We start from the raw sequence: 115343 nt of genomic DNA, 5'->3' as shown, positions 1-115343 counted from the left end.
CGTATAGCCAGCCTTGATGTCGAGGCCTTGCGCACGGTTGATTTTCCACAGGAAGAAGAGCGAGGGATTGAGCAGATGGGTGTTTCTCACGGCAAGGGTGTCGAGGTCTCCGCGGCGGAAGTTGAGCCGGTCGTGGCTGTAGGCCCATTCCACTGACGGCGTGAGGTGGACGCGTTTTCTGAAGTTGATGACCGGCGCTAAGGTGAGAGAGCCGTGCCAGGTGTGCAGGCGTGAGCGCTGCGTGTTGGCGTTGTCGAGAGCCGTAGGAGTATAGTCGGTTGGCGCATTGGACAGCCGGTCCGCATAGAAATCGTTGTCGTCGCGGCTGAAATCGTAGCCGGTCTTTGCCGTGATGTTGAGCAGAACGGCCTTGGAGAGATAGTATTTCAGCGTTGCCGACAGCGAGCTGTACAGATCACTCTTGGGGTTACGGCTGTACTGGTGGAGCGCGTCGGTGGTACCTTCCGTCAGATAATCGAACTGTCTGTCGGTGTGCTGGCGTGTGTTGTTGGTGTTGTAGACAATGTTGGCCTCGATACTCATCTCACCTTTTTGTCGTGGCAGGAAGTGGTTGAGCGTGAAGTCGACATTGCTGTGCGTGCTTTCCGAGGTGGCTGCACTGTTGTTACGGTTGCGCAGCAGCATGTGCCGGTAGATGTCCGAGCCTTTGGCGGCGTCGAAAGCAGCGTCCATGGGGAAGTCGCCGAAGGTGGAGGGAGACTCGGAGAAGCGTGCCATGCGGTACTCTGTCCATTGCTGTTCCTTGGTGTATTTGGTCTCTGCGTTGAGGTTGATGAAGTTCACAGAGTCGGTGTAGAGCTGCGTATTGATGCGGAGTCCCGGCGTGATGCTGTGGCTCCGGTTGTCGTTTTGTGTGATGGTAAAGGTCTGTTGCTCTCCCGGCAGGAAGCGTTGGGAGTTGCCGTAAGTCGTGCCCCATCCGTCTCGATGTCCGAAATCGGGATTGATGGAGATGTAATTGTTATCGCCTGCGCCCTTGGTCTTGCCGTTGTGCTGCCATGCGGTGGAGACATACTGCTGCTTTCCCTGCAGGTCGATGGAGTTTTGGCTGTAGGAATCCTGTCCGATCTCATGCTGCTCGTTCATGTTGTTCATGTTGCCGAAGACCATGAGCGGGTTCTTATCGGAGAGCTTGTAGACTCTCATCTCGCCGTTGTAGTGGTTGCCGTCGCCATAGACAGCCTCGATGTTTCCGTACCATTTGTCGAGGAATCCCGGCTTTGCCTCTACGTCAAGCACCATGTCTTCCTTCCCGTCCTCATTGCCGGTGTGCCGCGCGAGCTTACTCTTGCGGTCGTAAAGCTTAAGCTTTTTGGCTACCTCCGCAGGGAGTTGGGAGATGATGGCGCTGCCGCCGAAGATGTCCTTGCCGTCTACCAGGAGCCGGATGGGCTTGTTGTTCCAGTAAAAGCGGCCGTCGTCGCCCTGCCTGACACCTGGCAGTTTGGTCAGGAGCTCTAAGAGCCGCGCGTTGTCCTGTAACTTGAAGGCTTCGGGATGAAACACAATGGTGTCGCCGCTCATGGTGATTCGCGGCAGATGTCCGGTGACTTTCACGGCCTCGAGCATCACGGAGGTGGGCTGCAGGCGGATGTCGCCGAGGTCGACAGTGTCCGTGCTCTGTGACTGGTCGTAGAGGTAGAGGGCCTTGCGATGGGTCTTGTAGCCGATGTAGCTGGCCTCAAACGTTGTCATGCCAGTCATATAACTGGAGAAGTTGAAGACGCCGAGGCTGTCGGTAGTGACCGTGCTTATGCTCATACTCCATGCCGTGTTTTGCTTGAAAACGACGCTGGCATCGGTCAGCGGGTGCCCGTCGGTGCCGTCTACTACACGGCCTTTTACTATGTCAGCGCACAGCGGCAGGGCGCATAGAAGCATGACGAGGCAGACGGACAGTGAGAGGAGGAGTTGTTTCATGTGTCTCATTTCAATACGCGTGGTTTACAATAAGAGCGATACCCGTCGGATGCTTTGCGGATATCGCTCTTGTAATCTTATGGTGAAAGCTCTACGGCAGAGCCTTTCCCCATTCTCGGCACCGCTTCTCGGCGTCGCTGTCGGGGGCCCACTTCACCTTCAGCGGCTCGGCCACAATCTCGAAGCCGGCTTCTTCAAGGCGTTGCTGCATGCGCTTCTCTGCGCCTCCACCCCATCCGAAGCTGGAGAAGACGGCGGCTTTCTTGCCTTTGAACCGCATGCCGTGGATCATTTCCAGAATGCCCGAAATGGCATAGGTCATGCCTAAGTTGACGGTCGGACTGCCCAATAGGATTTCGCGGGAGCGGAAAGTCTCAAGAATGATGTCGTTCTTGTCGTCTTTCGTGGCGTTCATCAGTACGACACGGGTCTCGGGGTGCGCCTCGCGGATGCCGTCGGCCACTGCTTCGGCCATGCGGCGTGTGGATTGCCACATGGTGTCGTAGATGATCGTGACCTGGTCTTCCTGGTAGTTGGCGTCCCATTTCCGGTAGCACTCCAGAATCTCAGGGATGTGATGGGTCCAGATGACGCCGTGCGAGGTGGCGATCATCTTCAAGGGGAGGTTGGCGGCCAACAGCTCATCGACCTTTCGCTTGACGTTGGGGTTGTAGAGATTGAGGATGTTGGCGTAGTACTTCTCGGCTTCTCGGAAGAGGTCTCTCTGGTTGACGGTGTCGTCGTAGAGGCTTTCTGTGGCGTAGTGCTGGCCGAAGACGTCGTTGGAGAAGAGTATCTGCTCCTTGTCGGCGTAGGTCATCATGGTGTCAGGCCAGTGGCACATCGGCGCCTCAATGAAGTGCAGGGTGTTCTCACCGATGGAGAGTGTGTCGCCCTGCTTGACGTTGACGAAGTTCCAGTCCTCATGGTAGAGTCCGCGGAGCACGTCCTCGCCTTTCTTCGTGCAGTAGATGGGCGTGTCGGGGATGCGCTTCATCAGGGCGGGCAGTGCGCCGGAATGGTCGTTTTCGTTGTGGTTCATCACGATGTAGTCAATCTTGTTGAGATCGACGGCTTCTTCAAGATGGGCCACAAACTCATGGTCGTAAGGTCCCCACACGGTATCGATGAGCACCGTTTTCTCATCCTGGATGAGATAGGCGTTGTAGCTCGACCCGAAGTGGGTGGAGAGCTCGTCGCCGTGGAAGTGCTTGAGCTCCCAGTCTACTTTCCCGACCCAGGATACTTTGTCTGTCAGTTTTTTCACGGCTTAATCCTCCGGTTCAAAGTCTTCCTTACCTACACCACACTCTGGGCAAGTCCAGTCTTCCGGAAGATCTTCAAATGCTGTGCCGGGCTGAATGCCGTTATCGGGATCACCTTTGGCGGGGTCGTAGATCCATCCGCACACTGTGCAAACATACTTTTTCATAGTTGTATTCGTTTTAATTTGTACTTTTTGCAATATCTGCATTGCAAAGTTAAGCCATTTATTTGAAATGACAAACGATTAGGTCGTTTTTTTTCTAATTATTGTAAGTCCGTCCCTGATGGGCACGATGACTTTCTCCACTCGGTCGTCGTCCGCGATGCGGTCGTTGAATCGTCGGATGCCCATAGTTTGGCTGTCGCAGTCGTATTTCGGGTCGACGACATGTCCGTCCCAGAGGGTGTTGTCGGCCAGGATGATGCCGCCGGGGTTGAGGAGGGGTAAGAGCGCGTCGTAGGTCTCGGCATAGGTGCGCTTGTCGCCGTCAAGAAACATCATGTCGAACATGATGCCGAGCTTTGGGGCTTCGGTGACGGCGTTGCCGATGCGGAAGTCGATGAGGCCGGCCACGTCGGAGCCATTGATCCATTGCCGCGTGAAGTCCTCCATCTCGTCGTTGATCTCGAAGGTAAACACTTTCCCATTCCCCTTCTGGGGCAGCCCCTGGGCCATGCAGATGGCGGAATAGCCGGCAAAGGTGCCCACCTCTAAGATGTAGCGGGGCCGCTGCATCATCACGAGCATCTTCAGTAGGCGCCCTTGCAGATGGCCCGAGGCCATGTGGCCGTGAACGGTGTGGATATTGGCGGCGCGCCACAGACGGTGCAGATAGTCGTCCTCGGCGTCGGAGTGGGCCGCGGCATAGTCGGCGATGGCTTCGGGTTCAATCATGGCAGAGGAGCCCGCGAATGGCCAGTTCATAGCCCTGCAGGCCGAACCCGCAGATGACGCCCTTGCAACCCGCCGAGATCATGGAGTGGTGGCGGTACTCCTCGCGTTGGTGAACGTTGCTGATGTGCACCTCTACCACGGGACAGCGCAGGGAGCGGATGCAGTCAAGCAGGGCAATGCTCGTATGGGTATAAGCGCCGGCATTGAGCACGATGCCGTCGGCGGTGAAGCCCGTCTGCTGCATCTTGTCGATGAGCTCGCCCTCGATGTTGCTCTGGTAATAGTTGATCTCCACGTCGGGGAAGCGCGCACGGAGCTTCGGCAGGTAGCTCTCAAAAGAGCTGTCGCCGTAGATGCCGGGCTCGCGTACGCCTAAGAGATTGAGGTTCGGCCCATTGATAATCTGGATTTTTCTCATCGTCTTTTTCTGGAATTATGAGTCGTTTTTGCCGATAATTGGCTAACTTTGACCACAAAATTAAGGATAAGACCGCACATTGCAAAGCAAAAACCAAAATAATTTGTCGCCGGAAGCGGATCTCGTGCGCCGTTTCCTGCGCTATCTGAAGCTCGACCGCAACTATTCTGTCAATACGATAGAGGCTTATCAGCACGACTTGGGCTATCTGATGCGCTTTCTCCGAGGCCGCGGCTTGTCACCCTTGGAGGTGAAGCTGGAAGACCTGGAGCAGTTTGCCGGCTCATTGCATGAGTTCGGCATCGGGGCGCGTTCGCAGTCGCGCATCCTCTTCGGCGTGCGGTCGTTCTACCGCTTCCTGACCCTCGACGGCTATCTTGAGGTGGACCCCACAGAGCTGTTAGAGTCGCCCGTCCTGCCCAAGCACCTGCCCACCTACCTTACGACAGAAGAGGTGGACCAGATAGAAGACAGCATCGACCTCACCGTGAAGGAGGGCCAGCGCAACCGCGCCATCATCGAGATGCTGTTCTCGTGCGGCCTGCGTGTCTCAGAGCTGACCAACCTGAGACTCTCTGATCTGAACCTCGACGAGCATTTCATCAGGGTCACCGGCAAGGGCGACAAGGAGCGGCTGGTGCCCATCTCCGACCGCGCCATCGAAGAGCTGCGGCTGTGGTTCATCGACCGCGACGAGATGAACATCAAGCCGGGGGAGGAGGACTACGTCTTCCTCAACCGCCATGGCCATCACCTGACGCGCGTCATGATTCTCATCATGGTGAAGCGGCAGGCCGCGGCGGCGGGCATCAAAAAGACGATCTCGCCCCACACGCTGCGCCATTCCTTCGCCACGGCGTTGCTCAAGGGAGGCGCCGACCTGCGTGTCATCCAGGTGCTCTTAGGCCATGCCAATATCGGCACGACAGAGATCTACACCCATCTCGACGACGAGTCGCTGCGTCAGGAGGTGCTGCTCCATCATCCCCGTAACATCATGCACGGCGGGCATTGACGCGGCCCTGCTCCCTCTACGCCGTAATGGCAACGCCATTACGGCGTAGAGGCATTGCCATTACAGTGTAGAGGCATTGCCATTACAGTGTAGAGGCATTGCCATTACGGCGTAGAGGCGATGCGATTACGGTGTAGATGGTTTCTACCTCATATAGAGCTAAAATCAATCATTATGTCAACAAAAGGAAAATAAACAGCACATTGTGTTGGAAAATAATTCTTTCGTGTGGCAAGCTGGGAATAACGAAAGCTATGATATTGTCAAATTGCAAGCAAGTAAGGCAACGAAGCTTACAGTTTGATATTTATTATTAAATAGTAGGATAATTTTTACCGAAAAGTTTTCATGGTACTGTCATTTTGTTGTATCTTTGCACCGTGAACAACACAAGGCGTTCATTCAAAAGAAATGGAGCTTAACAAAATGTCAATGAAAGAAAGACTGGCAACGGAATCGGGCAAGGTGCCTTTCACCAAGATGCAGGGGGCTGGAAACGATTACGTCTATGTCAATACATTATTATATAGTGTTCCCGATCCGGAGGCGACGGCCATCAAATGGAGTGACCGCCATTTCGGTATTGGTTCAGACGGGCTGGTGCTCATCGGTGCACCCTCAGACGAGGCAGTGGCCGACTTCTCCATGCGCATCTTCAATGCCGACGGCTCCGAAGCCATGATGTGCGGCAACGCCAGCCGCTGTATCGGCAAGTACGTCTATGAGCGCGGGCTCTTCCATGGCGACACCGTGCGCCTGGAGACACTGTCGGGTGTCAAGATCCTCAAGCTGCACATCGCCGGCGGTAAGGTGGAGAGCGTCACCGTGGACATGGGGGAGCCGCGGTTTGATGTGCCTGAACAATATACGGCGCCGGAGACGGCGCCTAACGGAACCATGCCAGTGGGAACGGAAGGCGTCTTTGTCTCGATGGGCAATCCACACTATGTCATCTTCGTCGACGACATCAGCAAGGTGGATGTGGCAAAGGAAGGCAGGGTGTTGGAGTTTGACAAGGCTTTCCCCGAGCGTTGCAACATCGAGTTCGCGCAGCCTGAGGCACGGTCCTCGTCAGCCGCCACGCTCCGTACGCGTGTGTGGGAGCGCGGCTCCGGCATTACAATGGCCTGCGGGACAGGGGCCTGCGCCACGGCAGTGGCAGCGGCAAAGACGGGCAGGGCCGCCCGACAGAGCGACATTGTAATGGACGGAGGCACCCTGCACATAGAGTGGGGAGACGACAACCACGTCAGAATGACCGGACCCGCAGCGTTTGTTTTCGATGGGGAAAAGGAACTATAAACGGATGACGACCAAGAAAAAGGAATAGAATCATGGCATTAGTAAACGAATATTATCTGCGTCTGCCGGGCAGTTATCTATTTGCCGACATCGCGAAACGCGTCACGGCATACAAAGTGTCTCACCCCAAACAGCGGGTCATCAGCTTAGGTATCGGCGACGTTACCCGTCCTCTGGCCCCTGCCGTGGTGGAGGCCATGCACAAGGCTGCCGACGAGATGGCTGTCAAGGAGACCTTTAGGGGCTATGGCCCGGAGCACGGATACGACTTCCTGCGCGAAGCCATCATGAAGGGAGACTTCCTCACAAGAGGCATCCATCTCGACAAGGACGAGATCTTTGTCAATGACGGAGCCAAGAGCGATACCGCAAACATCCAGGAGCTATTACGCTGGGACAACAGCGTGGCACTGACTGATCCCGTCTATCCCGTCTATGTGGACTCAAACGCTATGATAGGCCGAGCGGGCAAGTTTGAGGACGGCAAGTGGACGGATATCACTTATCTGCCCTGCACCGCAGAGAACAATTTCACGCCCGAGCTGCCCGACCACCGTGTCGACATGATTTACCTCTGCTATCCCAACAATCCCACGGGCACCGTGCTCACCAAGGACGAGCTCCGCAAATGGGTGAACTTTGCCCTGCGCAACGAGGCCGTCATCATGTATGACGCCGCTTATCAGGCCTACATTCAGGACCCCGAGATACCCCATTCCATCTATGAGATAAAAGGTGCGCGCAAGTGTGCCATCGAGTTCCACTCGTATTCCAAGACCGCGGGCTTCACAGGCGTGCGCTGTGGCTACACGGTTATCCCGAAAGAAGTCATGGCCAAGACCATCGACGACAAGGATGTGCAGCTCAACGCGCTGTGGGAACGGCGCCAGTCAACGAAGTTCAACGGCACCTCTTACATCTCGCAGCGGGCCGCCGAGGCTACTTACAGCGAGGAAGGGCACCGCCAGACGCGCCAGACCATTGCCTACTACATGGAGAATGCGCGTATCATGCGCGAGACACTCAGTAAGGCAGGCTATGCCGTCTACGGCGGGGAGAATGCGCCCTACTTATGGGTGAAGACGCCGGGCGGAATGGATTCGTGGAAGTTCTTCGACACCCTGCTCTACGGATGCGGGCTTGTCTGCACGCCCGGCGTGGGCTTCGGACCATCGGGCGAAGGCTACTTCCGGCTTACAAGCTTTGGCAACCGCGAGGATGTTGAGGAGGCCATGGAGCGATTCAAAACACTGTAGAACGTTATTTAAAATAGAAGAACATGAAAAAGGTAAAAGGATTGGTCTTGCTTGTGGCATGCCTTGCAGCAACCACAGCAAGCGCTCAGGACAATGTTGAAGGAAAAGTGGCGGCTGACTTCGTCAATCAATACATCTGGCGCGGTCAGGATAAGGGTGACGTGTCGGTGCAGCCTACCCTCGGCGTAGCTTACAAAGGGCTGTCCCTGACAGCCTGGGGATCGGTGGGACTCTCTGACAAGGATGACACCAAAGAGTTTGATCTCAAACTGGCTTATACGAAAGGCGGGTTCCATGCCGGTGTGACCGACTACTGGTTTAATAGGCCCAACGACAAGTATTTCCATTATGACGCCCACTCTACAAGCCATGTCTTTGAGGGCAATATCGGTTATGACTTCGGTCCCGTGGCGCTCAACTGGTACACTAATTTTGCCGGAAACGACGGTCTGAACAAGAGCGGCGACCGCGCCTACAGCTCATATGTGGAAGCCGCCGTCCCCTTCCAGCTCGCCTCACTCGACTGGACAGCCACGGTGGGCGCAGTGCCTTACGCCACCTCTTACTATGCCAAGGCCGGCGGTTTTGCAGTGACCAACGTGTCGCTGCGTGCCACCAAGGACATCCCTGTGACGGGCAGCTTCTCCATTCCTCTCTTCGCAGGGGTTGTCGCCAACCCCTCCACGCAGAAGGCCTACTTCGTTTGCGGGTTCACGCTCAGACCGTGACGCGGGGCGGCTCCCGTAGCTGCCTGTAACCGTTACGGCTGCATCCGCCCATCCTTCCATAGAATTACGAAATCGACTATAATGATTACTTTATGACCAACGAGAGATTTGATGCCGTAGTGACTGCTTCACACAAGAAGCCGGTCGAGGTGCTCGCCCCAGTGGAGCGGCCTTCAGAGTATTTTGGCAAGAAGGTATTCAACCGCGCCAAAATGTACAAGTATCTGCCTGCTGATGTCTATCAGAAACTTGTCGACGTCATTGACAATGGCGCAGAGCTTGACCGTTCCATTGCCGACGCTGTGGCAAAGGGCATGAAACAGTGGGCCGACGAGAATGGTGTGACCCACTATACCCACTGGTTCCAGCCGCTGACCGAGGGCACTGCCGAGAAGCACGACTCCTTTATCGAGCACGACGGCAAGGGCGGCATGATTGAGGAGTTCTCCGGCAAGCTCCTTGTGCAGCAGGAGCCCGACGCTTCCAGCTTCCCTTCAGGCGGTATCCGTTCCACCTTTGAGGCACGCGGCTACTCCGCCTGGGACCCCACGAGCCCCGTGTTCATCATCGACGACACCCTCTGCATTCCTACGATCTTCATCTCCTACACCGGCGAGGCTCTCGACTACAAGGCTCCTCTGCTGCGTGCGCTGCATGCCGTCAACGTGGCTGCGACCAACGTGTGCCACTATTTCTACCCCGACGTGAAGAAAGTCATCTCTAATCTTGGCTGGGAGCAGGAATACTTCCTTGTCGACGAGGACCTCTACGCTGCCCGTCCCGACCTCATTCTCACCGGCCGCACGCTGATGGGCCATGAGAGTGCGAAGAACCAGCAGATGGATGACCATTATTTCGGCACCATTCCCGAGCGTGTACAGGCATTCATGAAAGACCTGGAGGTCCAGGCTCTGGAGCTTGGCATCCCCGTGAAGACCCGTCACAATGAGGTGGCTCCCAATCAGTTTGAGTGTGCGCCAATCTTTGAGGAGACCAATCTCGCGGTGGACCACAACATGCTGCTCATGTCGCTCATGAAGCGTGTGGCGCATCGTCATGGCTTCGAGGTACTGCTTCACGAGAAGCCTTTCGACGGCATCAACGGTTCAGGAAAGCATAACAACTGGTCACTTTCTACCGATACCGGCATCCTGCTCCACGGACCTGGCAAGACGCGTGAGGACAACTTGCGCTTCGTGGTCTTCACGGTGGAGACACTCATGGCTGTTTATCGCCACAACGGACTGCTGAAAGCCAGTATCATGGACGCCGGCAACGCGCACCGTTTAGGTGCCAACGAGGCACCTCCTGCCATCATCTCCTCGTTCCTTGGAAAGGCCGTTTCGGGTGTGCTGGAGCATATCATGAAGGCCGACAAAGACGCTCTCGTCATCAAGGGCAAGGAAGGTGTGCAGATCGACATACCGGAGATTCCCGATATCATGCGCGACAACACAGACCGTAACCGCACCTCACCTTTCGCCTTCACCGGCAACCGCTTCGAGTTCCGCGCCGTGGGCTCGTCGGCCAACTGTGCCAGCGCGCAGATTGTGCTCAACACTGCTGTGGCTGAAGCGCTGACAAGCTTCAAGGAGCGTGTTGACGCGCTCGTCGCCAAAGGCGAGGACAAGTTCGCCGCTATTCTCTCCGTGGTCAAGGACGACATCAAGACCTGCGCACCCATTCACTTCGACGGCAACGGCTACAGTGACGAATGGGTGGAGGAAGCTGAAAGACGCGGCCTCGACACCGAGAAGTCGGCGCCTGTCATCTTCGGCCGGTACCTCGATCCTGAGAGCATCAAGATGTTCGAGTCAACAGGCGTGATGAAGGAGAATGAGCTCAAGGCACGCAATGAGGTGAAATGGGAAACCTACACCAAGAAACTGCAGATCGAGGCCCGTGTGCTTGGCGACCTGTCGCTCAACCACATCATCCCAGTGGCTACCCACTATCAGGCCATGCTGTCCAAAGACGTGCAGAACCTCATGGTCATCTATGGTGCCGAGAAGGGTAAGCAACTCTCCGACCGCATCATGAACATCATCGAGCAGATTTCAGAGCGTACAGCCACGATTGAGAAAGATGTAGAGGACATGGTCAACGCACGTAAAGTGGCCAATAAGATTACTGACGAGCGCGAGAAAGCCGTGGCTTATCATGACACCGTGGAGACATGGTTCCATCCTATCCGCTATCAGATCGACAAGCTTGAGCTGGTGGTTGCCGACGAGTTGTGGACACTGCCCAAGTATCGTGAGCTGCTGTTCATCCGGTGATAGATGCTTGAATGGAAAAATGATAGCACTTTATAATAAAACAGAGTTAGCCGTTGGCGGAATTAATTTAAAATAGCCTAAAAGTAAGTGCTTTGCGACTTTTTTTGGCCTTTTATGCCATTTTTCTGCTATTTTAGTTTGCCAAATAAAACTATTCCACTATATTTGTCGCTGATTTATTGCTTCATGGAAGTAATAATCGAGAAATCATATTCATTTATTAATAATACGACTATGACAAAAGCTGATTTAATTAAGAAGATTGCAGAAGGCGCAGGTATCACTTCTGCAGAGGCCAAGAAGGCCCTCAACGCTACAACAGAAGCCATCAAGGACGCTCTCGTAAAGGGTGAGAAGCTCCAGCTCATCGGTTTCGGCACATTTTCCGTCAACGAGCGATCCGCACGCGAGGGCAAGAACCCACGCACCGGTGAGGTCCTGCACATCGCTGCCAGGAAAGTCGCTAAGTTCAAAGCCGGCACCGAGCTCGACAAGCAGCTCAATGCATAACAAATGCTTTGCAGTGGCTGCCCATTGTGGCAGCCATTGCCACCTATGAAAATGGTGTTTGGTCATCACCTGATACCAATAATAAGCCCGTGTATTATAAGAATCAGCCAAAACTGTTTATTAATTTAAGCTATGATGAATATCCTCGAAACGCTCTTTAGTATTCTTCTTGTTTCGACTGTATTTTGCTCTTGCACAAAAGATGAAGAATACTACAGTCCACAACTTGCATAAATAACGGCGTGTAAAGCAATTTGCATGCCGTTATTTTGGTACGCCCGACATGAGCATTGCCTAACGAACGGAAACTTCATATAAGGTATATGACCGTGAGTAAGGTTGACAAACAAACTAAGAAGGCCCGATAACTATTCGGAACGGTTGTTGCAACGCCTCAACGGCGTAAAGGCAAGGCCTCAACGGCGTAAAGGCAATGCCTCAACGGCGTAAAGGCAACGCGTCAACGGCGTAAAGTCGATGTCTCAACGGCGTTGAGGAGATGCTGCACGATTCCATTGCGCGCCGTGGCAGCCGTTTCTGGCTGTTGACGGCGTTGGCGTTTTCAGATGAGCACTTTGATCTTTTTGTACTGTGCGCGGTATTCTCCTGGCGTACAGCCTTTACGGCGGCGGAAAGTGCGGTTGAAGTTGCTCATGTTGTTGTATCCGCAGAGGTAGCAGATCTCGTTGATGCTCTCCTCCGTGTCTACGAGCATGCGGGTGGCATAACCCATGCGGATGTCGGTGATATAGTTGGAGAGGGTGCGGCCGGTATGCTGCTTGAAGAAGCGGCTGAAGGAGGTACGGCTCATGTTGGCCAGTGCAGCCACCTCCTCGAGCTTGATGTCACGCATGTAGTTCTCGTTGATAAATTCTTTTACTTTGAGCACGCGCTTGCTGTCGTCTTCTACTTTAACCTTGGCGTAGCTGGTTGTGGCGAGGGTGTGTGCTTTCTCGCTGAGCGAGAGGGTGTGGAGTATTTCGAGCAGCTGTATGGTGGCCCGGAAGGGGTCCTGAATCTTCGCGATGGTGTCGAGCTTGTCGTAGACGCGTGCGATGTCGTTTTTCGCGAAGGCCAGTCCCTTGTGTGCCCGCGTGAGCATGTTGTAGATACTTCGGAAGGGCGAGTGGTCGAAGAAGCTGCCTTCCCCGTAGCCGAAGTCGAACTGGATGGTGATCTCGCGTATGTCCTCACTGTGGCACTCGCCTTGTTCCCACGCATGCTCCAGTTCAACGCTGGAGATAAGTGCCAGGTCAAAGTCGTCGATGACCTCGTTGCTGTCGCCTACGACGCGATGTGCGCCTGCGGCATTCTCCACAAAGTTGAGTTCACAGCACTCGTGGCGGTGCACGGGATAGTCGAATTCCTTCTTGTGACGCTCCACGATGTAGATGCCGTCTTTTCCCGTGAGCGGCGTGATTTCATGCAATATCTGATATTCGCTCATAAGTTCTCAGTTTTTTCAGAATAATAGAATCGATGGGTGAGAAGAACAAGCAGCGGGTTATCAGTGCAGCCTTTCGATGAGTTCCAGGCACATCCGTGTGTTGTGATACGGACATTTCCAGAAGCCGGCCTTGTCGTCCTCGCGATTCAGCCTGCCGTCGCCGAGCACCGCCCAGTGCCACTCGCCGTTGTCGTGATCCACGAGATGCCTGTCAATATACTGCCAGCAGCGTTCAGCGATACGCAGGGCATCCTTGTCGCCGAAATGCTGATAGAGGTTGACATACCCGATGACACACTCACACTGCACCCACCACTGACGCTGACGGTCGTAGCGCCCCGTGTCTTTCCAGTGCTCGTAGATCATCGATCCGTCAGGCTGCAAGCCTTCGTCGGCAGCGTGGGCAATGTTTCTCACGACTGATTCCGACTCATGGGTAAGGGTCTTGTCGTCGAGGACGAGGAGCGCCTCGTGGAGCAGCCAGCTCGCCTCGATGTCGTGACCGAAGCTCTCGATGTTGCGCTTGCCTTCCCACTCACCGTTGAAGAAGAGGTCGAGGTGAGCCGTGTTGTAGTTGAACAACGGTCCCGTAAAGATGCCGATGAGGTTGCGCACGCGTGGCGCAACCTCCTGGGCGAGACTGTCATCGCCGAGCTCACGGGCGGCACGGAGCAGATTTGTGTATGGCTCAAGGATATGGAGATGGGTGTTCATCGTGCGACTGCCGTTCTCATCCTTGTTGGAGAGGCGCATGTCGGCAAGAGGCCTCCACTCGCGTGTCAGAGCTTCGATATAACCGTTATGCTTTTTGTCGAAGGCGTGCGCTTCGATGTCACGGAAAAGAGATGCCGCCTGGGCAAGCGCCTCACGGGAGTCTGTGGCGCGCGCGTATTCGGCAAGCCCATAGATGGAAAAGCCGATGGCATAGGTCTGCTTCTTTGTATCGAGGGCGTTACCGTGGCAGTCCACACTCCAGAAGACGCCACCGAAGTCGGGGTCGAGGAAATGGCGGCAGACGTAGGCGTAGGCGTTTTGCGCGCCGGCGAGATACTCCGGCTTGCGCAGCACACGGTAAGCGGCTGCGAAAGCCCAGAGGATACGGGCATTGAGCACCGCACCGCGCTCTGCCTCAGGGTGGACTTGGTCGTGACCGTCGACGCGGCCGTAGAAGCCGCCGGCGGGGTCCTGTACCTTATTGATCCAATAAGGCAGGATATTCGCTTCAAGGCATTGCTGCACTTGGTGTTTGAGTTCAAGAGCTGTCATTCCGTTTGCAGACATAGTAACTTTTATTTTTTTATCGGGTACAGCATCACCAGCCCCATCATGACGAGCGCGAAGAGGGCGGGGAAGAGGGAGAAGAGGGCCCATACCATCGTCAGCACGGAACTCGTGATAGAGGCCGGATCAATCGTCGGGTTACCGAACCGGTCGGTGATCATGTGTGCACCGGCAAGGCCGAGGAACACAGCAATAAGTGAACCGGAGATGGCGGTACCGAACTTCTGTGCCATCGTGCCGGAGGAGAAGATCAGTCCGGTAGAAGATGTACCGTTCTTCTTCGTGGCATAATCGGCAACATCAGCATACATCGACCACAGCAGCGGTGAATAGATACCCACGCCAACAGAGGTAAGGATCGACACACCGATCATAACCCATATATATGCCGGCTTCATCGGGATGAAGAAGAACAGGACGGACGTGACAAAGCAGATGAAAGCCGCGAAGAGGAATGTCTTGCGCTTCGAGCTAAGCCAACGGGTACACAGCGGTGACAGGCCTCCGAAGATCATACATGTCACCTCACCAAAGGCCATGAACACGGTATAGTTGATGATCAGTTTGCCGACAGTGATGTCACCTCCCATGCAGTAAGAGAACATGTATCCCGCCACAGCGTAACGGAAACCATTGAAGAAGTTGGTACACACGGCTGTGAGCGTCATCATGATCCATGGCTTGTTCTTCACCAGGTCAACAAACTGCTTGCCGGAAAACTTCTCAGCACGGATAGGCTTCAGACGCTCCTTCGTCAGCAAGCCGCAGCAGAGGGTGCCGGCAGCTGCAAGGGTGCCAAAAAAACAACCGAGCACAGCATACTGGTACTGGTCTGTACCCCCGACAATCTTTTGCAGATAAGGGAACGAGAGGAGAGTGATGAACCCCATGGCGTAGGCGCCGACCATACGGAAGGCGGAGAACTGATTCTTCTCGTTGTCGTCATCCGTCATCACGCCGAGGAGAGAACCATACGGCACATTGACGAGTGAATAGACGATCATCATCACGATATAGAAGAAATAGGCATAGACGCGCTTCCCTACCGGCCCAAGGGCCGGGGTGTAGAGAAGCAATGCGAAAATAATGCCTAAAGGAACAGATCCAAAAATGACCCATGGCCTGTAGGTACCCCAGCGGCTCTGCGTACGGTCCGAGATGACACCAATAACCGGATCGATAAACACGTCGATAAGACGTGCTACAAGCATCAGGACGACGGCATCATAGAAGGTCAGGCCAAAGACATTGGTGAAGAACAACGGAAAGGCTATCGACATGATCTTCCATGTGATGCCACCTGCGGCAGCGTCACCCATGGCATAGCCAATCTTCTCAGACAGCTTAATTTTCATGGTTTTAATTTACAGTATATCGTTTCCTTATTAAAGGATAACACCAGAAAGGCAAAATTATTGCGCAAGATACACATTCGCTAAAGAAGTACTTGCTTGTTCTTGGCGATAAGTTTCTTCACCGTCTCCACGCTCTTGCCCGTTGCGAAGCCGTCGGCAGGCGTGTTCATGCAATAGTCCACAAGACGGCCGATGGTACTCGTTGCCACATGCATGCGTGTGTCGGAGGAAGCATAATAGATAAAGACACGGCCGTCGGGATCGGCAATCCATCCATTGGAAAACACGACATTCATCACGTCACCGATATATTCCTCGCCTTGCGGCACGAGGAAGTAACCACCGGGCTGGGCAATGACACGGGTCGGGTCGTCGAGAGCCGTCATATACATATAAAGGACATAACGCAAGCCGGAAGCGCAGCCACGCACGCCGTGGGCGAGATGGATCCATCCCGCAGGTGTCTTGATGGGATGCGGCCCCTCGCCGTTCTTCACCTCCATGATGGTGTGATAGTGGCGGAGGTTGATGATCTTCTCCTCCTTGACCTCAGCGTGCGTGATGTCGTCGACGAGTGCCCAGCCGATGCCGCCACCGCTGCCGGCATCGATAAAACCATCCTGCGGGCGGGTATAGAAAGCGTACCTGTCGTCGACAAACTCCGGGTGGAGCACAACATTACGCTGCTGGCTCTTCGATTTGAGGTCTGGAAGGCGGTCCCAGTGAATGAGGTCTTTCGTGCGGGCAATACCTGCCGTAGCGGTAGCTGCAGAGAGGTCACCGGGCTGTGAGTCGTCGTGACGCTCAGCGCAAAATACGCCGTAGATCCAGCCGTCCTCATGGGCTGTGAGGCGCATGTCGTAGATGTTCGTGGCGGGGATGGTGTCCTCGGGCATCGTGATGGGCTCGGGCCAGAAACGGAAGTTGTCGATGCCGTTGGGGCTCTCTGCCACTGCGAAGAAGCTCTTTCGGTCGGCACCCTCGACACGTACGACGAGGCAGTACTTGTCCTTCCATTTGATGGCGCCGCTGTTCAGTGTGGCGTTCATCATGATACGCTGCATGAGGAACGGGTTGTCCTGCTCGCAGAAGTCATAGCGCCACTCCAAAGGTGTATGCTCAGCAGTGAGGACAGGATACTTGTAACGTGTGTAGATACCGTTACCCCATTCTTCGGGCACGTTCTTTCTTGTCAACAGATCCTCGTGATGCGCACGCAGGATCTTCACTTTATCTACAAATGATGTCATAGTAAAATTATTATCATAGCCCTTTCACTCTTCAGGGTGAGGCGACTATAAGTCTCAAGGGCGTTATGTGGTACTGTTTCTCTTTAGCGGGTCCTGACGATGTCCTTGAGCGTCAGCATCTCTCTGCTGTCGGCGAAGCACTTGAAGTCTGCCGCCGACAGCGCGCCTTTGTAGGGTACGTAGAGTTCCCTGGGGTTGTCCCACGCATTGCGCCAGAAAAGGACGTAAGAGATGCGGTAGTCCTTCAGCACCGGCAGGAGCGTGTGGGTAAACCACAGACTGTCGGGCAACTTCTGCGCGCCGGTCTCGGTGAGCGCGGCGAGTTTCTTATGCTCCGCCGCCGTCTTCACCAATCGGTCGAGTTCAAAGCGCAGGCTCTTCTGGTAGGTCGCCTTATCGTTGTTGAAGTCGTAGAGGTCGAAGCCCATGAGATCGACATATTCGTCACCGGGATAAAACCGGAGCAGATCGGCGTCGCCCGCATTCGGCGAGAACGCCCAAACGATATTGTTGAGTTTGTATTGTTTCGTCAGGATGTCGTGAGTGTAACGGTAGAGCTGCCTGTACTCTTCCGGTGTGCAGCTCTTCGCTCCCCACCAGAACCAGCCGCCGCCCATCTCGTGCCAGGGACGGAAGATGATAGGGATGCATCTGCCTCTGTTGTCTCTCATAGAGCCTAAGAAAGTAGCCACGCGCCCGAGCCACGTACGGAACAGCTGGTTCTTACTGCCCCCGGGAAGGACAGCCTTGACAGGAGTGCCCGACGGATCCCATGCACTTTTATCGGTCACGGGGTTATCGGGGTGCCAGCTCATCTCCACGATGCCGCCGCGTGCATGCTGCTTCTCGGCCTCCTGGCGCAGCAGGTCAAACGGCACGTTGTCGAGGCTCCTCTCGTTGCCCAGTTCGAGATGGCCTAACTCAAAGCCCATCACAGCAGGCCAGTCGCCTACAGTTTCGAGCACATCGCTCCGGCCCGACTGCCATTTCCAGTCGTGGCCGTAGAGCGGATCATCCTGATGCCCAATCATGATGCCTTTGTTCTCTATCTTCGCCAGCCGCCGGATGAGCTGTCTCGCGGGACTGGCGGCTGTAGCGGTGAGGCTTAATATCAACATCGCCAAGGACAATATCGTTGTTTTCTTCATATTCGTTTTTTTTAAGAGAGACCAGTGCAGGGGAGGGTCCTGTGCCCTCCCTAAAGAAATGACCCAACCGATAAACTCATTGGTCGAACATTATTTTAGGGAGGGCACAGGGCCCTCCCCTGCACTGAGCTGTTGTATCACCCACGCCTGCCACTCATCCCACTGCTCCTGATACCAGTAATGTCCGGTCTGCTGATAGACACTGAGTGTCTTCTTCGCGGGATAGATGTTATACAGTCCGTAGGATGATGTCGGGGGTACCACCTCATCGTTATAGCCGAAGGAGAACCAGGCAGGTACAGTGCAACGACGGGCGAAGTTGACACCGTCGTAGTAGCGGGCGCCCTCCACGTCTTTTTCCGTAAATGCCTTCTTATAGAAATAATGCGGCCATCCGCCGGCGACTTTGTGGCACTCCGCCTCATAGTCGCACATCGCATCATGGACGGCTGCGAGAAAAGTCACTCTTTTGTCGAGGGCCGCCACGGCAAGCGAGAGGAAACCGCCCTGCGAGGCGCCCGTGACACCGAGCGTCTTACCGTCCCATTCAGGCAATGAGGCGATATAGTCGACGGCACGCACGGCACCCGTCACCACTCTGCGGTAATAGTTCTTCTCGGGTGAGGCGATGTTCACATCCCAGTAGTTGTTGAGCGCACCTCCGAGAAGGTTGTCATACACTTTCTGCTCCATCGTCACGGGTATTCCGTGGATACCGATCTCCAGAACGATACACTTGCCGGGGGCGGTGTAGGTGTCACCTGAATAAGGGCGCACGCCGGCACCGGGCACACGCAACAGTGCAGGATAAGAACCTGCTCTCACAGGCACCCTGAGGATGCCATAGATACGTGAGGCATACGAACCGTTGCAGAAACTGACCTCGTAGACGTTGTCCTGCCCGGTGCAGCGCTCAGGCAGCAGACGGCGGGTAGGGTTCAGTCCCACGGTGCGCGCGTCCTGAAGCGCCTTGCTCCAGAAAGCATCGAAGTCCTTGGCATCCGTACACATCGGCCGTACTTTCTCGGGCGAGAACGCGGCGGTGCACAGTCCGGCATAGTCCTTGCCACCGACATGCGCCGTGACCTTCACACGATAGAAGCCAGGCGTAGAGAGGCTGCCTTTGAGTCGCATCGTACCGTCCTTCAGCGCCACGCCTTTCTTCTTAATGTTCGGATACATCACCGGACCGGCCTCATAGTCGACTGACACATTATTATAATATAATGTACCTGAGCGAAGCACGTTGACGGTGAACGTCGCCGTCTCGCCCGTGTGATAGTTCCAGTCGGCATGGTCAGGCGTCACGGTAACTGTTATGTTATTTCCGCGAATCTGCGCACATACAGACACATTCATGCCTAACAAGAGGCATGACAGAAATAAAACGTGAAAGATAATATTTCCCGATGTTTTCATTGTTTTTAAGTGCAATGGTTTGAAATCTGGTGCAAAGTTAAAGATAATATTGTTACCACGATGATACTATATTAGCATATTCTTGTACTATTGGACAAATGTTGATGGCAATACTTTTTCATTCAAAATATTTTGGAAGTATAAATAAATTCACTATCTTTGCATAGTAGAATCCTATAAAGTATACTTCATCATGACCATCAACTTATCTCCGCAAGAAGCAAGTATTTTTAATGCGGCGTGGACACTTATTGAAAAGATGGACAACCGTATAAAAGTGGCTTTATACCTTCAATTGGGGAAAAGCAACAAAGTAATAGAGGACAGCAAGAAAATGACACACGAGGAAGCTCTGAAACTTGTTAAATCTTTGTCGCTAAAGCCTTCTATCCCCATTCCTGCCGACGAGGACGGAAAAGGTGCATTAGCTAAATCTAAATATTACTAAGATGATTATATTGTATTGATTGATACTAATGTCCTTTTGGACGCCCTTTTCTCACGTGAGCCATTCGCCGAAAGTGCATGGGAGATTCTGTCTTTGGGAGTGGAAGGGAAAATTTCACTTAAAATTTCTACGCTATCAATAGTAAATGCAGTTTATATAGCAAAGAAGAATGATGTCTCTACGAAAGACGTTAAAGACAGACTCCTAAGTTTCAGTAAATATATAAATATATAGATCATGTCGATCTGACGGGTGATAATGTCATTGATAAGTTAGGTTCAGAATGGAAAGACTTTGAAGACTCTATTCAGTATGGTTCCGCAAAGATGGTAGCTGCAGACCTCATTATTCCCCGGAATCCCTAAAGATTTTATCAATTCAGATATTGTGATCAATACACCATCACAGTTCTTAGAAAATTATCAATAGACTGGATTCCTATTTTGGCGAGTCACTTTAAAAACTGACCATCATGGTGACGCGGCCGCGTCATAATTGTATCACGGCCGTGTCACGATGACGCTACGCCTTAATCGTATCATCTTCCAACTTTTAAGAGCGTGTCTTAACACGCTAACTTACACCTATTTATACATAGTAAGAGCACAACTTTTACTTTGGTACGATAGTGTCATTTTCAGCTAAAATAGTATTACATACTTACTACAAACAATTATTAACTTTGCAACTGTAATTGAAAAGCAAACTTAACATAAAGGCGAAATTACTTATTAGAACAATAATGGAAATCTAAAAATTTAGAGTAAGTATGAGTTTTAAGATTAGTACAACCTTGCTGACCATGAGTTGCTGCACTGCCTTAGGACTATCCTATTGCCCGCAGGCGCAAGCAACATCGCCTAACCTGAGTGCACAGGCCGTACAGCAAGTAAGAAAAGTCTCAGGACATGTAGTGGATGCTGATGGTCCAATCATCGGAGCCAGCATCGTGGAGAAAGGCAATCCTAAGAACGGAGCCGTGACAGACCTCGACGGTAACTTCTCCCTCAACGTCAGGCCGGGTGCTACCCTGGTCGTATCCTATATAGGATATAAGACGCAGGAGGTGACCGTAGGCAACCAGCCGGACATCGCCATCACGCTGAAGAACGGCGGCTTAGCCTACGACTGGAACAAATATATCGACAAAGACCTGCTGGCAGCTTATCAGAACGGCAGCAACGCAGGCACTGACTGGCTCGATGCCCTCCGCAACAAGAACGCCGTCACGACAAACCACGCCATCAACATCACCGGCGGCAGTGACCGCAGCAAGTTCTCTACGGGTATCGGTTATCAGTACCAGAATGGTATCCTCGGCGGACAGTACGCTAAGTCTGACATCCGTCGTTTCACCTTCCGCCTCAACTCCGAACACTTTGGTAAAATAGTATCATCATCTGTCAAAATAGTATTATATAACTCTAAGAAATAATCGTTAACTTTGCACATGTTATCCTAAAAACGGGGAAACAACCACCAAACACAAGGGGAAACAACAACAAAATATAGTTCTATATGAAAACAGGACATCAGAGAACATCCTCTCAACGGGCATTATTGCTTGCAGGCCTCTGCGTCTGCATGGGTGTAGGCTTTGTGCCTCAGGCCCGTGCCGCCATCGGCAGTGTGTCGATCGTACAGCAGCAAGGCAAGAAAGTGACGGGAACGGTCAGCGATTCCCAGGGTCCCATCATCGGCGCTACCGTCCGTGTTAAAGGCACGCAGATAGCCACGGTGACCGATATGGACGGTAAATACTCCATCAGTATCAAGCCGGGTCAGACACTTCTTATCTCCTATGTGGGTTACACCGACAAGGAGGTGAAGATTGGCTGTCAGGCTAAATACGACGTCACCCTTCAGGAAAACAACAACGACCTCAATGAGGTTGTTGTCGTCGGTTACGGTACGATGAAGAAGAGCGACCTTGCGGGTGCCTCCGCCTCCCTTGATGAGAAGACGCTCAAGAGTTCACCCATCACCAACATCGACCAGAGCTTCCAGGGCCGCATTGCCGGCGTCAACGCCGTGCAGACCAGTGGCGCGCCGGGCTCTGCCATCTCTGTACAGGTGCGTGGACAGGCCACCATCAACGCCGCTTCCGACCCACTCTATGTTGTCGACGGTGTGATTTACAACTCTCAGAGCAACAGCGGTTCCAGCCTCGGACTGGGCGATAAGCTCGGCAACGGTACCCACTCGGCTGTCTCTCCCCTCTCGCTCATTGCACCTTCCGACATCGTGAGCATCGAGGTGCTTAAGGATGCCTCCGCCACCGCCATCTACGGTGCGCAGGGCGCCAACGGTGTGGTGCTCATCACGACGAAGAAAGGTAAGAGCGGCGACGCCAAGTTCTCCTACAACGGCACCCTCACCGTCAGCCGCCAGAACAAGCGCCTTGACATCATGAACCTGCGCGAGTTTGCGGAGTTCTACGACGACCTCGTGGATCAAGGCGAAATCTCCAATCCCGACAAGTCGTACAGCGACCCCAGCATCCTTGGACGCGGCACCAATTGGCAGGACGCAGTCTTCCAGACCGCATGGCAGCAGACCCATCAAGTCAGTGCTGAGGGCGGATCTGACAAGATACATTATTATATGAGCGGCAGCTACGACAACCAGGAAGGCACCATCATCGGGTCGAGTTTCCGCCGCTTCAACGTGCGTGTGAACCTTGACGCGCAGGTGAAGAAATGGCTTAAGCTCGGCTTCAACGGCACCTTTGCCAACACGCACGAGAGCCTTAAGCTCGCTGATTCGGAAGAAGGACTCATCAACTACTCGCTCACTACGCCCCCCGACATACAGATCTATGATGTCAACGGCAACTACTCCAGCGTCTCGAAGGAGGGCTTCTCCAATCCGAACCCGATTGCCATGGCCATGCTCGACGACATCCTGCTCAAGCGACAGACCTTGAACGGCAGCATCTATGCAGATATCACGCCTATCAGGAACCTCACCTGGCACAGCCAGTTTGGATACGACGTCAACGCCTCGCGTGCGCAGACCTACAACCCCAAAGTGAATTTGGGCACGTGGAACCGTGACCAGAACCAGGGCCGTCTGCAGAAGAATAGCGGCAACTACTGGTCGTTCAACAACTACGTCACCTACAACATGCAGTTTGGTAAGCACGGCATCACCGCCATGCTCGGACAGGAATGCTGGGAGTCGAAGTACGACTACACCATGGTGTTCAATACTGATCTGCCCAGCGATGCCGTTCACAACCCAGCCTTGGGCGCCGGCAACCCACAGATTGGCGCAGGATGGGGTAGCTCGTCGATGGCTTCATTCTTCACTCGTGAGAACTACAACTACGATGATCGCTACCTCGCCACCTATACCTACCGTTATGACGGTTCGTCGAATTTCGGTCCCAACAAGCGGTGGGCAGGCTTCCACTCTCTGGCGCTGGCGTGGAGATTCTCCAACGAGAAGTTCATCCAGAAGGCTGTAGGCAGCTGGCTCTCCAACGGTAAGCTGCGCATCGGATGGGGTCAGACCGGTAACTCGAACATTGGTGGATACAAGTGGGGCTCCCTCGTCTCCGCCATGGCTACAGGGCTGGGCATGAGCTATCGCCCCGCCAACCTGAAGAATCTCGACATCAAATGGGAGACACAGGAGCAGTGGAATGTCGGTCTCGACCTCGGATTTTTCAACAACCGCGTCAACCTCACAGTTGACTGGTACAACAAACAGTCGAAAGACATGCTCATGCAGCTCATTCTCCCGTCTATCATGGGTACGAGCGGCAACAGCTCCTCAGCGTTGGCAGCGCCTTATGGCAACTATGGCGACATCGAGAACCACGGTGTGGAGATCGCACTCAATACGCATCCCGTCGTCACGAAGAACTTCTCCTGGGACAGTGACATCAATTTCTCGCTCAACCGCAACAAGCTCAAGAGCCTCGGTGGGTCGACAGCCATTGTCGGTTACGGACAGTGGACCGACGTGGTGAGCCGCTCCGTGCCGGGAGAGTCGCTTTACAACTTCTACGGTTACAAGGTCGAAGGCGTGTATAAAGACTTTCAGGACATCCTCGACTCGCCGGTCAACACGCTGACAAAGAACAATCCGGTGGTCACCGACGCCGACGGCAAGAAGCATTGGGACGCAGACCCCACCAAGTACAGCCGTACCAACACCACCTTTGTAGGCGACCTCAAATATAAAGATGTGAACGGAGACGGTGTCATCGACGAGAATGATAAGACCAATATCGGTTCACCGCTACCCAAATGGACCTTTGGTTGGAACAACACGTTGCGCTACAAGCAGTTTGATCTCAACTTCTTCATCAACGGCTCCGTTGGCAACAAAGTCGGCAACTACCTCAAGATGAAGTTGACTCACATGAATTCGGCATGGGTCAATCAGCTCACTGACGTGAAGAACCGTGCTCATCTCGCCCCCAAGGACGGCGTCCGTTCGGCTTACTGGTATGACAACATTGCCAACGTGGTGGTCACCAATCCTGGCGGCACCATGCCCCGCGCCTCTGTCAATGATCCTAACGACAACGACGCGTGGAGCGACCGCTATATTGAGGATGGATCGTATGTCCGTCTGAAGAGCATCACGCTCGGATATACATTCAGTCCGATGCTCGTGAAGAAGATTGGACTGACCGCACTCAGGCTGACTTTCAATGCCACCAACCTCTTCACCATCACCGGCTACGACGGCTACGACCCCGAAATCGGTGTCTCCACTGCCAGTGCCAATGTCTTCGGTCTCGACAATGGCCGTTATCCCTCGCCCACGACGTTTGCCTTCGGGCTCAATGCCTCCTTTTAAGAAGTGGGAAAACGATTATCTTCACACACGTCAATTCAATCATATAGAAATCATATGAGACTCAAGAGATTAACATATATTGCTGCTGCTGCCCTCATGGGGCTCTCGCTGACAGCATGTGGCGACTTCCTCGACAAGCCCGCAAAGGATAGCTACAACACCGATAACTTCTACACGTCTGACGATGCCTGCGTCTCCGGCGTAAACTATCTCTACAACTCGCCGTGGTATGACTTCCAGCGCGGATTCATCAAGCTCGGTGAGGTGATGTCGGGCAACATGTACTGGGGGTCGAGCCCGTACCTCAACTTCTCGGTCAACGGCACCGACCAGGACCTGGTCAACATGTCTTACTCGCTCTGGGCTGCCATCGGCAACGCCAACACGGTGTACAACTCGCTCAAAGGCGCTACGGCGTCGGAGAAAGTGAAGAACCAGTGCATGGGCGAATGCCTGGCATGGAAAGCCATGGCCTACTTCTTTCTCGTGCGGTCCTTTGGTGATGTGCCTATCATCCACGACAACTCCGTCAACCTTGCCAGCGGCGATTACAACACCCTGCACAAGGTGGAGAAAGCCGATGTCTACGACTACATCATCCTGACCTTGGAGAAGGCCATGGAACTGTTGCCTAAAGAGAAGAGCACTACAGGGCGTATCGACTATTACTGTGCCGAGGGACTGCTCGCGAAGGTTTATCTTACCAAGGCTGGTGTGACGGGCAAGCTCAACAACGACGACCTACAGAAAGCCGCGCAGTATGCCCGCGACGTTGTCGAGAACTCGGGCAGACAGCTCATGGCCAACTATGAGGATATCTTCCGCGGCAAGAACAACGCCAGCGATGAGAGCCTTATTGCCTGGCGCTGGACTGTCGGAGCGCAGTGGACTTGCCAGAACACGCTGCAAAGTGACCTTGCTCCCGAGGGCTTTGATGAGAATGGCGACTGCTGGGGCGGCTGGGGCGGACCCTCTGTCGACCTTATGGAGGCGTTCGGCGTGGAGCCTACCGACGACCCCTCAAAGCGCATCGACAAGGATGTCAGACGCAAAGCCACTATCATGATGGCAGGCGACTACTATCCTTACTTCTGGCGTGACAAGACCGTACCGGCCAACGCGCACTCTGCGGGAGCTGGGGCGAGAGGATTGGATATACTGGCATTCTATTACGACAAGAACTATAACAAGGCAGCTACAGGACAGTTCCAGGGACCCTGCGGCGCACAGAATGTGAAGAATCTCTATGGTGACCAGGCCGACCATCAGGCTGAAATGAACATGTCGTCGGCACGCATGAGCAATGCCCTCGCTACCCATATCCTGAGATTGAGCGATGTTTATCTTGTCTATGCTGAAGCTGAGGTGCTGCTTGGAAATGGTTCTGACCCCGAGGCGCTGAAGTGTTTCAATGCCGTTCACGAGCGTGCCGTGCAGAATCAGGATCCGGAAAAGACCACGCTGACCTTTGATGATATCTGGAAAGAGCGCCGTCTGGAGTTTGCAGGTGAAGGCGACCGGTGGTACGACTTCGTGCGCCGTGCCTACTATGATCCGGAGGCATGTGTCAAGGAAATCAAAGCCCAGAAACGCAATGCGTGGTGGAACTGCGACGAGGTCTACAAGACTTATTATGAGAGTGGCGTTTGGAAAGTAACCGACGACTGTAAGTACGACGACCAGACAGCGGTACCTAATGTCACCGTGAACAGCTTCACGCTGCCCTTCCCCACAGAGGACGTGACGCTGAATCCGAACCTTGCCAGCTCCGCGCAGGCTGAGCACGTCGATGTACGAAAGACGTACAGCTATTAATTCGCTTTTCTTTCAACAATCAAGAACATTCAGTCATGAAAATAAAAAATATGAAATGGGTAGCCCTGATGGCTCTCGCCGTGGCAGGTATGGGGCTTACCTCGTGTGAGGATCAGCCCGACAAGTACAAGATCACGTCGGGAACGCCGAGCATCAGCTTCATCCGTCCCGTCGATGTGGCAAAGAAAGACTCGCTCCTCACAGCGGCGTCGCTCAGCAACACCATTGTACTTGTGGGCCACAACCTGCGCAGCATCACTTCGTTGCTCTTCAATGATGTGCCCGCCGTGCTCAACACCAGCTACATCACCGACAACACGATGATCGTCACCGTGCCCAAGACGCTGCCTACACACGTGAGCGACCAGATCTACATGGTCACAGGCAAACACGACACCATCCCTTATCCTTTCAAGGTCACGATTCCCGCGCCTGACATTCTCGGCATGAGCAATGAGCATGCGAAGGCGGGGGAGAGTGTCACCATTATGGGCGATTACTTCCTCGACTACGACAACGCGCCACTGCAGGTCAAGGTAGGCGATGGTTACACGATCGACCGCCGTGCCATCACGTCGCTCACGAAGACCGCCATCACCTTCACCGTGCCCGAGAATATGCCGCACGACTTCATCCATGTGGTGTCGAAGTATGGTGATACCAAGGCTTCGTTCAAGTATATGGACAACCGTGGCTTGCTCTTCAACTTTGACACGCCGTGGGACGGCACCAATGTGCTGGGCAATCACGGATGGCACAACCAGAAGATTCAGGAGGATGACGCTTCGCTCGAAGGCCATTATCTGATGCTTGGCGATGCGGATTTGGCGAAGGATGCAGCCTGGAATGATGGTAATTTCTGCTTTGAGTATTGGGCCGGCACATGGGACAAGACCTTCGACAAGGACGGACCCAAGCTCAACGACGTCGCCGACTTCTCCAACTGGAACAAGAAAGCCCTGAAGTTTGAGATGTGCATCCCCTCCGATCACCCATGGACATCGGGAGCCATGCAGCTCATCTTTGCCGGCATTGACAAGGTGACGCTCTTCAATGCCAACAACACATTCTTCCATCACAAAGGTGATATCTCGCGTGCGCTCTACATGCCGTGGAACAATAGCGACAAGAGCTACGACACGGGCGGCAAGTGGGTGACGGTCACAATTCCGTTTACTGACTTCAACCGCGACTGGGACGGCAACGCACTGAACTCTACATTCAAGAGCGTTGAGGACTTCGCATCGCTCACGATCTTCGTGGTCAAGGGCGGATATGATGACAAATCGGTCATCCCTGATGGCAAGGACGGACATCCTGTCATTCGCATTGACAATATCCGCGTGGTACCCATGAATTAAATCCATCACCCTCAGCTGATTAAAATTTGGTAAGAAATGAAAACACTCAAGTATATCATCTTCCTGTTGACGTTAGCTCTCACGGGACTGTCACTGACAGGATGCAACAGCGAGGATAACCTCAACACCGACCCGTACGGCAACGACATCTCCGTCCTGTCCTTTGGTCCCTGCCCCGTGCTGCGCGGGGGCACACTCCATTTCCTTGGTTCCAACCTCGACCAGATAGCGGAGATTGATCTCCCCGGCGCTGATCCCATCACGCAGTACGAAGTGGTGAAAGCCGGACAAGAGAGCGAGATCACCATCCAGGTGCCCGCCGAGAAATGCGACACCGGTATCGTGGTGCTCAAGACGCACAAGGGCGGCGTGATCCGCACGATCACCCCCGTCACCTATCGCGAGGACATCGTGGTCAAAGACTTCTATGTCGGCAGCGACAAATCCAGCAAGACGGGCAGCGTTGGCGACGTCGTGACCATTGAAGGCGATTATCTCAACCTCTTCCATGGTGTTATCTTTACCGACAGAGACACCATACCCGAGAGTCAGTTCACGGAGCACAGCCGCTACATGATTAGGGTCATCATCCCCAAGGAGGCTAAGACCGGCGTACTGAAGCTCACTGATCTTGCCGAAGCACCGACGGAGTATGAGACCAAAGAAGTGCTCAACGTCAATCTTCCGGAGGCAAAAGGCATAGACAACACGCATCCCAAGGCTGGCCAAAACATCACGGTCACAGGCTCAAGCCTTGAACAGATTGTTGCCGTGAAGTTCCAGGGCGCTACCATCGAGGGCGTTACTGCTGCCGGCGATGGCAGGAGCCTGACGGTTGCTGTGCCTGTCAAGGCCACCGATGGAGAGGTGACCCTCGTCACTGCTTCCGGTGTGGAGATCCCTGCAGGCACCATCACGACCGTCGTACCGACGGATCTTTCTTACGCTCCCACTCCTGTGAAGAATGGCAGCACCATCACCGTGACAGGTAAGGACCTCGACCTGGTGACTACGCTGCAGTTCCCCGACGGTGCCAACGGCATCGACGTGGACGCTGTCTATAAGGACGGTAAGGTCTCTGCTGTTGTGCCGGAGAAGGCTCAGGCTGGAGAACTCAAGCTGAAGCTCGCCAACGGCAAGACTGTCAGCCTCGATTACAAGCTCGTAGAGCCCACGGTGACGAAGTTCTCACCTGCGGTGGTCACGGCCGGCAACAAGATTGCCATCATCGGTAGGGATCTTGACCTTGTGGCTTCCGTCACCTTCCCTGGTGACTCACCGCTGCAAGGCGAGGACATGAAGGCCAGCGAAGGCGGCTCCGCCATCACCGTGGGTGTTCCTGCTGCCGCTTACGGCACGGGCTGCACGCTGAATCTGAAGAACGGCACCACCGTGGAGGTGAAGGCTGGACTGACGGTCCATGCGGCCACAATGCCGGCTGTCAACGGAGCAGCCAATGGTGTGGTTGGCGAATACGTTACGATAACGGGCAAGAACTTCAACAATATCGAGTCGCTCTACATCGGTACGACAAAGGTAACGAAGTTCAAGGACAAGACCAACCGCTCACTGACATTCCAGGTACCTGCCACGCTTGCTTCCGGTTCCTATACGTTCATCGCCGTCCAGCCTGACGGCACGAAGGTGGAGCTTGGCACGTTCACTGTCAAGTCCAAGGAGGCAGACCTTGCCGAATGTGCCAGATATGAGGATCAGTCTTCCCTCGTGAGCTGGCCGTTTAACTTCGACTGGAGCAGCGGTACGGGCAAGATGCGCATCTTTAAGGCTGACCTGAAGAAGCTTGGTGTCAAGGAAGGCTCGCAGCTCATTATCTATAAGGAGGCCGGTCAGGCCGGTCAGGTGCAGATCAACAATGCTAACTGGGGGGCCGTGGTTACGGTTGCGGACCGAGATGGCACTTCTACCAAGATCGTGCAAGTATTTGATGCAGCCATGATGGATGCCATCAACAACGTCAGTGACGGTTGGTCCGACACGGCGTTCATCCTGCAAGGCGACCTGAAGGGTGTGACTAAGATGGCCATCATGCCGTAACCGTCTTCATGCGGGGGTGTCCACGGGTGGGCGCCTCTGCGTGAAAAAGCGCGGTAGATAGCGATGACCTATGCGTTTACGTCATTTTACTAAAACATTATTCCTGCTACATGAAGAAAATACTTCTCTCTTTTCTCTTTCTTTTAGCTTGTGCCGCAGCGGTGAAGGCTGACGACGGCACTGCTTTGGTGATTACTTTCCAAGACAATACGACGCAGACGTTCATGCTCTCCACACTCCCTGACATCTGGATGAAGGACGATAAGCTGACTGTCAAGACCGCGGCGACGACAGCTGAATATGCGCTTTACACGGTCAAGACGTTCACTTTCAGTTCGTCCACAGGCATCGGCGCAATCACGTCTGGGAAGTTCTCGCTGGGCGATGATCGTCTCGTTGTCTCTGGCGAGAACGCCGAGGCGCGGATCTTCACACCCGACGGACGGGCGGTGGCGTGCCCTGTGGAGCGCACCGGCGGCAATACCGTCGTCTCCCTTTCAGCTCTTTCGCACGGTGTGTATATTCTCCGTGTAAATGGTAAATCGGTTAAAATCAAGAAATAACATGAAGAATCTATTCCTCTCCCTGGCTTTGACGCTGGTCTCTTTAGGCGCATTGGCACAAAAAACGGGTGATGCTTACACGGTCAACAAGGCGGACGGCACCGCCGAGACTTTCCAGCTTGACGGCATGTACAACCACATCGCCTTCACCGCTGCTGACCAAATGACGAACTTTATCACTGCCGACGGCGCTGATCTCGCCGAGAACGCGACCTGGAAGGTGGGCGAAGTGAGGAGTGTGACATTCTCCGTGGCGGCGCCTCCTACGCAGGATCCTACCAACGAGACGGCGACAGACTGTTGCCGCAATATGGGACTGGGCTACAATCTTGGCAATACTTTCGAGGCCAACTCGCTGAAGACACCGTGGTTTGACCCAGCCACGGCCACCGTGGAGCAGTTTGAGACGCTCTGGGGACAGCAGGTAACTACGCCCGAACTGATAACTTTCCTCCACAAAAACGGCATTGGCGCAATACGGCTGCCTGTGACGTGGGCACAGCATATCGACGACCGAGGCGATGTGGACAAGGCGTGGATGGACCGCATTCAGGAAGTGGTCGACTACATTGTCAATACGGGCATGTACTGCATTCTCAACACGCACCACGACAATGCCGCCGGTCCCGTAGTGTGGCTCAAGGACGATGCCGACACCTATAAGGCTCATGTGGAAAAGTTTAAGACGCTCTGGACAAACATCGCCACACGCTTCAAAGACTACGGTCACCTGTTGGTCTTCGAGGGATTCAACGAGATGCTCGATGCCGACAACACGTGGGGGACTCCCAAAAACGAGGCTGCCTACGCCGTTCACAACCAGTGGGCTCAGGCCTTTGTTGACGCCGTGCGTGCCACGGGCGGCAAGAACGCCACGCGTAACCTCCTTGTCAATCCCTATGCTGCGGCCAACTCCGAAGCTGTCATCAGTCATTTCACCGTACCCGATGACCCCGTCGGCGGTAATCGGCACCTCATAGTGGGGGTGCATACTTATGATCCTTATAACTTTGTCATCAACAAAACGACATGGGACAGTGAATGCAGGAAGTATGTATCCGACATGATGTCACGCCTGAAGACGACATTTGTCGATAAGGGGACGCCGGTGCTCATTGGCGAGTACGGCACGCACGGCAACAATCCCGACGGCACCTATGTCTCGGTCAACAAGTCTTCGTCCGACGCCCTGAAGCAAATGGCGGCCGACCAGGCTGCGCAGATCACGCGTGAGGGCAAGGCCATTGGCGCCCCGGCTTTCTACTGGATGAGCATCATCGACAGTGCCGACCGCGCGGTGCCTCAATGGAGCCTGCCCACTGTGGTTGAGGCCATGAAGGCGGCCTACGCACAATAAGCTATCTGTCACATGCTTCGAATCAAAAAGATTGTTTTCACCCTTTCCCTTATCATCCTTGCCTCGTGCGGTGGCAAGGAAAAGAAAAGCTATGAGGAATACGGCAGCGACGGTCAGACGACGCGCACGGAGCATCTCGCCGTCAACCTGCGGTCGCTTGTCAACCGCGGCACCATCATCGGCCAGCAGTATGCCACCCTTGAGGGCATCGGCTGGCGCGGCGACTCGGCTCGCAGCGACATGCATGCGGTGTGCGGCGAAGGTCCTGCCGCAACGTGCTATGAGCTGCAAGGCATCGAGAGCGACAAAAAGAAGAATACCTCAGGCCTTGCGTTTTCACTTATCCGCAAGGACGCCCTGACGATGTTCCGGCACGGAGGGCTCGTCACGGTGACGTGGCAACCGCCGCGGGGCTCTTTTGAGACGGTGAGAGCGGGGGCTAAACGTGTCGCTGCCTTTCTCTCCGGACTCTGCGATGAGTACGGCATTCATGTACCGGTGGTCTTCTATCCTTTGCCTACGGGGTTAGGCAACTGGTACGACCGGATGTCCGCCGAACAGTACTACGCGCTCTATACCGCTGTCATGGAGACGCTGAAAGACGAGAATGTACCCAATGTCTTGCCTGGCTATGCTGAGGCATTCACTGACGGCGCGGCGTTCCGCCAGTCGCTGCAACATGGTGATGGGCTTTTCCGTCGCTGCCCTACTGCCGGTGAGACGCGCCCCTTAGCGGTCAACGCCATCTATATTCAGCCGGCCGGCAAGACCGATACTACAGCTTATGCTGCCACGCTGCCGCTGTTGGCAAAGGCCGTGACGCGCTTCGCGCAGGACAGAGACCTTGTGCCGTCGCTCACAACGGGCATTGAAGGCATCGTCGCAAAGGGTCTTTTTTCACGTACACTGCTACCCGTCATTAAGGGCAACCGCCTCTCTTACGTGCTCTTTGGCAGCAATAGAGGCGACTTTAAAAACCGTCATTTCACAGTGCCGTACCCTGGTTGCGACAATGACTTCATTCGCGACTTCATTGTCTTGTGCAACGACCGCTCCACAATCTTTATTCCACAGCTCAACGGGCTGTACCTGTAGCTTGGAATAACAGAGCGCTGTGCGCCGTGCCGGGGGCAGCAGGGTAAACGGTTTTTCATACGAAAAAAAAGATATGCAACAGAAGCCTTATAGCAACCCTTACGCTGGTGACAAGAAGCCAAGCATGTTGCGCCGTGCCGACTGGCATGACTACAGGGATCGCAGCATGTACATGATAACACTTACTACCAACCACCGCAGCGAGAAGCTTCTTGGTGAGGTGACCGGCGATGCCGACGCACCCAAAGGGAGCTTAGCCTATCCTCATTTAGAGCCTACTGTCCTGGGTAAGGCTGTGTTCAGGCTGTGGTATGCCATTGAGCACTATCACCCTGAGGTAACGGTAGTGGCACTGCAGCTCATGCCCGACCATCTGCATGGCATCCTTTTCGTGAGAGAGGCCACACGCGAGCACTTAGGGCATATCATCGGCGGCTTTAAGAAGGGCTGTAACGATGCCTATAGGGCCTTGACCGGCAGGGAACAGGCAGGTGAGGGCTTGACAGGCGGGCCCTTAGTAAGTGAGGGCAGTGCCCTCACTTACAGGACGGCAGGTGCTGGCACCTCTTCCAGCCATCATCGTGGCGAAGGCACGCTGCTTTGGAGTCCTGGCTACAATGACCGGATATTAAAGGAGCAGGGGCAGCTGCAGCGCTGGATGGACTATCTAAACGATAACCCTCGTCGCTTGCTGCTGAAACGGCAGCATCCTGACCTGTTCCGTGTGCAGCAGAGCCTCACCTTTGGCTCCCACAGCTACTCGGCCATCGGCAACTGTTTACTGCTGGAACGGCCTTATAAACTGCAGTTGCAGTGCTCCAGAAGCCTTACCACCGAGCAGATAGAGAGCCGAAAGGCCTGGTTTCTGCAAGAAGCTGAGGCTGGAGCCGTGGTGATTACGCCTTCCATCTCACCCGGAGAGAAGGCCATTACGCGTGCCCTCTTTGAGGCCCGGTGCCCTTTGGTGCTGCTGGTGGAGAACGGTTTCACCCACCTGACGAAGCCCGGCGGACGCCTGATGGATGCCTGCGCTGCCGGACGGCTGCTGATATTGGCACCGTGGGCTCACCACAACGAACGGCAGACCATCAGCAGGGCGCAGTGCCTTAACCTTAACGGCATGGCCACCGAATTAGTTAAACTCTGATCTTACTCATGGATGTCCATGTCCTTCACGATACAGCCGGAAGGCTCGTTCATATTGTTCCTGAAGGCTTCATCCCAAGCCATTGCCTTTACACCGTAGACGCGATGCCTTTACGCTGTAATGGCGATGCGTCTACGCCGTAATGGCGATGCGTTTACGGCGTAAAGGCAATGCGAGGGTGGCGGGATTTGCCGTCTCGCAGAATTCACAAACCATTATTTTTAGGTATCTCTAAGATTAATGGAATCGGATCAATTAAGATCGTACAATAGATGTAGAGCAAGAGAGTTTGCTCTAAAAAGACCAATCATGTATAGAGACACATAGAGGAATGCACTTCTTTTTTGATATCTACTTATTGACAACAAAATACCAATTTTTAAGTATTGTTTACCATTTAATTTTGAATTAACTTTGCATCCATGAACAATATTTTGAGTTTTATCCAATCAAGGTATTAGCAATAAATGAAGAGAAAGAAATTGGCATTGGCTGTTTTGTTCAGTGCAATCTGCTCATCAAATTACGCACAAACAATAACAGGACGAATCATCAGTGCAAAAGACCATCAATCTATTGGATTTGCTTCAGTTCAGCTGAAGGAAAGCCATCTTATTGCCTATACAGATGAGAGCGGTCACTTTATTCTCAAAAATGTTCCCAAAGGTAAAAACACGGTTGTAGTGAGTTGTCTGGGATATGCTTCTCAAACGGTTGCCCTTGATGTATCTCATGCTGATGAAATACTCAATCTTTCACTGAAAGAAGATAATCTTCAGCTCGATGAAGTTGAAGTGGTAGCAAAAAGGAAGAGGGATGAGTCCACGACATCCTATATAATGGACCGCAATACCCTTGACAACCAACAGATTATCAACCTTTCTGATATCACTTCGCTTCTTCCAGGAGGAAAAATCGTGAATCCTTCATTGATGAACGACACCCGTATAGGGCTTCGTAGCGGGAGGTCGGAAAGAGGCAATGCATCGTTTGGTACTGCTGTCGAGGTTGACGGTGTGAGAATGGATAATAATGCGGCAGTAGACGAGACCGCAGGTGCCAGCACGCGGGCTCTTAGCGCTTCAAATGTGGAGAGTGTTGAAATTGTATCGGGTATTCCTTCCGTTGAATATGGCGATCTGAGTAATGGTGTAGTAAAGGTGAACACCCGTAAGGGCCGTTCACCATTCATCGTAGAGGGTTCAATAAACCAGCATACCCGGCAAATAGCTCTTAACAAGGGTTTTGAGATAGGCGCAGGAAAAGGCCTTCTGAATCTTTCCATGGAGCATGCCCGTTCGTTTGCTGATGCAGCCTCGCCACATACGGCTTATCAGCGTAATGCCTTTTCTTTGAATTACATGAATGTATTGATGAAGAAAAGCCATCCTCTTACTATTAATGTAGGCTTGCGAGGAAATATTGGCGGATACAGCTCCGAGAGTGATCCTGATGAAGAACTCGACAACTACACCAAGTCAAAAGACAATAGTTTCATCGGAAATATGCGTATGGATTGGTTGCTCAACAAGAGTTGGATAACCTCATTGCATTTTATGGGGTCTATTACTTATTCTAACCGTAATGTTGAATATAACACTCATACCAACAGTGCCGGAACGCGACCTTATGTCCATGCACGGACAGAGGGATATAATATTGCTGAAGATTATGATGCTAACCCTAATGCCAATATCATCCTTGGCCCTGTTGGATATTGGTACACGCATAGTTATGACGACTCCAAGCCTTTGAACTATTCCCTTAAATTGAAAGCCGGCTGGACCCGTTTATTCGGGAGCATAAGGAGCAGTCTGATGATAGGCGCGGACTATACAGGATCCGAGAATAATGGCCGGGGCGTTTATTATGAAGATATGCGGTATGCACCAACATGGCGAGAATACAGATACGACGAATTGCCGACAATGAACAATCTGGCCCTTTATGCAGAAGAGAAGGTGAATGTCCCAACTTCTGATATCGCGTCGTTTGAACTTACTGCAGGACTTCGTGAAGACATCACAATGATAGGAGGATCGGAATATGGTAATGTGGCATCGCTGTCACCACGTGTGAGCAGCAGATACATATTCTTTGAGAATAAAAAGGCGTGGGTAAAAGAACTCAATGTATATGCAGGATGGGGCAAAAGCGTGAAGCTGCCAGGCTTCCAGGTACTCTTCCCTCCTCCTTCGTACAGCGACTTGTTGGCTTTCTCCTCAACCAGTGATGCGCAGAACCGTTCCTTTTATGCCTATTATACTCACCCGTCGGGTGCGGTATACAATCCTGGACTGAAATGGCAATACAATCAACAGTGGGATCTGGGATTTGAGATGCGAACCAAGATAGCCGATGTGAGTCTTTCGTTCTATCATAACAAGACTTTCAATCCCTATATGGCAACGACAGTGTACAGGCCTTTTGAATACAAGTACACAACTCCATCGGCATTGCAACGGAGCGGAATTGATGTAGCAAGCAGGACTTTCAGTATAGACCCTGTCACAGGCGTTGTTACTGTAGGCGATATAACAGGAAAGAAAGGAGATGTAGTGCTGCCATATGAGCAACGACGAACCTATGTGACCAACAGAGAATATGTGAATGCATCACCTCTGAGCCGTTACGGATTGGAATGGATAGTAGACTTTGCGCAGATACGCCCTCTTCGAACGAAAATCCGTCTGGATGGAGACTACTATCATTATAAAGGTGTTGACGAAACTCTTTTTGCCGATGTGCCCCAGGGATTGAGCATCCGGCAAACGGATGGTCAGCTATTTCAATACATCGGTTATTATCGTGGCGGTAGCGCTTCGTCTGCAAGCTACAGTGCCAATGCCTCTGCTTCGAATGGATCTGTTTCCAGCCAGGTGAATCTCAATGCCACTTTAACAACTCATATCCCAAAGATACGCTTGATCGTGGCCTTACGGCTTGAGAGCTCACTCTATCGCTCCAGCAGGTCTATGAGCACCCACGGATATGTGTATGACAAGGAGAGTCATCTGATAAAGGGTGCTTACGATGGTACAACAGAGAATCAAACCGTGGTGGTCTTCCCTGAATATTATTCAACATGGAACAACCCGACCGAAAGGAAATCATTCATAGATGATTATACTTGGGCAAAGGAAAATGACAAGAATCTGTATAACGACCTGTCACAACTACTGGTAAGAACAAACTATCCCTATACACTGAACCCCAACAGGCTGAGTGCATTCTGGTCGGCAAACCTAAGTGTGACCAAGGAGATCGGCGATCATGTATCAATATCGTTCTACGCTAACAATTTCCTCAATACGATGAAAAGGGTTAGGTCATCACAGACAGATCTTGAGACCTCGCTCTTTGGCAGCAGCTATGTACCAAGTTTTTATTATGGATTATCGTTAAGACTGAAGATATGAGAAAACTATTATTAGAAGTCGTAGCGCTTATCACTCTCGGAGCATGTGCCGATTATGAGGACAAGATAGATGTCATTCCTGTAAGCGTGAGACTGCAGTTCCCTGATAGCTATACCGCGGAACTAAACGGAGTCAGAGTGGAACTACAGGATGCCACAGCAAGTACGTTTGTAGACTCTACCGATATCCAAGGCATAGCTCATTTCGCGGTTCCTGCGGGAATCTATAAAGCCAGCAGCTCCTCCCAGAAAGTAACTCGCGACTATCGCTATTTCTTTAATGGCACTCGCAGTCAGATTATCATCACAAGCGATTCTACAAATGTAGTTCCATTAAAGATTACGATGTCAAAAAAGCGCATCGTTCATTAGAGCATATAATAACCGAACAAGTCAAACATGAAAAAAACAAGTTTAATCACTATGATTGCGTCTGTGATGTTTTCTCTTCCGATGAGCACAAATGCTCAAGAAGAAAGAACTGTAGATGTAACCTATCTGGTGCTTACAGAGAACAGCGGAGCAGTCAGTAGGTTTGCACTCAGCGATTCGCCTGAGATGAGTTTCTCTGACGGGAACTTAGTTGTAGCGTGCCAAGGCGATGAACTTACAACTTCGCTTGCCGATGTGAAAGACTACACATTTGTTGTTGAACACGTTTCGACGGGTATTAACAGCATTCCTGTAGCCGAGGGGGCTGTTGCCTCTCAGCAACCAACTTTTTCCTTCCGTGATGCAAAAATCAATGGGTTGAAAGCTGGTGCACGTGTCGGAATCTACAGTATTAACGGTACGCTGGTAAGCAATATCAATGCCGACGCCCAGGGAGCGGCAAGCATCAATCTCAGTAATTTGCCAAAGGGAGTGTATATACTCCGCACACCAAACAAGAGTTTTAAAATCATAAACAGATAATAATATGAAGAGAACTATACTTGGCATAGTCGCCTTCTTTGCAATGGCGGCAAACGTAAGTGCACAGACCTGGAATATGATCGTCACGCATGAAGACGGTAGTGTTGATACGCTTGCCACATCGGCAGTGAAAAAGGTGTCCTTCCAGTTGCCTGACCAGAATGTTGATCAAGTCATCATCAAGGAGCTTTATAATGGTGGTTGTCCAAAAGATGAAGGTAGCGATTATTTCCAGATGGATAAGGGTTTTGTGCTCTATAACAACTGTGGACAGACTGCCGTTATTAATAATCTTGCTGTAGGACAGGTCGATCCTGGGAATGCTCATTCTACAAACAACTGGTACAATAAGGAAACACTTACCTATGCTGCTGATGGCTATTTGCCTGTGGACTACAGTGCATGGTATTTCCAGAAAGCGTTGGTTATGGGACCATATTCACAGGTTGTAGTTAGTTGTATGGGCGCTATTGACAATACCCAGACCTACAAGCAGAGTGTAAACTACGCCAACAAGGATTATTATGCTATGTATGATCCTGAGTCAGGAAACAATAACATTGGCTATTACCCGACCCCAGCTGATGTGATCCCATCATCTCACTACCTCAAGGCTGTTATGGTAGGGCAGGGAAACGGTTGGCCTTTGAGCGTGAGCTCACCGGCATTTATCATCTTTCAGACACGGGGCGAAACGGCGCATGATTATCTTAGCAACACTAAAAACTATGTATTTCAACCGGGTAAATCTACAGCAAATAATATCTATCGTTGTGTGAAGGTACCTACAAAATGGGTTATAGATGGAGTGGAAGAATATGATGGTTCAAAAATTGACAAGAGTCAGAAGCGTCTTACCGATGATGTTGATGCCGGATATGTATCGTTCACTTCGAGAAAGGGATATAGCGTTTATCGCAATGTTGATGTAGAGGCTACAAAGGCTATTGCAGGTAATGCCGGCAAATTGGTCTACAACTATAGCCTCGGTGTAGGTAAATCAACAGATCCAAGCGGCATTGATGCTGAAGCATCTATCAGGAATGGTGCTAAGATCGTTTACCAGGATACCAATAATTCAAGCCGTGATTTCCATTTGCGTCAGAGATTCTCTGTTCGCGGCAAGTAATATTGAATGAAGAAAATACTATCATATATCATCATGTTGGGAGAAGTCATAATGGCTTCTTCCCAACTCTCTGCTCAGACGGTATACAACGATTCATTGATGAGCCGTAATTTCAGCTATGTGAAGAATCGTGATTTCTGGTTGACCTCAACCAACGCGGCAGCCCTGACACAATATCGTTCAGCCAACATATCAGCTGCAGAGATGTCAGCTACACATAGGAAAGGTGGATTTATAAACTATGATGAATCGCCAAATACTTGGAGCATAGGTGCACGAGCGGAATCCTACTATCGGCTTTCGCCTACAGTAGTTACCTATGGCATGATGAGCTATGATGGCTTTTTAGGGAAGAGTATGACGGGATCAGCATTCATTGACACCTCCCGTCAACCTTTCGATATCACAGAAGACTCGCTTACTAATTCGGGAAAGAAACATCGCGATACCTATCATCTTATCGGAGCTATTGGATGGGAAGTACGGAAGGGATTGGATGTTGGTGCGAAAATAGATTTTACGGCTGCTAATGCTGCCAAATACAAGGACCTGCGACATAAAACCAAACTGATGAACCTTGAGGCTTCCGCGGGTATGTTCGCTCCAATAGGTAAAAGCCTGGCATTAGGAGCAAACTATATTTACCGGAGAAATACAGAAAGCCTCATCTTCAGCACTTATGGCACGAACGATAAGGTGTATAACTCCTTTATCAACTATGGGCCCTGGATTGGCGAAGTGGAGCAATTCTCTGATAATGGTTTCACTGACCGCAGTCGTGAGATGCCTCTGTTGAGCGAATATCATGAAGGTTCTCTCCAAGCATCTTGGAACATGATGCCGGATGTTGTATGGTATGGTGCTCTCAGCTATGCCTACCGTAGTGGTTATTATGGCAGGAAATCTCCACATACCATTGTGTACATGAATCACCACAGTCACCTCATGGGTTATGAGACACGCCTGCAGTGGAATGGTGTTCGTCAGCAACATTATCTTATTGTGAAATATGATGAAGAGAATCTCGTGAACAATCGCTCCACTTTCCGTAGTCTGGTTAATGATGCAGGTGCTTCATACTATGAATACTATGACGACGTGAAAACGGCAAATCGCTTGTGGAAGCATCTGAACATTGAATACACTACATATCTTGAAATAGAGAACGAACTTCCGTTATGGACACTTCAAGCTGGGATGGATAGATCTCAGCGTAAGCAGACGGGGTATGATTATCCTTTCTATCGTCTGCAGAATTTATCAAGAACGGAGGGATTCTTTCATGCAGAGCGAAATATCATGCTGCACAAAGGTATTCTTACATTGAATCTTGGCGTTTCGTATTCGAAAGGAAAGGGCAAAGCATGTGTTGATGATACATTCATAGAGCCATCGGATAAGCAATCGGGCTTTCCGCAAATGGAAGTTTTCATGTATAGAGAGTATGAATATATTACAGCTCCACAATATAGCATATGGGGAGGAGCTAAATATGCTTTCCGATTCCCCAAGACAAACCTCAAGACATACGTTGCACTTGATGTTACCCATGTGAAAGCCAATGTGCATCAGGAATACCTCGTAGGAAAGGATCATACAGGGGTGGAACTCGCTATAGGATGCGAGTTCTAAACAAAACAAAAACAAATAACAAGACAATGAAGAAAATCATGTCAAGCCTTTTGCTGCTGTTCATTGCTACTGCGGCAGGGGCCCAAAACGTAGAAACCGACAAGAGTTACCGAGTGGGGAAATTGGCTAACGGCATGTCGTATTATATCCGTCATAATGCCAAAGAGGCTGGAATTGCCGACTTCTACATTGCTCAGCGTGTAGGAAGTATTCTTGAGGAGCCCCGTCAGCGTGGATTGGCTCACTTCCTGGAACACATGGCATTTAATGGTAGTCGGAATTTTCGCGGCACTGCCGACAGTCCAAGTATCGTCCATTGGTGCGAAGCCCATGGCATAAAGTTTGGTGCTAACCTGAATGCCTATACCTCCGTGGATGAAACGGTTTACCATGTTAGTGCTGTTCCTGTCCGAGGTGGCGCAAATATAGACTCTACCCTTTTGATTCTGCACGACTGGAGCCATTACCTTGATCTTACAGATAAGGAAATCGACAAGGAACGCGGTGTGATTCATGAGGAATGGCGTACCCGCCGCGCCGGTATGGCTGTGCAACGTATGATGGAAGAGGCTCTGCCTATTATCTACAAGGGCACTAAATACGAAGACTGTATGCCTATTGGATCAATGGACATTGTTGACCATTTCCCGTATCAGGATCTTCGTGATTATTACCAAAAGTGGTATCGTCCTGATTTGCAGGCCATCATTGTGGTTGGTGATATTGATGTAGATGCTGTCGAGAAGAAAATTGTCTCTATCTTCAGCAATATACCAATGCCTGTAAATGCAGCAAAAAGGGAATACTTCCCGGTTACTGATAATGACAAGATGATAGTTGCATCTCTCAAGGATCCAGAGCAGCCTATCATGCTTGTAAACCTATATATGAAACGTGATGCTGTACCAGACTCAGAGAAGCAATCAGTGAAATATCAGCGTGATGCCTATGTTGATGATATCATCAACTATATTGTTGGTAATCGTCTTGATGAGATGCAGAACAGCGGTACAAAACCATGTCTTAGTGCTTCTGCCAGACTCTCTTCATTCTTTATAAGCCGCACTAAGGATGCCTTCACCCTCTCGTTCGGTGCACGTCAGGAGAATATCCGCAGGTCATTTAATGCTGCTGTCGGATGCGTTGAACAGATTCGTCAGCATGGATTCACTCAAAGTGAGCTTGACCGCGCAAAGGCTTTCCGTATGAAGGTGATGGAACGTCAATATAATCAACGCACCGATCATCGCAATTCATTCTATGTTCGCAAAGCTCTGCAGAACTTCCTGAATTCAGAGCCAATGACAACAGAAGAATATGCTCTGCAGCTGGCCCGGCAATTTGACAAGGTAGTCACACTCAAGGAGGTCAATGCTGCAATGCGTGAAGCTATATCCGACAAGAACCAAGTATTAGTGGTTTATGCGCCAGACAAGAAAGGATACAATATCCCATCTGATGCAGAACTCGAGAAGTATGTCCTTGATGCACAGGCACGCAAATATCCCGCTTATAAAGAGAAAGAAATTGCTAACGAGCTCATCAAGCACCTGCCAGAGAAAGGAAGCATCAGAAGTGAAAAGCCATCCGTTCATGGAACAACAGAACTGATACTCAGCAATGGTGTGAAAGTGTATTTCAAAAAAACGGATTATAATAAGGATCAGGTTGTTATGCGATTCTTTGGCGAAGGTGGTGCATCACTTTATCCAGATAGCGACATTCCTAATACAGAATTCATCGCAACAGCTGTAAAAGAAGGTGGTCTTGCAGATTTTGACAAGGTTACTTTAGGCAAGATCCTTTCGGATAAGAATGTACTTGTAAGCGCTAATGTAGGTATTGAAACACAGAGCATCAGTGGCCAGTCATCAGTTAAAGATGTCAAGACCATGTTTGAGCTTGCTTACCTCTATTTTACCTCTTTGCGTCGTGATGATAAGGCTTTCAGCTCAGAGCTCAACCGTATGCGTTCGTTCCTTACAAACCGCGAGGCAAGTCCAAAGGTAAGCTACAACGACTCTATTGCAAATATCGTATATGGTAATTCTCCGCGTGTACAACCTGTAAAAGCAAAGATGCTTGACAAAATAAGCTATGACCGTGTATTGGAAATTTATCACGAACGGTTCAGCAATGCCTCAAACTTCAAGATGATTCTCATCGGCAATATTGAATTGGAAACATTGCGTCCACTTCTTGAGCAGTATATCGCCTCGCTTCCTTCAACAGGAAAGAAAGAAACCTTTGCCAACACATACCCTGATGTACGCAACTGCAACGAGACACATCGCTGGAAGAGAAAAATGCAGACCCCCCTGTCAAAGGTGAACATCTTCTATACTTGGGATGAACCATATAATACTAAAAAAGATTTGCAGCTTGATGTCTTCAAACGTGTACTCTCAATTGCATATACCGACTCTGTCCGTGAGGAGAAGGGGGGAGTTTATGGAGTAAGCTTGTCGGCAAGTCTTGACAAAAATAGTAATCCGCATGCCCTATTGAAGATAGCATTCGACACTGACCCTGCAAAATATGAGATGATAATGCCGATCATCTACCAGCAGATTGCGAATATTGCCAAGTATGGCCCTGAGCCAACCAGCATGCAGAAAGTGAAAGAATATTTGCTGAAACAATACGACCAAGCAGTCATCACCAACGACTACTGGAATTACATCATCTACAGCCAGCTGCGCTATGATGTTGACCTGGACAAGGATTATAAACAAATGGTTAATGCTGTTACTCCTCAGGATATTCAGCAGATTGCCAAGAACATCCTGAATAGTAATCGCCGTATAGAAGTTACCATGCTTTCTGCAGATTGACTATGGTCTTTATGCTATACCCCCATTTTAAGCAAGGCCTGTGACCGCAGTTCAGTTGACGCCCCCTATGTCTTTCTCTTGCATGTAGAGCAAGGTTTAATCTCTCTATGGTCTTCATAACCGATATGGTTCGTTGGCTGTTCCGGCTCTGGTCAAATAGTATATGGATGAGTAGATAAAAAAGCAAAGCAGTAATATAATCTGCTTTGCTATATATGTTATCTTCTTCTTTGAATAGATTCTAAAGATAATTCTATATTAGATATGGTTTTATCATCTTGTTTTATAGATATTAATGCATCATTTTCAAATGTAAGTGTGGTGGTTATTATAAAACCCTGATTCAAAGTTCTTGCAGGTTCCTTATAGCATAACACTTATTCTAAATTTCATCTGAAAAGAAAGTGTCTTTTGTTTCATGTTGGAAATGATTAAATGGTATAATACGAATTTAATACTTGTTTTTCTAATGAACAAACTTTTACCACCATATATTGCGTTAAATATCATTAATTACACCGCACACCTTCTTATACTTCCATTTTCTTGACATTCGTTTCTTTTATATTTCCTATCTTTGCAATCATAAATGATGTCGTTAAATCTTTATTGACAATGGCAGATAAGTTCTCTATCAATTAGAACTTATAGCAGCAGAGCGCTAAGTGGATGCTCACTACAATATACACGTGCAAATCATTCGCGCCTTCTGTAGTTAGGATGTAATGTCAAACAATATTCATTAACAAAATAGATATGAATTCTGAAACAAGTGTTAAATCTGTATTGAGCGAGGCACCATCAATCTATGCAATCCAGCAAGGTTCGGCATACTTGAAAGTTGGTGACGTAGGTGATTCTGTTCTTACATGTAGAGGTTTGCTCAAACAAAAAGGCTATTCTTGCAATTTGACAAGCGAAACCTATGATTCAGCTTTGAAGAGTGTTATCGCAAAATTTCAAAAAGATTTCGGATTGACCAGCGACGGATTGTTGGGACAGTCAAGTTTAGCTGTCTTACAGGATAATGTGAGTGATACAGAATGGCTCGTTGACGGTGTGGTGAATATTACGGCTGGAAAATTGGCTCGTATGGGCTTCGGTAAGGAAGTTTTAAAACCCGCCAATGTTACGGCTCTGAATGAGATGTGTAACCGCTACCACATTACTTCTAAGACCAAAGTCAGACACTTTTTGGCCCAAGGCTTTGTTGAAACGGATAAAGGAAGAACCTTTACAGAGTACATTTATGTACCAGGAAAGGCCAAAAGTGAATATGATAAGAAGTACCAACGATATGCACCATACTGTGGTGGTGGCTTTATGCAATTGACATGGGAGGACAATTACACAGCATTCTACAATTACATGAAAGATACGCTGAAGGTTACTGATGAGGGGATAAAATTTCCAGCGGAATATGCCACCCAGCATGTTGCTAAGAATTATGCCTTTGAGAGTGCAGGTTGGTATTGGGATGTGTTCAAAGATATTAATACCAAAATATCCCAATGGGCTTCCTTATCAGCAGACGCAACTGTTACAAAGGTTACGCAAGAGATTAATGGTGGAACAAATGGCTTGCAAGCAAGAAAGGATGCATATGCAAAATCAAAGACGATATTTAAATAGACAAAATAGAGGAGTGTCAAGTTTGGCATACCTCTTGTTGTTATATATTACGCTATTGGTTATACCAATAGCGTGTATATCATGCCAACAAAACAAGCGTGTTGTATCAACAAGTAAGCACGATAACAGTATTCATGCCAAGATTCCTAGCGATACATCATCGATTCCTAGCGATACATCATCGGGGGGAAAAATATTCCATATAGATAATACTGTGACAATAAACAGCATAACTCATTTGCCTGACACCAACAAAATCTTTGTTTTTAGAGGTGATAAAAAAATTCAGACTATCATATATAAATATAATTGGGATGAATATGGCTCTCCTACCATAGGACGAGATTCAATAGGCAAAATTGATTTTGTGGATGTTGATTTTGATGGAAATAAAGACCTTTTAATCTACAGGGGAGGTTTCGGAAATCAGGGGGCCGATATTTATGATTGTTTCCTATGGAATGACAACGAAAATCAATTTAAAATTACCCCTTCGTTTTCTTATATATTGAATCCCTCAATAGATAATAGACAGAAATGTATATATTCTTTCTCCAGAGAAAATGCTTCTTGTTACGTTAATGTGAAATATAAATTTCAAAATGGGGAGTTTCGTGTTATTTCAACTTTGAAGGAGAAAGTTGATAATGACAAAATGGTGTATATATTAGAAACTTCCCAAAATGGTGTTTTACACAAAAAAATATTGCAGCCTGCAGATTTGGGAGAGTGGAAGGAAAAAATATTGAGAAAGTAAGGGTGCTGCCACTTGTTTGTATAGTCATAATAATGTTGTTCACTAATATGTGATGAGCGACATTATTTATGACTACGATAACGGCGATGAAGAATTTTCATGTAAAACGAAATGGAAATAGCAAAAAAAATAGAGAAGAATGTTGTTTTATAAAAACAGATTTACCCAAGCAAAAAATCGAGGATAAAAAATCCTAAAACATTCTTTATCCCCAATTAAATATCGTACCCTTGCAACCGAAAGAGTTCTTTGGACAGTTATGCAAATCACAGCAGGATACTACATTCTGTATATTTCTAATTCGTAACCTCTTCTTTTTATGAGATAAAAACTTATCTCATTCTCAATCACTTATAAAAAATATGTACTTTCAAGCATAGAATCTACTGATTTGGATGATTGCGGATATTCATTTTTTATATAGTATACCAAAAAAAGTACACGTTTTATTTGCAATATTCATTTTTTCTATTTATCTTTGCAGCAAATATATAACTGTGTTAGTAGTGTCCGCAATGGGACATTATGACGACAAGTAAAAACATCTTATGACAGAACCCTAAAAATTAAGAAAAAACATTATCATGAGTATCAATATTTTTTTATCTTTACAAAATAGACGATTATAAAGTGGGAACGGAGAAGCATGTTTTATCACTCATTTTCGTTCTTTCCTTGTATAATTAAAATAATTAAACATAAAATAAAATTGTCAGGAAACTATACAGCTAATACCATTTACCATCACATTTACAACAGATATAAACAAATGATATGAAACGTATCTATTATATTATATTATTATCCATTCTTCCTCTATTTGAATGTTGCGATAAAGTTTTTACTTTTGAAGGATATTCCGATTCTGAACTTGGATCTGCGACAATCAATGATAGCACTTATTATCAAATTGGATCAAAGTATATATTTACACCTTCGGTCGTGACAGGGCTACGTTCATCTGACAGTCTCATCACCTATCAGGCCAAATTGGCACCGAAGGACAATGGCTATCAGACGAAAGATGCTTCGTACGAACTATGCTTCTATATACGCAATGATTCAACTAATAAAATAACAGATATGAATTATAAATTAGAGCCAGACGAAGGCGTAGCCAATATTGTAGATGATGATGATTATCTTACTGTGCCAGGAAAACGAGTCTTGTCAGAACTCAAAAGGTGCAAAATAAAAGGAACAGCAATTGTAAGAGAAAGGGGGAAACACTTCAATAGTTATGGTGGTGACTTTAGAATTACAGAGATATACCATGACGGATTAAGATGTCGTGGCACCTATACTCTCCAAGGTGAGAACATTAAAATCAACGGAAAATTTGACGCAAACTTAGAATGAAACATCCTATTAAATTTCTCATACTATGTATGGCTCTGCCTATAGTGATGATTTTATAACCATAAATTGGGATAATATCAAAGAAAATTGTAAGTCACTTTTTGACAAGCAAAGCAAAAACTATACTATGAATGGAGCTTTTGACTTTTACTCCATTACACTTGCTTCCTCTTATTCTTTCAGCAAATATCCCTCTGATAAAAGTAAAAAGATACTTACTCGTAAAGGTGGGGCCAGCATTGCCCTACAATATCACCTATCTCCTTTGGACATTTATTTTCTCAACTTGCATTACTTACCACTTATAGCAAGAACTGATAATTATCTAGAGCTTGACTCTAGAGTTTATTACAATGGAAAATTACTAACAGATAACGAAAGAAAGGAATTGCAAAAACGGCTTAATGCACAAAGGGGACTTGCGGGAGAGCCACCTATAGAAAAAAGGATAGAACGACAACCTTGGTAATATAGGCTTTACTCAAATCTATAGCAACATGCTTCTGCTGACAAATATCATTAATTACATTGCACACCTTCTTATACTTCCATTTTCTTGACATTTGTTTCTTTTATATTTCTTATTTTTGCTATCATAAATGATGTCGTCAAGTCTTTATTGACAATGGCAGATAAGTAATGTCATTTTAAAATATATATACCATGCAATTATGAAACGGTTGACTTTATTATTTTATATATCCATAATAATGTTACCAATAACCTCTTATGCACAAAGTATAAAAGGGCGTGTCATTGATGAGTTATCACAACCATTACCATTCGCTAACATTATATTACTCTCTTTGAATGATTCGTCGTATATTCAAGGAACCATATCGAAAGATAATGGTATGTTCGAAATCGGAACCACGAATAAGAACTGCATACTGAAAGTGTCGAGCATAGGTTATAAGACAATTTATGTTAATATACAATCAGGAGACATCGGAAACATCGGAAATATTCAGATGCAACCCGAAACATATACAATGGGTAGCATGACCGTAATAGGGCACAGACCGCAGATTAAAATATCTGATGAAGGGATGGTCGTGAACATACAAAATTCACTATTACGTCAAGCTGGTACAGCTGATGATGTGTTATCTCAAATTCCAAGAGTCTCTGGTAGCAATGGCTCTTTTAATGTGTTTGGAAAGGGCAGACCACTTATTTATATTAATAATCGAAAAATCATCGATCCATCGGAACTCTTACTACTCAAATCATCTGACATAAAAGACGTTGAAGTAATAACCAATCCTGGAGCGCAATATGGTGGGGCTGTTCAGTCGGTAATTCGTATCAAAACAATTAGACAACGAGGTGACGGATGGAGCTTATCATCATATAGTTTTGTCAATATATCTCGCAAATTTAGCCCCATGGAATCTTTAAATCTAAAATATAGACATAATAATTTGGAGCTGTTTGGAAATATAAGACTCCACTCTTTACACAACAAACAATATGCAAAATTTGAACAAATTATGCACGGCGACCATTTGATCAAAGAGGTAGGCAAGGACACTATATTTAACAATGGGGATAAGCAGTTAAGAGCACAATTCGGAGGAAGTTTTGATATTAATGAAAACAATTCCTTTGGAATGACTTATAGCATTACCAAATCACTTCACGATGTTGTAAATTCGGTCTCTGCTCTTGATTTTTCGATAGAAAATGCTATGCAAGAACAAGTACGCATGAAATCAGCCTTTACTGCTTATCATACACCTGATCACGAATTTGATGCTTACTATACAGGAAAGGTTGGTAAACTGTCTGTGAACATTAATGGCAGCTATTTCCGAAGTAAACAGACAAAGTCACAGTCCAATGAAGAAAATAACAGTATTTCTGGGCTGCAATTTATAGATGTAAACAATGTTGTTAGAAATCAAATGTTGGCAGGAAAAATCATTTTAACATATCCAATATGGATAGGGAAATTGAACTTTGGGTCTGAGTATTCTGATGCACAGAGTGAAGCCAACAATAACAATGTTCAAAGAATTTTTGAAAATACAAATACAAAGATAAAAGAGAAAAACATAGCAGGATTCTTTGATTATAGTATTTCAATGGGAAAGGTACATGCTCGTGCTGGATTAAGATACGAGCATGTTGTCTCTGACTATTTTTCTAATGGTGTTTGGCAGAATGAGAATAGTCGAAAATACTCGGATTGGTTTCCAGATGTTTCTCTATCATGGAGTAAAGAAAAATGGCAGGTTCTAATAGGGTACAACGCAAAAATAGCAAGACCATCTTATCGTAATCTTTCAAGTTGGATGCAATATGATAATCGCTATGAGTACCAAGGTGGCAATCCTCTTCTTCGTTCTTCAAAGATACATTCAATTGATTTGACTGCTAAACGAAATTGGTTAACGTTTACGGCTGGTTATAAATACGTGAAGGATCAGGTAGCTTATGTGATGCGTCCCTATAAGGGTGATGTTTCCCTAAAGACCTATGATAATATAGATCAAACCCAAAATTTATATGCAATGGTATCAGCTTCACCAAAAATAGGTTTTTATCAACCTATGTATGAAGCGAGTGTTTCTAAGCAGTTCATTGACGATAATAACTTCGGTGATGGTACCTCTCTTAATCGTCCTCTATATTCTCTTCGAATGTACAATCGTTTTGTTATTCGGAAGGATTTTATTTTCAGTATTAATATTTTTTATTATTCGTCGTATGCTAATAGTCTTAGTATTTATAAAGAAAGTGGTTCTTTAGACTTGAATATCTATAAGAGTTTCTCTAAAAATAAATGGGTCTGTAATATTTGGGGGCGTGACTTATTGAATACTCGAAAGAGAAGATACACTATGTATGGTATTAATAGCACGTTTACAACCAATCAAGATATGGATTCTCGTTCTTTCAGCATAGGCTTTCAATATAATTTTAACATTACTAAAAATAAATACAGGGGCACAGGTGCAGGTAATGATGAAAAGGGGCGATTATAAATGAAAAATGCGGACAACGAACACAAAAAGGGCACGGGTAACGAAAAGTAACAAGTGAGTAACAAAAAATGATAGGCCATAGACTATGAAGGTCAGCCAAGAGAAGTTCACCTTCTTTTGAAGTACAAATGTAACAAATTGATAATCAATTCTCTTAATCAACTTTTTCTTTCTGTTTCTTAACCTGTCATTCTGATAAAGAGTTTGGCGGTCTAAAAGAAATGTGCTATCTTTGCAGCAATTGATTGTAACGACTACAAAACAGAGTAGATGAAGATATTCTGCGTGGGGATGAACTATCCCCAACACAATAAAAAAGAGTTGCGCGACACGTTATTGAAGACAGACGCCCCCATCATCTTCTTCAAGGCCGACTCGAGCCTCCAGAAGAACCGGAAACCGTTTTTCGTGCCCGATGACCTGGGCCGCATCGACTATGAGGGCGAAGTGGTGGTCCGCGTCTGCAAGCTCGGCAAGACCGTGCCCACGCGCTTTGCTCATCGCTACTACGACGCCGTGACGCTCGGCATCGACTTCACGGCCCGTGACCTGCAGCACAGGCTCTCTCTAAACGGCCAGCCCTGGGACTTGGCCAAGAGCTTCGACGGCGCGGCGACGATAGGCGAGTGGATTCCTAAAGAGCTGTTGCCTGACGTGCAGCGGCTCCGTTTCCACCTCGATGTCAACGGTACGACGGCGCAGGATGGCTATACGGGCGACATGCTGTGCCGTGTGGACGACATCGTGGCTTATGTCAGTCGCTTTTTCACGCTCAAGACCGGTGATCTCATCTTCACGGGCACGCCGGCTGGTGTGGGCCCAGTGCATGTCGGTGACCTCTTGGAGGGATGGATCGAAGAGCGTAAGGTGTTGGAATGCAGATGTAAGTAGAATAGGAATTTTATGGCGAGATATATCCGCTTGTTGTTTCTCATCGTCTCCGTGTGGGTTGCTCTTCCCTTGTGTGCCCAGCGTTTTTTCAACCTCACTTCTGACCAGGTGAGTGTGGACAGCGTCGTGCCGTCGTTTGCCTACACCCTGCCACTGCCGGCTGACCATACTGACTCAGTCTACACGGCGACGATACTCTATCCGGAGTTCATTGATATGACGCCCCTCGACGTGGCTCACTACCGGAAACTTGGTGGCGGCACGTTGCCGTCACTGCCCCAGGTAAGCTCTCAGATTGTGACCGACCGCCGGCAGGCCATGCTCCGCGTGAGCTTCTGTCCGCTTGTATTCAGGGACAGTAAATACCGGATACTCGTCAGTTTCATGCTCAAAGTTGATGCTCGAAAAGCACGGAAATCAGGGAATCTGACAGTCGGGAGCACTGGTGACCGTAAGAGTGGCGCGAAAGCTTTGTACAGGTCTCCTCTCTCTCAGCGTTACACTTCTCACTCTGTCTTGCGCAGCGGACAGTGGGCCAAGATACGTGTACCGGCCTCGGGTGTATATGAGCTCACGCAGGAACTGGTGCAGCGCGCCGGTTTCACTGACCTGCAACGCGTACACATCTACGGCTATGGCGGCACCTTGCAAGGCGAGGTGCTCGATGGCGCGACGCTTGCAGCGACCGATGACCTGCACGAGGTGGCGACCTGTACGGTCAACGGACGAAGACTCTTCTACGCTAAGGGCCCCGTGAGCTGGAGTAGCAATGACGCAGAGCGACGCACCCGCAATCCGTATTCAGACTATGGCTACTACTTCCTCACGGAAGATGACTCGCCCGTCAAGACTGTCGATTCCACGGCTTTCATCCGTAGTTTCTATCCCTCAGCTGATGATTATCACAGCCTACATGAGGTGGACGGGTATAGCTGGTACCCTGGTGGCCGTAACCTTTTCGACCCTACGGCAGTGACTGCAGGCAACAGTCAGACCGTGATGCTGACTCATCCCCGGGGGGCCACAAGGGGTCGCTTCTCGGTGTGCGTCTCTGCGGGGGCCACTGCCACAGTGAAGGTCACCATCAATCGTCAGGAGGCAGGCACGCTCAGTATTGACGTCCATGACGAGTACAGCCATGGCAATGAGAGCCGGGGCACTTATGCGCTGCCTGTGAGTACGTCGGTGACCGACACCGTACGGTTGGAGACACTCTCCGGCGGCCCTGTACGTCTCGACTATGTGTCGGCAGCGTGGGATAAACCCAAGTTAGCACCCAATCTCTCCGGCACTTTCCCCGTGCCGGAGTATGCCTGCAACATCACTAATCAAGACCATCACAGTGATCCGGAAGCAGATATGGTCATCATCATCCCCACCTCGCAGAAACTCCAGGAGCAGGCGAGACGGCTGGCCGACTTCCATGAGAAGCACGACGGGCTGCGCGTGAACATCGTGCCCGCTGATGAGCTTTACAATGAGTTCTCCAGCGGTACGCCCGACGCCAACGCCTACCGCCGCTACATGAAGATGCTCTACGACAGGGCCCAGACGGAGAAAGACCTGCCCCGATACCTGCTGCTTTTCGGTAACAGTGTGTGGGACAACCGGATGCTCACGTCCGACTGCCGCGGTCTCGACCCCGACGACTTTCTCCTGGCCTACGAGAGCGAGAACTCGTTCAATGCCATCTATTGCTATGTCGATGACGGCTTCTTCACCTATCTCGACGACGGTGAGGGTACCAATCTTACTACTGGCGATAAGGGTGAAAAGCTCGACATGAGCGATGTGGCTGTGGGCAGGTTCCCCGTGTCGACGCCAGAAGAGGCGAAGGTGATGGTTGATAAGACCATTGGTTATGTGGAAAACACCAACGCAGGCGATTGGGAAAACACAATCATGGTGATGGGCGACGACGGTAACGACAACATCCATATGCGTGATGCCGAGGAGGCGGCGGCACAGATACAGAGCCAGTGTCCGGCTTTCCGCGTGAAGAGGGTGATGTGGGATGCCTATAATGAGGTGGCGTCGGCAACGGGAAACACCTATCCGGAGGTCACCAGTCTCATCAAGCGACAGCAGGCGCAGGGGTGCCTCGTCATGGACTATTGCGGCCATGGCAGTGCCAACCAAGTGGCCCACGAGCGCATCCTCTCGCTCGACGACTTTAAGACGTTCAGTAACAAGAACCTTCCGCTCTGGGTCTTCGCAGCCTGTGACATCATGGCCTTTGACGGTGTGGAGGAGAATATCGGTGTCTCGGCGGTGACCAACTCGCGTGGAGGTGCCGTGGCCGTTTATGGCACCACACGCACGGTGTATGAAAACTACAACCGCATCATCAATGAAGCCTATCTGAAACATGTGCTCAGCCAGACTGACGGCAAGCCTGTCACCCTGGGTGAGGCACAGCGACTGGCCAAGAATGAAATCATCAGACTGGGCAGCCGGAATGGTGATGTCACCGTGAACAAGTTGCAGTATGCGCTGCTCGGCGATCCCGCCATTGCCCTCAATCAGCCAACGGGCAAGGTGGTGATTGACTCCATCGACGGTCAGGTGGTGGCAGGCGGCGCCGTGGCGCATGTAGTGGCCGGAGAAGTGGTAAGAATCTCTGGACATGTTGCTGGAAATGCGCAGTTCAAAGGTACGGTAAACGTCAGCGTGCTCGACTCCAAACAGCTCGTCACCTGCCGTGGGAATGTCAGCGCAGAGGTCAAAGACACCGTTTTCTCCTTTTATGACCGGCTGAAAACCATTTATAGCGGCAGCGACAGTATTGTGAACGGAAGGTTCAGCGTGTCGTTTGTCGTGCCCTTTGACCTAAACTACAGTGGCGACACCGGACTGATCCATGCCTTTGCCGTGAGCCGTGACCACACCATCCTGGCACATGGCCGTTCGGATGCGCTGGTGTTGGGTGACGACGGCTGTCAGAAAACTGACAGCGTGGGGCCGAAGATCTTCTGCTATCTCAACAGTCCGGAGTTTACGGATGGCGGCGATGTGAATATCAGTCCTTACTTCGTGGCGCAGCTCAGCGACGCCAGCGGCATCAATGCCACGGGCAATGGGGTGGGGCATGGGTTGGAACTCGTCATCGACGGCGACGCTACTAAGACCTATAGCCTTGACGATAACTTCACCTACGACTTTGGGTCGCACACCAATGGCAACACCTATTATAATATCCCCGCATTGGAACCAGGCTTGCACAAGCTGCTGTTCAGGGCCTGGGACACCATGAACAATTGTTCGACGGCGCAGTTGTCGTTCAACGTTGTCAAGTCGCTCAAGCCCACCATCTATCAGGTTGACGTGACGAAGAACCCCGCGTCCACTGCTACGACGTTCATTGTCAGCCACAATCTGAGCGGTTGTGAGGTGGACGTGGTGATTGATGTGTTCGATATGAGTGGCCGCCAGCTCTGGACCTACAGGGCGAGCAGCGCGCAGCAAGGCGCCTTGACGGTCGACTGGGACCTGTGCGACGGCAGTGGTCATCGGCTTGGCACAGGTGTCTATCTCTATCGGGTCAGGCTCTCGGCAGATGGCAGTCAGATGGCGACAAAAGCCAAGAAACTTATTGTTGTCAACAATAATTAGTCCGCTTTGGCGTTTATATACCATGATGAAAGATACGTTTAGATTCTATATCTGCAGTGTTCTGCTGCTGGCAGCATTGACAATGAGTGCGCAGGAGAAGCGCGATATGTTCAATCCTGTCAATACCTCGGTGACCTCACAGACCATTGCTCCTGACGCCAGGGCCGGTGGTATGGGCGACGTGGGCGTCGCAACGGAGGCCGATGTCAACTCACAGTACTGGAATCCCGCCAAATACCCCTTCGCTATCAGTCGTGCAGGCGTGGCGCTGAACTTCACACCGTGGCTCCGACCGATCGTCAACGACATCAATCTCGGCTATGTGGCCGGCTATTACCGCATCGGCGACTATTCGGCCGTGTCGGGTTCACTGAGGTATTTCTCGTTAGGAGAGGTGCAGCTGTCAGAGAATAATTCCGTTAATGACCCCGCGATGACCATCAATCCCTATGAGATGTCGCTCGACGTGGCTTACTCATTGATGCTCAGTGAGAAGTTCTCCATCGCCGCGGCTGTGCGCTGGATCTATTCCGACCTGACGTATGACTATACCAGCGACACGTCGCCAGGGTCGGCCTTTGCCGCGGACCTCGGACTTTACTATCAGAGCAACCCCGTGATCAGTGAGCATGAATGTCAGTTGGGTCTGGGAATGAACATCTCCAATATCGGCAGCAAGATTACGTTTGGTGGCAGTGACAACAGCTATTTTATACCTACCAACCTCCGTGTTGGAGCTTATCTGAAGTATCCTTTGGACGAATATAATGCCATCGGTTTTGCCGCCGATGCCAACAAACTCCTTGTACCCACCTATCCTAAGCAGAAGGACGGCGAGACGACGGAAGAGTATCAGCAGCGGGTGCAGAAGGACTATTACGATGTCTCAAGCATTGGCGGTATCTTTAAGAGCTTCAGTGATGCGCCCGGAGGCTTTAAGGAGGAGATGCAGGAGGTGCAATGGAGTGTCGGTGCGGAGTACACCTACAATGACCGTTTCGCGCTCAGAGCCGGTTATCATCACGAAAGTACCAATAAAGGCAACCTGAAATACTTCACTGTAGGCGCGGGATTCAAGATGAGTGCTTTCCAGTTGGACGCCGGATATGTCATTGCCACGGCGAAGAGCAATCCTCTGGACCAGACATTGCGTTTCTCACTCACCTTCGATATGGATGGGTTGAAGGATCTCTTTAATAAACGGTAGCTTTTCAAGAGAATCAAGATATGTTCAGAATAGGAATGGGCTATGATGTCCATAAACTTGTTGAGGGCAGAAAACTGGTATTGGGCGGCATAGAAATACCTCACTCGTTAGGGCTCTTAGGCCACAGTGACGCTGACGTGCTCATTCATGCCATCTGTGATGCACTGTTGGGAGCCGCTAACATGCGCGACATAGGTTATCATTTTCCTGACACTTCGGAGAAAACGCTCAATATGGACAGCAAGGTCATCTTGAAGAAGGTCATTGAGCTCATCGCTTCAAAGGGCTACGAAGTAGGCAATATAGACGCCACGGTGTGCGCTGAACGCCCAAAGCTCAATCCTCATGTTCCGGCCATGAAAGCATGTCTGGCCCGTGTCATGGGCTGTGACGAAGGCCAGATCAGCATCAAGGCCACGACAACAGAGAAGCTCGGCTTCACGGGGCGTGAGGAAGGCATCGCGGCCTACGCCGTGGCATTGATAGTAAAAGGGTAGGGTTAGGCCTTGCGTCCTTACGCAACTGGAATCTCATCAACTTGTCAGTAAAAGGCAATACGCCGGGACTCATCAACAAGCCCCGGCGTATTGTTATGTTTAACTGAAATAAATCCTGAACAAAATGAATGCCTCACGGTATCCAAATCGTTTCCGTTAAACAATCTATCAAATCTACCTTAAACCTAATAACTAAAAACCTAAATCTATTACTACTAACCTAAACAATCTATTAACCTTTTGACTTTGCAAAGGTACAGCTATTACAATGATATTGCAAGGCTATGATTTTGTTTTTTCAATAAATGGATAATTAATTGATTTAAATCAATTATTTGTGTACGGGCACACCATTATGTTGTAACCTGGGCTTACTTCTTCAGAACATATTGACGGTTTTTCAAATCCTTTTCTTAACTTTGCCATCAAATACGAAAGTATGGCAATGAGAGTTCTGATAGTTAATACGAGTGAGCGTGCCGGAGGTGCGGCGGTAGCTGCAGGCAGGCTGATGGACGCTCTCAACAACAATGGCGTGAAGGCCAAGATGCTGGTACGGGATAAAGTATCGGATGAGATCACGGTGGTGGGGCTACATGGCGGGCTGTGTCAACGGCTCCGCTTCTTGTGGGAGCGGTGGTGTGTTTATGTCCATCTGCATTTCCATCATGAGCATCTCTTTGAGATAGACCTTGCCAATACGGGTGCAGACATTACGCGACTGCCGGAGTTTCAGGAAGCTGATGTCATTCATCTGGCCTGGATCAATCAAGGATTCCTGTCGTTGAAGAGCATTCAGAAGATTCTCAAGAGCGGGAAGCCTGTCGTGTGGACGATGCATGACCTGTGGCCTGCCACGGGCATCTGCCATGCTACTTTGGGCTGTCAGTCGTTCAAGGGCGTGTGTCGCCATTGCCAGTATTTGCCTGGCCGGGGCAGTGATAAGGACTTGTCTACCCGTATTTTCAGCCGGAAGAAGAGGCTGTATGCCAACAGTGGCATTCATTTTGTGGCCTGCAGCAGATGGCTGGGCAACAGTGCGCGGGACAGCGGCCTGTTGACAGGCATGCCTTTGACGGTGATTCCCAATCCCATTGACACGCATATCTTTTTCCCTAAAGACAAGGAGCAAGCGCGCCTGCACGCTTCTCTGCCGGCAGACAAACGTATTATTCTTTTTGTCGCTCAGCGCGTGACGCTGGAGCGTAAGGGTATTGCTTATTTTGTAAAGGCCATTTCAACACTCGCTGAACGCTATCCTGACATGAGGCAGAATACGGTTGTCGTTGTGCTTGGGAGCCATGCCGATGAGGTGGTTTCAGACTTGGTGCTGCCGACCATACCTATGGGATATGTCGACAATGAAAGGCAGATGGTGGACATCTACAATGCGGCCGATGTCTTTGTCATGCCTTCACTTGATGAGAATCTTCCCAATACAATCATGGAATCGATGGCGTGTGGTGTGCCTACGGTTGGCTTTAAGGTCGGTGGCATTCCAGAGATGGTTGATCACCAGAAGAATGGATACCTTGCCGCATATAAAGATGCCGGCGACCTTGCTGCAGGCATCCACTGGGTGCTGGATGAGGCGGATGGCGAGACGCTGAAGAGGCAATGCGTGCAAAAGGTCATGGCATGTTATTCACAGCGCTCTGTGGCGATGAAATACATTGAGGTGTATAACCAGACGCTTGCTTTCAAGAATTATAAGTTATAGTCTCCCGTCTTCTTCCCAGTTTCTGACAAGATAAAAATCAATGATAAAGTTCTCAATCATTACGTGCACTTATAATGCTGCACCGGTGTTACGACGTACCCTTCTCAGTGTGCTGAACCAGAAATACAGCAACGTGGAGCATATCATTCTTGACGGATTGTCGCATGATAGCACTGTCGAGATGGCGATGGAGTATAAGAAACGCTCGGATAAGGCGGGGAATGATCACGAGGTAACGGTGATCTCGGAGAGAGACCAGGGGCTTTACGACGCGATGAACAAAGGTATCCGCCACGCGGCAGGTGACTATCTGCTGTTTCTGAATGCTGGAGACGTCTTTCCTGACAACGACACTTTGGATGCTGTTGCTGCCTGCATTGCCGATGGAGAGCAGCTTCCCGGAGTGCTCTATGGTGATACGGACATCGTGGATTTAGACAGTCTTTTTTTGCGTCATCGCCGCTTGAGCCCGCCGAAGAGGCTGTCGTGGCGCTCGTTTAAACGGGGCATGTTAGTTTGTCACCAGGCTTTCTATGTACGTACCGACCTTGCCAAGGCGACACCTTATAATAATGTGGACTATCGTTTTTCGGCTGATGTGGACTGGTGTATCCGTGTTATGAAGCTGTGTGCCCAACGTCATTTGGCTTTGAGAAATGTCAATAGGGTGGTGGTCAATTACCTGGATGGGGGCATGACAAACAAAAACCATAAAGCTTCGCTGAAGGAACGGTTCCATGTCATGGCGAAGCATTATGGTTATATTCAGACGATTTTCTTACACCTGTACTTTGCTTTCAGGTCAGTTGTAAGAAGATAAGAATAGCTGTAGATGGTTTAAACGTATCTGATGATCATTCCAGGGCGGACCTTCTGGCTTCTGCTGTGGAATCCATTGAGCTGTACAAGCTTCTCGATGCTCACGCCAACTTTCTTGGCAATGGACGCGAGGGTTTCCCCATTCTGTACTTTATAGTAGACGCGCTCTGGTGCGTTTATGGCCTCACGCACATCTTCCGGCGTGTCGTTGTCATCGTGTCCGACCTCACCATAAATCATGTCGTGTGTATAACCGCCTCTGCCGATCTTTCCTCGTTCACGTGTGGCGATTTCAGATTCGCGGTCGTAAGTGCGTTTGTTGAACACATAGTAGTCGCCTGTCACATCCTGATTCCGGAAGTCGAAGAAGAGTGCTGGATTGAGTGCCACGCCGCAGAGCCGTGTCTCAAAGTGCAGATGGGAGCCTGTGCTTCGGCCTGTGTTTCCGCCCAGACCGATGGGCTCGCCGGCTCTCACGCTTTGGTTCTCGCTGACAAGCTGTTTGGAGAGATGCCCGTAAATGGTTTCCAGGCCATTGGGATGCCGTATGACGATGTAGTTGCCATAGCCTGCTGCCTCATAGCGTACGACACGGACTTTGCCCGAGAAAGCGGCGCGGATGGTGTCGCCGATATATACTTTAATGTCCAGTCCCTTATGCTGGCGTCCCCATCTCGTGCCGAAATTGCTCGTCACCACGCGGCTGGGCGTGGGCATGCAGAAGTGTCGAAGGTTGATGGTAAAGGAGTCGGGGAGCTCTGTGGCCCTATGCGCATAGGTGTTGTCCCATTCGTCACCGTACAGTTGCGCTGCGGGTGACTGGATGTTCTCACGCTTAATAATACTCTTTACCTCCAGTGAATCCAGCTTCTTCGCGCGCCGGTCCACTGGTGCCTGTCTTGCAAGAAGGTCTTGTGCCACAACGGTATTTGTGGACAATGTTAAAAGCAATAATACCCCAAGGGCTTTTATTTCCTTTTTTATCAACATGTAGCTTATTTTCTTTCAGGTCTGCAATGAGACCGTATCCGTAGTTTCATTTACATCGACAAAGGTAAGAAAAATATCCCTGACTTGATTTTCCTCAAGTCTTTTTTATGGGTAGTTTAACAGAAATTGCGCGCAATCCGCATTCAATTAACACTTATTATGGAGTTATTGACACACTGTCAGCTAATGACGCCCCAATTGACATTTGTGTTTCTCAGTTCGCGCAAATGTTGCCAAAGCAACACATTTTCGGGCCGTGAACAGTCAGGATCGCCGTCCACGATGTTCTTTGCCTCGTTGCGGGCAAGTTGTACGATTTGTCCGTCGCGCGCTATATTTGCGATCTTCAGGTCGAACGCCATACCACTTTGAGCCGTGCCTTCCAGGTCACCTGGCCCACGGAGCTTCAGGTCAGCTTCGGCAATGCGGAAGCCGTCATTGGTCTGGCACATGATATCAATACGCTTGCGGGTGTCTTGAGACAGTTCATAGCTGGTGACGAGGATGCAGAAGCTCTGTTTCGCGCCACGTCCCACGCGTCCCCGCAGCTGATGGAGCTGCGAAAGGCCAAACCGTTGTGCGTCCATGATGACCATGACAGAGGCATTGGGGACGTTGACACCCACTTCTATCACCGTCGTGGCAACGAGTATCTGCGTCTTGCCGCTCACGAACCGCTGCATTTCCGTCTCCTTGTCCTTGGGCTTCATCTGTCCGTGTACCTTGCTCATGGTGAACTGGGGGAAAATTTGTCGCAGGGCTTCGTAGCCGTCCTCTAAGTTTTTCAGGTCTTTTTTCTTGCCTTCCTCAATGACGGGGAAGACGATATATACCTGCCGGCCTTCCTTTACCTGCTTAGCGATGCCGGCATAGAGCGAGGTCATCTGGTTATTGTATTTATGAATGGTTACGATGGGCTTGCGTCCTGGCGGCAGTTCATCAATGATGCTCACATCAAGGTCGCCGTAGAGCGTCATGGCAAGGGTGCGGGGGATCGGCGTGGCCGTCATCACCAGGATATGTGGCGGCCGCTCACTTTTTCCCCACAGCTTGGCACGCTGGGCCACACCGAAGCGGTGCTGCTCGTCGATGACAGCAAGGCCAAGGTTCTTGAAGACGACATTGTCTTCAATCAGTGCATGTGTGCCCACGAGGATGTTTACCGCACCGCTGGCCAGCGCGTCCAGTACTTCCGTCCGTTTCTTCCCTTTCACGATGCCGGTGAGCAGTTCCACGCGTATGTCCATGCCTTTAAGAAAGCCGTTGATGGTCTGTAGGTGTTGCTCGGCAAGGATCTCTGTGGGCGCCATGATGCACGCCTGAAAACCGTTGCCGATGGCGATGAGCATGGTCATGAGCGCCACTAAGGTCTTTCCTGAACCCACATCACCTTGCAGCAGCCGGTTCATCTGGATGCCCGAACGCATGTCGTCACGTATCTCGTGCATGACACGTTTCTGCGCATCGGTAAGCTCAAAATGGAGATGATTCTTATAAAAGGTGTTGAGCGGCTCGCCGACATGGGTCAGCGTATAGCCGTGGTATTTGTGGCGTTGCTCAGTGGCATAGCGCAGGATGTTGAGTTGTACATAAAACAGTTCCTCAAACTTCAGCCGTTCCTGTGCTTGCTGCACGTCGCGCAGCGACTGCGGGTAATGGATCTTCCTGAGCGCCTCCTCCCTTGAGATGAGGTGCAGTCTTGTGGTCATTCCGGGCAGCAATGTCTCTGTGATGGAGCCTTGAGGAATGCGCGCCACCAGCGCCTTGGTCATCTTCTCGATGGCTCTCGACGTGAGTCCGCGGTCTTTCATCGTCTGCGTAGTGATGTAGTAAGGCTGCATGCCCATGGTGGAAAGCTGCACGTTGGCGGCTTTCTCCATGTCGGGATGCGCAAACTGATAACGTCCGTTGAAAGGCTGCGGCTTGCCGAAGACAATGTATTCCGTGCCGGGCTGATAACTGTCATAAACCCAGTTCTTGCCCCCAAACCACACAAGGTCTACCATGTCACGGCCGTCGGAGAAATGGGCTACGATGCGTTTGCGGCGGCCTTCACCGAATTCCTCAAAACTCTGAATGGCACCTTTGATCTGCACTAATGGCATGTCACCGCTCAGCTCACGGATGGGGTATATCTTTGAGCGGTCCACATATTTATAAGGGTAATACTCAAGCAAGTCACCCCAATTCTTGATGTTGAGCTGACTGGCAAGTATCTCCTTGCGCTTAGGTCCTACGCCTGGGAGATACATGATGTCCTGCGAGAGAATGCTGTTCAATCGTTTGTCTGGGCCAAGACCTCCGCTATTTTCAGGTCGAATGGCGTAGTAATCTTGATATTCTCACGGTTGCCTTCTACAGTGTTGACGCTGATTCCGAGGCTTTCCACCACGGAAGCGTCGTCGGTGAAAGTCTTTCTGTCAGGCTGGTCGAAGGCTTGTCGTGCTATGTTGATGTTGAACACCTGCGGCGTTTGCACGGCGCGGTAAAGGGTGCGGTCCACGGTGAAGGTGCGGGTGGTGCGCGCGTCGACGTGGCGCAGGGTGTCGGTGACGGGCACTACGGGCACGGCGGTGTATTCCTCACGGGCGGTCTCATAGCAGGCTTTGATGACCTGCGTCGAGACGAACGGGCGCACGCCGTCGTGAAAACCCACTACGCCGTCTGTGCCTTCGGGTATGAGGGCCAGCCCGTTTCTGGAGCTCTCAAAGCGTGTGGCGCCTCCGTCGGCAACGCGATGGGGAATGGTGAAGTGGTGTTCCTGGCACAACTCCCGCCACGTAGGCTGCTCGTCTTTGGGCAATACAACGATGATGCGGAGGTCGTGGCTGTAGTTGTAGAACTGTTCGACGGTACGCATCAGCACGGGCTTACCGCCCACCGGCAGAAACTGTTTAGGCACGGCCGTGCCCATGCGTGCGCCGCGTCCTCCGGCAACAATGATGATGTAATCCATTGATTATCGCTGCATCAGATGCGCGAATTGCATCTTCCTTTCCAGATCCATCACCTGTTCTTCTGGGATGAAATACCCGAGGATATGGTAGGCATAGGGCAGTGAGGCAGCCGGTCCCTCGCCTGTTGTCACCAGTCCGTCTTCCTCGAAGAGGTTGCCGGTATAGGTGGCGCCGGTGAGATATGTCTGAAAACCTGGTGAGCAGGTGGCACGTTTGCCTTCGAGAATGCCGATGGAGCCGAGCACCATGGGCGCGGCACAGATAGCCGCCACGCGTTTGCCGGCATCATATTGCGCTTTGAGCGCGTTGCGCACGCCTTCATGAGCGTTAAGATTGGCGGAGCCGGGCATGCCGCCGGGAAGCATCAGCAAGTCGGCATCGGTGAAATTGCCGTCTTCGAATAGCAGGTCGGCCTTGACGGTCACGCCATGCGACGATTCCACAAGCTCACTGCCTGTCACGCTCACGGTCTTCACTTCCAAACCACCGCGCCGAAAGATGTCCACGGGAGCCAATGCCTCGATCTCCTCGAAGCCGTTGGCCAAAAACTCATATACCTTTGCCATAGTTGTATGTCATAAAATGATGCTCACGATTTTCATCGCTGCATGGTTGCTTATAATATAGATATGTATACTATTGCAAAGATAAGGAAAAATAGTGACGATGGGGGGAAAAGAGCGGCTTTTAACAAATATTTAAGCTCTCTGGCTCATTATTTCTATTCTTTTGACATCAACTGCGCTTTATTTTTGTATCTTTGTTCCGCCAATGAAATATTATCCAGGAGAATGCAAGATAAACGACTTCGTTTCGCCATTTTCGGCAATGAATATCAGGCTCGGGAGAGTGCGGGCGTAGAGCAGGTACTGGCCTGCCTTTGTGATCGCGGCGCCGAGGTTTGCGTTGACCGTCCGTTTTATGAATATCTTTCTCACGGCAAGCATATGAACGTGAAAGCCGACGGTGTCTTCGACGGCTATAATTTCGATGCCGACTACGCCATCTCCATCGGCGGCGACGGCACGTTTCTCAGGGCTGCCAATCGCATCATGGCTAAAGGTACGCCTATCATCGGCGTCAACACCGGCCGTTTAGGGTTCCTGGCCGAGGTGTTGCCGGGGGAGTTTGGTGAAGCCCTTGACGATATTTACGCGGGCCGGTGCGAGTTGGAGGAGCACACAGTCATACAGACAGAAGCCGACAGCCGCGACACGGCCGGTGCGCTGCCCCTTGAAGGCTGTCCCTATGCGCTCAACGACATTGCCATCCTCAAGCGCGACACTGCATCCATGATCACTATCCGGACCTATGTCAACGACGACTTCCTCGTGACCTATCAGGCCGACGGACTTGTCGTCTCCACGCCGACGGGATCCACAGCCTACAATCTCAGCAATGGCGGGCCCATCATCGTGCCCAACAGTGGCAACATTTGTCTCACGCCCGTGGCACCCCACAGTCTCAACATCCGCCCCATTGTGCTCAACGACACCACCGTCGTCAAGCTTGAGGTAGAGAGCCGAAGCCACAACTTTCTTGTGGCTATCGACGGCCGCTCAGAGAAACTCCATGAAGGCACGGTCCTGATCATTCGCAAAGCGCCCTGTAAAGTCAAGATCGTCAAGCTGCGCTCCAAGCGTTATTTCTCCATTCTGCGCGAGAAACTCATGTGGGGCGCCGACCAGCGCGGATAAAAAACGAAAAGAACAATTCATGTCAAGTTTTATCAAGAAAGCTTTTCGGTTACAGGAATCGAAGTACAAATTGGGTGAGATTCTTCGGTGGTTGTGGCACGTATGGCGTGGCAACCGCCTGCAGGCATGTCTCAACGCCCTTATTGGCCTGTTGGCCGTGGGGGTGTCGCTGGCACAGGTCGGCACCGTACAGCATGCCATTGATGTGGCGAGTGGATCGGTCAAGGGCAACCTCTATTGGGCTGTGGGCCTGATAGGCATCCTTGTGCTGTGCGATTTCCTGCTCGGCATCAGCAGCACCTGGGTGCAAAACCTGCTCGGCATCCGTGCGCAGAACCGCATGCAGCAGCGCATGCTCGACCGTATCCTCCGCTCACAGTGGCACGGCAGAGAGCACTACCACTCCGGAGACGTGCTCAACCGTCTTGAGTTTGACGTGGCCAATGTGGTCGACTTCCTCACACAGACCATTCCCAACACGCTCTCCGTCTTGACCATGTTTATCGGGGCCTTCTGCTATCTCTTCTTTATGGACAGTGTGCTGGCCCTTATCACCGTGGCCATTATTCCCGTGTTTGTGGTGTTGAGCAAGGTTTATGTCAACCAGATGCGCAGGCTCACCAAGGACGTGCGCACCGAAGACTCGCATGTGCAGAGCGCCTTGCAGGAGACCATCCAGCACCGCATGCTCATCAAGACCCTGGAGAGCGAGGGCATGATGGTGGACCGGCTGGAGCGCATCCAAAGCGTTCTGAGACACAAAGTGGTGCGCCGCACGCTGTTCTCGGTGTTCAGCAACACCATTCTCAACATAGGCTTCGCCTTAGGCTATCTGGTAGCCTTTCTCTGGGCAGCCGTTCGCATGTCGGCCCACTCGCTCTCTTTTGGCGGAATGACGGCATTCTTGCAGTTAGTCAACCGCATCCAGAGTCCGGCTCGCAGCCTGACAAAGCTCGTGCCGGCTTTTGTTTCCGTCTTCACTTCCGCCGAGAGGCTGATGGAATTAGAGGAGAACCCGATGGAGCAACAGGGTGATCCCGTTGTGCTGAAGTCCCCGTGCGGCATCCGCATGGAGCACGTGAGCTATGCTTACGATGACGGCAACGAAGTGCTTCATGACCTGAACTTCGATTTCGCTCCAGGCACGTGTACGGCCGTACTCGGTGAGACGGGTGCGGGTAAGACCACGCTCATCCGTATCATCCTCGGCCTGGTCATGCCTGGGAGTGGAGGAGCATCCATCTACACCCGTCACTCATCGTCCGTCCTTTCCCACCGCCTCTCTCCTCTCACGCGTTGCAACCTCGCTTATGTGCCGCAGGGCAACACACTCCTCAGCGGCAGCGTGCGCGATAACCTCAGGCTGGGCAAGCTCTCGGCTACCGATGAGGAGATGCGGGCTGCCTTGCATATGAGTTGTTCCGACTTCCTCTTCGAGGAGGCTGACGGCCTTGACACGCTCTGCGGCGAGCAGGGCAGCGGGCTCTCTGAAGGACAGGCGCAGCGCATCGCCATCGCCCGCGCATTGCTCAGAGCCCGTCCCGTGTTGCTCCTCGACGAGGCCACCTCGGCCCTCGACCCTGATACCGAGCGCCATCTGCTCCACAACATTCTGACAGACAGGAAGCGCACCGTCATCTTCATTACCCACCGTCTCGCCGTGAAGGATTATTGTGACCAGACGATGACCATCGAAAAAATCTGAGCGGCATCTCACCTTGTCGATCCGGTCATCTCATCAAAATAGCGATCGTGCGACAGTTGTCGAACGATTGTGCGACAATTGCCGAACGATCGTGCGGCAATTGCTTGACGATTGTGCGACAGCTGTCGAACGATCAGCGGTATGACGTTCGCACAATTTATTCCGATTATTCTGCTTGTAATTGCCCCCCGTGACGGGGATTTTTTGTAGCTTTGCAGTGTGAAGCCCCATTCCGGTGGACGCATCATAACAAGCTACTCTTCAGACACCAATCAACAAGTAACTATCAAAGCAATCATGAAAAGACTATTATTCACACTTACATTGATTCTTACCATGTCAATCATGCATGCAGTTCCCTCTCTGCGCGTCGACCCTGCCAACTGGTTCGCGGGCATGAAGGATCCGTCGCTCCAGCTCATGTTCTACGGCAAGGACATCCGCGACGTGCGCAGGGTCACTACCGATTATCCGGGTGTAACCGTCGACTCCGTGGTACGGCTCGATTCGCCCAACTATCTTCTCGTCTATCTCAACCTCCGTGGAGCCAAAGCCGGAGAGATGACGCTGAAGCTCGACGGAAGGGAAATCCGCTATGAGCTCAGGGAGCGCACGATGGCCGGTGAGGCTCGTCACGGCTTCACCAACGCCGACGTGCTCTACCTGCTCATGCCTGACCGCTTTGCCAATGGTAACCTGAAGAACGACGTGGTCAAAGGCATGCGCGACCAGACCTGTGACCGCACGAAGCCCTCGCTGCGACACGGAGGCGACTTGGAGGGCATCCGCCAGCATCTTGACTACTTCAGCGAGTTGGGCGTGACGGCGCTGTGGTTCACGCCTATCCTGGAGAACGACTGGCCTAACGGGGGCGTCAACTCGTCTTACCACGGCTATGCCACCACCGACTATTACAAAGTGGACCCGCGCTTCGGTACCAATGAAGAATATAAGCAGCTTATAGCCGAGTGTCACAAACGGGGACTCAAGGTCGTGATGGACATGATTTTCAACCATTGCTCCGACTACCATATCTGGAACCGTGACATGCCGTCGAAAGACTGGTTCAATAATCCCAACTATGGCCTGCAGACGAGTTATAAGCTCACCCCCGTGCTCGATCCTTACGCATCCAAAGTGGACAAGGCAGAGACTACCGACGGATGGTTTGTCAAGTCGATGCCTGATCTCAACCAGCGCAATCCGCATGTCATCAAGTATCTCATCCAGAACAGTGAGTGGTGGATAGAGACCGCCAACATCGACGGCATCCGCATGGATACTTATCCCTATGCCGACCGTGCGGCAATGGCGCAGTGGATGAAGACCATCGACACCGAATATCCTAACTTCAATACGGTAGGCGAGACCTGGGTCACGGAGCCGCAGTACACCGCCGCATGGCAGAAAGACTCGAAGCTCTCACCCGTCAACAGTTACCTGAAGACGGTGATGGACTTCTCTTTCTTCGACAAGCTCAACCAGGCTAAGCGCGAAGAGACTGACGAGTGGTGGAACGGCCTGAACCGCATCTACAACTCGCTTTGCTACGATTATCTTTACCCTAATCCCTCTTCAGTGCTGGCGTTCATTGAGAACCACGACACCGACCGCTTCCTTGGCGACACCAAAGACTCCACCATGCTCAAGCAGGCACTGGCCTTACTGCTCACCATCAACCGCATTCCGCAGCTCTACTACGGTACGGAGGTGCTGATGAACGGCACAAAGGCAGTCACTGACGGCTATGTGCGCGGAGACTTCCCAGGCGGATTCCCCGGCGACACACACAACTGCTTCACCGCCGACGGCCGCACCAGGGCCGAAAACGCCATGTTCGCGTGGGAGAGCCGCCTGCTCCACTGGCGACAGGGCAACGAAGTCATCAGTAAGGGCACGCAGACGCAGTTTATTCCTTATAAGGGGGTCTATGTTATCGCACGGCAATATCAGGGGAAAACGGCGCTGACCATCCTCAACGGCAAGCACTCGGCCAATGAGCTCAACGTGGCACGCTATGCTGAAGTTATCAAAGGACACACCACTGCCCGCGATGTCATCACCGGCAAGACCGTTGATCTCACCAGGAATGTGCCGCTCACGCAGCGCGAAGCACTGATTATAGAGTTTTGATGCTCCTCTCTGTCATCATCCCCGTATATAATGTCGCCGGCACACTGAAGCGGTGTGTTGACAGCGTCTTGGCACAGGGACAGGGAGTTGACGGCATGGAGGTAATTCTTGTGGATGATGGCTCTACCGATGCCTCTCCGCAGATTTGTGATGAATACACTGAGAAAGGAGTCCGCGTGCTTCATCAGCCTAATGGCGGACTGTCGGAGGCACGGAATGCCGGCATCAGCGTGGCACGGGGCAGATACATCACGTTTGTTGACTCTGACGATTACCTCTCATCGGAGACCTATCCTGAGCTGTTGAGGCTGGCGGAAACAACGGGTGCCGACATTCTGGAGTACTCCCTTACACGACAATTGCGCAAGGGTTCAGCAGCCTTCACCTTGCCCGACAGTGTCTATCAGGATATGACAGCCTACTGGTTGGAGGCGGAAGCCTATGCCCATACTTACGCATGCAATAAGATTTATCGGCGTGAGCTTTTCTCTGCAGTGCGCTTTCCAAAAGGCAGGAGGTTTGAGGACGTGCCTACATTGTGGCGGCTCATTCATGTGGCCAGGCGGGTAGTCACGACATCTAAAGGCTGCTATCATTACACGCTCAACCCTGACGGAATCACCCAGAAGGCGGATGGCGAGGCATACCGCGACTTGCTTGACGCCCATCTCTCCATCCTCACCAGTGGGGAGCTGTCGTCGTGTCGGGGCTTTAGGGAGTACTATCGGCACGTGCTTGACATTCAGCTGCAGACTTACATCTACACTGGCAACACGGCCGATATTCTTTTACCTGCCCTCCATTTCACGGGCAGCCTGAAACTGTGGCTGCTCAACTTTATCGGCATGAGGGCATTATGCCGCTTGGCAAGGTGTCTGTCGAGAGGCTGACGCTTGTTATTTATATTTCATCCATTTGATCAGCTCTTTCATGTTCGGCTTTTTGCCGTACATAAGAATACCGACACGGTAGATGCGGCCGCCTAACCATATCATCAGCAAAGCGGTGGCATAAAGCAACACCACGCTGAGGGCCTCCTGCCACAACGGTACGCCAAACGGTATGCGCACCATCATGACGATGGGAGAGGTGAGCGGGAAGAGCGATGCCCAGAAAGCCAGGGGACCGTCTGTGTTCTCAATGCTGTACATCGCGGCGTAGAGACCGAACAGCGTGATCATCGTCACGGGGATGACAAACTGGTTGGAGTCCTCCTGCTCGTTGACGCTGGCACCCGTGGCCGCAAAGAAACTGGCGTAAAGCAGATAGCCACCCACGAACATGAGAATAAACATGATGCCGATTTCCGTGAAAGGAAGGTTGGTAATGGCCGTTAAGATGTCTTGTGTCTCTTGTGTGAAGGGAGCTGTGGAAGAGCTCAAGCCTGGTCCTGCACCCATGGTAGGAGAGGGGCTTAGGCCAAAGATCGCGGACGCTGCTGTCAGGATGACCGCTAACATCACGCCCCAAAGCGCCATCTGTGCCAGCCCGACGAGCATCACTCCGATGATTTTTCCCATCATCAACTGGAAGGGCTTGACGCTGCTCACCAACAGTTCGACGATGCGATTGGTCTTTTCCTCAATGATGCTTTGCATGACCATGCCCCCATAAGAGATAACGAATATATAAATGAGGAAGGTGAAAATGGAGCCCACGGCAATGGCGACGTCGGTGCTCGATGTCTGTTCGTCACCCTCCTTGCTCCATTTCACGGTCTCCAAGGGCACGTTGCTCTGCACGTTGTCGATGATTTTGTCGAGCCCGGCGATACCTGTGGCAGAGAGCTTCTGTCGCTGTACGGCCTCGTCAACTTTTGTCTGGACATAGTCGCGCAAATTGGCTGGCACTTCCTTACAGCTGTAGATGGTCACCCTTCCATGGTTCTTTACTAAGTCTCCGGAAATGGACACCACTGCGTCGAAGGGTGAATCCTCGGAGCGCATCTCCTTGGTCATGACCGGTTGCGCGCTGAAAAGGAAGGCCTTTGAGCCTTGTAGCGCCTTGACATAGACGCCTGAAGGGTCGATGACTGCTACGTGTTGCTGTTCGTCGCTCTGTATGGACGAGAGCCACAGCGGCACAAAGATGAGTGCTGCCATGAGAAAAGGCATGACGATGGTGAGGATGATGAAGCCTTTTTTCTGCACGCGTTTCAGAAACTCGCGCTGGATGATGATGAGTATCTTGTTCATTGCTTGTTTTCTATCTGTTCTTCGTTCCACTGTGTATGCTTTCCGATGACCTTGAGGAAGATGTCGTTCATCGAGGGTACCTGCTCTGAGAAATAGCGCACATCGGCTTCCTGGCTCAGCATGCGCACGAGTTCGCTGCCCGTCAGGCCTTCACCGGCCTGAATGACGTAGTGTTCCAGCCCTAAGACGGAGTCGTGGACGGTGATGGTGAAAGGCGGATTCTCCATGGGAGGGAGCGGCTGGGCGGTTTTCAATTCGTAGAGACCCGTGCGGAACTTCTCCTTGATGCCGCGCATTTCTCCTTGCAGCACCACTTCAGAATGGTTGATCAGGGCGATGTCGTCGCAGATCTCCTCCACACTCGCCATATTGTGGGTGGAGAAGATGATGGTGTGTCCCTGCTCCTTGAGGCTGAGAATCTCTTGCTTCAGCTGTTCGGCATTGACGGGATCGAAGCCGGAGAATGGCTCGTCGAAGATGAGCAGTTCGGGCTCGTGAAGCACGGTGATGATGAATTGGACCTTTTGAGCCATGCCCTTAGAGAGCTCCTCTAACTTACGGTTCCACCAGGGCATGATGCCGAACTTGCTGAACCACTTTCTCAATCTCGTCTCAGCTTCCAGATGACTTAGGCCTTTTAGTTGCGCGAGATAGACGGCCTGTTCGCCCACTTTCATCTTTCGGTACAGTCCTCTCTCCTCGGGGAGGTACCCGATGCGCGCCACATCGCCCGCGGTCATCAGCTGTCCGTCGAACAGTATCTCGCCGCTGTCGGGTGCGGTGATACGGTTCAGGATGCGGATCAGCGTCGTCTTGCCCGCGCCATTGGGCCCTAACAAGCCGAAAATCTTGCCACGGCGCACTGACAGCGACACGTTGTTGAGTGCTACATGGTTCTCAAATCGTTTCGTGACATTGTTGATTTCTATGAAATTGTCCATATGATTGATAGAGTATAGAGACAAAGTTAGTAATAATTAGACAAAATAATGCCCCAAAACTTACTATTTTAAGAAGTTTTGGGGAAAATGCAATCAACTTGAATTATTCGTGTAAAATGATGGCGGTCTGTGCGGGTAGGCTGACCTTTGTGCCTTGGACAGTGCCCAATCCCGCTTCATTGATGATGCCGTCTCGGCAGACGACAGTGTAGTTGCCTTCGGGAATGGCCACCTCGCGCGGCTGTTTGTTCGCGTTGAGAATGACGATAATGTTCTTCCAGGTATCGTTGCCGGCATGGCCTTTCAGCCGGAAGGCGACCAGACAGTCCTGCGAAGGGAGAAACTCCAAATGTTGACGCACGAGTGTCGCGCTGCCTAAACGGAAGGCCGGATGATGGCTCCTCAGGGCGATGAGGCCCTGATAATAGTTGAATACCTGCGGATACGTCTTGAGATTGTTCCAGTTGAGCGCGTTGATGCTGTCGGGAGAGTTGAAGCTGTTGTGCACGCCTTTCTTGTCGCGCAGCATCTCTTCGCCGCTGAGCATGAAGGGCACGCCCTGTGAAGTGAGCACGGCCGTCTGTGCAAGCTCATCGAGACGGATGATCTCGTCGGTGGTGATGTTGGGCACGGAGGCTTTCAGGCGGTCGACAAGACACATGTCGTCGTGGCAGCTGACGTAGTTGATGCACTGTGTCGGCTCCGTGGCCCACGGCTCTTTGGAGTAGTTCACCTTTGCGTAATCGACCTGCGGATGCGCGATCATGCCTGCAATGCCAGCCTTCAGACTCTCTTCTGAGCCCGGCTCTCCGGCGAGGAATGCTCCTTTGTGGTCATCGGAGAAAGGCCCGCGAAGCGCGTCACGCAGGTCGTCGCAGAAGGCGGCGATGCCCGGCAGCTGTTTGATATGAGCCTTGACAGCAAGCCATCCCGTGGGGTAAGCGCACTGACCGGCACTCCAGCCCTCTCCATAGACAAAGATATTCGGGTTCAGAGCAGTGAGCTCCTTGCGGATGTCGTTCATTGTCTCAATATCGTGAACTCCCATGAGATCAAAGCGGAAGCCATCGATATGGTATTCTTTCGCCCAGTATTTCACGCTTTCAAGCATGAATCTGCGCATCATCGGCTTCTCCGATGCTGTCTCGTTGCCGCAGCCAGAGCCGTTGCTGGGCTTGCCGTCTTTTGTGAAACGGTAGAAATAATTCGGATAAGTGCGCTGGAAATTGCTGTTTTCCAGGTCGAAAGTGTGGTTGTAGACCACGTCGAGGATGACGCGGATGCCGGCCTTGTGCAGTGCCTGCACCATCTCTTTGAATTCACGGATGCGTGTGGCGGGGTCGTAAGGGTCAGTGCTGTAGCTCCCCTCGGGCACGTTATAGTTCAGTGGATCGTAGCCCCAGTTGTACTGAGGCCTGTTCAATTGCGTCTCATCCACGGAGGCATAGTCGAAAGATGGGAGGATGTGGACTGCGTTCACGCCCAGCCTTTTAAGATAATTGATGGCCTTTGTCTCGGTCAGAGCGAGGAATTTTCCCTTGTGTTGCAGACCTGATGAGGCATCGATAGAGAAGTCGCGGTGGTGCATTTCATAGATGACGAGGCCGGAATAGTTGGGAGTCTTGTGTGTGGCGTTTGCGGTCGGCAGCGCGAGGACATGGTCTTGGCTCCATCCTTTGGGGTTCGTCAGGCCCATATCGAGCACGCATCCACGCTTGCCGTTGACACCTACCGCCTTGGCGAACACTCCGGGAGTCTCGCCACGGCCGATGTTGAAGGTGTAGAACTTTCCCTTTTGGTCTCCTTTGAGCTCCACGGCCCACAGGTCTTTGCCCACGCGTCTCATGCGCTTTGTGGCTAATGGCTTTGCATCGGCCGCGGCATCGCCATGGGCATAGATGTTCAGCACGACGCGCTTTGTCTGAGTCGGAGCAAAGAGCCTGAACACCGTCCGGCGGGGTGTGTAGCTCACCTCATTGAATCTAAAGTCCTGTGCCTTAGTGATCAGCGAGGCTGGCAGCAACAATGCTGAGAGAATGATGTTTCTGAATTGCATAGATTGTGACAGTGATCGTGTTACATTTTTCCCTACCAGGGATTTCATCTCATTATAAAGCCTTCAGCGAGATGGCGAAACCGCCGCCGGAGGCCTCCGTCATCTGCAGCACATCACCCTTGTGGATGGTTCGCTTGGTGATGACATAGGCTTTCGGATTCTTATCGTAAGAAGCATTCTTGGCATCTGCATAGATCGTTGCTTCATACTTGCGACCTTTGTCGAGAAAGTCGAATTTCACAGTGCTCTTGTGCCCAGCCTCGTTGCATTTGCCGCCTACAAACCAGTTGTCTGAGCCTTTGGCCTTGCGCGCCACGGTGATATAGCGGGCAGGCTCAGCCTCTAAATACTTGCTGTCCGACCAATCGACGGCGACATCCTTGATGAACTGGAAGGCGTCGTCGTATTTGGCGTAGTTCTCCGGCAGGTCAGCGGCCATCTGCAGCGGGCCCCACATGACGAGGTAGAGGGCGAGCTGGCCGACGAGTGTTGTGTGAACATACGAGGGATTATTGCTCCAGGTCTTCAGCTGTGTTTCCAAAATGCCGGGCGTATAATCCATTGGGCCGCCCTGCAGACGTGTGAACGGCAGGATGACAGTGTGGTCGGGACGGCTGCCTCCAAAGGCTTCGTACTCTGTGCCGCGTGCTGACTCTCCCGCAATCCAGTTTGGCCATGTACGACCGATGCCGGTAGGACGGGTAGCCTCGTGAGAGTCGACCATGATATGATGCTTGGCAGCCTCCTTGACAACATAGAGATAGTGGTTGTTCATCGATTGTGAGAAATGATAGTCACCGCGAGGAATGATGTCGCCGACATAGCCCGTCTTCACAGCATCGTAACCGTATTCGTTCATGAGGTTAAGGGCTGCCGGCAGGTGTCGCTCATAGTTTAGCGTCGAGCTGGATGTCTCGTTGTGCATCATTAGCTTCACGCCTTTACTGTGGGCATAGTCGTTCAGCGCCTTGATATCAAAGTCAGGATAAGGTGTGGTAAAGTCGAAGACATAATCCTTATAATGGTTTGCCCAGTCTTCCCAACCGACATTCCAGCCCTCAACAAGCACTTCGTCGATACCATTCTTTGCAGCAAAGTCGATATATTTCTTTACTTCCTCATTATTAGCACCATGTCGACCATTGGGCTTTGCTTTGCTGTAATCCACCTGACCGAGCTTTACGGAGGGATATTCGTCGGTGTAATTCCATGAGTTGCGGCCAACAATCATCTCCCACCACACACCGGCAAACTTCGTTGGATGAATCCAAGAGGTGTCCTTTATTTTGCATGGCTCATTGAGATTGTAGATCATTGAGTTGGCTTCGCTGAGCATATCGCGGGCGTCGTCGCTCACGGCCACGGTGCGCCACGGTGTGTTGCACGGAGTCTGCATGTATCCTTTCATGCCCGTAGCATCGGGTGTGAGCCAGCTTTCCAGCACCATGTTCTTGTCGTTGAGGTTCAGATGCATCGTAGCATAGTTGATACAGGCTGCCTCATGGATGTTGAGGTACAGCCCGTCCTGCGTCTTCATCTGCAATGCCGTCTGCACACCTGTCGGAGAGAAAACGGCAACGGAAGAGTTGCCCCAGTTGACCGCGTCGTGGAAGCGCGTGCGTATCTCGGAGAGCTTGCTCTCTTGTGTCTCCTGCTCCTGCGTGTCGTAGTCGCCAGGGAGCCACCAGGCCGTATGGTCTCCGGTCATGGCGAACTGCGTATGCTCCTCTTTGATAACAAAGTAGACCAGCGCGTCTTGCTGTGGGAACTCATAGCGCAGTCCCATTCCGATGTTGTAGACTCGGAAACGGATGGTCATGCGCCGCTTGGTCTGCGGCTGCAGCAGGTCGACGGCGAGCTCATTGTAGTGGTTGCGAATCTTTCCGAACTGTCCCCACACAGGTGTCCATGTCTCGTCGAAAGTGGACGTCTTGCTGTTGGTCTCCGTGAAGCCGTCCATAAGCGAGGTCTCATGGATGCCCTTCGAAGCGTGTCTGTCCTTGGCCAGTTCAAGACCGAGATGGGACGGCTTCACCACCGGCTTGCCTTTGTACGACATTTCATAGGTCGGCACACCATTGCCCGTCAGCGAGAACGACAGTGAGACGTTGCCGTCAGGTGACTTCACGGTCTGAGCTAAGGCAGCAAGAGGCAGCAACAATGCGGCTGCAATAGAAGTCAATATCTTCATAACTTTAAATTTCTTGATATATATTGTTCCCCTCCCTTTGTTGGGGGAGGGGATGGTGTGCGGCGTTTTATCTTCCGCTTTCCAGTACTAAGTCCTTGATATTCTGCGCGAAACTCTCACTGTTGATGAGGTCTTCGATGTTGACGTGCATGCGGTAGCGCCAATAGTAGGGCACGATGGCCGGCACGTTGATGCGCTCCCTGTCGGCGTCAGCGAGGCGTAGCTGCTCGTCCATGGCCATCCAGTCCTGGATGCTGAGCACGCAAAGCATTGAGGGCGAGGTGAGCTGGCACGAGAGGATGTCGCGTGCGAGCCACCCCGGCAGCGGATGGGGCGCGGGACCCTGATGGTAGAGCATGGAGTTGTAGTATTCTTGCGTGCGGTTCCAGTCCTCATCCCACCACTGGCGCATGGTGGACATGTCGTGTGTGGAGAAGGTGCAGACCGAGCGGTAAGGGTTGGACGACAGGTGCCCGAAGCGCACATGCGGGTCTTTCGGCATCGACTGGATCTCCAGTGAGAGGATGCGCAGCTGGTTCATCACCCAAGACACACAGTCGGGTACCATGCCCAAGTCCTCGGCACACGCCAGCATGCGTGTGGCCTGCACGAGCACCGGCAGCTTCTTCATCGCCTCGCTATACCAGAACTGGTTGTTGCGGCGATAGTAGTAATCGTTGTAGAGGCGGTTGAAGGCGCCCTTGTCGTTGTCGTAAAGACTCTCGTAGATGAAGTCGAACTGTGCGGAGATGCGCGGATGGAACTTGTTCCTGTCTGAGCGGTCGCGCACGAAGAGCACGTCGCTGATGAGCGCGTAGAGCCCGTCGCGGAAGTTGAGCTCCTGTGTGTCGGTGACGTTCTCGAAGAGTTTCTGAATCTTCTTCTGCGTGTCAAACTGCGGTTTCATCTTGTATCGCTCACCGTCGATGCGGTCGAGATACTTCTCTCTGACTTCGTCTGCGCGCTCTTTGAAGACGCGGTCGAGCACCCAGTCGGTGATGAATGGCTCTGTGAAGCGCTTTTCCTGGAAGTTGAGTCCGTAGCCGCGAATCTCATCAGCCGTCATGCCAAGGGCGGGAGAGAACTGCCCCAACAGTCCGTGGACGGCGTTGGAGGGTATCTCCCAGATGCGGAAGAAACCGAGTACGTGGTCGATGCGGTAGGCGTCGAAATAGCGGGCCATGTTCTTGAATCGGCGCACCCACCACTGGCAGCCGTCCTTGATCATCTCTTCCCAGTTGTAAGTGGGGAATCCCCAGTTCTGGCCGTTGGTGGAGAAGGCATCGGGTGGCGCTCCCGCCTGCCCGTTGAGATTGAAGTAACGGGGCTCCGTCCATACGTCGCAGCCATAGCGGTTCACGCCGATGGGGATGTCACCCTTGAGAATGACATGGTGCTGGCGGGCGTACTCGTGCACGGCTTTCATCTGTGAGTCGAGCACAAACTGCACGTAATACCAGAATGCCACCTCTTTATATTCCTTCGTATGCGGCTCAGAGAGACGCTTGCGTTCTGCCTCGTCCCACTGGTTGTGGTCTTTCCACTGTAAGAAGTCGGCGGTGCCGTATTTGTCGCGCAGGGTGCAGTACTGTGCGTAAGGCACGAGCCATCGTTCGTTTTCTTTGAAATACTCTTTGAAAGCATGGGTGCCGAGAACCTTTGCGCCCACCTGGGCATAGAGATCACGTAGGTAAGCCATCTTTGCATCGTTGACGCGTTCGTAGTCGATCTGCGGCAAGGCGTTGAGCTCATGGCGCAGTTTGTCATAGTGCTCGCGTTTCTCTTTGTCGTCGAGTAGCGGCAGGCGGTGGAGATTGACATATTGCGGATGCAGGGCAAAGATGCTGATGCACGAGTAGGGATAAGAATCGGTCCAGGTGTGCGTGATGGTGGTGTCATTGACAGGCAGCACCTGCAGCACTTTCTGACCTGTTGCGCGCATGAAGTCGAGCATCTTTTCCAAGTCGCCGAAATCGCCTACGCCGAACGATTCTTTCGTGCGCAGGGAGAAAACCGGCACGAGTGTGCCTGCCACGCGGGTGTTATAGATTTGGAAGAAGGCCTGGCTGAGGTCGTAGACCACGACTTGTCCGTCGGAGAGCGGCGGCACCTTCACCGTGCGATTGTAGCCTTCCTCCCACAGCACGTCTTGCTTGTCGCTGTTGTTGACGGCTATGAATTTGAACTCTATCGTGTCGCCGGCAAACCACGAAGCGTCGAGGTCGACAGCCCACTCATTATAGTTGTGCTCGGTCATGGGGCGTGCCTTTGCCGCGTCCCAGTTGCCTAAGGCCTCGCCGTCGCCAACGATGGCGAGGCTGGAATTGTTGAGTTGCGGAGCTCTGACGATGAATCGGATGACGCGTGCAAACGTGCTCCGGGAGGGTTTCTTCACACGACAGGTGCGGATACAGTCGGTGAACGCGGAGCTGTAAAAGTAAGAGTCCTCGGGAATGTCGTGCCATTTGTCGTAAACGGTGTAATCTTTGCCATTCACTATGTTGAGCTCCAAGGTGTGCAGAATGGTCGTCCACTCGTGCTTTTCCGAGCTTCCCTGGCTCTCAATATCATAATAATAGGACAGGCGATCCTTCACGGCGGGGATATTCAACTCGCAGCTCCAGCGGGTGCCATTTTGTGTCATCATGCGGAACTTTGACAAGGAAGCTCCCTCCGAGGCATCATTCACAACGTTCAGCACTACTTCCTCGCCGAACCTTGTACGGTAATCTACATTGAAACGAAAGTTCATAGCTTTTAAGTGTTATATTTCTTTATTGCTGCGAAATTATAGAAAAATCGCCATATTCTTGATTTATATCATGCAAAAAGACCTCTAAAATATGCGCAAACGATTGCACATCCGTATTGTTTGGCGGTTAAGGTGCGATCGTTTGACAGTTGCCGAACGATCGTGCGACAGTTGCTTGACAATTGTGCGACAGTTGCTTGACGATCGTGCGACAGTTGTCGCACGATGGGACTGCGGTTGACTTTTTCGTTCATTCTGTGTTTTCCCCACAAACTATTTAGTAACTTTGCACCAAAAAGAGCGAGGAGATGAAAAGAAAACACCTTTGTCTGGCTGCCGGCTTGCTGTCTTTGGCCGTTCACGCGCAGACTTATCGCTACAGCACCAACTTTATGTTCTCGGAGCAGAACTTTGCGGACACTATTCCCATCGACGTGGTCGACGACCAGATTTACGTCAATGCTACTGCCGGTAGTCGGACTTATCGTTTCTGCCTTGATACGGGATCGAGTCAGGGTGTAGTCTATGGCAACGCGCCGTTGAGGGGACTGCGCGCCTTGGGCAGCGTGGTGAGCCTTGACGCCGCGGGCCGGAGCGATACTGTGGGTGTGGTGCAGCTGCCTGCCTTCAGGTTGGGAAGGCTCACCGTCACAGGCTATGTCGCAACAGTCTTCCATTCTTCCATGGAGCGCGACTATGATGCCGTCCTCGGCTTCGACCTCTTCAACAAGGGGCTTTGTTGCAAGATAGACACACGCAATAAGCGCATGATACTCACCGACCGCCGCAACTTCTTCGACGGGGAAGCTGGTTACGCGGTGCACTATACGCTGAAATGGTGGGTACCCTACGTCATGGTCAGCCCTTTCAAGCGTCATTACGATGAGGTGCTCTTTGACACGGGCTCAAAGATTCTCTACGCGATGAACAAGCAGAGCTTCGACGAACATGCCTATAAAAGCAAGAATGTGAACAGCCAGGTGGAGGCACGCGTCAAGGGCAATATTACCATTGGCAACATAGGAGCGGAGCAGAGCGGCGAGGTGGCCTTTCTCAAGCTCGACCGGCTGAAGTGGGACGACTTCTCGTTTCTTGACGTCAACGCGGTGACCACACGTGGTGCCAGCCGCATTGGTGCGGCGATGCTCAACTACGGTTCGGTCATCATCAACGGCTTCCGCCACTATATCCGTTTCCAGCCTTACACTGCGGGCGACAGCGTGGAAGTGAGCAATAAGCCTCTCACGACGGCCTATGTGCCTGCTCATGATGGTAGGGCGGCCGTGGGTGTCGTGCTTCCAGGGAGCCCCGACTATCTCGCAGGGCTCAGGTCGGGCGACATCATTCTCGCCATCGACGGGCATGCTGTCGGGTCGTTCGCGGCTTTTCAGCAGTTCCCGCTCAGCAAGGGCACGACACACCGGCTGTTGGTCCGCACGCCGGAAGGACTAAACAAGGAGATCATCATTACCAGATAGCAACATGATAAAAGCTTTGTTTTTCGATATTGACGGCACGCTCGTCAGCTTCAAGACACACAAGATACCCCAGTCGGCAGTGGATGCATTGACCGAGGCGAAGGCACACGGTATGAAGATTTACATCTCCACGGGTCGTCCGCTACCATTTATCAACAACTTGGGACAGATAAAGCATCTTATCGACGGCTATATCACGACGACAGGTGCCTTGTGCATCGTTGGCAAAGAGCGGTTCAACTGCCATGAGATTGACAAGGCATCCGTGAAGGAAATCATTGAAACGGCAACGAGATGGCACAAGTCAGCTGTCGTCGTGGGTACCGAGCATATCGCTGTCGTCAACGACTCGGAAGCACTAACGGAGCAGTTTCGCAGGGGGCTGAACCTCGATTTTGATTTCTCTCCCTTAGCCGATGTCCTGAAGGAACCCATCCTCCAGGTGAGCCCGTTCTTTGATGATCAGCAAGAGCGGGAAGTGATGTGCGGGTTGCCTACATGTGTCAGCTCCCGCTGGCATCCGGCTTTTACCGACATCACAAACATTGCGGCCGACAAGGGCAAGGCACTCCTCGTCATGGCTGCGCATGATCATCTGCGCATTGACGAGACCATGGCGTTCGGCGACGGAGGCAACGATATTCCTATCATCCGGCAGGCAGGCGTCGGTGTGGCCATGGGCAACGCGCGCCCGGAAGTGAAGGCCGCGGCCGATTACGTCACTACGAGTGTCGACGATGATGGCGTGAGAAACGCTCTGCTGCACTTCAGGGTCATCAGTCTATGATGATACGGGGGGAGATAATAGAGAACAGGCAGGGTGAACTCAAGCAAAAAAATGCTGAATATGGCATCTTATAAAATTAAAATCACTAATTTTGCCGTACTAATTCTATAGAGAAACGACAAATGAAAATCAGCAGGAAATTAACCACTGAATTGCGTGACTACCTTATGATCACCATTGCGATGGTTTGCTATTGTATCGGTTGGACGGTATTTCTCTTGCCCAACAATATTACCACAGGCGGGGTACCGGGTGTGTCCTCAGTCATTTACTGGGGCTTCGGCATTCCCGTACAGACGACTTATTTTGTCATCAACGCCATTCTGCTGCTCATTGCCTTGAAGATTCTTGGGTGGAGGTTCTGTGTGAAGACTATCTATGCGGTGCTTGTCCTCACGGGTCTGACGACATTCGCGCGCAGCAATGCCGGAGGGTTGCGCCTGCTGGCTGACCAGCCGTTTATGGCAAGCATCATCGGTGCCATCTTCTGCGGCAGTGGCGTAGGCATGGGTCTGGCATTCAACGGGTCGACGGGGGGTACCGATATCATTGCCGCCATCGTGCACAAATACCGTGACATATCCCTTGGACGTGTCATCATGATGTGTGATATCGTCATCATTTCTTCGTCTTATCTCGTTTTTCATAACTTCGAGCAAGTCATCTACGGTTATGTAGTGCTGCTCATCACCGCCTATTGTATAGACCAGGTAGTGAACGTCTTGCACCGCAGCGTGCAGTTCTTCATTATCTCCGACAAATATCAGGAGATAGCCTCGCGTATCGCTGTCTTCCCGCATCGTGGCGCTACAGTCATTGAGGCGTACGGCTTCTACACCGGCCACGAGGTGAAAATGCTGTTCATCATGGCCAAGCGGCGCGAGAGCACCACCATCTTCCGTATCATCAACGAGATAGATCCCAAGGCTTTCGTCACGGAGACAAACGTTATCGGGGTCTATGGCGAAGGTTTTGACAAGTTTAAAGTAAAGATGCCCAGGAAGCATGAACGTCCTATACCGGCTGAGAAACTGGCGGAGCTATGATCAGACTAAATAAAAATGATGGTTGCTTCATACTACAGGTCCTTCCTGCTGAATAGCCTTTGCGAGCAGGCATAGGGCAGGATGATCCAGGCCAGCAAGAGAGCAGACGATACGACCATACCCCATGTGTCGCCTAAGAAATCCTTGAACAGCGCACCGCTGTAACCCATCATCGCCGCTACATCCATCTTCAAAACAACCTGGAAGCGTGCAAGGTCGAGCGGATTGAGCATCAGCAAGCCTATCAGGGGCTGTTCGATGGGATAATCGCTGAACATAAAGACCAGAAAGAGAAGAACAGCATCGTAGATCATGGTGGAGAGCAGCCAGAGAAGCAGACTGGCGCCGATGCCGCGGGTCTTCTCGCTTGTGAGCATGGCGATCAGAAAAGCCAGCGAGGTGAAAATAAGTGTCACCGCGCACCCCATGAGCAGCTGCACTGCCGATGTGACAACGTCGCCGTAGAGGATGATGGGGATGCCGGCACCCAAGAGAAAGGCGGACAGCAGGCTGACACTGCAGCCTACATACAGGCTCTGCCACACATCGCGGCGACGGAGCGGCTGGCAGAGCAGCATGGTGAGGAAGTCGCGGCTGTCGTAGAGATAAATGACCGTGTAGACCATCGACATGAGCGGAGCGATGAACAGCACCACATTGAGAATGGTGAGGGCGCCTTTGGTCTCGTTGTCCTGAAGCATCATGCTCGTCCACGATATGAGTGCGAGCAGGACAAAATAAGCGATGACAACCTTGTTTTTCAAGTTGTCGAGAAGGATTATCTTTGTTATTTTCCCCATTTGTTCAGTAATTCAATGACGGCATCGTGTGTGTTTGTCTTGCCTGTGTCATGGAGTAGTTCATGTACAGGCTTGTAAAACAGTATTTTTCCCTCATCCATAAATATAATATGTGTAGCCAAGCCGTTGAGTTCACTGAGGATATGGCTGGTGATGAACACTAACTTGCCACTCTCCTTGCGTATCTTCTCCTTGAGAATGTTGGCGGAGAGCGGGTCGAGTGAGGCTGTCGGCTCGTCGAGGATCAGGATGTCAGGGTTGAACAGGAAGGCCAGGGCGGCGTTCACTTTCTGCCTCATGCCTCCGGAGAGGGCGCCGGTGCGCTTGCCGGCAAACTGTTCAATACTGTAGGCATTGTATAGGTCTTTGTCCAGCTCACCGTGGTATCCGCGCACATCGATCAGCGTTTTGAAGACATCGCGCACACTCATGTTCTCAGGGAAGTTGCTGTTCTGTTGCATGAAGCCCATCACAGCACGCGATTCGGGGCAGCGGGCTGCATTCTTGCCATTGACCAGCACTTCACCGCTCTGTGGCGTGACGAGGCCGAGGATGCTTTTCATCAGTGTAGTCTTGCCGCAGCCGTTCGGCCCGACGAAGGCAACACACTGACCTTGGTCGAGCCGGAGGTTGATGTCTTTCAGCACATGCTGGCGACCGTAGTATTTGTTGAGATGATTGATTTCTATCATAGTGTTGTTTTCGTTGCGCCTGTGAGTCAGACCGCCCAGCGCCGCATGCTGGGCGTGTGGTCCTGATAAGTGTCAGGCGTCACAGTAGGGATGATTTTCTCGGTCTGCTCCAACAGGTTCATCAGGAAGCTGCGGAAGAAGAGCAGGACATCGCTGTTCTGCTCCGCCAAAGAAGAGAAGAGGCTCAGTGGGCGGTAAGGCACATCGCCCCTACCGTCGTGGTTGAGGTCGTAGCCGTCGTACTTGTCCCAGTAGTTGTTTTCCACGATGTTGCCATTGTAGCTCTTGTTGGTTGTCATGTCAAACGTGTTGCCGATAAAATTGTTGCGCACGATGGTGTCGTTGCTGCTTCCCGATACCAGTCGGATGCCCCAGCCGCAGTCGCGCACCTCATTACGCTTGACGAGCAGATCCTGTCCTCCGTCGATCATCAGGCCGACGGTGTTGCGCCTGAACACATTGCCCTGGATGCGGGCATATTGCAGTTCCTTGATGAGTAGCCCGTAGCTGCTGGTGCCTTGGTTGTCCTCAAAGACATTGTTGAGCATAGTGACGTTGTGGGTGTACATCACTGCCACCCCGGCCCTATTGCGGCGAAAAGTATTGCGCATGTATGTATTGTAATGTGAGAACATGAAGTGAAGCCCATATCGCTCGCAATCACTGATGGTATTGCGTGCGATGAAGGAATGCTCACAAAATTCCAGATAGATGCCGTCGCGGTGGTGCCCGACGGTATTGTCGGTGATGCGCAGCCCATATCCTTTCCAGCAGTGAATGCCACTGCCCATGATGGGGTTCTGGGTGATGTTGCTCTCCACACGGTTGTGCTCCACGGCGCAGTGTGACGTGGATTGTAACATGATGGAGAACATATTGTCTTTCAATAGGTTGTGTGTGATGGAGACATTGCTTACATTCTCCGCAAAGATGCCGGCATAGTCTAAGCGCGACGAGCGGTTGCTGTGCGTTATCTTCAGTCCGGAGACGCTGACGTCACTGGCCCGTACCTCCACGACATGGCCTTTGTAGCAGCCGTCTATTACCGGCCAATTGATGCCCTGGAGCGTCAACGGTTTGCGGATGACGAGACGCTCACGATAAGTCGCTCCGCCGGCAATCCTGATGGTGTCGTGCGGCCTCGCGTGTTTGAGCGCCGCATTGATGGTCGTGAACGGCAATCTCTTCCCTACTTTGAGCACGCGCGCGCTGCTCCGGGCGGGGAAGAGAAGGGTCAGCAGAAAGAAACTCAATGAGATAAGAGGTGGAATCCTTAATGAGATATTTTGAGTCTTTCCCATGAATCTAAGAGAATGGCATTGTTATCCTTTGCGAACTTCACGGCGTGGGTATGGTTTTTAAACGCTGCCACACCGCCGTTCATAGGTGTCTGGAACTCGCCCAGCACCAGTGATGCCCTCCGGATGTCTATCAATGAGTCGGGCTGGTCGTAGTCGGCCACATAGATCTTGGCAACCGTCGAGTCTCCAATCTGGTTGTCGTGCAAATAGTGGAAGAGACAAGTGGCGTCATCGAACTTGAAGCACTTCCCCTTGTCGGTGATGAACTCGCAGGAGAATTGCTTCTTTTCGATACTCATCCCGCATTTGTCGCAGTTGTCTTTACCGGCTTGGATAGCCTGCGGCTTGTCGTTGACCGAACAAGCCGCAAGCATCATTACTGATAGGACGATGCTGCAGAGAATCGTCTTCTTCATTCAGACTCCCTTCTTTTTACTGCCCAGGATGCCAATCTCCTTGAACACTACGAAGGCGACAAGCAGACCGGCGACAAAAAGCAGATAGCCGCCCACGTCGGGTTGTGACATCACGGTCATGTTCAACAACTGCTTCACACCGATGATCGGTGGCTGATAGGCCATGCCCGGCACCCTGATGGGAGCTGTCGGATCCAGGTTGTGGCCGTAGACATAAGTCCAGTGATAGAAGTCGATGAAGCCCAACACACCAAAGATGCCGAACGCGATCAGCGCGCTGATGGACAAGCCTTTCTTTCGGATGACGGCAGCTACAATGAAGAATACCGCAAAGGCGATGAGGACAATGGGCAGTGCGGAGAACTCCCAGAAGTCACCCGGATGGATCTGCGCCATGCCGACATAGTGGTTCAGCTCGTTGATCTTCTCTAAGTCGATGCCGTCGTCGCCGCCATTAACACCCTTGAGACCTCCGATGAACATCGACATGCCCTCCGGATACTGCGGTGCCGCGATATCGATGCGCCACAGTGAGGTGAATGCAGCGACACCCGTCAGGATGGCTGCCACGATGAGCAGGACCGCACTCATCCTGCTTATTTTTCCTTTAAAATTCAGTTTCATGATGGTTGTTATTTTCTGTTGTGGCCGGTCTTAGGTGCCCCAGCCTGTGTTGTGGGCTTGGAGACCTTGAAATCCTTTGGCAGTTTGTCGTCGATCGTGAATTTCAGGGGTACGTTGCTGCCTGCAGGGCTGACGCGGATGTAGCCTTGCATCTCCTGGTGGAGCGCACTGCAGAAGTCGGTGCAGTACATCGGAAGGATGCCTACACGGTTGGGAACGTATTTCAGCGTGCAGGTCTCACCCGGCATGACGAGGAGCTCGCCGTTGTTCATACCCTTGATGGCGAAGCCATGGGGGATGTCCCATTCCTGCTCGATGTTGGTGACGTGGAAGTAGACTTCATCACCCATCTTGATGCCCTCGATGTTGTCGGGCACCAGGCGGCTGCGGATGGCGGCGATGTAGACATCAACGCGTTTGCCATGACGCTCCACACGCGCTTCTTGAGCGGAGTTGAGCTTATAGGGATTCTTGTTTTCGGACAGTCGGGTGAACTGTATAGAGTTGGGCTTCACCATGTCGGCGGGGATGGCGGAAGCGTAATGGGGCTCACCCACCAACGGGAACTCCAGGATGAGCTTTATCTTCTTGCCACTAATATCGTAGAGCTGGGCAGCCTGACAGAGCTCGGGGCCTGTGGGAAGGAAGCAGTCCTTTGTGATCTTATTGTAGGCGACCATGTACTTGCCGTAAGGCTTCTTGGTGTCGGCGCCTAAGACAGAGAGGTGCCCCACACTGTAATAGGTGGGTACGCGGTCTTCGATCTGCAGGGTTTTGAGGTTCCATTTTACGATTTCTGAAGAGATAAAGAAGCTGGTATAGGCATTGCCGTCAGCGTCAAACTCCGTGTGGAGCGAGCCGAGGCCAGGTGACTGGACCTCGCCGTGAAGCGCAGCCTCATACTTAATAACGGGGATGCCGTTGACTTCACCGTCAAACTGTTTGTCCTTGATGGCCTTCTGAATCTTGGAGAAGCTGAAAACAGGGAGATTAGCCGACAGCTTGCCGTTGCCGACGATATATTCTCCCGTCGGGTCGACATCAACACCATGGGGTGATTTGGGACAGGGAATGAAATAGAGGAAGTCGTGGAACTTCTTCGTATCGATCATCTTCACCTTGTTCAGAATCTCTGAGGTGGCCTGGTTCTTGGCGAAATCCATGACGTTGTGGGCGTACTTTGCGTTCTTCCAGACAAAATCGCCCTTGGCAGCGTGCTCCGCGGCTTTCTTCCAGTTAATGGCGAGGATGTAGTCCTTGTCGTTCTGGCTGGCGTTAACCTCCAACATGGAGTGTGCCATCTCCGTGTTATAGCAGGTGAAGAAGCTCCAGTCGGCCGACGGACCCTTTCCACTGTGGCTCAGGTCGTAGTTGAACGGGGGCACGGCAAGCTGGAAGTCAAGGCTCATGTGGCCGGTATTCTTGTCCACCTTAATATAAGACACCGTGCCACGGAAGTCTTTCTTGTAGTCCTTGATGGCGACGTCACCGTTCTCAAAGTCGAAAGGCACCGAGAAACGTGATCCGGCCACGACATACTCCGTGTTGCACGTGATGAAGGGTGAGGCATGATCGCCGCCGGTGTTGGGCACCTCTATGATCTCTGCCGTCTGGAAACGCTTGAGGTCGATGCGGGCAACACGTGGCGTGTTGTTCTCGTTGATGAAGGCCCAACGCCCGTCATACATGGCGTCAGTCTCTGAAAGCTGGGTGTGATGGGAGTCACCCCATGGCACGAAGCCAAAGGACGTCATCAGCAACGGCTTGGTATTCTCATTGTAGCCATAGCCGTCTTCGGCGCACTGAGAGAAGACAGGGATGACCTTCAGCAGACGACCTGAGGGAATGCCGTACACGGCGAGCTGCCCGGAGAAGCCTCCCGAGACAAAATCGTAGTACTCATCGTAGTGGCCCGGAGCCACATACACTTTCTTGGCTGCGTCGTCATCGACTGCGATGTGCCCGCCCTTCTTCATCTTGCAGGAAGAGAGTGAGGTCCCTATTGCCAGTACGCACGCCAGCGCGACAGTGAGATTTTTGTTCATAGCTTATGATTTAACAGTTAAAGTTCTACTGATTGTCGTATGTAGTTTACAAAATTACGCAATAATTTCATTTCTGATGGGTAACAAATGTTATCCAATTGGGTTAAATAAGGATAAATTGTTTGACAGTTGGGAGGTGAAACCGCCATTACATAGGAATGACATTCCGTTGCAATGGCGGTGAACCCTATTTACTATAATGTGGACGGTCTTACCGTCAACCGTTATTTGTTGCCCTCCTCCGGAGCCTTGTCGATGAGGTCCATGAACTGGTCGAGCTTCGGCGTGATGATGATCTGCGTGCGGCGGTTGCGCTGTCGTCCGAGCTCCGTGTCGTTGCTTACAAGCGGGTTGAACTCACCGCGGCCGCCGGCTGTGAGGCGCTTGGGGGCTACGTTGAAGTGGTCGATGAGGTACTGTACGACAGAGCTGGCGCGCAGTGCGGAGAGGTCCCAGTTGTTGCGGATGTTCTTCATGCTTGGCGCGGCGGTGTTGACGGGCACGTTATCGGTGTTGCCCTCAATGAGCACATCGTAGTCTTTGTAGTCGGTGATAATTTTTGCGATCTTGGACAGGGTCTCCTCGGCCCGGTCGTTGATCTCATACGATCCGCTCTTGTAGAGCATGTTGTCGGCCAGTGAGATGTAGACCACGCCCTTGAGCACCTGTACGTCGACCTCTTTCAGCTCTTCCTTCGACAGTGAGCGCGTGAGGTTGTTGGTGAGCACCATGTTGAGCGAGTCGCTCTTGCTCTTCACCTCCACGAGATGGCGGATGTACTGGTTCGACTCGTTGATCTGGTCGACGAGCTTTGAGATGTTGATATTGTTGGAGTTGGTGTTGGACAGGCTCTGGCTGAGATTCCTCTGTAGGGCCTCGTTGTCGCGCTTCTGCTGTGCGAGCTGGTCCTCCAGGCTTGCCACGCGCGCATTGGCGGCAGCGAGTTTCTCCTTGGCATCCTGATAATTGCTGGTGAGCTCGCGGTTCTCGTTCTGGCAGTTCACCAGGTCTTTCTTGCTGGCACAACTGGTAACGAGCAGCGCACCGGCAACCATTGCGAATAAAAGTGTCTTTCTCATATTAGTTGAATTTTTCTTGTGTTATTTCTCCTTTTTGTGGTCAAATTTAATAATTAGACACAAGAAAAACAAAAAGGTGACACTTCTTTATAGTTATTTAACCGCCTGCTGCTTTTATATGCTGTTTTTTAACGGGCTTTGATACAGGGATGGGCGGCCGCTATCCCCGTGTACGCATTTGAAAGTCGCCGTCGGTCACCAGTGCTGCGGTGGCATTGCGTTTACGCCGTAATCGCATTGCCTTTACGGCGTAGACGCAATGCCTTTACACTGTAGAGGCGTTGCCATTACGGTGTAGACGCAGAGCCTGTCGTATGTCAAAAAGCAGATTTTAACACCTTTGTGCGAATCAAAATAGCCGGCAACGTATATAATTACCGAAAATCTTATTAATTTTGCAAGCAGTAGCATTCACGCAGATTATCCAGACCGTAACATCACATACTTTATAAATCTCTACAGATTATGATTCTTTTCTTCAAGACTCCCAAGGAGAATATCATTGCCACTGAGATCGACCATCAGCCCAGTGAGAAGGAGAAGCAGGCCCTCTGCTGGCTTTATGGTGACGCCACACTTTTGGACGACAAGAAGCTCGAAGGCTTTTTCGTGGGTCCGCGCCGTGAAATGATAACCCCCTGGAGCACCAATGCCGTTGAGATCACTCAGAACATGAGTCTCACTGGCATTTCGCGTATTGAGGAGTACTTCCCCGTAAAGAGTGAAGATGCTGAGCACGACCGCATGCTTCAGCGCATGTACAAAGGTATCGACCAGACCATCTTCACCGTCAACCACGAGCCCGAGCCTATCAGGCACGTGGAGAACATCGAGAAATATAATGAGGAGGAAGGTCTCGCCTTGAGTCCTGAAGAGATTGAATATCTACACAAGATAGAGAAGCAGAACGGACGCCCGCTCACCGACTCTGAGATTTTCGGATTCGCACAGATCAATTCCGAGCACTGCCGGCACAAGATTTTCAGCGGCACGTTCATCATCGACGGCGAGGAGCGTGAGTCAAGTCTCTTCTCGCTCATCAAGAAGACCACGCAGGACCATCCGGGCAAGATACTCTCGGCCTATAAAGATAATGTGGCTTTCGCTCAAGGGCCGATGATTGAGCAGTTCGCACCGGAGAATCAGACCACCGCCGACTATTTCAAGGTGAAGCCCATCGAGAGTGTCATCTCTTTGAAGGCGGAGACTCACAACTTCCCGACCACCGTGGAGCCGTTCAATGGCGCCGCCACGGGTACAGGCGGTGAGATTCGCGACCGCATGGGCGGTGGGACGGGCTCATGGCCTATCGCGGGTACGGCAGTTTACATGACCTCCTATCCGCGCCTGAAAAACGACGACGGTAAGCCTGCACGCGACTACGAGCAGAAGATCGCTCCGCGTGAATGGCTCTATCAGACGCCTGAGGAGATCCTGATCAAAGCCTCGAACGGCGCTTCTGACTTCGGCAACAAGTTTGGTCAGCCTCTTATCACGGGTTCCGTGCTTACCTTTGAGTATGAGACGAGCACAAAAGATACGGAAACGCTCGTGCACCCACAAGGTGATCAAAACTCTCAATCCTCACCCCTCACTCCTCACGCCGATGAGGTCTACGGTTATGACAAGGTCATCATGCTTGCCGGTGGCGTGGGTTATGGCAAGAAACGCGACTGTCTGAAGAAAGAGCCGAAGAAAGGCGAGGACATCGTCGTTGTCGGTGGTGACAACTACCGCATCGGCCTGGGCGGTGGCTCCGTATCTTCCGTAGACACTGGCCGCTATGGCACCGCCGTGGAGCTCAACGCCGTGCAGCGTGCCAACCCCGAGATGCAGAAACGTGCCTACAACCTCGTGCGTGCTCTCGTAGAGGCCGACAACAATCCCGTGACCTCTATCCACGACCACGGTTCGGCCGGACATCTCAACTGCCTCTCCGAGCTTGTGGAAGACTGCGGTGGCGAGATTGACATGACCAAGCTGCCTATCGGTGACAAGACGCTCTCTGCCAAGGAGATCATCGCCAATGAGAGTCAGGAGCGTATGGGCCTGCTCATCGAGGACGGGCATGTGGAGCGCGTGCGTAAGATGGCAGAGCGCGAGCGTGCACCGTTCTATGTCGTAGGTCAGACCACGGGTGATGCCCACTTCTCCTTCGTTCAGGGCGATGGTGTGAAGCCTTTCGACCTCGATGTGGCACAGATGTTCGGTCACTCTCCGAGGACCATCATGCGCGATGTCACAGTGGAGCATCATTATGAGGATGCTACTTACAGCGCAGATAAGATTGACGAATACCTCAACCATGTGCTACAGCTCGAAGCTGTGGCATGTAAGGACTGGCTCACCAACAAGGCGGATCGCTCCGTGACAGGTAAGGTGGCACGCCAGCAGACACAGGGACAGGTGCAGCTTCCGCTCTCCGATTGCGGCGTGGTGGCGCTCGACTACCGCGGGCAGGCAGGTATCGCTACAGCCCTCGGTCATGCTCCGCAGGCCGGTATGGCTGATCCCGCAGCAGGCAGTGTGCTGTCTGTTGCAGAGAGCCTGACAAACATCGTGTGGGCGCCGATCGCTACCGACAAGGATCATCCTTTCCCGATAGAGAACCTTAACCTCTCAGCCAACTGGATGTGGCCGTGCCGCTCTCAGAAAGGTGAGGACGCACGGCTCTATGCCGCCGTCGAGGCTCTCAGTGACTTCTGCTGCTCGCTCCGCCTCAATGTTCCGACGGGTAAGGATTCGCTCTCGCTGACTCAGCAATATCCTGACGGAAAGAAGATTATCGCGCCGGGTACCGTCATCGTTACTGCCGGAGGCGAGGTGAGCGACGTGCGCAAGACCGTCAGCCCTGTGCTGGTCAACGACAAAAACTCATCCTTATACTATATAGACTTCTCTTTCGACGAGCAGCGTCTCGGTGGTTCCGCCTTCGCTCAGACCCTCGGAAAGATTGGCTCTGATGTGCCGACGGTGAAGAACAGCGAGTATTTCGCCGACTGTTTCAATGCCGTGCAGGATCTCATCCGGAGGGGCTGGATCATGGCCGGCCACGACATCTCGGCCGGTGGTCTCATTACCTGCCTCTTGGAAATGACTTTCGCCAATGTGGAAGGCGGTATGCATGTCAACCTCCACGACATCATCCAGGACGACGACGATGTGGTAAAGATGCTCTTCGCCGAGAACCCGGGCGTCATCATCCAGGTCTCCGACACGCATAAAAAAGAGCTGAAGGAATATTTCGGGGAGGCAGGCATTGCCTTCGCTAAGATTGCTTATCCCACACCGGCTGAGCGTAAGATTGTCATTGTGAAGGACGAGTGGAAACACGAGTTCGACATCAACAGCCTGCGCGACACCTGGTATAAGACTTCCTATCTTCTCGACCGTCGTCAGAGCATGGGTGGCATGGCCCACAAGCGCTTCCTCAACTATAAGAAGCAGCCCTTAGAAATCCGCCTCGGCAACTTCAAGGGTACATTCTCTGCTCTCGGTCTGAACCCCGACCGTTGGGAGGCTGAAGGTAATCATAACTCTCAACTCTCAACTCTCAACTCTCAACGTCCGAAGGCTGCCATTATCCGTGAGAAGGGAACAAACGGTGACCGTGAGATGGCTTACACCCTGTGGCTCGCCGGCTTCGATGTGAAAGATGTGATGATGACCGACCTCATCAGTGGGCGTGAGACCTTGGAGGAAGTCAATATGATTGTGTTCTGCGGTGGCTTCTCCAACTCCGATGTGTTAGGTTCTGCCAAGGGCTGGGCGGGTGCTTTCCTTTACAACCCGAAGGCAAAGGAGGCTCTCGACAAGTTCTATGCCCGTAAGGATACGCTCTCGCTCGGTATCTGCAACGGTTGCCAGCTCATGGTGGAGCTCAACCTCATCAACCCCGAACACAAGCATCGTGCGCATCTCACGCACAATGTTTCACAGAAGTTTGAGAGTGCCTTCCTCTGTCTCTCTATCCCACAGAACAACAGTGTGATGCTCTCTTCGCTGAGTGATGACAAGCTCGGCATCTGGGTGGCTCACGGAGAGGGCCGCTTCTATCTCCCTGAACCCGAGGATCACTACAACGTCGTGGCAAAATACAACTACGCTGAATATCCGGGCAACCCGAACGGTTCTGATTACAACGTGGCAGGTATCTGCTCCGCTGACGGCCGTCATCTCGCTATGATGCCGCATCCGGAGCGCGCTATCTTTCCCTGGCAGTGCGCTTACTATCCCGCAGAGCATCGCAACGATGATGTGACACCGTGGATTGAGGCCTTTGTCAATGCAAGGAAGTGGATCGAAGAGCATAAATAAATATGGTTAATCAATCCAAAAGTCTTTATACCCAATTATTCAAGACTTTCTTCAAGATTGGCGCATTCACCCTTGGGGGTGGATACGCCATGATTCCGATCATCGAATCAGAGGTTGTGGAGAAGAACAAGTGGGTCAATAAAAATGACTTCCTCGACCTTATCGCCGTTGCACAGAGCTGTCCGGGTGTCTTTGCTGCGAACATTGCTACGTTTATCGGCTATAAGGTCAAAGGAGAAAAGGGAGCACTGTGCACCACGTTGGGTGCCGTACTCCCCTCTTTCCTCTTCATTCTACTTATTGCGATGGTGTTTCATCATTTCATGCAGATCCACTGGATAGCCGCGATGTTCAACGGTATCCGTCCTGCTGTCGTGGCACTTATCGCTGTACCTACCTTCAACCTCGCCAAGAGCGCGAAGATCCATCTCGGCAACTGTTGGATTCCTATTGCCGGAGCCTTACTCATCTGTGCCTGTCATGTCAACCCAATATGGATCATCATTGCAGCCGGTGCAGGCGGATATGTCTATGGTAGAATAGTTAAGAAATAAATTGCTGAGAAATATATCGCATAATAATGATATTCCTACAACTCTTCTGGACATTCTTTAAGATAGGTCTCTTCGGATTCGGTGGCGGCTATGGGATGCTTTCACTCATTCAGATGGAGACTGTACATAACCACCACTGGCTCACGAGTGCGGAGTTTACCAACATCGTGGCCATCAGTCAGATGACCCCCGGTCCTATCGGCATCAACTCAGCCACCTACTGTGGTTATACTGCCGTCCACAACGCCGGCATGGGCAATGTGATGGCGATTCTCGGATCTGCCATTGCCACATTCTCGCTGATTCTCCCTTCCTTCGTGTTGATGATACTCATCAGTAAGATATTTATGAAATATATGAAGACGCGTGCCGTACAGAGTGTCTTCATGGGATTGCGGCCTACTGTTGTGGGCTTGTTAGCCGCAGCCACTATCATGCTGCTCAATGCAGACAACTTCGGCAGTCCCTCTGTTTCTTTTTGGCAGTTCTCCATCAGTGTGCTGCTTTTCTGTGCTACCTTCTATGGCACTTTCTTCCTGAAGATCAACCCTATACATATGATTGGTTATGCGGCTCTTGCCGGTCTTGTGCTGCTCTACTGAGTCGTATTCTGAGTCACAGCATCCTCCTATCAGTATGCTGTAGTCCCCTCACCGTAGCGCAAAAGTCCTTTGCCTGCCGATGCTTACATACGGCAATAATAAAAAAAAGAAAAAAAGTTGGAGAAATATTTGGCAGGTATTGTAAAAGTCTATACCTTTGCACTCGCTTTCCGGAAATACGCCGGTTGGCAACAAAAGATAAGAGTTCTTTGAGAAGATTTACATAGACAGAGAAGTAGTACAAGAAGCGAGTTGTACACATTATATTATATATAGCAATATAGAAGATGTTGTGTATGACTTGGGTAAAAGAAACGAACCGATCAATTTTGATTAGTTACTTCCACTTCAATAAAGGATAAGCGTCCTGAACAGACTAACGGTAGTGTGTTTTCGATCACATTACACATTATAGACAATTTTACAATGGAGAGTTTGATCCTGGCTCAGGATGAACGCTAGCTACAGGCCTAACACATGCAAGTCGAGGGGAAACGAAGCGGGAGCTTGCTTCTGCTGTCGTCGACCGGCGCACGGGTGAGTAACGCGTATCCAACCTGGCCTGAGGTAAGGGATAATCCGCAGAAATGTGGTCTAATACCTTATGTGCTCCTATGAGGCCATCTGAAGAGGAGCAAAGATTTATCGCCTTAGGATGGGGATGCGTCTGATTAGATAGTTGGCGGGGCAACGGCCCACCAAGTCATCGATCAGTAGGGGTTCTGAGAGGAAAGTCCCCCACATTGGAACTGAGACACGGTCCAGACTCCTACGGGAGGCAGCAGTGAGGAATATTGGTCAATGGGCGAGAGCCTGAACCAGCCAAGTAGCGTGCAGGATGACGGCCCTATGGGTTGTAAACTGCTTTTATGCGGGTATAAAGGAGCATACGTGTATGTTTTTGCAGTTACCGCATGAATAAGGACCGGCTAATTCCGTGCCAGCAGCCGCGGTAATACGGAAGGTTCTGGTGTTATCCGGATTTATTGGGTTTAAAGGGAGCGCAGGCTGTCAGATAAGCGTGTTGTGAAATGCGGTTGCTCAACATCCGCACTGCAGCGCGAACTGTTTGACTTGAGTACGCACGACGTTGGTGGAATTTGCCGTGTAGCGGTGAAATGCTTAGATATGGCGAAGAACTCCGATTGCGAAGGCAGCTGACGGGAGCGCTACTGACGCTCATGCTCGAAAGTGCGGGTATCGAACAGGATTAGATACCCTGGTAGTCCGCACGGTAAACGCTGGATGCCCGCTATATGCCCCTTAGGGTATGTGGCCAAGTGAAAACGTTAAGCATCCCACCTGGGGAGTACGCCGGCAACGGTGAAACTCAAAGGAATTGACGGGGGCCCGCACAAGCGGAGGAACATGTGGTTTAATTCGATGATACGCGAGGAACCTTACCCGGGCTTGAATTGCTGAGGAAGGCTTCAGAGATGGAGCTGCCCTTCGGGGCTTCAGTGAAGGTGCTGCATGGTTGTCGTCAGCTCGTGCCGTGAGGTGTCGGCTTAAGTGCCATAACGAGCGCAACCCTTTTCTTCAGTTGCCATCAGGTAGTGCTGGGCCCTCTGGAGATACTGCCGCCGTAAGGTGTGAGGAAGGTGGGGATGACGTCAAATCAGCACGGCCCTTACGTCCGGGGCTACACACGTGTTACAATGGGTGGTACAGCGAGCAGGGTTACCGCAAGGTATCCCGAATCATTAAATCCGCCCTCAGTTCGGACTGGGGTCTGCAACCCGACCCCACGAAGCTGGATTCGCTAGTAATCGCGCATCAGCCATGGCGCGGTGAATACGTTCCCGGGCCTTGTACACACCGCCCGTCAAGCCATGAAAGCCGGGGGTGCCTGAAGTCCGTGACCGCAAGGATCGGCCTAGGGCAAAACTGGTAATTGGGGCTAAGTCGTAACAAGGTAGCCGTACCGGAAGGTGCGGCTGGAACACCTCCTTTCTGGAGAGACGCTTTTTTTGAAGCAGGAATGTTTCCTTTCCCTGGAGCTTCTTGTCTACGCTATCTGTTTTAAATGATTTAGAAGAGCGGCAATGCGAATTGCATGACAGTCCTATAGCTCAGTTGGTTAGAGCGCCACACTGATAATGTGGAGGTCGGCAGTTCAAGTCTGCCTGGGACTACTCTTTATTTCATTCCCTACGGGGGATTAGCTCAGCTGGCTAGAGCACCTGCTTTGCAAGCAGGGGGTCAACGGTTCGAATCCGTTATTCTCCACGTTGAGGGAGAGTGAGAGCAGTGAGGACGTGAGTTCTTTTGTGCCTTGCTTTTACCTTGAGACAGATCTTTGACATATTGACACAAGCAAAACTGTAGTAGTTGTGTACGCAGTTACATTGTAACTGCCTGCATGAATAAAAAGTTTCACAGAGACTTAATCTGTAGACAATACAGCTGAAAGTATGAGCGGCATCTGAAGTCTCAGCAATGGGACGGAAGATGACTCGAAAGTAAGAAAGGGCGGATGGTGGATGCCTAGGCTCATTCAGGCGAAGAAGGACGTGATAAGCTGCGATAAGCCGCGGTGAGGTGCAAATGACCCTTGACCCGCGGATATCCGAATGGGACAACCCAAGTTTTCGGACTTACCGGTCGTTATAGGACCGGGGCTAACGGAGGGAACTGAAACATCTTAGTACCTCCAGGAAGAGAAAATAAGTTAATGATTCCCCCAGTAGTGGCGAGCGAGCGGGGAAGAGCCCAAACCGGTGATGTGTCACCGCATCATTGGGGTAGTAGGACCGCGCCATTGTACTCTAAGGGTGAGGAGAAGCTGCTGGAAAGCGGCGTCATAGAAGGTGATAATCCTGTATCCGAAGCTTAAGGGAGGCATAGCGGTATCCTGAGTAACGCGGAGCACGAGGAATTCTGCGTGAATCTGCCGGGACCATCCGGCAAGGCTAAATACTCGAATGAGACCGATAGTGAACCAGTACCGTGAGGGAAAGGTGAAAAGCACTTCGATGAAGAAGGTTGAAAGAGATCCTGAACCCATCCGCCTACAAGCGGTCGGAGCTGCATTAGCAGTGACGGCGTGCCTTTTGCATAATGAACCTACGAGTTACCGTCTCCAGCGAGGATAAGTGTCATGAGACACGCATCCGTAGTGAAAGCGAGCCTGAAGAGGGCGGTTTTGGCTTATTTTTAGCCAGGGCGCACCTATCGTGCGTTAAGTTGGAGGTGGTAGACGCGAAACCAAGTGATCTACACATGTCCAGGATGAAGTCAGGGTAACACCTGATGGAGGTCCGCACCAATAAGCGTTGAAAAGCTTCTGGATGAGGTGTGTGTAGGAGTGAAAGGCCAATCAAACTTGGAGATAGCTCGTACTCCCCGAAAGGCATTTAGGTGCCGCGTGTGGAGATAAGACAAAGAGGTAGAGCGACCGATAGGACGCGAGGGCTTCACCGCCTGTCAAGTCCTTCCGAACTCCGAATGCTTTGTTTCTGCATCCATGCAGTAAGGGGGCGGGTGCTAAGGTCCGTCCCCGAGAGGAGAAGAATCCGGACCGCCGTCTAAGGCCCCGAAGTTTCCGCCGAGTCAGTCTAACGAAGTCCAGTCCCGGTGACAGCCAGGAAGTTGGCTTGGAAGCAGCCATTCCTTCAAAGAGTGCGTAACAGCTCACTGGTCGAGGGTCAGGGCATGGATAATAATCGGGTGTAAGCGGGACGCCGAAGGCGCGGGATAGCAAATAATAAAAGTATCGGTAGGGGAGCATTCCAATGTTGTCGAATGGTGTGCGTGAGCGATCCTGGAGACATTGGAAACGCAAATGTAGGTATAAGTAACGCTAAGGGGCGTGAGATTCGCCCCCGCCGCAAGTCTAAGGTTTCCCGGGCAATGCTGGTCATCCCGGGGTAAGTCGGGTCCTAAGGATAAGCCTAAGGGCGCATCCGATGGCAGAGACGGTTAATATTCCGTCACTTGTCTTACGGGCGAAGTGGAGACGGAGCAGTGGCACGGCCGCGGGGCGACGGAAGTCCCCGTTGAAGAGTGTAGGTGATGAGAGGTCCAGGCAAATCCGGACTTGAGCCGAACTGATAGTATGGATTCCTCTTCGGTGGAATCCAATAGCGCCGGTAATCAGACTCCCGAGAAAATCCGCTAAGCCTAACCGTAGGACAGCCCGTACCGCAAACCGACACAGGTAGACGGGTAGAGCATACTGAGGCGTTGAGAGATTCATGGTTAAGGAACTAGGCAAACTGACCCTGTAACTTCGGGATAAAGGGTCCTCATAGCGATATGAGGCGCAGAGAATAGGTCCAGGCAACTGTTTACCAAAAACACAGGGCTGTGCGAACTCGTAAGATGAAGTATACAGCCTGACACCTGCCCGGTGCCGGAAGGTTAAGAGGAGAGCTCATCCTGCTTTGTCAGGTGAAGGTTTGAATTGAAGCCCCGGTAAACGGCGGCCGTAACTATAACGGTCCTAAGGTAGCGAAATTCCTTGTCGGGTAAGTTCCGACCTGCACGAATGGTGTAATGATCCGGACGCTGTCTCAACCATGATCTCAGTGAAATTGTAGTATCGGTGAAGATGCCGATTACCCGCGATGGGACGAAAAGACCCCGTGAACCTTTACTATAGCTTAGCACTGACCTTGGTCATCCGATGTGTAGGATAGGCCGGAGGCTGAGAAAGAGCCACGCGAGTGGTTTTGGAGCCATCCTTGAAATACGGCCCTTTGGCTGTCTGAGGTCTAACGCGCTTGAAGTGCGGACACTGCTTGGTGGGTAGTTTGACTGGGGTGGTCGCCTCCAAAAGCGTAACGGAGGCTTCCAAAGGTGCCCTCAGACCGATTGGTAACCGGTTTTAAGGAGTGTAATGGCATAAGGGCGCCTGACTGGGAGGCAGACACGCCGATCAGGCAGGAAACTGGGGCATAGTGATCCGGCGGACGTGTATGGAAACTCCGTCGCTCAAAGGATAAAAGGTACTCCGGGGATAACAGGCTGATCCCCCCCAAGAGCTCATATCGACGGGGTGGTTTGGCACCTCGATGTCGGCTCGTCACATCCTGGGGCTGGAGAAGGTCCCAAGGGTTGGGCTGTTCGCCCATTAAAGTGGCACGCGAGCTGGGTTCAGAACGTCGTGAGACAGTTCGGTCTCTATCTATCGTGGGCGCAGGAGTTTTGAGTGGTTCCGTCACTAGTACGAGAGGACCGTGACGGACGGACCTCCGGTTTACCTGTTGTGCCGCCAGGCGCATGGCAGGGTATCTGCGTCCGGATGGGATAAGCGCTGAAAGCATCTAAGCGCGAAGCCCACCGCGAGATGAGAGCTCCATAGAGGGTCGTCGCAGACGACGACGTTGATAGGCGGCAGGTGTAAAGACAGCGATGTCAAAGCCGAGCCGTACTAATAGCCCGATGTCTTTCGAATCAGGCTCATGTTTTCAACTGTATGTTTGTATGTTTCCGTGGGCGGAGAGTCCCGGGATACGGAGGCGGCCCTCAGGCCGCATCCCTGTGTGACGGTACAGTTTTGCTTGCCGATTATGTCACCTTACACACGTCAGCGATGACGTAAGACACATCAGGTGGTTATTGCGGCGGTGTCCCACCTCTTCCCATTCCGAACAGAGAAGTTAAGCCCGCTTGCGCCGATGGTACTGCAATGCAATGCGGGAGAGTAGGCAGCTGCCTCCTTTCATAAGAGCCCAGAGGACAGAAATGTTCACTGGGCTCTTTTGGTTGTCAGTTATAGTGATTCCATTTCTTCAATGATGTGTTATTGACTGCATTCTTCTACATGAAGGTCAATCTGAATGTTACTTTGCCAGAGTCATTGTCAGCTAATTTTAACGGTTAAAGGCAAGTATTCTTATAGAAAAAACACTATCTTTGCAGTATTCTTACATAATCATTATATAGCTAATTTAACTGACGTTGATCGCTATGACGCATAAGAAATATGGAATTATGGGCAATGTAGCTTGTAACAACTCTGCTGCCTTTGATAAGGAAGCGCACTATTCGCAGGCTTTGGTTCAGGCGAAGGACTTAATAGTAGGTATTGATAACCATATAGGCGCTTTGGCTAATGTCACGGCCTTATTTAAAGAGTCCTTCCCATATTATTCATGGATTGGCTTCTATATTGTTGATGGCGACACGTTGAAATTAGGTCCTTTCCAGGGGCCTGTAGCCTGCTATGAGATAAAGAAGGGTAAGGGAGTCTGTGGTACGGCATGGAAGGGAAGACAGACGGTGATAGTTCCTGACGTGCTCCAATTTCCCGGTCACATTGCCTGCTCATCTCGGTCTCGCTCAGAGATTGTTGTACCCATATTCCGTGGAGATGAGGTAATAGCCGTTATTGATGTGGATAGTGAGTCATTTGGATCTTTTGATTCTGCTGACCAGTATAATTTAGAGCAATTGGCAGACATTCTTACACCCCTTTTTTAAAGATTGACTATCATTTCTTATCGTTTTGTTATTATGATGAGAAGGGTATTGTTAGTTACAGGTATGTTCTGAATTGTCGATGGCTAACAAGGCGATTGTCAATGAACTGACAATGGCTATTCACGGACTGGAGATTGATAATCTTGCCGAGTTGTATCCTGAACTTCAAAAATGATGTGAGGACGGAGCAGAGGAAGCTCCTTCTCCTTGATGCGAATATGATTATTGTCCAGTCTCCACTCTTTTGGTACTCTATGTCTTCTCTCATCATGCGTTGGTGGGAGGAGACGTTCGCATATGGATGGGCTTACGGCAGCATAGGCGAGGCTCTGAAGGGTAAGAAGATCATATTTGGTATTACTGCTGGTGGCATCCGACAGAGCTCTATGCCAGTGGTGTTGCAGGTATCATGGGAGAGCAGATTCCCAATCGTTTCGAAGTGTATGCCAAGTTTTGCCAAATGGATTATCTGGGCGGTAAACTCACAGGGGGCTGCTGAATGCCGGCGCTGGCATATTGGTGATGAAGTCCGACAAGCCATGCGTGAGCATGTGGATTATCAAGACCATAAGATGAAATCTTTATTACGAGGCAAACTATTCATACTCCAGATGGATATGAATAGTTTGCCTTGTAGGCATGAGGTATTTATAGGCATAAGCACATACAAAAAATAAACGGGAATCCTTATCTATAAAGGATTCCCGCTTTATTCTTGGCAGGGTGGGAGGAGGGACTCGAACCCACGACATTCAGAACCACAATCTGACGCTCTAACCAACTGAACTACACCCACCATGTTAAAGATATGCTTCCTATCAGAAGGTGAGTGCAAAGTTACTTTAATTATTTTGTTTCTCCAAACATTTTCGCGATTATTTTCAAAAAATAATTACCTAACAATAGTTATTATCAGGAGGATCTCATATCGCTTACCGGCATCAGCCTTACCAATGCCGGCAAACGATTTTAGCTATCTTATTCATAAAGATTGACCTCACACAATGCTGGCATGTTGTAGTCATTTCCGTACCACACCCCGTATGGGCATTTTACGCAACGCAACTTCACATACTTACATTTCACTGTGCTGTAGAACACCCATGGCACGATATCGGTACTGGATGAAGGTCCATAACTATCATTCACTTCTCCATTGGTCTGACTCGTCCATTTCGTCCCGTCGTCACTGGTGAGAATTTCAATTACTGACGGTGAATAATATGGGCTGTCATATCCGAACTGATAGGATAGCCCGCTGATGTTATGCGGCTTATCGAGCTGCATGACAACCTCATAGGGACCATAGTTATCGTAGGCGGTTGAAGTGTTGTTGTCGTTTAAGCCAGTTGTCTCATATCCATTGACCTCCACCCTATAATTATTTATATCAATTTTTGTGAGTTTGGCCAGTTCAGCTTTAGACTGTGAGCGCAGATTGGTTGTGATTTTATGGATAAGCAACTTGTACTTATTATACTCTTTGGCCAGTGTCACCTCTTTGGATGTTGTCGACAATTTGAGTATAGCCACGCCCTGTCCTTGAAAGGCCTTAAGGGCATCGTCGTCCTTGAGCGTTATATGTACGGGCTCTGTTGAACGATACTCGCCGGCTTTGATGGCCACGGTCGGATTGATAACATTGATGGCAGCTGCAGGCAATGCTGTGGTATTGTCGCCATAGGCGGCAGCTGCAGCCTCATCAGGAGTCAGAGAGACTGAGACATCTTGCTGGGCAGGTACGGTGAGGTTAACATACACATCAATGGTATCTGGGGGCAGGATTATATTGACAGGAGTCTGAACCACAGTAATATCAGTCGTGTTGGTCTTGGCCCCACTTTGATAGATGTATACTTTAGCTCCGTAGTTATCCTCAGTAACGGGATTGAGCGGTGTACCCACTGCGGGCTCGTCGTCACAGGATTGGAGCAGTACAGCTCCCAATATGAGAGGGAGAGATATTCTGATAATGTGAAATGCTTTCATTGGTTTTAATTATTTACCGTCAATACGTACATTTGGTATCCATTGTGTAGTGCCTTTGGCTATACAGCTATTGCCGTGTCCTGTTGCGTCGGCAAACTCATTTCCTCTGCCCTCATTGAACTTGAAATAAGCAAACAAGCCTTTGCTCTCAGGATTGATGACATACATGTTATTAGCCACCTCTCCTTGACTGCGGGCTACGGTCCACAGGCGGAATTCGCTCACCATCACATTGGCCTTGAGGTAGTCCTGGTTACCCATCTGGCAGTTCTCTGCGCCGAGCCAAACCGTTTTTCCTGGCAATGTCATACTGTTGTCTAACTGTCCGTTGACATATAGGTTCAGCGTCGTACCCGTACAGACGAATGCAATGTGATACCATGTGTTGGCCTTGAATTCCATACGACTATTCATCTGTGTTCCCTGTGTCTTGATTTGGAGAATGTTTCCTTTGATGGGCGCATCGCCGAAGCGAATGTAGATCTCTCCGTTCTTGCCGTTGGAGCCCCATCCACCAAAGATACTTTGGTTGTTAAATTGTCCAACCTGTGTTCCTAACAGGCTGATGTTGACATTCATCTCTACCGTCCATGTGTTCAACTCGATGTTATCACCGTTTGCTGCCCACTTGAACTTAAAGTTGTTGGAACTGTTCAAGATTGGTACAGGGGTATAGATGACTTGATCAAGCAGTATGACCATGCTACTGCCCGAATTGAGCACATCCTTCTTGCCATCAGTACTGACAAGCTTCAAAGGCAAAGCATATTTTGCTCCACTATTCTTCATTCCAGCGGTCAAAGGATTGAATGTAATGTTCAGCGGTGCAGACAACGAGGTTCCCGCATCTACCATTATGTTCTTAGTCGCCATGCTATACTGACCTTCCGGTAAGGGAACATAGGAAGTTGTGTTGTGGCGGTTAAAGTTGCCGAGTACGGCCGTATCGACCACCACTTCGAATGAGCAAGGCTCCGATGTAGGGTTGGACAGTCTGACGTTAAGTGCAGTGGTAACAGGCTCGTTACCAATGGTGATTTTCTCGCTGCTATTCCCATTGGTTTGAGTCTGCGCGAAGAAAGCTTGGTCGCTGAGTACGGAGTAGTCGGCATCTTCGCAACCGTACAGCAGAAGGGATGCGACACCCAAGCTCAACAACATTAATCTATATCGTTTCATATTTTCGTTTTTACTTAAAGATTTATTTGATGACAGGATTCATAATGCTAATGGCCTTGCGAAGGTAGGGATAGGTGTTGACGATACCTGCCAGTCCGTACTCATACTCCATGTGGTAGGAGCCTACGCCGCCTTTGTGGTATTTTCGGCCATTGATTGTGGGATTCCAGTAAGCCATACCAAGCAGAGAGGGCACCTTTGTTCCATCGTTTAGTGTGTAAGTTACGCCGCCATTCGAAGCGTAGCTCTCAAAGTTCTCGCAAACGATTATCTTTTTAGCAAGTTGCTCAGCACTCAACACATTTTTATAATGGTCATATTGTATGGCCACACGCGAATCAAGATCTTGGTCCGCAGAAGAGGCATAGGCCTGTAGGATGAAATAGTTGAACCTGTCGGCATATTTAGTTGGTATGCGCTCAGGCTGCCCATCCACCACCAGCATCTTGCCTGTGCCTGATGCCGGTCCAATCCGTTTGGAAATGGTCTCCACGAAGCAGTCCATGATTTCGCTGTGAGTCCACAGCTCTTTATTGGTATTAAAAGGCTGTGCGTAGTCGGGCTCCGCATCGAGATCGAAACCATTGTAGTTGTATTTCTCAATGGTATCGCAGATAGCATTGGCATACTTCTCCGTTGCAGCGAGCTGTGACTGGGAGTCACTTCCCCAACCCCAGAACCGGTGGCGCCATTCATCCCAGGAGGTGCCTTTGTCTATCTCCGACTGAGGCATCTCTGGCGTAATCTGATCACCGATATCCATGACTATGAAGCAGATGAGGGCTTTAGTACCCTTCAATTGCTGCACCTGTTTGAGATCGTCCTTTTGCTGGTCACTGATGTTTTTGAAGTTACCCCAGATTGACACAAAGTCCACACTGTCGGGTAGTCCCATGAGGCAGTTCTCCAATTTAGTGCCGTTACCTGTCCAGTTGCCGAACCATCCGAAAGCCACAGCGTGGTCGGATGCCTTATAGGCTTTCAACCGTTGGTAGTAATCCGTACTACGGTCAGTCTTGACAAGGTCAGCGGGATCTTTTATCTCCGTTTCTGTCCAGTTACTGCAAGCTGTCAGCGCTGTAATGGCCATCACCATGAGACAGAATGTTCTGATATATCTTTTCATATTCTTCTTTTCCATTTAAGTGAGACGATTGTAGGGTTTACTTTTTTTGCCACCACATTTTCGTGGCATAGTCGTCAGCCCCACCAAGAAGTTGCACAGCCTTGTCATAATTTGTCTTGTTGCGTACACGCTCCTTGGGATCGAGAGGTAGTCGGTTAGCAACACTCAGGTTGGCCGCTGAGCTTTGTGCCGGCGCAAAAACCTTGGGATATCCTGTGCGGCGCAAGTCGCACCAGGCCTCCTGTCCGTTGGGGAACATTGCTATCCACTTCTGGGTGATAAGTCTTTCGAATTTTACTTCTTCCGAGGCGCTGTCATCCCATTTAACGGTGATGGTGCTCACAGCCGAGGCATTGCTGCCATAGCCGCCCTCTACATTCAAATAATCAGCCTGCTTGTCAGAGTCATTGTTGAGGTAAGTACTGGCACCGGAGACACCCCATTGCTCAAAGGAGAGGGTAACAGCTTGATTGTAGAGTTCACCGGCAGTCCCGCCCATGCCTGTCCATCCGGCCAACGCTCCTTCTGCGCGGCAGAAAGTCACCTCTGCAGCTGTCATCCAAATACCATTGTCGTTCTGCTTAACATTAGCAGCAGAATAAAGAGCATCCGCCATAGCCTTGTTACCGACGTTGGCACCGGCCCGCATACCGATAATCTTTCGAGGTCCGGATGTGGCTGGCGATGAAAAATATTTCTCTATGCGCGGATCATGATAACCATTCATGTAGGTCTCAATATCAGCACAAGCACGGGTATCGCCCCATTCCACCGAGGTCTTGTAAAGTCCGTTAGGTGTATAGGTGATTGTGAGATTATCGCTATTGTTTGTGATGACGCCATCTTTAACAGCCTGCTCACCAATCTTTTTAGCCAGCCCAGGCTCTACAAAACGCATGCGAATGGCCATACGGAGCTTGAGTGAGTTGGCAAATTTCAGCCATGAAGATAGCGTGCCATGATACACATGGTCATATTCCTCTGCAAACTTTACGGAAGGGTTTGCTGATACGACAGGAGCCATCATAGCAGTGGCAGAATCCAAATCGCTGAGAATGCGCTTGTAGACATCCTTCTGAGAGGAATAGGCGTTGGCGTCGTTGTCATCAGCACCAATTGTCAGTGGGCCATACATATCAGTCAGTGTCAGGTAACCCTGTGCGCGTAGAATGAGTGCGAGGGCGTATGTGAGTCCCTCTCCATGACTGATGCGTCTGATTTCCTCAAAATTGGACTCTATCTTCGGCTTCATGTCGCGCAGAGGATAGGCCGCCCAGTTTTCAGGAGCATTGCTTAGTACGAAGTTCTTTTGTGCGAAACCATTGTTGGCATATGTAAAATAACGCCCTAAATAGTTACCAATGAGGTCGTAGTTCATTTGGTAGGCATTCTCCTGTTCGGGGAACACGTTGTCTTGCATGTTGATAAGAAAATTTCCGGACATATAGTTGTCGCGGCCGAGTTCCTCAGCATTAGTCTTATTGCCTGGGCGGTTGGCATCTTCAAAGCCATCGGTGCATGATCCCATTACTGCCACAGTTGCGAAGGCGGCTACGAGTGTCAGTTTTCGGATATTTATATTGATTCTTTTCATGGATTATTTCTCTTTAAAGATAAAGTCATATTGTCAGAACTGCAGATTGACATTGAAACCCCATGAGCGCAGACTGGGCTGCATGAAGTAGTCGAAGCCTTGGTAGTAAGTGCCGGTGGAGGCTACCGACTCTGGATCGAATGGCGCCTTGTTGTATATCATGAGGAGGTTGTGTGCCACCAGCCCAACTGTAAGGCTTACATCACCGAGCCATTTCTTTGGGAAGGTATAACTGAGATGTGCCTCCTGCAGCCGTGCGTTGGTAGCACTGTAGATATATTCCGACCAGATAGGACTTTCTCCGCCTACGATCGTATAGTAGTTTTCTGCGCTGATAAGACCGCGATTGACCGCTACACCGCCATTGCCGCGCACCTCTGCTGAGCGTTTTGAAACACCGTATGCATCCATGATGGCCTGCGTCTGCGACATTACAATACCGCCAAAGCGTGCTGAAATGAGGAAACCAAGATTGAGACCCTTATAACGGAACTCATTTGAGAAGCCGAGATTGCCTTTAGGAAGTACACTGCCACGATAAAGTGGGTTGTCGAGTGTGCGCTGTACCACCTTACCGTCGTTCACTGCAATATTGCCGTCGGCATCACGCTGGAAGTCTGTCGTAGTATACACGTCGCCCATGGTGCCTCCCTTTTTCAGAATAATTTCGCATCCGGACAGGCCTCCCATGGAGAGTACGCGGTCGGGATCATCGAAAAGCTTGATAATCTTGTTGCGGTTCATACTGTAGGTAAGTGTCGGATTCCATGAGAACTCGCCCCAGGACTTGTTGTAACCCAACGAAAGCTCAATACCTCGGTTGCGCACGTTTCCCGTCTGAACATATTCTTTATTATAGCCACCGGCCGAAGTGATGTCGAGCAGGAAGGTCTGCTTGGTGGTGTTCGACTGATAAAATGTGAGGTCAAGTGTCACGGCGCTGTTGAACAGACGTGCAGACAGACCTGCCTCCCAGGAGTTGGTACGCTCTGGATAAAACTTATCGGGGAACTTGTAGGTCACACTGCTGTATGTCCCTGAAGCAGGATTATACTCATAGCGGTTTTTCGAAGAGATGTTAGCAGGAATAGCCGAGCCTACCGATGCCCATGAGCCACGCACTTTGAGGTAGTCGATGAATGCGGGCAGTTTGACCATCTCCGAGATGACTCCCGACAGGCCCACTGAAGGATAGAAGAAAGACGTCTGTGCGGTACCTTCAAGTGCCGAGTCCCAGTCGTTGCGCCCTGTAACCGTCAGATAAAGCATGCTCCTCCATCCCATCTCCACGTTGGCAAAGAGTGAGTTGATGTTGTGTTGTGAATATGAATAGATAGGGCGGTTGTCGTTGGTTACGCTGCCATAGTCAATGGCGTTGGGCGTAAAGATGTTTGACGGGGCTTTCAGTCCGCCCTGATAGCCGGTAGCGTCATATTTATATCGTGACAACGATGCGCCAAGGTTGGCCGAGAGTGTCCAGTCTGTCCAGCGCTTATTGATGTTTGCCATCAGGTCTCCATAAAGACTACGGTCGTTGATCTTGTCATAGCTATAGAAGCCATATTTAGAATGTGCGAACAAATCGATGGTGGAGGCGTAACGCTTGTCTTCCTGTTTGGCCATGGCGTCATCCCAACGCATGCGGGCGGTAACGTCAAGCCAGTCGAAAACCTGGTATTTAGCCGAGGCATTCACCATGTAGCGGTTCTTGCGGTTGGTGCGCGGCATGCGGTAAGCTACCCAGTATGGGTTTTGCATGTGAAGAGCATCGCCTAAATTCCAGTTCTGCGTATAAATACCACGGGTATCATCGTATAGCTCGTAAGTGCGAATAGCGTCAAAGCTCTCGCCACGGGGGAAGAGATATACGGAAGTCAGCGGATTGAAATACTGTCCTTGGGCCATGAGGTTGCGGTCGTTCTCACGTACATACTGGAAATTAAAGTCCAGCGTGAGCTTATCGTTGAGCGTCTTGGTCACATTCCTTACCATAACGTTATAACGGTTATAAGCATTGTTGGGAATGATTCCCTTGGCATTGGTTGTACCAAGAGAAAGATACAACTGGCTGTTCTTACTGCCTGTGGTTAGCGAGACATTATTCTGGATGTTGGTACCGGTATTGAAGAAGTCCTTCGGATTATAGTCTCCAAAAGCCGATTTTTCCTTATTACCCCAGGAGAGGATGCTGCCAGGAGCGTTGACATACTCGTTTTGGAATTCCGGCATGACAAAGGGATTGGAGAACTGTGAGCTGTTGCTGATCGTTACTTTCACCTTTCCCTCGGCTCCCTTTTTGGTCGTAATCATAATGACGCCTTGTGCTGCTGCTGAGCCATAGAGGGCGGCTGCAGCCGGACCACTGAGCACGCTGATGCTCTCGATGTCGTCAGGGTTGATGTCGGCAATACCTTCAGAGCCTGGTTGTGCAGAGTAAACGCCGCCGTCAACGCTGCCGGAAGAAGTGTTGTTGATGGGTACGCCATCGACAACATAGAGTGCGGCATTGGACTGTGAGATAGACTTCGGGCCACGCATCACCACCTTTGTGGCGCCACCCGCTCCTGCTGATGATGCATTGATGGTGACGCCGGCTACCTTTCCAGAAAGCGAGTTCATAAAGTTGGTACTCTTCACCTTTGTCAGTTCGTCACCCTTCACCTGCTGCACATTGTAGCTCAGGGCCTTTTGCTCCCGTTTGATACCCAAGGCGGTGACAACTACTTCATTGAGCGACTTGGCATCGGGAAGAAGGGTCAGGTCAGCATTGTCACCGCTCACACGCAACTCCTTGTCCTGATAGCCTATGTAAGACACTAAAAGCACAGGATTGGAGCTGTCGGTAGTGATCACATAGTTACCATCAATATCGGTGATGGCTTTCTGATTGGTCCCCACCACACTCACTGTGGCTCCAATGAGCGGTTCCCCATGCTCATCGCGGATGGTCCCTGACACTTTGCGTGCCGTGGCTTTTCCTTTTGGCTGCTGGGGCTTGGGTGTAGCTTGCTCCCGATCCTCTTTCCTTTTAAGATAGACTACATCGTCTTCAATGCGATAGGTCACATCTTTCCCTGCCAACAAGCGCGACAGCACCTCCTGGATGGAGGCGTTATTTACCTTGATGGCCGGAACTGTGGTACTGGCCAGACGGTCATCAAGGAAGAACTCGTACTTGGTCTGCTGTTTGATTTTTTGGATGATGGTTCTCAACTGGGTCTTGGAGCTGTTGAGCGTAATCTGCGCATGAACCCACTGAAACGGAGCTGAAACCAGTAGAAGGGCAAGCATCGCTTTTGCCCATCTCTTGCTTTTAAATGGTACTTGACTCATAGAGGCTATTTTAGGTACATTAATAAAACTGCATAGCAAACGATTTGATGGTTATCCACCGTCGTTCTCTATTCTAACAAGACAACAGGAAAAACTACTTAAAAGAAAAGCTACTTTTTTAGAAAAGAACGCCTAAAAAAGCAAAAAAAATAGTAGAATGATGCCTTTATTTTGAGTTTCAAGGGGTTGTGGCAGTCGTTGGCATTAAGTGGCATAGACGAGAATTTACGAAAAACACAGATTAATGAAATAGAAACGCTCTCAAACCATTACCTCGCAGAAACACGCCCTAATAAGCATTTTTAACGGTTTCTTACGCAATATTTTCGCTTTTCCACGTATTTTATATATATAATGTGTATAATCTCGCACACCCAACATGAAGATAGAAAAGCTAATAGAAAGAGTTAAGGCAGGGGATGCTGACGCTTTAAAAACTGTTTATGAAGCTTATTCTCAAAAAATGAGAAATGTTTGCACAAGGATTACCCAAGAGGACGAGGACACGGTGAGTGACCTCGTCCAAGAATCGTTTATACATGCTTATTATTCTTTAAAGTAAGATGTTTGGTTTTCACTCGACACCAAGAAATCTTATTATTTGAAATATCAGCCAAAAATGTTTATTAATTTAAGCTATTATGAATACCCTCAAAATGCTTTTTAGTGTTCTTCTTGTTTCGACTGTGTTTTGCTCTTGCACAAAAGATGAAGAATACTACAGCCCAGAACTTGCATCTACTATTTGGAACTCGCTTTTTGTCTCAATATTAGATAGACAAGGCAAGCCTATGGATAATGTAGAATTGCTTGCCGATGATGAGTTTTCTGTTTTTTCTGTTATCAGAAAGAATTCAAAGCAAAAAGCGAAAATATATATTGTCGATTATGAGGGAGTAAAAATGCTTAACTTCAGTGTAGATTTGCCTGAGATGAAATCTATGGAGTTTAATGAGGATAAAACAGAGGGGAGTGGAACCGTAGGCTTGGTAATGAATATCAAAGGAACAAAATTGCCTATGCTTGTGAACTTTAGTTTCACATCATCAAAGGACACTGCCATTTTGGGTGGCAGTTGTATACGAATTAAATCCATAGAATATGCTAACAAGACAATTTATCCCACAGAAAAAATGGGCATCCATTTGATTAAAATAAAATATGATGGTAAAAATACCATCATAGAGCCTTGGTAGTAATTGAATTGCATTAACAAATGGTGTGTGAATCAATTAAGCATTTACACACCGTTTGGAGTCAATTCGTTCAATTGTTTGACAAGTAAACATTGTGTATAATGCAGAAGTTGGGACTATTGCCAAATCATTATCTCTATTCACAAGCTGAAATCTTAACAGTATAAGGCTGCAGGCAGTGGATCAATCCGATGTGATCCACACTTCGCTGCCACGACGGTGGTAGTTGATGGGTACGGTCGACCTGATGAGCGACAATACCGAATCGATATTTGGGGCAAGAAAGACGGCACCGGAAAATGTTTGCGTAAGGTCAACGTTATCAGACACGTTCACTTTCACGCCATAGAGTTGCTCCAGTGTGTGGGCTATGTCTTTGACATTGGCATTGGTAAAAGGTATCAGATTGTTGTGCCAGGCTGCAGCCAGACGAGTATCCATATTTTCCACCCGCTGTTGGCCCGTTACCGTATTGAGCGTGACGCGCTGACGGGGCTTGAGCAGGAGCCGGGCATCACGCTTCACATCTCTCACTTCTACAGATCCCTCAATGAGGCTTACTGTTGCCAAATGCCCATTGCCATTAATGGAGAAGACGAACTTTGTTCCCAATACCTTCACGTCTACGGCTTTGCCGGAAACCACGAAAGGCTGATACCGGTTTTTTGTCACTTCGAAATAAGCCTCGCCCTGCAACTCTACCCGCCGTTCCTTCTGACTGAATCTGTGTGGGTATCGCAATTCGGAACCGGCCTTGAGCCATACAGCGCTGCCGTCTGCCAAACGGACGACACGTGGCTTGTCACCAGTTGTTCTGGCGATAAGCATATCGGACGCATGAAGTGGACTGTTAGAACCTGAAAGCCAAAAGCCCAAGGCACCTAAGAAGATAACTCCGGCCACGACAGCCGCCCAACGCCACCAACGACGGCGGGTGATGGCGCGTTGCCTTCTCAAGTCTTCTGCCTCAAGGCGCCGCATCAGGGAGCGGAGACGTAGCGATACCTCGCGGGAGCTCATGGTAGAGGCTTCCGCAGAGCGGCAAACTGACTCCAGATGGAACAGCGCATAGGCATGGGACAAGTCTGCAGCCAACCAGTCGGTCACTGCTTGAAGCTCCTCCGTGTCGCATGCTCCGTTGAGGAATCTGATCAGTATTTCATCGTTCAACTCCATGATAATATCACAACTCTTTGAATTGCGGTGATGATGATATGGCTTGTCCGTATAATTCTAAAACAACTGAGAGCGTCTAACTACTTATAAGCAACACAAAATAATGCTCAATAAGTTTCTCTTTCCGTCCAGCTTTTTACGCAGCATGCGAAGGGCATTATAAATATGTACCTCCACTGTGCGCACAGAGATCCCTAACTTCCCCGCGATCTCCTGATGGCCCAGGCCGTCGATATAACTCATTTGGAACACCTGCCGGCACCTCTCAGGAAGCTCCATGACAGCCTCTTCGATGGCCTGGCGAATGTCAGCCATCTCGACATCATGCTGTGGGTTGCCCCATTCACTCTCCAGATAGGCCATTCGCCGGTCGTTGATGGCAATGAGCAAGGACAGCTGCTCCTCACTATGGTTCGCCTTGTGCAAGATGTTGATGGCCCGTGAGAGGACAGCCCGATAGAGGTAGGCTTCCAGTTTGTCGCACCACTCCACCTCATCGCGTCTGCGCCAAAGGTCAGCAAACACTTCTTCTACCGCATCTTCAGCATCGGCATCGTTTCCTACAATGCCTTTAACGTAAAAGAAGAGTTTCGGATAGGTACGCTTGAATAAGTCTTCGTATGACGACCGGCTCTGCATGCTGTCTCAATGGAAACGCAAAAGGGATACCCTCACGGGATATCCTCTTTTCTGTTTCTTAAAAATATATTGATTATTTAGCAGGAGCAGCCGGTACTGTCGGTGCCTTCTGTGCTTCCTGCGCGGGAGTCTGCTGACCTTGCTGGCCCTGCGCGGGAGCCTGACCGGCGCCGAAGCCCTGCGTGTTGGCCGCATTAGTGGACTGCGTCTTAGTGGCAGAGCGCTCAAGCACGCTCTCGCTGGTCGCGGCCTGTGGAGCCGTATAGGCACAGACAATGCTGAAAACCACCATCGCAGCAGCAAGCCCCCATGTGGCTTTCTCGATGAAGTCGGTGGTCTTACGCACGCCCATGATTGCGTTGGTAGACGAGAAATTACTGGCAAGACCTCCACCTTTCGACTCCTGGATGAGCACGATGAAGATCATCAGTAGAGACACCAGTACAATGAGTACGATAAATAATGTGTACATTTTTCTTTACTTATTATTGTTTTTTATTTTTGTCATTGAGTATAAGTTTCTCAAGGAAACGTATTTGGTCTGCAAAGTAAGTATTTTTTTTCGGATAATTCAAATTTAATCGTTGAATAATTTCTAAAGCCTTCTCATATCTGCCTTGTTTGATATAGATCTTGGCCAAAGTCTCCGTAAAATAGCTCTCGCCTTCATGGTTTCCCGTCTCAGCGTTATCTTCTTCTATGATGGGTTTATACTCCGGTTCTTCCTTGAGTTTTATTTTACCATTCTCATGGTTGATAAAGTCATCTATCAGGCTTTGCCCTTTCATCTGTGGAGCTCTTCTCTCCTCATTCCGCTCCTCCTCATCTTCTGTTTCGAGGAGATAGGAGACGTAATCGATAGCGGCGTCTGCAGGTGTGGGCTTCCGTTTCCGCTTCTGCTTGTCGGGACGGTCTTCTTCTGGGATGGAGTCGAGAAAGTCGTCGATGAGCGAGATGGTCCGGTCTTCGTGCAGCAATTTATCCGTATCCGCAGCCTTTGGCTCCTTCCGCGCTTTCGGTAGCTGATAGTGTCCGGCTTCCACTAAGTCGAAAATCACGCGGCGGTCGGTGATGTAGAGTGCCGCCTGTCGCAATTCCTCATTGAAGGTCGGGTCGTGCAGGAGAAAGAGGTTCTGCAAGAGGAGCAGTCTTGCCGACTGGAAATAAGGGTACAACGCCAATAGTCCGCGAAGCTCATAGAGCGTGTCGCGGTCGAGTTGTTCAGGGTGATGTATGAGATGCGCTATATCCATTCTTGCCGATAGTGGGGAGGATTACCAGTTGGCAACCGTTGCGTTGAATATTTGATCAGTGAGGTCTTTGACCATCTGCGTGACGAGTTCCTCTTGCACACTGGCCAGGCTCTGCGTGGTTTCATAGGTCTTGGTGGAGGTGAACTGTTTCTCAAAGTCTTCCTTGTGGTTGATATTATTGGTAAATCGCACGTTGACGGTCATGGACAGTTCGGTCTGGGCAGAGTAGCCCTCGCTCGACACCGCTTTGTTGCGCTGTGAGTACTGGGTGATCTCGCCCTCTATGACAAGATCACCATTGCGCTTAACTTGCCGCAGACGCGTATGATTGGCAAAGACATCCTTGAGCTCATTGTTGAACATCGGCCCCATCGGTCCCCACACGTAGCTGGAGCGGATAGGGAAATCGGCAATCTGGATGGTCTTTGTCTTCGTATAGTCGATGCTGGCTCCGTTGAAGCCGTACTTCACGCTGCATGCCGTGAGTAGGGCAATG

The 115343-nt window shown here is 50.8% G+C and carries 84 protein-coding genes, 3 tRNA genes, 3 rRNA genes and 1 pseudogene (2 of these 91 only partly in view); 53 read left to right on the top strand and 38 right to left on the bottom strand.

The genetic code is table 11. The features are described from left to right. The 5 genes from PREMU_RS10940 to aroQ form a co-directional block, all read right to left on the bottom strand. Positions 1–1941 carry the 5' portion of a carboxypeptidase regulatory-like domain-containing protein gene (locus PREMU_RS10940; protein WP_040558332.1) on the bottom strand. 855 nt of this gene lie to the left of the window's left edge, so only the first 1941 of its 2796 coding nucleotides appear in the window; its start codon is at positions 1939–1941; its stop codon lies beyond the left edge, outside the window. A gap of 91 nt (positions 1942–2032) precedes the next feature. Beyond that, a complete protein-coding gene (locus tag PREMU_RS10935; RefSeq protein WP_007575334.1) occupies positions 2033–3208 on the bottom strand; it encodes an oxygen-binding di-iron domain-containing protein in 1176 nt (391 codons plus the stop codon). Positions 3209–3211: 3 nt separating this feature from the next. After that, positions 3212–3373, bottom strand: a complete 162-nt coding sequence (gene rd / locus PREMU_RS10930) for a rubredoxin (protein WP_083819270.1) — start codon at positions 3371–3373, stop codon at positions 3212–3214. A gap of 78 nt (positions 3374–3451) precedes the next feature. Further along, positions 3452–4132, bottom strand: coding sequence for an O-methyltransferase (locus PREMU_RS10925; RefSeq protein WP_007575330.1), 681 nt, complete (start codon positions 4130–4132; stop codon positions 3452–3454). Further along, positions 4095–4520 carry a type II 3-dehydroquinate dehydratase gene (gene aroQ, locus PREMU_RS10920; RefSeq protein WP_007575328.1) on the bottom strand — a complete coding sequence of 142 codons (426 nt, stop codon included), beginning with the start codon at positions 4518–4520 and terminating at the stop codon, positions 4095–4097. Before aroQ ends, PREMU_RS10925 begins: the two co-directional genes overlap by 38 nt. A gap of 103 nt (positions 4521–4623) precedes the next feature. Between aroQ and xerA the strand changes: the two genes are divergently transcribed. The 6 genes from xerA to PREMU_RS10890 all read left to right on the top strand — a co-directional run bounded on the left by xerA (position 4624) and on the right by PREMU_RS10890 (position 11610). Beyond that, positions 4624–5535 (top strand): site-specific tyrosine recombinase/integron integrase, encoded by a 912-nt coding sequence (gene xerA / locus PREMU_RS10915; RefSeq protein WP_040558330.1) that lies wholly within the window; start codon positions 4624–4626, stop codon positions 5533–5535. A gap of 426 nt (positions 5536–5961) precedes the next feature. Further along, positions 5962–6837, top strand: a complete 876-nt coding sequence (gene dapF, locus PREMU_RS10910) for a diaminopimelate epimerase (RefSeq protein WP_007575324.1) — start codon at positions 5962–5964, stop codon at positions 6835–6837. A 32-nt stretch (positions 6838–6869) separates the two neighbouring features. Beyond that, entirely contained in the window at positions 6870–8093 is a 1224-nt protein-coding gene (locus tag PREMU_RS10905) for an LL-diaminopimelate aminotransferase (protein ID WP_007575322.1), read from the top strand. 23 nt (positions 8094–8116) lie between these two features. Beyond that, positions 8117–8821, top strand: coding sequence for a hypothetical protein (locus tag PREMU_RS10900; protein WP_007575319.1), 705 nt, complete (start codon positions 8117–8119; stop codon positions 8819–8821). 92 nt (positions 8822–8913) lie between these two features. Continuing rightward, positions 8914–11100 (top strand): glutamine synthetase III family protein, encoded by a 2187-nt coding sequence (locus PREMU_RS10895; RefSeq protein ID WP_007575317.1) that lies wholly within the window; start codon positions 8914–8916, stop codon positions 11098–11100. 186 nt (positions 11101–11286) lie between these two features. After that, positions 11287–11610: an HU family DNA-binding protein gene (locus PREMU_RS10890; protein WP_223918627.1), complete on the top strand. Its 324-nt coding sequence runs from the start codon at positions 11287–11289 to the stop codon at positions 11608–11610. 562 nt (positions 11611–12172) lie between these two features. Here the strand turns inward: PREMU_RS10890 and PREMU_RS10885 are convergent. From PREMU_RS10885 to PREMU_RS10860, 6 genes are all read right to left on the bottom strand, one after another. Continuing rightward, complete coding sequence (locus PREMU_RS10885) at positions 12173–13057, bottom strand: helix-turn-helix transcriptional regulator (protein ID WP_007575313.1); 885 nt, start codon at positions 13055–13057, stop codon at positions 12173–12175. Positions 13058–13117: 60 nt separating this feature from the next. Then, positions 13118–14338 (bottom strand): AGE family epimerase/isomerase, encoded by a 1221-nt coding sequence (locus tag PREMU_RS10880; RefSeq protein WP_007575311.1) that lies wholly within the window; start codon positions 14336–14338, stop codon positions 13118–13120. Between the two features lie 8 nt (positions 14339–14346). Continuing rightward, on the bottom strand, positions 14347–15693 hold the full coding sequence (locus PREMU_RS10875) for an MFS transporter (protein WP_007575310.1): 1347 nt from the start codon (positions 15691–15693) through the stop codon (positions 14347–14349). 80 nt (positions 15694–15773) lie between these two features. After that, positions 15774–16943, bottom strand: coding sequence for a glycoside hydrolase family 130 protein (locus tag PREMU_RS10870; RefSeq protein ID WP_007575307.1), 1170 nt, complete (start codon positions 16941–16943; stop codon positions 15774–15776). An 83-nt stretch (positions 16944–17026) separates the two neighbouring features. Further along, the gene (locus PREMU_RS10865) at positions 17027–18091 is read right to left on the bottom strand and encodes a glycoside hydrolase family 26 protein (RefSeq protein ID WP_007575306.1); all 1065 of its coding nucleotides are present in this window, start codon (positions 18089–18091) and stop codon (positions 17027–17029) included. A 90-nt stretch (positions 18092–18181) separates the two neighbouring features. Next, the gene (locus PREMU_RS10860; RefSeq protein ID WP_007575304.1) at positions 18182–19510 is read right to left on the bottom strand and encodes an acetylxylan esterase; all 1329 of its coding nucleotides are present in this window, start codon (positions 19508–19510) and stop codon (positions 18182–18184) included. Between the two features lie 193 nt (positions 19511–19703). Between PREMU_RS10860 and PREMU_RS10855 the strand changes: the two genes are divergently transcribed. From PREMU_RS10855 to PREMU_RS10720, 28 genes and pseudogenes are all read left to right on the top strand, one after another. Then, complete coding sequence (locus tag PREMU_RS10855) at positions 19704–19958, top strand: hypothetical protein (protein ID WP_007575302.1); 255 nt, start codon at positions 19704–19706, stop codon at positions 19956–19958. A gap of 15 nt (positions 19959–19973) precedes the next feature. Beyond that, complete coding sequence (locus tag PREMU_RS16010) at positions 19974–20192, top strand: type II toxin-antitoxin system VapC family toxin (RefSeq protein WP_050796421.1); 219 nt, start codon at positions 19974–19976, stop codon at positions 20190–20192. 535 nt (positions 20193–20727) lie between these two features. Then, positions 20728–21336: pseudogene (locus PREMU_RS10845) on the top strand (carboxypeptidase-like regulatory domain-containing protein); the annotation flags it as partial. 140 nt (positions 21337–21476) lie between these two features. After that, positions 21477–24773 (top strand): SusC/RagA family TonB-linked outer membrane protein, encoded by a 3297-nt coding sequence (locus PREMU_RS10840; RefSeq protein ID WP_007575297.1) that lies wholly within the window; start codon positions 21477–21479, stop codon positions 24771–24773. Between the two features lie 54 nt (positions 24774–24827). Continuing rightward, positions 24828–26588, top strand: a complete 1761-nt coding sequence (locus PREMU_RS10835) for a RagB/SusD family nutrient uptake outer membrane protein (RefSeq protein WP_007575295.1) — start codon at positions 24828–24830, stop codon at positions 26586–26588. 35 nt (positions 26589–26623) lie between these two features. Further along, positions 26624–27949: a glycan-binding surface protein gene (locus PREMU_RS10830; protein WP_040558320.1), complete on the top strand. Its 1326-nt coding sequence runs from the start codon at positions 26624–26626 to the stop codon at positions 27947–27949. A 36-nt stretch (positions 27950–27985) separates the two neighbouring features. Next, complete coding sequence (locus PREMU_RS10825) at positions 27986–30004, top strand: IPT/TIG domain-containing protein (protein WP_007575291.1); 2019 nt, start codon at positions 27986–27988, stop codon at positions 30002–30004. 110 nt (positions 30005–30114) lie between these two features. After that, positions 30115–30567: a hypothetical protein gene (locus PREMU_RS10820; RefSeq protein ID WP_007575289.1), complete on the top strand. Its 453-nt coding sequence runs from the start codon at positions 30115–30117 to the stop codon at positions 30565–30567. A gap of 1 nt (position 30568) precedes the next feature. Beyond that, positions 30569–31924: a glycoside hydrolase family 5 protein gene (locus tag PREMU_RS10815; protein WP_007575286.1), complete on the top strand. Its 1356-nt coding sequence runs from the start codon at positions 30569–30571 to the stop codon at positions 31922–31924. 12 nt (positions 31925–31936) lie between these two features. Next, positions 31937–33019 carry a hypothetical protein gene (locus PREMU_RS10810; RefSeq protein ID WP_007575285.1) on the top strand — a complete coding sequence of 361 codons (1083 nt, stop codon included), beginning with the start codon at positions 31937–31939 and terminating at the stop codon, positions 33017–33019. A 73-nt stretch (positions 33020–33092) separates the two neighbouring features. Next, complete coding sequence (locus PREMU_RS10805; RefSeq protein ID WP_007575284.1) at positions 33093–34166, top strand: hypothetical protein; 1074 nt, start codon at positions 33093–33095, stop codon at positions 34164–34166. 467 nt (positions 34167–34633) lie between these two features. Continuing rightward, positions 34634–37585 carry a TonB-dependent receptor gene (locus PREMU_RS10800; protein WP_007575283.1) on the top strand — a complete coding sequence of 984 codons (2952 nt, stop codon included), beginning with the start codon at positions 34634–34636 and terminating at the stop codon, positions 37583–37585. Then, complete coding sequence (locus PREMU_RS10795) at positions 37582–37956, top strand: hypothetical protein (RefSeq protein WP_007575282.1); 375 nt, start codon at positions 37582–37584, stop codon at positions 37954–37956. The genes PREMU_RS10800 and PREMU_RS10795 overlap by 4 nt, the downstream gene beginning before the upstream one ends. Before the next feature lie 27 nt (positions 37957–37983). Further along, positions 37984–38499 carry a T9SS type A sorting domain-containing protein gene (locus PREMU_RS10790; RefSeq protein ID WP_040558318.1) on the top strand — a complete coding sequence of 172 codons (516 nt, stop codon included), beginning with the start codon at positions 37984–37986 and terminating at the stop codon, positions 38497–38499. A 4-nt stretch (positions 38500–38503) separates the two neighbouring features. Continuing rightward, the gene (locus tag PREMU_RS10785; RefSeq protein ID WP_007575280.1) at positions 38504–39628 is read left to right on the top strand and encodes a DUF4876 domain-containing protein; all 1125 of its coding nucleotides are present in this window, start codon (positions 38504–38506) and stop codon (positions 39626–39628) included. Between the two features lie 6 nt (positions 39629–39634). Then, on the top strand, positions 39635–41260 hold the full coding sequence (locus PREMU_RS10780) for a DUF6850 family outer membrane beta-barrel protein (RefSeq protein WP_007575279.1): 1626 nt from the start codon (positions 39635–39637) through the stop codon (positions 41258–41260). 26 nt (positions 41261–41286) lie between these two features. Next, on the top strand, positions 41287–44094 hold the full coding sequence (locus PREMU_RS10775; RefSeq protein WP_007575278.1) for a M16 family metallopeptidase: 2808 nt from the start codon (positions 41287–41289) through the stop codon (positions 44092–44094). A gap of 756 nt (positions 44095–44850) precedes the next feature. Further along, positions 44851–45726: a peptidoglycan-binding protein gene (locus tag PREMU_RS10770; protein WP_007575276.1), complete on the top strand. Its 876-nt coding sequence runs from the start codon at positions 44851–44853 to the stop codon at positions 45724–45726. Beyond that, positions 45698–46483, top strand: coding sequence for an XAC2610-related protein (locus PREMU_RS10765; protein ID WP_007575274.1), 786 nt, complete (start codon positions 45698–45700; stop codon positions 46481–46483). The genes PREMU_RS10770 and PREMU_RS10765 overlap by 29 nt, the downstream gene beginning before the upstream one ends. A 774-nt stretch (positions 46484–47257) precedes the next feature. Then, the gene (locus PREMU_RS10760) at positions 47258–47842 is read left to right on the top strand and encodes a hypothetical protein (RefSeq protein ID WP_007575271.1); all 585 of its coding nucleotides are present in this window, start codon (positions 47258–47260) and stop codon (positions 47840–47842) included. A 25-nt stretch (positions 47843–47867) separates the two neighbouring features. After that, positions 47868–48311 (top strand): M12 family metallopeptidase, encoded by a 444-nt coding sequence (locus PREMU_RS10755; RefSeq protein ID WP_050796419.1) that lies wholly within the window; start codon positions 47868–47870, stop codon positions 48309–48311. A 202-nt stretch (positions 48312–48513) separates the two neighbouring features. Continuing rightward, positions 48514–50832 (top strand): outer membrane beta-barrel family protein, encoded by a 2319-nt coding sequence (locus PREMU_RS10750; RefSeq protein WP_007575269.1) that lies wholly within the window; start codon positions 48514–48516, stop codon positions 50830–50832. Positions 50833–51102: 270 nt separating this feature from the next. Continuing rightward, positions 51103–51723: a fumarylacetoacetate hydrolase family protein gene (locus tag PREMU_RS10745; protein ID WP_007575267.1), complete on the top strand. Its 621-nt coding sequence runs from the start codon at positions 51103–51105 to the stop codon at positions 51721–51723. A 12-nt stretch (positions 51724–51735) separates the two neighbouring features. Beyond that, positions 51736–55335 carry a type IX secretion system sortase PorU gene (porU, locus tag PREMU_RS10740; protein WP_007575264.1) on the top strand — a complete coding sequence of 1200 codons (3600 nt, stop codon included), beginning with the start codon at positions 51736–51738 and terminating at the stop codon, positions 55333–55335. Positions 55336–55360: 25 nt separating this feature from the next. After that, positions 55361–56542, top strand: coding sequence for a type IX secretion system outer membrane channel protein PorV (porV, locus tag PREMU_RS10735; protein ID WP_040558969.1), 1182 nt, complete (start codon positions 55361–55363; stop codon positions 56540–56542). Between the two features lie 20 nt (positions 56543–56562). Beyond that, positions 56563–57039, top strand: coding sequence for a 2-C-methyl-D-erythritol 2,4-cyclodiphosphate synthase (gene ispF / locus PREMU_RS10730; RefSeq protein ID WP_007575261.1), 477 nt, complete (start codon positions 56563–56565; stop codon positions 57037–57039). A gap of 445 nt (positions 57040–57484) precedes the next feature. Then, on the top strand, positions 57485–58759 hold the full coding sequence (locus PREMU_RS10725) for a glycosyltransferase family 4 protein (protein WP_007575259.1): 1275 nt from the start codon (positions 57485–57487) through the stop codon (positions 58757–58759). Positions 58760–58799: 40 nt separating this feature from the next. Continuing rightward, a complete protein-coding gene (locus PREMU_RS10720) occupies positions 58800–59579 on the top strand; it encodes a glycosyltransferase family 2 protein (RefSeq protein ID WP_007575256.1) in 780 nt (259 codons plus the stop codon). Positions 59580–59596: 17 nt separating this feature from the next. On the opposite strand, the gene PREMU_RS10715 is transcribed toward PREMU_RS10720, so the two are convergent. The 4 genes from PREMU_RS10715 to PREMU_RS10700 form a co-directional block, all read right to left on the bottom strand. Beyond that, entirely contained in the window at positions 59597–60568 is a 972-nt protein-coding gene (locus tag PREMU_RS10715; RefSeq protein ID WP_007575254.1) for a peptidoglycan DD-metalloendopeptidase family protein, read from the bottom strand. Between the two features lie 179 nt (positions 60569–60747). Continuing rightward, positions 60748–62847 (bottom strand): ATP-dependent DNA helicase RecG, encoded by a 2100-nt coding sequence (gene recG / locus PREMU_RS10710; protein WP_007575251.1) that lies wholly within the window; start codon positions 62845–62847, stop codon positions 60748–60750. Beyond that, positions 62844–63524: a 2-C-methyl-D-erythritol 4-phosphate cytidylyltransferase gene (locus tag PREMU_RS10705; protein ID WP_007575249.1), complete on the bottom strand. Its 681-nt coding sequence runs from the start codon at positions 63522–63524 to the stop codon at positions 62844–62846. The genes recG and PREMU_RS10705 overlap by 4 nt, the downstream gene beginning before the upstream one ends. A 3-nt stretch (positions 63525–63527) precedes the next feature. After that, complete coding sequence (locus PREMU_RS10700) at positions 63528–64091, bottom strand: DJ-1 family glyoxalase III (RefSeq protein WP_007575247.1); 564 nt, start codon at positions 64089–64091, stop codon at positions 63528–63530. A 225-nt stretch (positions 64092–64316) separates the two neighbouring features. On the opposite strand from PREMU_RS10700, the gene PREMU_RS10695 reads away from it, so the two are divergent. From PREMU_RS10695 to PREMU_RS10680, 4 genes are all read left to right on the top strand, one after another. After that, positions 64317–65222 carry an NAD kinase gene (locus PREMU_RS10695; RefSeq protein ID WP_007575245.1) on the top strand — a complete coding sequence of 302 codons (906 nt, stop codon included), beginning with the start codon at positions 64317–64319 and terminating at the stop codon, positions 65220–65222. A 19-nt stretch (positions 65223–65241) separates the two neighbouring features. Continuing rightward, positions 65242–66927: an ABC transporter ATP-binding protein gene (locus PREMU_RS10690; protein ID WP_007575243.1), complete on the top strand. Its 1686-nt coding sequence runs from the start codon at positions 65242–65244 to the stop codon at positions 66925–66927. A gap of 297 nt (positions 66928–67224) precedes the next feature. Further along, positions 67225–69060: a glycoside hydrolase family 13 protein gene (locus tag PREMU_RS10685; RefSeq protein WP_007575241.1), complete on the top strand. Its 1836-nt coding sequence runs from the start codon at positions 67225–67227 to the stop codon at positions 69058–69060. Beyond that, positions 69060–69950, top strand: a complete 891-nt coding sequence (locus PREMU_RS10680; protein WP_007575238.1) for a glycosyltransferase family 2 protein — start codon at positions 69060–69062, stop codon at positions 69948–69950. The genes PREMU_RS10685 and PREMU_RS10680 overlap by 1 nt, the downstream gene beginning before the upstream one ends. Positions 69951–69956: 6 nt before the next feature. Here PREMU_RS10680 and PREMU_RS10675 read toward each other — a convergent pair whose 3' ends face one another. The 5 genes from PREMU_RS10675 to PREMU_RS10655 all read right to left on the bottom strand — a co-directional run bounded on the left by PREMU_RS10675 (position 69957) and on the right by PREMU_RS10655 (position 79195). After that, a complete protein-coding gene (locus PREMU_RS10675) occupies positions 69957–71255 on the bottom strand; it encodes an ABC transporter permease (RefSeq protein WP_007575236.1) in 1299 nt (432 codons plus the stop codon). After that, a complete protein-coding gene (locus PREMU_RS10670; RefSeq protein WP_007575233.1) occupies positions 71252–72196 on the bottom strand; it encodes an ABC transporter ATP-binding protein in 945 nt (314 codons plus the stop codon). Before PREMU_RS10670 ends, PREMU_RS10675 begins: the two co-directional genes overlap by 4 nt. 103 nt (positions 72197–72299) lie before the next feature. Continuing rightward, positions 72300–74252, bottom strand: coding sequence for a type I pullulanase (pulA, locus tag PREMU_RS10665; RefSeq protein ID WP_007575231.1), 1953 nt, complete (start codon positions 74250–74252; stop codon positions 72300–72302). Positions 74253–74304: 52 nt separating this feature from the next. Continuing rightward, positions 74305–76443 carry a glycoside hydrolase family 97 protein gene (locus PREMU_RS10660; protein WP_007575230.1) on the bottom strand — a complete coding sequence of 713 codons (2139 nt, stop codon included), beginning with the start codon at positions 76441–76443 and terminating at the stop codon, positions 74305–74307. A gap of 67 nt (positions 76444–76510) precedes the next feature. Continuing rightward, positions 76511–79195: a 4-alpha-glucanotransferase gene (locus PREMU_RS10655; protein ID WP_007575229.1), complete on the bottom strand. Its 2685-nt coding sequence runs from the start codon at positions 79193–79195 to the stop codon at positions 76511–76513. A 308-nt stretch (positions 79196–79503) separates the two neighbouring features. Here PREMU_RS10655 and PREMU_RS10650 point away from each other — a divergent pair, with 308 nt between their 5' ends. The 3 genes from PREMU_RS10650 to PREMU_RS10640 all read left to right on the top strand — a co-directional run bounded on the left by PREMU_RS10650 (position 79504) and on the right by PREMU_RS10640 (position 82506). Then, positions 79504–80673, top strand: a complete 1170-nt coding sequence (locus PREMU_RS10650; protein WP_007575228.1) for a PDZ domain-containing protein — start codon at positions 79504–79506, stop codon at positions 80671–80673. Between the two features lie 4 nt (positions 80674–80677). Further along, positions 80678–81460 (top strand): Cof-type HAD-IIB family hydrolase, encoded by a 783-nt coding sequence (locus PREMU_RS10645; protein ID WP_040558311.1) that lies wholly within the window; start codon positions 80678–80680, stop codon positions 81458–81460. Positions 81461–81582: 122 nt separating this feature from the next. After that, a complete protein-coding gene (locus PREMU_RS10640) occupies positions 81583–82506 on the top strand; it encodes a YitT family protein (protein ID WP_007575225.1) in 924 nt (307 codons plus the stop codon). Between the two features lie 32 nt (positions 82507–82538). Here PREMU_RS10640 and PREMU_RS10635 read toward each other — a convergent pair whose 3' ends face one another. The 7 genes from PREMU_RS10635 to PREMU_RS10605 form a co-directional block, all read right to left on the bottom strand. After that, the gene (locus PREMU_RS10635) at positions 82539–83306 is read right to left on the bottom strand and encodes an ABC-2 transporter permease (RefSeq protein ID WP_007575224.1); all 768 of its coding nucleotides are present in this window, start codon (positions 83304–83306) and stop codon (positions 82539–82541) included. Next, on the bottom strand, positions 83294–83998 hold the full coding sequence (locus PREMU_RS10630) for an ABC transporter ATP-binding protein (protein WP_007575223.1): 705 nt from the start codon (positions 83996–83998) through the stop codon (positions 83294–83296). The genes PREMU_RS10635 and PREMU_RS10630 overlap by 13 nt, the downstream gene beginning before the upstream one ends. 26 nt (positions 83999–84024) lie before the next feature. Continuing rightward, positions 84025–85299, bottom strand: coding sequence for a nitrous oxide reductase family maturation protein NosD (gene nosD / locus PREMU_RS10625; RefSeq protein WP_007575222.1), 1275 nt, complete (start codon positions 85297–85299; stop codon positions 84025–84027). Then, positions 85272–85715: a nitrous oxide reductase accessory protein NosL gene (locus PREMU_RS10620; protein ID WP_007575221.1), complete on the bottom strand. Its 444-nt coding sequence runs from the start codon at positions 85713–85715 to the stop codon at positions 85272–85274. Before PREMU_RS10620 ends, nosD begins: the two co-directional genes overlap by 28 nt. Then, entirely contained in the window at positions 85716–86339 is a 624-nt protein-coding gene (locus PREMU_RS10615) for a hypothetical protein (RefSeq protein ID WP_156804000.1), read from the bottom strand. A gap of 8 nt (positions 86340–86347) precedes the next feature. Further along, complete coding sequence (gene nosZ, locus PREMU_RS10610; RefSeq protein WP_007575219.1) at positions 86348–88384, bottom strand: Sec-dependent nitrous-oxide reductase; 2037 nt, start codon at positions 88382–88384, stop codon at positions 86348–86350. A 224-nt stretch (positions 88385–88608) separates the two neighbouring features. Beyond that, positions 88609–89463, bottom strand: coding sequence for an OmpA/MotB family protein (locus tag PREMU_RS10605; protein ID WP_007575218.1), 855 nt, complete (start codon positions 89461–89463; stop codon positions 88609–88611). A gap of 465 nt (positions 89464–89928) precedes the next feature. On the opposite strand from PREMU_RS10605, the gene purL reads away from it, so the two are divergent. The 10 genes from purL to PREMU_RS14210 all read left to right on the top strand — a co-directional run bounded on the left by purL (position 89929) and on the right by PREMU_RS14210 (position 102039). After that, positions 89929–93780 (top strand): phosphoribosylformylglycinamidine synthase, encoded by a 3852-nt coding sequence (purL, locus tag PREMU_RS10600; RefSeq protein WP_007575217.1) that lies wholly within the window; start codon positions 89929–89931, stop codon positions 93778–93780. Positions 93781–93782: 2 nt separating this feature from the next. Next, entirely contained in the window at positions 93783–94334 is a 552-nt protein-coding gene (locus PREMU_RS10595; RefSeq protein WP_007575216.1) for a chromate transporter, read from the top strand. A 26-nt stretch (positions 94335–94360) separates the two neighbouring features. Then, on the top strand, positions 94361–94936 hold the full coding sequence (locus tag PREMU_RS10590; RefSeq protein WP_007575214.1) for a chromate transporter: 576 nt from the start codon (positions 94361–94363) through the stop codon (positions 94934–94936). 423 nt (positions 94937–95359) lie between these two features. Next, positions 95360–96889, top strand: a 16S ribosomal RNA gene (locus PREMU_RS10585). A gap of 108 nt (positions 96890–96997) precedes the next feature. Then, positions 96998–97071: transfer RNA gene (locus PREMU_RS10580), tRNA-Ile, on the top strand. A gap of 20 nt (positions 97072–97091) precedes the next feature. After that, a tRNA-Ala gene (locus PREMU_RS10575) sits at positions 97092–97165 on the top strand. A gap of 227 nt (positions 97166–97392) precedes the next feature. Then, a 23S ribosomal RNA gene (locus tag PREMU_RS10570) occupies positions 97393–100334 on the top strand. A gap of 153 nt (positions 100335–100487) precedes the next feature. Then, a 5S ribosomal RNA gene (rrf, locus tag PREMU_RS10565) occupies positions 100488–100600 on the top strand. The 16S, 23S and 5S rRNA genes sit together here with 2 tRNA genes alongside, the layout of an rRNA operon. A 249-nt stretch (positions 100601–100849) precedes the next feature. Beyond that, entirely contained in the window at positions 100850–101362 is a 513-nt protein-coding gene (locus tag PREMU_RS10560) for a GAF domain-containing protein (protein WP_007575212.1), read from the top strand. Between the two features lie 218 nt (positions 101363–101580). Next, positions 101581–102039, top strand: a complete 459-nt coding sequence (locus tag PREMU_RS14210) for an NAD(P)H-dependent oxidoreductase (protein ID WP_244863882.1) — start codon at positions 101581–101583, stop codon at positions 102037–102039. 44 nt (positions 102040–102083) lie between these two features. Here the strand turns inward: PREMU_RS14210 and PREMU_RS10550 are convergent. The 6 genes from PREMU_RS10550 to PREMU_RS10525 all read right to left on the bottom strand — a co-directional run bounded on the left by PREMU_RS10550 (position 102084) and on the right by PREMU_RS10525 (position 110583). Continuing rightward, positions 102084–102159: transfer RNA gene (locus PREMU_RS10550), tRNA-His, on the bottom strand. A 181-nt stretch (positions 102160–102340) separates the two neighbouring features. Further along, positions 102341–103351 (bottom strand): discoidin domain-containing protein, encoded by a 1011-nt coding sequence (locus tag PREMU_RS10545; protein ID WP_007575210.1) that lies wholly within the window; start codon positions 103349–103351, stop codon positions 102341–102343. Between the two features lie 9 nt (positions 103352–103360). Next, positions 103361–104530, bottom strand: a complete 1170-nt coding sequence (locus PREMU_RS10540) for a DUF1735 and LamG domain-containing protein (protein ID WP_007575209.1) — start codon at positions 104528–104530, stop codon at positions 103361–103363. Positions 104531–104552: 22 nt separating this feature from the next. Further along, positions 104553–105656: a glycoside hydrolase family 18 gene (locus PREMU_RS10535; RefSeq protein WP_007575207.1), complete on the bottom strand. Its 1104-nt coding sequence runs from the start codon at positions 105654–105656 to the stop codon at positions 104553–104555. Positions 105657–105693: 37 nt separating this feature from the next. Beyond that, positions 105694–107250 (bottom strand): RagB/SusD family nutrient uptake outer membrane protein, encoded by a 1557-nt coding sequence (locus tag PREMU_RS10530; RefSeq protein WP_007575206.1) that lies wholly within the window; start codon positions 107248–107250, stop codon positions 105694–105696. Positions 107251–107283: 33 nt separating this feature from the next. Continuing rightward, on the bottom strand, positions 107284–110583 hold the full coding sequence (locus tag PREMU_RS10525; protein ID WP_007575204.1) for a SusC/RagA family TonB-linked outer membrane protein: 3300 nt from the start codon (positions 110581–110583) through the stop codon (positions 107284–107286). A gap of 379 nt (positions 110584–110962) precedes the next feature. Between PREMU_RS10525 and PREMU_RS10520 the strand changes: the two genes are divergently transcribed. Both PREMU_RS10520 and PREMU_RS10515 read left to right on the top strand, forming a co-directional pair. Continuing rightward, positions 110963–111145, top strand: a complete 183-nt coding sequence (locus PREMU_RS10520) for an RNA polymerase sigma factor (RefSeq protein ID WP_007575202.1) — start codon at positions 110963–110965, stop codon at positions 111143–111145. 79 nt (positions 111146–111224) lie between these two features. Further along, positions 111225–111779 carry a hypothetical protein gene (locus PREMU_RS10515; protein ID WP_007575199.1) on the top strand — a complete coding sequence of 185 codons (555 nt, stop codon included), beginning with the start codon at positions 111225–111227 and terminating at the stop codon, positions 111777–111779. 183 nt (positions 111780–111962) lie between these two features. Here PREMU_RS10515 and PREMU_RS10510 read toward each other — a convergent pair whose 3' ends face one another. From PREMU_RS10510 to lptE, 5 genes are all read right to left on the bottom strand, one after another. Beyond that, positions 111963–112955 carry a FecR family protein gene (locus tag PREMU_RS10510; protein ID WP_007575197.1) on the bottom strand — a complete coding sequence of 331 codons (993 nt, stop codon included), beginning with the start codon at positions 112953–112955 and terminating at the stop codon, positions 111963–111965. A gap of 84 nt (positions 112956–113039) precedes the next feature. Continuing rightward, entirely contained in the window at positions 113040–113594 is a 555-nt protein-coding gene (locus PREMU_RS10505) for an RNA polymerase sigma-70 factor (RefSeq protein ID WP_007575195.1), read from the bottom strand. A 73-nt stretch (positions 113595–113667) separates the two neighbouring features. After that, positions 113668–114066 carry a preprotein translocase subunit SecG gene (gene secG, locus PREMU_RS10500; protein ID WP_007575193.1) on the bottom strand — a complete coding sequence of 133 codons (399 nt, stop codon included), beginning with the start codon at positions 114064–114066 and terminating at the stop codon, positions 113668–113670. A 13-nt stretch (positions 114067–114079) separates the two neighbouring features. Further along, positions 114080–114847 (bottom strand): hypothetical protein, encoded by a 768-nt coding sequence (locus PREMU_RS10495; RefSeq protein WP_007575192.1) that lies wholly within the window; start codon positions 114845–114847, stop codon positions 114080–114082. Positions 114848–114868: 21 nt separating this feature from the next. Further along, a protein-coding gene (lptE, locus tag PREMU_RS10490; protein WP_007575189.1) for an LPS assembly lipoprotein LptE crosses the window boundary here: on the bottom strand, positions 114869–115343 show its 3' portion. It continues 47 nt past the right edge of the window; 475 of the gene's 522 nt are visible here — the last part of the coding sequence; its start codon lies off the right edge, out of view; its stop codon occupies positions 114869–114871.

The sequence above is a fragment of the Hallella multisaccharivorax DSM 17128 genome, from assembly GCF_000218235.1.
Lineage (GTDB): Bacteria > Bacteroidota > Bacteroidia > Bacteroidales > Bacteroidaceae > Prevotella > Prevotella multisaccharivorax.
The sequence above is the reverse complement of the archived record's forward strand: the minus strand, read 5'-3'. Positions and strand labels throughout refer to the sequence as shown.

What these genes read in the sequence shown, in the direction of transcription:
- rd (WP_083819270.1), bottom strand. Translation starts at nt 3,373, where the DNA reads ATGAAAAAGTATGTTTGCACAGTGTGCGGATGGATCTACGACCCCGCC.
- PREMU_RS10925 (WP_007575330.1), bottom strand. Translation starts at nt 4,132, where the DNA reads ATGAACTGGCCATTCGCGGGCTCCTCTGCCATGATTGAACCCGAAGCC.
- aroQ (WP_007575328.1), bottom strand. Translation starts at nt 4,520, where the DNA reads ATGAGAAAAATCCAGATTATCAATGGGCCGAACCTCAATCTCTTAGGC.
- dapF (WP_007575324.1), top strand. Translation starts at nt 5,962, where the DNA reads ATGTCAATGAAAGAAAGACTGGCAACGGAATCGGGCAAGGTGCCTTTC.
- PREMU_RS10905 (WP_007575322.1), top strand. Translation starts at nt 6,870, where the DNA reads ATGGCATTAGTAAACGAATATTATCTGCGTCTGCCGGGCAGTTATCTA.
- PREMU_RS10900 (WP_007575319.1), top strand. Translation starts at nt 8,117, where the DNA reads ATGAAAAAGGTAAAAGGATTGGTCTTGCTTGTGGCATGCCTTGCAGCA.
- PREMU_RS10895 (WP_007575317.1), top strand. Translation starts at nt 8,914, where the DNA reads ATGACCAACGAGAGATTTGATGCCGTAGTGACTGCTTCACACAAGAAG.
- PREMU_RS10890 (WP_223918627.1), top strand. Translation starts at nt 11,287, where the DNA reads ATGGAAGTAATAATCGAGAAATCATATTCATTTATTAATAATACGACT.
- PREMU_RS10885 (WP_007575313.1), bottom strand. Translation starts at nt 13,057, where the DNA reads ATGAGCGAATATCAGATATTGCATGAAATCACGCCGCTCACGGGAAAA.
- PREMU_RS10880 (WP_007575311.1), bottom strand. Translation starts at nt 14,338, where the DNA reads ATGTCTGCAAACGGAATGACAGCTCTTGAACTCAAACACCAAGTGCAG.
- PREMU_RS10875 (WP_007575310.1), bottom strand. Translation starts at nt 15,693, where the DNA reads ATGAAAATTAAGCTGTCTGAGAAGATTGGCTATGCCATGGGTGACGCT.
- PREMU_RS10870 (WP_007575307.1), bottom strand. Translation starts at nt 16,943, where the DNA reads ATGACATCATTTGTAGATAAAGTGAAGATCCTGCGTGCGCATCACGAG.
- PREMU_RS10865 (WP_007575306.1), bottom strand. Translation starts at nt 18,091, where the DNA reads ATGAAGAAAACAACGATATTGTCCTTGGCGATGTTGATATTAAGCCTC.
- PREMU_RS10860 (WP_007575304.1), bottom strand. Translation starts at nt 19,510, where the DNA reads ATGAAAACATCGGGAAATATTATCTTTCACGTTTTATTTCTGTCATGC.
- PREMU_RS10855 (WP_007575302.1), top strand. Translation starts at nt 19,704, where the DNA reads ATGACCATCAACTTATCTCCGCAAGAAGCAAGTATTTTTAATGCGGCG.
- PREMU_RS10840 (WP_007575297.1), top strand. Translation starts at nt 21,477, where the DNA reads ATGAAAACAGGACATCAGAGAACATCCTCTCAACGGGCATTATTGCTT.
- PREMU_RS10835 (WP_007575295.1), top strand. Translation starts at nt 24,828, where the DNA reads ATGAGACTCAAGAGATTAACATATATTGCTGCTGCTGCCCTCATGGGG.
- PREMU_RS10830 (WP_040558320.1), top strand. Translation starts at nt 26,624, where the DNA reads ATGAAAATAAAAAATATGAAATGGGTAGCCCTGATGGCTCTCGCCGTG.
- PREMU_RS10825 (WP_007575291.1), top strand. Translation starts at nt 27,986, where the DNA reads ATGAAAACACTCAAGTATATCATCTTCCTGTTGACGTTAGCTCTCACG.
- PREMU_RS10820 (WP_007575289.1), top strand. Translation starts at nt 30,115, where the DNA reads ATGAAGAAAATACTTCTCTCTTTTCTCTTTCTTTTAGCTTGTGCCGCA.
- PREMU_RS10815 (WP_007575286.1), top strand. Translation starts at nt 30,569, where the DNA reads ATGAAGAATCTATTCCTCTCCCTGGCTTTGACGCTGGTCTCTTTAGGC.
- PREMU_RS10810 (WP_007575285.1), top strand. Translation starts at nt 31,937, where the DNA reads ATGCTTCGAATCAAAAAGATTGTTTTCACCCTTTCCCTTATCATCCTT.
- PREMU_RS10805 (WP_007575284.1), top strand. Translation starts at nt 33,093, where the DNA reads ATGCAACAGAAGCCTTATAGCAACCCTTACGCTGGTGACAAGAAGCCA.
- PREMU_RS10800 (WP_007575283.1), top strand. Translation starts at nt 34,634, where the DNA reads ATGAAGAGAAAGAAATTGGCATTGGCTGTTTTGTTCAGTGCAATCTGC.
- PREMU_RS10795 (WP_007575282.1), top strand. Translation starts at nt 37,582, where the DNA reads ATGAGAAAACTATTATTAGAAGTCGTAGCGCTTATCACTCTCGGAGCA.
- PREMU_RS10790 (WP_040558318.1), top strand. Translation starts at nt 37,984, where the DNA reads ATGAAAAAAACAAGTTTAATCACTATGATTGCGTCTGTGATGTTTTCT.
- PREMU_RS10785 (WP_007575280.1), top strand. Translation starts at nt 38,504, where the DNA reads ATGAAGAGAACTATACTTGGCATAGTCGCCTTCTTTGCAATGGCGGCA.
- PREMU_RS10780 (WP_007575279.1), top strand. Translation starts at nt 39,635, where the DNA reads ATGAAGAAAATACTATCATATATCATCATGTTGGGAGAAGTCATAATG.
- PREMU_RS10775 (WP_007575278.1), top strand. Translation starts at nt 41,287, where the DNA reads ATGAAGAAAATCATGTCAAGCCTTTTGCTGCTGTTCATTGCTACTGCG.
- PREMU_RS10770 (WP_007575276.1), top strand. Translation starts at nt 44,851, where the DNA reads ATGAATTCTGAAACAAGTGTTAAATCTGTATTGAGCGAGGCACCATCA.
- PREMU_RS10765 (WP_007575274.1), top strand. Translation starts at nt 45,698, where the DNA reads ATGCAAAATCAAAGACGATATTTAAATAGACAAAATAGAGGAGTGTCA.
- PREMU_RS10760 (WP_007575271.1), top strand. Translation starts at nt 47,258, where the DNA reads ATGAAACGTATCTATTATATTATATTATTATCCATTCTTCCTCTATTT.
- PREMU_RS10755 (WP_050796419.1), top strand. Translation starts at nt 47,868, where the DNA reads ATGTATGGCTCTGCCTATAGTGATGATTTTATAACCATAAATTGGGAT.
- PREMU_RS10750 (WP_007575269.1), top strand. Translation starts at nt 48,514, where the DNA reads ATGAAACGGTTGACTTTATTATTTTATATATCCATAATAATGTTACCA.
- PREMU_RS10745 (WP_007575267.1), top strand. Translation starts at nt 51,103, where the DNA reads ATGAAGATATTCTGCGTGGGGATGAACTATCCCCAACACAATAAAAAA.
- porU (WP_007575264.1), top strand. Translation starts at nt 51,736, where the DNA reads ATGGCGAGATATATCCGCTTGTTGTTTCTCATCGTCTCCGTGTGGGTT.
- porV (WP_040558969.1), top strand. Translation starts at nt 55,361, where the DNA reads ATGAAAGATACGTTTAGATTCTATATCTGCAGTGTTCTGCTGCTGGCA.
- ispF (WP_007575261.1), top strand. Translation starts at nt 56,563, where the DNA reads ATGTTCAGAATAGGAATGGGCTATGATGTCCATAAACTTGTTGAGGGC.
- PREMU_RS10725 (WP_007575259.1), top strand. Translation starts at nt 57,485, where the DNA reads ATGAGAGTTCTGATAGTTAATACGAGTGAGCGTGCCGGAGGTGCGGCG.
- PREMU_RS10720 (WP_007575256.1), top strand. Translation starts at nt 58,800, where the DNA reads ATGATAAAGTTCTCAATCATTACGTGCACTTATAATGCTGCACCGGTG.
- PREMU_RS10715 (WP_007575254.1), bottom strand. Translation starts at nt 60,568, where the DNA reads ATGTTGATAAAAAAGGAAATAAAAGCCCTTGGGGTATTATTGCTTTTA.
- PREMU_RS10705 (WP_007575249.1), bottom strand. Translation starts at nt 63,524, where the DNA reads ATGGATTACATCATCATTGTTGCCGGAGGACGCGGCGCACGCATGGGC.
- PREMU_RS10700 (WP_007575247.1), bottom strand. Translation starts at nt 64,091, where the DNA reads ATGGCAAAGGTATATGAGTTTTTGGCCAACGGCTTCGAGGAGATCGAG.
- PREMU_RS10695 (WP_007575245.1), top strand. Translation starts at nt 64,317, where the DNA reads ATGCAAGATAAACGACTTCGTTTCGCCATTTTCGGCAATGAATATCAG.
- PREMU_RS10690 (WP_007575243.1), top strand. Translation starts at nt 65,242, where the DNA reads ATGTCAAGTTTTATCAAGAAAGCTTTTCGGTTACAGGAATCGAAGTAC.
- PREMU_RS10685 (WP_007575241.1), top strand. Translation starts at nt 67,225, where the DNA reads ATGAAAAGACTATTATTCACACTTACATTGATTCTTACCATGTCAATC.
- PREMU_RS10680 (WP_007575238.1), top strand. Translation starts at nt 69,060, where the DNA reads ATGCTCCTCTCTGTCATCATCCCCGTATATAATGTCGCCGGCACACTG.
- PREMU_RS10675 (WP_007575236.1), bottom strand. Translation starts at nt 71,255, where the DNA reads ATGAACAAGATACTCATCATCATCCAGCGCGAGTTTCTGAAACGCGTG.
- PREMU_RS10670 (WP_007575233.1), bottom strand. Translation starts at nt 72,196, where the DNA reads ATGGACAATTTCATAGAAATCAACAATGTCACGAAACGATTTGAGAAC.
- pulA (WP_007575231.1), bottom strand. Translation starts at nt 74,252, where the DNA reads ATGCAATTCAGAAACATCATTCTCTCAGCATTGTTGCTGCCAGCCTCG.
- PREMU_RS10660 (WP_007575230.1), bottom strand. Translation starts at nt 76,443, where the DNA reads ATGAAGATATTGACTTCTATTGCAGCCGCATTGTTGCTGCCTCTTGCT.
- PREMU_RS10655 (WP_007575229.1), bottom strand. Translation starts at nt 79,195, where the DNA reads ATGAACTTTCGTTTCAATGTAGATTACCGTACAAGGTTCGGCGAGGAA.
- PREMU_RS10650 (WP_007575228.1), top strand. Translation starts at nt 79,504, where the DNA reads ATGAAAAGAAAACACCTTTGTCTGGCTGCCGGCTTGCTGTCTTTGGCC.
- PREMU_RS10645 (WP_040558311.1), top strand. Translation starts at nt 80,678, where the DNA reads ATGATAAAAGCTTTGTTTTTCGATATTGACGGCACGCTCGTCAGCTTC.
- PREMU_RS10640 (WP_007575225.1), top strand. Translation starts at nt 81,583, where the DNA reads ATGAAAATCAGCAGGAAATTAACCACTGAATTGCGTGACTACCTTATG.
- PREMU_RS10635 (WP_007575224.1), bottom strand. Translation starts at nt 83,306, where the DNA reads ATGGGGAAAATAACAAAGATAATCCTTCTCGACAACTTGAAAAACAAG.
- PREMU_RS10630 (WP_007575223.1), bottom strand. Translation starts at nt 83,998, where the DNA reads ATGATAGAAATCAATCATCTCAACAAATACTACGGTCGCCAGCATGTG.
- nosD (WP_007575222.1), bottom strand. Translation starts at nt 85,299, where the DNA reads ATGGGAAAGACTCAAAATATCTCATTAAGGATTCCACCTCTTATCTCA.
- PREMU_RS10620 (WP_007575221.1), bottom strand. Translation starts at nt 85,715, where the DNA reads ATGAAGAAGACGATTCTCTGCAGCATCGTCCTATCAGTAATGATGCTT.
- PREMU_RS10615 (WP_156804000.1), bottom strand. Translation starts at nt 86,339, where the DNA reads ATGAAACTGAATTTTAAAGGAAAAATAAGCAGGATGAGTGCGGTCCTG.
- nosZ (WP_007575219.1), bottom strand. Translation starts at nt 88,384, where the DNA reads ATGAACAAAAATCTCACTGTCGCGCTGGCGTGCGTACTGGCAATAGGG.
- PREMU_RS10605 (WP_007575218.1), bottom strand. Translation starts at nt 89,463, where the DNA reads ATGAGAAAGACACTTTTATTCGCAATGGTTGCCGGTGCGCTGCTCGTT.
- purL (WP_007575217.1), top strand. Translation starts at nt 89,929, where the DNA reads ATGATTCTTTTCTTCAAGACTCCCAAGGAGAATATCATTGCCACTGAG.
- PREMU_RS10595 (WP_007575216.1), top strand. Translation starts at nt 93,783, where the DNA reads ATGGTTAATCAATCCAAAAGTCTTTATACCCAATTATTCAAGACTTTC.
- PREMU_RS10590 (WP_007575214.1), top strand. Translation starts at nt 94,361, where the DNA reads ATGATATTCCTACAACTCTTCTGGACATTCTTTAAGATAGGTCTCTTC.
- PREMU_RS10560 (WP_007575212.1), top strand. Translation starts at nt 100,850, where the DNA reads ATGACGCATAAGAAATATGGAATTATGGGCAATGTAGCTTGTAACAAC.
- PREMU_RS14210 (WP_244863882.1), top strand. Translation starts at nt 101,581, where the DNA reads ATGATTATTGTCCAGTCTCCACTCTTTTGGTACTCTATGTCTTCTCTC.
- PREMU_RS10545 (WP_007575210.1), bottom strand. Translation starts at nt 103,351, where the DNA reads ATGAAAGCATTTCACATTATCAGAATATCTCTCCCTCTCATATTGGGA.
- PREMU_RS10540 (WP_007575209.1), bottom strand. Translation starts at nt 104,530, where the DNA reads ATGAAACGATATAGATTAATGTTGTTGAGCTTGGGTGTCGCATCCCTT.
- PREMU_RS10535 (WP_007575207.1), bottom strand. Translation starts at nt 105,656, where the DNA reads ATGAAAAGATATATCAGAACATTCTGTCTCATGGTGATGGCCATTACA.
- PREMU_RS10530 (WP_007575206.1), bottom strand. Translation starts at nt 107,250, where the DNA reads ATGAAAAGAATCAATATAAATATCCGAAAACTGACACTCGTAGCCGCC.
- PREMU_RS10525 (WP_007575204.1), bottom strand. Translation starts at nt 110,583, where the DNA reads ATGAGTCAAGTACCATTTAAAAGCAAGAGATGGGCAAAAGCGATGCTT.
- PREMU_RS10520 (WP_007575202.1), top strand. Translation starts at nt 110,963, where the DNA reads ATGAAGATAGAAAAGCTAATAGAAAGAGTTAAGGCAGGGGATGCTGAC.
- PREMU_RS10515 (WP_007575199.1), top strand. Translation starts at nt 111,225, where the DNA reads ATGAATACCCTCAAAATGCTTTTTAGTGTTCTTCTTGTTTCGACTGTG.
- PREMU_RS10510 (WP_007575197.1), bottom strand. Translation starts at nt 112,955, where the DNA reads ATGGAGTTGAACGATGAAATACTGATCAGATTCCTCAACGGAGCATGC.
- PREMU_RS10505 (WP_007575195.1), bottom strand. Translation starts at nt 113,594, where the DNA reads ATGCAGAGCCGGTCGTCATACGAAGACTTATTCAAGCGTACCTATCCG.
- secG (WP_007575193.1), bottom strand. Translation starts at nt 114,066, where the DNA reads ATGTACACATTATTTATCGTACTCATTGTACTGGTGTCTCTACTGATG.
- PREMU_RS10495 (WP_007575192.1), bottom strand. Translation starts at nt 114,847, where the DNA reads ATGGATATAGCGCATCTCATACATCACCCTGAACAACTCGACCGCGAC.